Origin of the sequence: Succiniclasticum ruminis DSM 9236, from assembly GCF_900112895.1 — a bacterium.
Classification (GTDB): Bacteria; Bacillota; Negativicutes; order Acidaminococcales; family Acidaminococcaceae; genus Succiniclasticum; species Succiniclasticum ruminis.
In genome coordinates, this window is record NZ_FONL01000006.1 from 1 (window position 1) to 115,343 (window position 115,343).

The window sequence follows — 115,343 nt, forward strand, 5'->3', positions numbered from 1 at the left end:
ACCCCAAGATGAGATCTCTCATGGCGTAAGCCAGTAAGACGCCTTGAAGAAGACAAGGTTGATAGGCCGGGAGTGTAAGTGCAGCAATGTATTGAGCGGACCGGTACTAATCCGTCGAGGGCTTGATTTAAAGAATGTAAGTGAGGACGAGTTAGTTTGTAAGTAGTTTCTTCTGTAAAGTTTTGAAGGTCTGAGAAGACGTTCGATCCGGTGACGATGGCTGAGAGGTCCCACCTGTTCCCATCCCGAACACAGCAGTTAAGCTCTCACGCGTCGAAAGTACTTGGCTGGAAGCGGCCCGGGAGGATAGATTGTTGCCGGTTATAAGGAAGCCCCCGCACATTGCGTGCGGGGGCTTTTTCTGTACTTGGGATGTTATTCATTTTTTCGAAAGATTTATGTTTCCGCAGCTGCTGCAGTGAGAACATTTTCCACTGCAGCAGTTACATCCGGTTGAGCCACCATTGGCGGGATCCTGTTTCAACGCGCCGTACACTTTTTTCAGGAGCTTGGAAAAGGTGTAGGCAAATGCAAAAGCGATGGCGATAAAGAGAAGAGAAGATGCAAGATTCATAACTCACTCCTCACGCATGCGCGCTTTCCTGTGGTTTTACGTAAGGTTTGGCCGGCCTGAAGATGAAGTACAGCGCAACTGCTACCAGGAACAGCGCGATGCCCTGCATGAGTCCGAAGGGTACGTCGCCGATATACCAGCTGCCCAGATTATAGAATACGAAAGCCAGCGAATACCCCAGGATGGCCTGGAACACTATTGCAAACAAGCCCCATTTACGGCTGCCCATTTCACGGTAGGTGGTAGCCATAGCCACCAGACAGGGCGGATCGAACAAATTCAGGATCATGTAAGAGAACGCAGCCATGGGCGGCATGAGTTTGGACAGTGATTCCATAACCTGTGCTTCCTCTGCGTCTTCCGCGGCGCCCGCCAGCATGGCCAGTACGCCTACGGCGTCTTCTTTGGCCAGGAAGGCGGCGATGGACGCTACCGTTGCTTTCCAGTCACCCAAGCCGATGGGGGCGAAAATCCAGGAAATGCTGTTGCCTACAACGCCCAGCATGGACTCCTCCATTTCCTCCACCATTTCAAAGCTGAAGTTATAGGTCTGCATGAACCACAGCAGTACGCAAATCGGGAAAATAATCATGCCGGCTTTGATGATAAAACCACGGGCCCGTTCCCACATGTGGATCAGCACGCCCTTAATAGAAGGCATGTGGTAAGCGGGGAGTTCCATGACGAAAGGCGCCGGTTCTCCGGCAAACCAGTAGGTCTTTTTCAGGGCAATGCCGGCCAGCACGATGATGGCCAGTCCCATGAAATACATACCGGGAGCCATGAATACGGAATTGGGGAAGAATACGGCGGTGATCATGCCGATGATTTCCGCTTTGGCACCGCAGGGAATAAAGGTGGCCAGGAGAATGGTCATGCGGCGGTCCCGTTCTTCTTCAATGGTGCGGGCTGCCATGATAGCGGGCACGCCACAGCCCATGCCGATGAGCACGGGGATAAAAGATTTGCCGGACAGGCCGAACTGTCGGAAGATACGGTCCATGATGAAAGCAACACGGGCCATGTATCCGGAGTCTTCCAGTAAGGACATAAAGAAGAAAATCAGCAGAATCTGGGGAACGAAGCCCAGTACGGTGCCAACGCCGCCGATGATACCGTCAACCACCAGACCGCTGAGCCATTCCGGCGCCGCTATGGATTCCAACATGCCGTTGGCTGCGTCGGTGACGATTTCACCGAAAAATACGTCATTGGTCCAGTCCGTCATCCAGCCGCCAACAGTGGTGATGGAAATATAATACATCAGTGTCATGATAGCGAAGAAAATGGGCAGGCCCAGGAAGCGGTTTGTCACCACCTGGTCGATTTTGTCGGACATGGTCAGCGCATGCTTCGGACGGTTTTTAGTGATGCAGGCATCAATAATGCTGCCGATATATTCATACCGCTGGTTGGTGATGATGCTTTCTGCGTCGTCGTCCATTTCCGCTTCGCAGTCTTTGATGTGTTCTTCCAGATGGGCGGTGAGGCCGGCCGGAAGCTTCAGATCTTCCAGCACCTGCTCGTCACGTTCGAACAGTTTGATGGCAAACCAGCGCAGGGTGTTTTTGTCCACTTTATCGCTGATGCTTTCTTCGATGTGGGCCAGGGCGTGTTCCACGCTGCCCCGGAACACGTGGGGCAGTTCCGGCGCTTTGAATACCTGATGATTCTCCGCTACCTTTACCGCTGCTTCAGCAACGTCAAGGCAGCCTTTGCCTTCCAGGGCGCTGATGGGATAGACCGGGGCGCCGATTTCCGCAGACAGCTTCTGCAGGTTGATGGTATCACCGTTCTTGTTGACCAGATCCATCATGTTGATGGCGATGACCACGGGCAGACCTACTTCTATCAACTGGGTGGTGAGGTACAGGTTGCGTTCCAGATTGGTGCCGTCGATGATGTTCAGGATTACGTCGGGCTTTTCGTTGATCAGGTATTTACGGGTAACGGTTTCTTCCAACGTGTAAGGGGAAAGGGAATAGATACCGGGTAAATCCTGAATGATGACATTGTCGTGGCCTTTCAGCCGGCCTTCTTTTTTCTCAACCGTAACGCCGGGCCAGTTGCCAACGTACTGGGAACTGCCGGTGAGTTCATTGAACAGGGTGGTCTTGCCACAGTTGGGGTTGCCTGCTAATGCGATTTTGATATCCATTTCGTTTCTCCTTACTGTACTTCGATGCTTTCTGCTTCGCTCTTGCGAATGGAAAGTTCATAGCCCCGCACGTTCAACTCCATGGGATCTCCCAGGGGGGCAATCTTTACGACCTTGATTTCCACGCCTTTGGTGATGCCCATGTCCATAATGCGACGGCGCAGTTTGCCTGTGCCGTTCAGTTTGGTAACGGTGCAGACACCGCCTACCGGAATTTCATTTAACGTCATTTGGAATCTCCTCTCTCTGCATAATTTATAGTTTAAAATTTATAATAAACGAAATCATAAAAGTCAAGGCGTTGCACTGGTTTATTAGTCCAGGCGAATGCATCCGTGACGCCTCAATGTATGTCAGTACATGATCCTCCGTGCCATGGATTCGTCCAGTGCCACGCGGGAATCGCGTACCTGCAGGATCATGTTTCCGCCCATACGGGTGACGACGGTGATCTTGCTGCCGACGGTGAAGCCCATTTCCGCCAGGTGCAGGCGGGTGGCATCGTTGCCGGTGATTTTTTTGATTTCCAAAACTTCGCCTTCCTGAGCGGTGGGAAGTGGTAACATGGTGAGAGCCTCCTCGTATAATTACGAATGAGTTAGAGATTGCTAACCACATATCATACTAAATCCTGCATTTTGAAGCATTTAAGATGCTTGCAAATTTAGAATAATCCCTCAGAAGAGATGTTAAAAATAATGAACGATTTGCAAACAAAATTAGCTAATGCTAACTCATAGGTAAAATATTTGCCCCGGCCTAACTGACGGGGAGAACAATCCGTTAGCCGAGACTAACCAAATATTACACCAACTGAAGAAGTTTGTCAAGGCTAACTGAGATGCGGCTTGAAAATTAAAATAGTTCTTGACATAGAGTTAACTTTAGCAGGTATAATAAACGTAAAAATAGGAAACTCTGCGAAGCCTGTTTATAAAACAGATTACGCATGTGGACAAGACATGCAGAAAATGAAAAAAGAATAGATAGAAAAACAAACATATGAACAGAGTTTTTGAAAAGGGAGGAAGCATCATGGAAAAATCAAAGGTGTTTTTTACGGATTTCCGGGTACAGGTGGGCGTAAGCCTGCTGCAGAAACTGAAAACACTCTGCCTTGTGGCAGGTATTAAGAAGATTGATATGGAAGGCAAGTTTGTCGCTATCAAAATGCATTTCGGCGAACTGGGCAATATGGCGTTCCTGCGTCCCCAGTACGCGAAGGTGGTTGCCGATCTGGTAAAGGAACAGGGCGGGATTCCCTTCCTGACAGACTGCAATACTCTCTATCCCGGCAGCCGCCGGCATGCGCCGGAGCATATGGACTGCGCGAACCTGAACGGTTTCAATCCCACCACAACCGGCTGCCAGATTATTATTGCTGACGGTCTGCGGGGCACGGACGAAACAGAGGTTCCGGTTAAGAACGGTGTGTACGTGGAAAAAGCGAAAATCGGACGCGCTATCATGGATGCGGACGTGTTTATCAGTCTGGCCCATTTTAAAGGACATGAAATGACGGGGTTCGGCGGGGCGCTGAAGAATATCGGCATGGGCAGCGGCAGCCGGGCCGGTAAAATGGAACAGCATTCTTCCGGGAAATGCGTCGTGGATGAAGCTTTGTGCCGGGGCTGCCGCCGCTGCGCCAAGGAATGCGGCTCCAATGCTATCACCTATGAAAACAACAAGGCCCATATCGACAAGAATATCTGCAAGGGCTGCGGCCGCTGCATCGGCGCCTGCACCTTCAACGCCATTAGCAACGACGAATGGGACGCCGGCGACAAACTGGACTGCAAAATGGCAGAATATGCCCAGGCCGTGTGCCAGGACCGTCCCTGCTTCCATATCAATCTGGCCATGGATATTTCCCCCAACTGCGACTGTCATGGCGATAACGACGCAGCGATTCTGCCCAACATCGGCATGTTCGCGTCCTTTGACCCGGTAGCTTTGGACCAGGCCTGCGTGGATGCCTGCCAGAAAGCGGCGCCCATGCCTAACAGCCAGCTCAGCGACAATCTGGCGAAACCGGACTGGAAGCACTATCACGATCACTTCATGGACAGCAATCCTCATGTGCATTGGAAAGAAACCTTGGAACACGCGGAAAAAATTGGCATGGGGACAAGGGAATACGAACTGATTAAAGTGAAATAAACCGCCTTTTTGATAATGACAGAGGTTGACGGAGTTTTTACGTAACAAGTAACTGTTACACAGAGGCAATAGTCTATAATAATTATAAGTTTGCTGTAACGTTCTTTTATAACGAAACGGTCCCGATATCCATTATAGTATCGGGACCGTTAGTTTTTTATAACGTCATAAGATTGAGAAGAAAACCCAGATAACGGTTTTATTTGATATAGTCTTTTTCATATTGCGCGAGAGTGCCGTTGCCTTTTAATTCTGCCAGCCAGAAGTTCACAAAATTCAGGAAATCTTGGTCTCCTTTCTGCATCAGCACACCAAAGGTGTTTTTGGTGAACGGATCTTTCAGCAGCGGTGCAGCCAGCTTGTCATTGACTGCGGCGTAATGAGCAGCTTCTGTTGTTTCCGTTACCATAACATCAGCTTTTCCTTCTGCAATCAGCCCGGGGATTTCGGCATTTTGCGGATGCATCACCAACGTTGCGTTTGCCAGGCTGGCTTTCGCAAATTTTTCATTGGTGCCGCCGGGGTTATACATTACTTTTACGCCAGGCTTATTAATATCTGCCAGAGATTTGAATTTCCCTGCGTCAGCTTTGCGTACCAGTATTGTTTTACCGAACTGCAGGTAGCCATCGGACATGTTCATGACTTTTTCACGGGCAAAGGTGCGCGTGATACCGCATAGGGCAACATCAAACTTCCCGTCTATCGTGTCCTGGGTAAGTGTTTTCCAGGTGGTCGGGATGTAAACCGCTTTAACGCCCAGTGCGGCGGCCAGGTTTTCTGCCAGTTGGTAATCAAAGCCTTCATACTGTCCGGTGTCCTTATTTAAATAGGACATAGGTTTATAATCTCCGGTAGTTCCAACCAGCAGAGTGCCTCGGCTGGCTATGGCCTCCAGTTTTCCGGCTGCCAGCGCAGAGCAGGAAATCAGGAGCATTGTCAGGGTCAATAATAGGTAACCAAGTTTTTTCATAAGATACCTCCTTCATAAATCATCAAAATCCGGAATCCTAAATAATGAACACTGTCGAAACAGGTTTCATTACAATGAGGCGTCCCTTTCAATTTATTCTAAACAACATTTCTGAAGAATTCAAGAAAAAGGATGTTATTTTTTGTTTTTTTAAATAAAGTTTTTGTAATAAATGAGACAAAGAAATAACGGTTTTCCGAGCGTATGACTGACATCTTCAGGCTTGTATTCAGTTTTATGAATGCTCTGTAAAAACTTACCATAGGAACTTGATTTTTCATTACTTTTCTGCCATGCTATAAGTACAGTTCAGATAATACTGTTGAAAGCAAGCTGTTTTATGATAAATGTAAAGACAGGAAAGGAAATACTAATATGCTGACAGTGTATTGTTATAGTAAATGTTCAACCTGCAAAAAGGCACTGAAATGGCTTGATGAAAAGAAAATTGAACATGAAGTCATTGATATTAAGGAAGACCATCCGGACGAAGGTACGCTACGGAAATATTATGCGGTCAGCGGATTGCCTCTAAAACGCTTTTTTAATACCAGCGGTATGCAATACCGTAACATGGATTTGTCGAAAAAGCTGCCGGACATGAGTGAAGACGATCAGCTCCGCCTTCTGGCAAGTGACGGGATGCTGGTAAAGCGTCCGCTTCTTGTGGGAAAAGATTTTGTGCTGGCTGGCTTCAAACAGGCAGAATGGGAAGAAAAGCTGATGTAAAATAATTATGGGATTTGGGGGGATAGTTGTGCGTTATTACACGGTTTTGCTGAAAGGTGAAGAAAGAGTGGCTGCCAGTCGGGACGGAAAAGAATTGTTTATATTAGAAGGTTTTGCGGACATGAATGAGCTGATGACGACCGGAGGCATTGGGGATTTTCCGGAAGGTGCGCAAAAGATTTCTGTCACTGACGTAAAGTTGCTTTCACCTATACCACGCCCGCAGCAGGATGTGCTCTGTCTGGGCATTAATTACACGGCTCACGCAGAGGAAGCGGAACGCTTTTCCAAAGAAAGCTTCGGCGGGGAACGCCCGTATCCCATTTTCTTTTCCAAACGGGTATGTTATTCCCAGGGAACAGATGCGCTCATCCCCGCTTACACAGGGTTGGTGGATTCACTGGATTACGAGTGCGAGCTGGGCGTTGTAATCGGCAAAGACGCAAAGAATGTGAAACGGGAAGACGTGCCGGACTATATTTTCGGTTACACCATTGTCAATGATGTAAGCGCCCGGAATTTGCAGACAAGGCATAAGCAGTGGTACTTCGGTAAGAGCCTGGACGGCTTTACGCCTATGGGTCCCTGCATTGTTTCTGCGGATGAGTTCGCGTTTCCGCCAAAACAGAGAATTGCCTGCCGGGTAAACGGAGACGTGCGGCAGAATTCCAGCACAGCTAACCTGATTACCGGCATCACGGATATTATCGTCATGCTGAGCGAAGGCATGACCCTGAAAGCCGGAACGGTTATTGCCACCGGTACTCCGGCGGGGGTGGGCATGGGCATGAAGCCGCCCACGTTCCTAAAGCCGGGCGATGTGGTGGAGTGTGAAATTGAAGGCATCGGTGTACTTCGGAATTATATTGAAGGTTAATCAGCGGTTATCTTAAGGAACCGTTTAGTTATCGTCTCCATGAGAACGCTGCCGGTTATCCTGGTTCAGGATAGAAGATTATGCAACAGTCAGTTCATCAGCGCTGGATCATGCATGTAGATATGGATGCGTTTTATGCATCAGTAGAAATATTGGATAATCCCGAATTGAAAGGGCTTCCGGTTATAGTGGGGGGACATTCTGTCCGGGGCGTGGTTTCCACCTGCTCTTATGAGGCCCGTAAATTCGGCGTCCATTCCGCCATGCCACTGTTTGAGGCGAAACGGTTGTGCCCCCAGGGAGTTTTTGTTCCGGTGCGTATGGACCGCTATGTCGAAATGTCGTCGAAAATCATGGGGATTTTTCGGGAAACATCGCCGTTGGTGGAGCAACTTTCAATAGATGAAGCCTTTTTGGATTTAACCGGAATGGAGCGGCTCGGCGGTGCGGAAACCATCGCCCATAAGGTACAGGATCGGATACAGGAAGAACTAAAACTCAGCGCATCTGTAGGCCTGGCCCCCAATAAATTCCTGGCCAAGCTTGCCTCGGATATGCGCAAACCTCACGGCTTTGTAAGAATTACACCGGAAGAATCTGCCGGATTACTGGCTCCTCTTCCTGTGACGAAGGTTTTCGGCATCGGTCACAGCGCCGAAGAGAAACTGAAGCAATTTGGCATTGAAACAATCGGACAGCTGGCTGTATCGGAGATTGGATTGTTGCGCAGGGTGTTCGGCGTTAATGCGGAACAGGTGAAACGGCTGGCCCGCGGTCTGGATGACAGGCCTGTTGTCAGCGAAGAAGAGGCAAAATCTGTCGGCAGGGAAACCACTTTTGACTGGGATTTGACGGATATGGATTGCTGCAGGGATGCAGTACTGGATCTGTGTGGTCAGGTGGGCTGGCGGCTGCGCCGGGAACATCTGGCAGGGCACACGGTAACATTAAAAGTAAAGTTTTCGGATTTTCGTATGATTTCCCGCAGCTCCACCGGTGACAGGCTGGTTGCCTGGGATGAAGACATTTTCTTTTTGGCAGAGCAGATGCTGCGGAAGATTAATGTAAAGCCGGGTGTGCGTCTGTTAGGCGTTTCGGTGAGCAGCCTGTTCCGTCCGGAGGACGAACCGGTTCTGGGTTTTGAGGACAATGAGCGGATGCAGAAACGCAACCAGGCCATCGATGCCCTGAAAAACAAATTCGGGGAGAACATCGTAAAGCGTGGCATTGCGGGTAAGAAAAAATAGGGTTTTACTAACATATAAGTTCAAAAATTAATGGGGACCGCGTATGAAACAGAGCAAAAGCTTTTATAGATTTCTTGTGGCGGTTTTGCTGGCGCTGGCATTTGGCCTGTTGGCTCTTGTATTCGGCATGTTTCTCCTTGGTTGCGGTAACGGAGTGGTAAAAACAGGTTCCGGCAAGACAACGGAGAGTTATATCGCCTTTACGAAAACAGATGCCTTTAACCTCCGGCAGGTGATTACGGCAGACAGTTCCGTGTCACGCACGGTAATGTGGCAATCGAATGCAGAAGAGAAGGATGCCTTTGTGGAGTACCGTATGATAAAAGCGGAAAACGCAGCCATACAGACGCAAAAGGAACACATCAACGATAAATTTACCGACAACGGAAAAACCACCTATGTTCATACGGTGACCCTGAAAAGTTTAAAGCCCGGAATGGAATATGAATACCGTCTGGGGTTCGGCAACAGGCGCAGTCAATGGTACAGGCTGAATACGGCACAGGCTTACAGCAGTTATAAGGCGTTGATTTTTCCGGACAGCCAGAGCGCTAAGTATAAAGCCTGGGAAAACGTGGCCATGCCGGCCTGGCAGCGTAACAGGGACGCTCAGTTTTTCATCACCATGGGAGACCTGGTGGATAATGGAGAACACGCCTACCAATGGAATGAATGGTTTACCCGCATCGGGCCCATGATTACCAGGATTCCTGCAGCGACTGTTTTAGGCAATCACGAAACCTACACCATGGACTGGAAGGTGCGGGTGCCGCAGGCATATCTGCACTATTTCCAGCTGCCGGAGGGAACACCGGAATCCTATAAGAACCAGTTTTATTCTTTTGATTACGGCGATGTGCATTATGTTGTGCTGAATACCCAGATGCGGGAAATGGAAGAGTTTTATCCCAATCTGTTGCGGGACCAGTTGGCCTGGTTCAAAACGGATATGGAAAAGTCAAAGAAAAAATGGAATGTAGTGCTGATGCATAAAGACGTACTGCGATATGGTTTCCTGACCCGCAAAACTCCAAGAGAGGAAGGCTTTTCCGAAGAAGGAAAAACCTTTATGCCATTGTTTGACAAATATAAGGTGGACGTGGTATTGACCGCCCACCTGCATACCTACCGGAACCGGGGACATATTTATGATTTTAAGCGGGACGTGAAGGGGCCGGTGTACATCCTTACGGGGGTTGCGGGGGATGTACGGTACCCGAATCTGTGGAAGCGTCATTCGCTGGACGTTGCCATAGCGCCCCAGCCGGAAACAAATAACTATATGGTGCTGGAAGCTTCCACCGACAGGTTGCGTTTCAGCTGCTATCTGCCGGACGGGAAGAAGATTGACGAGGCGGAATTGAAAAAATGAGAAACGGAAAATATGACGGATTATTTCCTGTTACCGTGAAGAAGACCGGCACGGAGGTGTAACTTGAAACTGGATATCAGGCGCAAAGTTTTGTTATTGGTGCTTTCCGGCAGTCTTCTGACCTTTTTGCTGGTTACAGTTTTTTTATCTTTCGGACTGTATCATGCAAGGGCAACATTTGACAAAAAGAATGAAGAACTGGGCGAAGAGGTTGCCGGATACGCGGAAGATCTGGTAGAAACGCAGATTAAAAAACGCATGGAAGAGGTTACCCGTTTTCGGGCGCAGCACATTGAACACGGGCTCATGGGAACTGCCGCAAACGTACAATATCTTGCCGGAACTATGAATGCTTTTTTGAAGAATGACGTACAATCCGCCGGGGATTCTCTTCCCAATGCATTATATACCGAAGTTCCTGTCGGCAAACCTTTTATTCATTACAGCCCGGCTCTGGTAAAGCAGGGGATTTCACCGGCGTTGCAGAGAGAAATCAACCTGACTTCCGGAATTGCCGGCTCGTTGCTGCGTATGAATAATTATTGCGATTTTTATCCGAATGTCTTTCTGGCTTCCAAAAACGGATATTCGATCCGGGTACAGCAGAAAGAGCCGGTGGAAAAAATATCGTTTCTTTGTACAGAGCCGCTCCGGCATACCTACGATGCCCGGGAATGGGATTGGTATAAGCAGGGTAAAGACGCCTCCGGTCCAGTTTTTTCGGACAGCTATAATGACTCTGGGACAGGAGAAATCTGCGTTTCCTGTGTGGTTCCCTATTTTGGCCCGGAGGGATTCGCCGGTGTGCTCGGCATTGACTGCAGTATCCAAGATTTGTATGGAGACATCAGGGAAACTGCAATTAGCAGTACGGAACAATCTTTTGTACTGGGGAAAAAAGGAGAGATTATCATTTCTTCAAAAACTGACGGAATTCTGTCAGCTTCCATTGACCGTCAGGATTTGCGAAACTCGGCAGAGAGCAGTATCGCTAGTGAAGCGGCTAACATGATAGCAGGGAAAGCAGATATGAAGCCGGTTACGGTTGACGGAAAAGAGTACTACCTGGCGTATGCGCCAATCCGATCCGTGGGCTGGAGCTTTGGCACATTAATCGCAAAGGAAGAAACACTGCTGCCGGCCACAAAAGCCCAGAGCGACGTGCGAGGCTGGATGGAAGATTTTAGAAAAACCATGCGGGGACAGTTTGTTTTTTGGGCAGCTGTGCTGGCTGTTGCCATGGCTTTGCTGTTGGCCGGGTTGATCCTATTCAGCACATGGTCGGCGAAACGGTTTGTAAAGCCAATTCTGGACCTGGAAGATGGCGTAAAACAGATAGCCCATGGAAATCTGGATAAAACGCTGTCCCTGCAAACCGGTGATGAGATTGAACGTCTGGCGGACAGCGTAAACAACATGACCGCTGACCTGAAAACATATATTGCGGATCTCTCCAGAGCCACAGCGGAAAACGAACGTATCGTTACAGAATTGTCGGTTGCCCGGAACATCCAGGAGGGGATGCTGCCCAAAACCTTCCCTGCATTTCCGGATATAAAGGAATTTGATATTTACGCATCAATGCAGGCGGCTAAACACGTAGGTGGCGACTTTTACGATTTCTATCTGGTGGATGAAGACCATCTGGCCGTGACCATTGGGGATGTGTCCGGAAAAGGGGTGCCCGCTGCGCTGTTCATGGTCGTTGCCAAGACCGTGCTGCAAAACAACATGCTTCTTTTGAAAAAAGCGGAGGCGCTGGGTGAAGTGATGGCCCGGGCCAACGACCGGATCTGCCGGGATAACGAAGAAGATATGTTTGTAACCGTGTTCATGGGGTTGCTGGATATCCGGAGCGGTGAGTTCTGCTATGTGAATGCAGGACATAACCGTCCGCTGCTGCGTTGCGGCACAGACCGATTTGCCTGGCTGCCCAAGGCGGATACCTGTATGATAGGCATAATGGAAGGCCTGGAGTTCCCGGTCCGGAAGCTGCAGCTGAACCCGGGTGACTGCCTGTTCTTATATACCGACGGCGTGACGGAAGCCATGGATCCGGAAGGCAACCTGTTTACAGACGGAAAACTGAAAGACCTGCTGGGGACAGTTCCCGGGGAGATGGAGACAAAAGACATCCTGACCCTGGTTTCCCAGGCGGTGAAAGCCCATGCGGAAGAAGCGGAACAGTCTGACGACGTGACCATGCTGGGACTTTTGTACAGGGGACAGGAAAAACAATGATTCCGGATGCAAGTGTTTGAAAAATATGTTAAAATATTATGATAGGCTTTATAAATGAGATACGTATTCAACACCCGGTCAGACCGGGCGACTAAAAATGAGGGGATGAATTCAAATGGCATTGACAATTACTTCTGTTACGGAAGGAACTACGGTTACACTCACGATTGCCGGCAGGTTAAGCGCGCTGGAAACGGCTGAGTTTGACGCTGCGCTTACCGAAAAGACGCAGGGGATGAAACAGGCGCTGCTGGATTTTTCCAATGTGGAATACATTGCGTCGGCAGGCTTGCGTGCCCTGTTCAGGGCGAATAAAAATATGGTCCGGCAGGGTGGCGAAATGAAGCTGCTGTATCCCTCCGAAGAAGTGGCGGAGGTTTTGCAGGCTACCCGGTTTGACAACCTGATAAAAATCGTCTGGCGGGAGGCGGAAGATAACTTTTCCCGGTTGTATCCCCTCCGTCCCATCCAGCGTTGGCTGGTGGACACCCATTTTATGAAAGCAAAGTCCACCATGATGAATACAGGCGCCCTGGTCCGGCTGGATCCGGCTGTTGATATGGAGAGGCTGGCGGCGGCTTTAAATGATGTGCTTGCGTCGTATGATATTTTCCGCTGCCGTCTGGTGATCCACCCGGAAACGGGGGATATCTGCCAGCGTTTTGACGGAGAAATTACCAAGGTTGTGGTGGAGACCCTCTCGGACGAAGCGTTTGAACAGCGGAAGCAGGAGATTAAGCAACCGTATGACCTGATTGACCATCCTCTGTACAGGATTTACCTTATGGTCACATCCACGGCAAAGTATTTGTATGCGGATTTTTATCATGCCATTATGGACGGCACTTCGATTGCCCTGCTGTTCTACCGGGAATTGGATAAACGGTACGTTCATCCCGAACGGGGCGGTAAGGCCGGGCGTCAGCCTGCCAGTTATGCCGAATATATCCGGGAGGAAGCGAATATTCCTCAGGCGGAACTGCAGGCGGGGCATGACTACTGGACCCAAATGCTGGCGGGTTTTGACGAAAACCGGCATCTGCCTCCTGCGGATATAGACGGGGCAAGCAATACGCCGGAGCACGAAATAGAAGTTCCGCTCCCGGTGATAGAAAAAGACTTTTTCAAAGAGAAGGAGTTTAACGAGAATACATTTTTCCTGGGAGCCTCGTTGCTGGCCCTGGCCAAATCCTCGGGAAGCCGGGAAGCCATTATGAGCTGGGTACATACCGGCCGGGTGACGATGGCGGAAAAGCGCCTCATGGGCCTGATGCTGGACCAGTTCCCCATCCGCTGGGATTTTAACGAAGATATTACGGCAGACGCGTTCCTGCGGGGGCTGGAAGCCAGGGTCAACGAAAGCATGCAGTACCGCAAGAGCCTGGACATGGTTTACCTGAACGGGATGGAAGATGAGTGCGCAACCTTTATTCTGCAAAAAGGAATGATGGGGCGCAAGGGCATAGTAAAAATAGGCGGCACAGATGGCGTTATGGTGGATATGCCCGCCAATGAAATCTCGGCGGCGGAAAATACGCTGGACATTGAAATGGACGCCCATGATGATGGAACATTCTCCCTGGTGCTGGATTATGACAACAATCGGTACAGCGAGGCAGCCATGCAACGGTTTGCAACGATTATGAAAGAGATGGTCGTCACCCTGCAGGACGGGGACCATGTGGTAACGGAACTGCTGAAATAGGCAGGCTTTCCGGCATGGGTAACGATATAAGAAAGGGTTTATAACATATGGATAAGCAGGAATGGTGTACTACACACTTCGGCTCGGAGCTGCCGGATTGTCTGCCTCTTCCCGAGTTGCGGGAAACAGTGGGCGGAACCTGGAGCCGGTTTTCGCTTCCCCTGGATACACGTCCGGAAGCGGCCGAACTGGCTGCAACGGTGTTATACTTGCTGGGTGTATACGGCGGACTGAACGAAGCCGGTTTTCTGGTGTGGAATGGAGACGGCTGTCAGCCGCTGCGGCAGGAATGGAAGCCGGATATGACGCCCGGTCAGCTGACGGAACTGGCAAAGAGCCAGCTGCAGGAAGGCGGAGCCTTTTCCTGGGATGAAGGCGAAGCAACCGAACTCCTGGGAGTGGAAGCAGGACGGCGTGTGGCCGTTTCCCTGACCGGGGAGATTCCCCCGGCACAGTGTGAAGGACTGGCGCTGGCGTTTTGCCTTGCGCCCCGGGGGCTTGTCATTTCCTACGACAATTCGCTGTATACAGAGCCCTTTATCCGGGTAATGGCTCTTTCCTGGCGGGAAATCATCGTGAGTTTTTCCTCTGCCGAAACGCTGGCCGGTGTTTGCATTACGGCAGAAGAAACCAGGAAAGTTCTGGACCGTTTTAATGAGACGGTCCATGCTTATGATAAAGCAGCTACCATCATTGAGCAGTTCTGTGCCAGGGCTGCGGAATATCCGGACAACATGGCGGTGACTTACGAAGAGAAGGCTTACACCTATGCCCGGACGCAGGATCTGGCATTCCGGCTGGCTGGCTATGTGTCCCGGCAGGGATTGGGCCGCGGGGATGTGGTGGCGGTATTCATCCCCCGTTCCGAATATATGGTGATTGCGTCCCTGGGCGTCATGCGGGCGGGATGCGCCTATGAACCCCTGGACCCGAACTATCCGGATGAACGCCTGTCCTTTATGGTGAAAGACGCCGGGGCCCGGCTTATTATTGTTTCGGATGAACTGCTGCCGCGGCTGCAGAATTTTACAGAATTTAACGGAACGGTCCTGCGGGTGTCGGAGATTTCCTCCCTGCCGCTGCCGGATGCCGCTGCGATGGCGGAGATACAGGCGCCGAAGCAGGACGATCTGTTTATGCTGATCTACACTTCCGGTACTACCGGCGTGCCCAAAGGGGTTCGCCTGTTACAGAAGAATCTCATGGCCTATGCAGCCTGGTACCGGCGTTATTTTGCGCCTACAGAGAAATATCGCGTAACCTGTTACAACAGCTATGGTTTTGACGGATCCCTGGCGGATATGTATCCGGCCCTTACGGTGGGCGCCGGCATCGTTGTCATTCCCGAAGAGAAAAAGCTGGACCTGCCGGCTCTGGCGGAAATTATAAATAAACATCATGTTGTGGTGGCGGACCTGCCGGCCCAGGTAGGGCGCCAGTTTGCCCTGACCATGGACTGTCCGGAACTGAAATACATTGTGGTAGGCGGGGAAACGCTGGTACCCTTTAAGCCGGTGCATCCGTATATTGTGGCCAATGAATACGGACCCACGGAAGCTACGGTTTCCATTACCTGTTATAATATGACGAAGTACGAGCCGGATATTCCCATCGGCACGCCCATGGATAATACGGCTATTTACATGGTAGACAATTGCGGGCGGCGTGTGCCTCCCGGCGCCCTGGGAGAGCTTTGGGTAGCAGGGATCCAGGTGGCAGGCGGGTATCTGAACCGGCCGGAAAAGACAAAAGAAGCGTTTGTGCCCAATCCGTTTTCGCAGGAACGCGAATATGAAACGGCGTATCGCACAGGAGACATGGCCCGTTACCGTCTGGACGGGAACATTGAGTTTATCGGCCGGCGGGACGGCCTGGTGAAAATTCGCGGGTTCCGGGTGGAACTGGCGGAAGTGGAAGGGGTCGTACACGATTTCCCTGCCGTGAAAAATGCAGCGGTGGTGGCCTGCGATAATCCGGCAGGAGGGAAGTTCATCGCGGCCTATGTAGTGGCGGATGAACCCATCGACCGGCAAGCCCTGGCGGCCTTTATCCGGGAACGGAAACCGCCCTACATGGTACCGGCGGCGATCGTACAGCTGGATGCCATTCCCCGGAACCAGAACGGCAAATTAGACCGGCGGGCTTTGCCCAAACCGGAAGTCTACGTGACCGAAACGCCGTATGTAGCGCCCCGTAACGAAACGGAAGCAGCACTGGCCAGAGGCTTTGCCGTGGCCTTAGGCATGGAAAAGGTCAGCGCGGAAGAAGACTTTTTCGCGGCCGGGGGCGACAGCCTCAGCGTGGTGCGGCTGTTAGCCGAATGCCGGAACCTGAAGCTGAACTTTAATCTGGTCTATGAAGGCAAGACGCCTATCGGTATTGCCAACCTGTTGGCACAGCGGGAAGCGCAGGAGCAGAACCGCGTGGTCCACAGGGAGACCCATTTCTTCGGCCCCCTGCAGGAGTTGCACTATGAGTGGGGCAACGATCTGGAAGAAGGCTATGGCCTGCACTGCGACGCCCATGTATATCTGGCGCCGGAAACGGATATGGAACGCCTGGCGCTTGCCATCGAAAAGACGCTGCTGGCCCATCCCTCCGTCGATGCCCGGTTGACTGCCACTGCCGGCGGAACCCTTCGCTGGCGGCCCGGCGACCTGCAGAATCTGAAACCTGCCGTTGAGACGATCACCCGGCAGGAATACGAAGAATTAAAACCGCACCTGCGCCAGTCCATGAACCGTCCCGAGACCCGCATGTTCGTCATGCGTCTCTTTGCCATTGCCGAAGCGGACGGAACTGTGATGAAAGAGTTTTATTTTGACTTCCTCCATCCCATCATCGACGGCGACTCCATCAACATCTTCCTGGAAGACGTGGATGCCGCCTACCGGGGTGAGGAACCGGCAACGGAAGAGTACAGCATCTTTGATTATTATGACCGGATCGAGGATACCGTGGAAACACCGGCGTACCAAAAGGAACAGCAGTGGAATGCTGATTTTGTACGGTCCTTTACGGCACGGGCCGGCGAACTTACAGGGGATCTGGATCCCGGTGAGGAAAACGTCACAAAAGATATGATGGTGCCGCTGCATGTGGACCTGGCGAAGGTGGATGCCTTTACCAGAGCCAACGGCGTTACGGACGGATCCATCCTGGCGGCCGCCTTCGGCCTTTTGCAGAGCCTGGCCAATGGGGAGCAGGCTTCCGCCGTACTGACCATATATAACGGCCGGGACGATATCCGTTATGAACGGACCATGGGTGCGATTTACCGGCATTACCCGCTCTGCACCCGCTGGCAGGCGGATTTGACGGCGTCCCGGTTTGTGAAGGAAACCCAGGAGAATATTCTCCTGTGCCGCCGCCATGCGCTTTATGAAGGGGACTGTGTGCCTCTTATCGCAGCGTTCTCGTATCAGGGCGAAGATATAGAGGACGAGTTTACCTTCTGCGGCGGCCCGTCCCGCTACGAAGAAATCGAAGATTATGAAGACGAGGTGTTTGATTTCTTCCTGCATCGCCGCAACGATGATTTCTATGTGAACCTGACGTATAATACCTTAGCTTACAGCGAAGCGTTCGTAGACCGGTTCCTGAAAAATTATGCGGCTGCGATACACGGTCTGGCAGCGGGCAAAACGATTGGAGAAATCGTGAAGGAGATTCTGCGTGGATAAAACAGTAGATTATGCGTATTTTACCCGTAAAATGTTTATACGCTCGGTCCTGCCGGCTCCCCTGGCAGGTATCGGGCTGGCCCTGGCGGAGATCGGCGACACGATTCTGGTAGGCCATGCCATCGGCATGGACGGCCTGGCGGCCATCGGCTTCATTTCCCCCCTGTTCCTGCTGGCGGCCTTCCTTGTGTTCGGGCTTTCCATGGGCGGGGCCGTTGTGTACAGCAACCTGATGCATGAGGGAAAAAAGGAAGAGGCCCTGGGCATCTTCAATTATTTCCTGCGGATCAGCGCGGTCATCGGCTTCGGTATCCTGGCAGGAGGTGTTCTGTTTGAAAATGAGCTGCTGTCTTTTCTGGGCACCCATCCGGATGACGGCGCGGTGTACCAGATGGCGAAAAGCTATCTCTTTTATATCCTGCTGGGTATTCCGTTTGAGATTTTGATGGAAGTACTGACTGCCTACCTGCGAAATGACGGGGAGGATACATTCTCCACGGTGGTCCAGACTGCCACCGGGGTAGGTAACCTGATCATCAGCGCCCTCCTGCTGCTGTTCTTTGACTGGGGCATCGCCGGCTGCAGCTTCGGCTTCTTTATTTCCAACGCGGTGGCGGTGCTGGTCTCCGTGGGATTACTCGCTACGCGCTCCGAGGGCCAGCTGGCGCTGCAAAGACATGCCGCCTCTTTCAAGGAGGCGCTCAAAGGGCTGAGGCTCGGTTTCTCTACTTCGTCCGAATATATTTTTGACGCCATCTTTTCGCTGGTGGTGATCCGTCTGCTGTCGGATATGGCCGGTACGGACGGCGTGGCGGTGTTCAGTATTATTGAAAACCTTTCGGTGCTCTTTATCTTTTTATATGAATTCATCGGCAAGACTTCCCAACCGTTTTTCTCCATGTTTTTTGCCGAATGCAATTTTAAGGAGCTCCACCGTTTTTTCCGGTACGCGCTGGGTTATGCGCTGGTTGTAGGCACCCTTTCCATGCTGCTGATCATGGTCTGGCCCCAAATCCTTGACCTGCTCTTCGGTCTGGAGGACATAAAGGATGCAAATCAAGCCTATTATGCGGCCCGGGTCTTCTGCGCAGGTTCCATCTTTATGGGCGTAGCCCTGGTGCTGCAGAATTACCTGCAATCGGAGGAGGACGAGAAATCGGCTTTTCTGGTGGTGTTCATGCGGCGTCTGGGCGCCAGCCTGCCGATTGCCCTTGTGCTGGCAGAGTACGGTTATTATGTGTTCTGGCTGGTGTATCCGCTTTCAGAGATTGTTACGCTGGTGGTGCTTTATTTCTACAAGCGCATACAGGGAGAACGGCATGTCATCGATTCCACCCGGGTCTATAATGCGTCCTTTTTGGGCCGGGTGCAGGATGTGGCCGAGCAACTGGATGCGGTGGAACAGTTTGCCCTGTCCTGGGGAGCTGATGCACACTGCTGTAACTCCCTGCGTCTGGCTATGGAGGAAATCTGCGGTGTGATGAACGAGCGGGCCGGATCCATGAAAGGCGACGAGCCGGTACTAGCCCAGATTACCGTAATCGCGCAGGAAGACGGAACCTTCAAGCTCCATCTCCGGGACAATGCCAGGGAACTGAATCCCTTCCAGCTTTCTGACAAGGCGCTGCAAGTCCTGCCGGAACAGTCGGAAGACATAGACGAAAGGGCTCTGGTTCTGCATGCGGTGAAAACCCACGTCCGTCAGTATCTGTACCGCAACTACCACGGGTTCAATACCATCACGGTGACCGTGTGAGACTGATAATAACAGTTGATAATAATTGTGATTATATTTAAGGAGAGACGATTATGGCTAAAGAATTCCTGCAGAAAGAAAGTACCGGACCTAACGGTTGGACCATCTGGAGCGTAAGCGGACGAATTGATATGGTGACGGCGGACGCGGCTTACACTACGGGGGAAGACATTGTACTGCGCAATGTGAAGACGGTACTGGATATGACGGATATGGAATATCTTTCCAGCGCAGGGTTAAGGGTTTTGCTGCGCCTGAACAAGCTGGCAAAGAAAAATGGCAAGGTGTTTACCCTGACAGCGCCTTCCGGCATTGTAAAATCGGTTTTGGAAGACAGTGGCATGGATGCGTTGTTTACAATATATGCCTCCCTGGAAGAGCTGGACTGACGGAGGTGCTGTCTTATGGCAGGCGCAAAAAACGGAAGCTGGCAGCGATACGAAGCCAACATGAAGTGGTATGAACATATCCGGGAAGACGTGCTGGACGCTGCGGAAGAAGCCGGCGTATCGCCACGGCAGCAACTGAAGCTGGAGCTTGGCTTTGAAGAAATTCTGGTGAATATTATTTCTTATGCCTATGACGATCCGGGCTTTGTCTGGGTAAAAACAGAGGAAGAGAGCGATTGTTTCCGAATAGAGTTTGCAGATCACGGAAAGCCTTTCGACCCACTGGAAAAAGACTACCGTCCATTGGAAGATATTCCCTTGGACGAGAGAAAGCCGGGAGGCTACGGAATTTTCCTGGTAAAGAAGAATTTCAAATTGGCAGAATACAAGTATGAAAAACTGTTTGGACAGATGGCTAATCATTTGTCCCTGTTGCTGGATAAGGAATAAAAAGGATGCCGGGTAAGCATGTTTGTGCGTTGAAAGGCAGGCAAACGAACCGGCGGCTTAAAATCTGGAGTGTGTATCTTGAAATTTGGCAAGCAAAACATGAGCCTGCATCACAGGATATTCCTGTTGCTGCTGGCAGTGGGACTGGCGTCTTTTATTATTGCGGGAGCCGTTTCTCTGGCAGGCATGTATGCGATTCGGGAAAATATAGATAAAACCGGTGCTCTTCTGGCCGATAATACGGCTTCCTTTACGGAAAGTTTTGCCGGAGAGCAGGTTAAGAAACGCCTGTCCTCCGATGCTTTCGCCAAAGCGCAGCTGATCCGGCATGAAATGCAGACTACGTTGGACGATACCCGCTATCTTGCCGACCGGATGACCAAGATGCTGAAAAACCCGGAGTATTTTAAAGGACGCCGCCTGCCGGATCCCCATCATGAGGTAATCCCTTCCGGCAAGGCCTATGTTAATTTCAGCCGGGAACTGGAGCGGCAGTACGGGACAGGGGCTTTTGCTGAGGAAATCGGTCTGGTTTCCAATATCGCGGACGACCTGGAACTGATGCCGGAATGGTATACCGCAGCCTTTGCTGGCTCTGTTCACGGTTATCTCATCGCCATGGATGTGACGCCGGACAAGTCTGCCAAGCATTTCAGCCAGGCGTTTCTGGATAGCTATGACCCACGGAAGATGGGTTGGTACAGGCTGGCGGCAGACAGTAACAAATCTGGTTTTACCGGTCTATATACCGATTCCAACGGCAATCGCTGTCTGACCTGTGTAGCCCCCTATTACGATGCCGCAGGACTGGCAGGTGTAGTCGGCATTGACTGTAACCCCGAAACCCTGTTCCGCCTGACAGATAATGCGGGTACCGGGGATAAGGACGATCAGGACCAGGATGCCATAAAAGCTGAACAGCCCAGATTTTTGTTGGACAATGCTACCGGCAGCGTTATTTTCTCAACTTTTAAGGATGGCCCGTTGGCGGCTCCGCAAAGTGCTACAGATCTGCGCCAAAGTCCGGAAAAAAGTATTGCCAGGGCTGCCTCTGCCATGGTGGCAGGAAAAAAGGATGTAATGCTGATTACATTGGGCGACGATGATTATTTCCTGGCTTTTGCCCCCGTGGAAAAGCCAGGCTGGAGTTATGGCGTTCTGAATCACAAACGTGCAGTGGTATATCCTGCCGCGTATGCCAGGGATAATGTACTTTCCCAAATGGAAGCCTTTGCCGGCACGCTGCACGATGCCTTCCGCTCTGGTCTGCGCTGGGCGCTTCTGATATTTTTGCTCATGCTTGTGCCTCTGTTCTTTGTCAGTTCTGAGGTAGCCAAACGTTTTGTGAGCCCCATCCTGACGCTGATCGATGGCGTGAAGCGTATTGCCCAGGGAAATCTGGATGAGAAAGTAGACGTCCACCGGACCGATGAACTGGCTTTGCTGGCAGACAGCGTCAATGATATGGCCGGTGATCTGAAGAAACATATACAGACACTTTCCAAAGTTACCGCAGAAAAGGAACGGATTGCTACCGAACTTTCCGTAGCTACGGATATTCAGGAAGGAATGTTGCCGCGAAATTTTGGGGAGATTGCCCAAAACAAAGGCTTTGACCTGTTTGCTACGATGGCTGCGGCGAAAGAGGTGGGCGGCGACTTTTACGATTTTTATATGCTGGATGACCACCGGCTGGTCATTACCATTGCCGATGTGTCCGGAAAAGGAGTTCCCGCCGCGCTCTTTATGGTCATTGCAAAGACGATTCTGAAAAATTCAGCGTCATCCATCGGGGAATCGGAAGATTTTGCGGAAGTGATCCGGCGCACAAACCGGCAGTTGTGTGAGAACAACGAAGAGATGCTCTTTGTTACGGCGTTCTTTGGTGTCCTCGATACCCGTACCGGCGGTTTTACCTATGTGAACTGCGGCCATAACCCGCCGCTGCTGCGGCAGGGTATGGACGGAATGTTTACGTACCTGCGCCCTGCAAAGAAGAACCTGATGCTGGGCGTGGAAGAGGATATCAGCTTTGACCAGGAAACGCTGCAGATGTCTCCCGGTTCGCTGCTGTTCTGCTATACAGACGGCGTGACAGAAGCTATGAACGTTGCGGGCGAAATGTATTCGGAAGAACGTTTGCAGGCGGTCCTTACGGGCATACCGACCGGAAACGACATACCGGTTGCGGATATACTGGCTGAATTGCGGAAAGATATTGACGCCCATGTGGGCGCAGCGGAGCAATCCGACGATATGACCATGCTGGCGATTCGTTACAGAGGATAAACAGAAACCTGCTTTTGATGAGCCAGCGCGGGCGTTTCTGTATGTATTTCAGGTGTAAATGACGTTTAGAATACATAATGTAATCAGTGTTCCTTAAGAGCAGACAGCGACAGAGAAAGTTAGTGAAACTTCTCTGTCGCTGTTTTACTGTGTGGAATGTATTATATAAGTGTTTTTGTATGCAGGATACGTTATATTTTCAAATGAAAACAAAGAAGGTGTTAAAAATATAATACAAATATGTTTTATTAATGGATTTTTTGTTTCCGAAAATATGATTTTCATTGACGGATAGGGCTGATATTGTTATACTGTGTACATATATTGTTTCATTAACAGATATAAAGCAGTAATGGAGAAGTGAATGCATTAAAGCAAAGAGGGGGAACATCTATGAATCGGAAACTGAGAGATTTACCGGCGCCGCAGGGCTTATATGACCCGGCGTTTGAGCATGACGCCTGCGGTATCGGGTTTGTTGTGAATATTAAAGGGGAAAAATCCTACAGCATTATCGACGATGCCCTGAAGATTCTGGAGAACCTGAATCACCGCGGCGCAGAAGGCGCGGACCAGAAGAGCGGCGACGGGGCAGGTATTTTGGTGCAGATTCCCCATGACTTTTTTGTCCGGGAATGCGAGGTACTGGGCTTTTCCCTGCCGCCGGCAGGCGAATACGGCGTGGGCATGATCTTTGCCCACCGCTATGAATCCTTCCGCAAAAAGCAGATGGAAACGTTTGAGAAGATTGTCCGAGAGGAAGGGCAGAGCATTTTAGGCTGGCGCGAGGTCCCCATTGACGAGAGCATCATCGGAGAAGCGGCCAAGTCCATCCGTCCCCGCATCATCCAGGTGTTTATCGGCAAGGCGGCGGATGTGAAAAGCCAGATGGATTTTGAGCGCAAGCTGTATATTATCCGCAAGGTGGCGGAAAAGGAGATCATTCCCCAGAGTCAGGTGATGGGATCGGACTTTTATATTGCCAGCCTGTCTTCCCGGACTGTTGTGTATAAGGGAATGCTTACCTCCCTGCAGCTGCGGCATTTTTATCTGGACCTGTCCGACCTTGATTTTACGACAGCCATGGCGCTGGTCCATTCCCGCTTCAGCACCAATACATTCCCCAGCTGGGCCCGGGCCCATCCCAACCGTTATATTGTGCATAATGGGGAAATCAATACGATCCGGGGTAACATCAACTGGCTGAACGCCCGGGAAAGCAAGGCCAAGTCGCCGTTCTTCCCGGATATGGAAAAGGTGTTCCCGGTAGTAGATGAGACCGGCAGTGATTCCGCCATGTTTGATAACTGCCTGGAGTATCTCATGATGACAGGGCATTCCCTGCCTCATGCCATGGTGACCATGATTCCGGAACCCTGGGAGAAGGATCCGTCCATGCCCCAGGATAAGAAGGATTTTTACCGCTACCAGACCTTTATGATGGAACCCTGGGACGGTCCCGCAGCCATCTGCTTCTGCGACGGCACGGTGATCGGCGGCATGCTGGACCGGAACGGCCTGCGCCCGGCCCGCTACTATGTGACGAAGGACGACCGTGTGGTGCTGAGTTCGGAAGCCGGCGCGGTTCCGGTAGCCCAGGAACAGATTGCCTATAAAGGACGCCTGGAACCGGGACGCCTTTTCCTGGTGAATACGGCGGAACAGCGCATCATAGAAGATGATGAGATCAAGCACATGCTGGCTACGTCCCATCCGTACGGGGAATGGTGCCGTGAGCACATCATCGAGATGGACGAACTGGTGGAAGAACGGGGCAGCATGATCAATGACACGCTGATTCCCTTTGACCTGAAAGAACAGCAGAAGGTTTTCGGCTACACCCAGGAAGACCTGACCCAGATGATCGTTCCCATGGCCCGCATGGGCAAGGATCCGGTAGGCGCCATGGGGATCGACGCGCCTCTGCCGGTGCTTTCGGAAAGACCCCAGATGCTGTACGATTATTTCCAGCAGAATTTTGCCCAGGTGACAAACCCGCCCATCGACGGCGTCCGGGAAAGTATCGTAACCTCTTCCCGGGTGATGATCGGCAACGTGGCCAACATTATGGAACCGGATGAAAAAGGCACGGCGGCGCTGGAAGTGCTGCGCCCCATCCTGACCAACCGGGAGATGGCGGTCATCAAGAACCTGCAGACCGACAAGCTGCGGGCCGTGACCCTGTCCATGCTGTATCCGGTGAACGGCGGCGCGGAAGCCATGGAAACGGCTATCGAATCCATCTGCATCGACGCATACCGGGCCATCCGCAACGGCGCCAATATTTTAGTGCTGTCTGACCGGGGCGTGAACTCCCGCATGGCAGCGGTGCCGGCGCTTCTGGCATCGGCGGCGGTGCACAATTACCTGATTAAAAAGACGGTGCGCTCCGACGTGGGCCTGGTGCTGGAATCCGGCGAGCCCAGGGAGACCCACCATTACTGTACCCTGATCGGCTACGGCATTACGGCCATCAATCCGTACCTGGCGCTGGACACGGTCCACGCGTTGGCTGCGGAAGGCAAACTGTTGCAGGGATTGGATGCGGCACAGGCGCAGGCGAACTATCTGAAAGCTGCCGTGGGCGGCATTCTGGCCGTTATGGCGAAGATGGGCATTTCCACTGTGAAGAGTTACCACGGCGCCCAGATTTTTGAAGCGGTGGGTCTGAAACAGGAACTGATCCAGAAGTATTTCGTCAATACGCCCTCCCGTATTGAAGGGCTGGGGCTGGCGGAAATTGCGCGGGAGACCCAGCTACGGCACCAGAACGCCTATAAAGACGAAGGAGATCTGCCCAGCGGCGACTATTATATGTACCATAAAGGCGGAGACCAGCCCCACATTCTGGATCCGGAAGCCATCCGCCTGTTGCAGAAGGCCTGCAAAGAAGAAGACTACAAGGCCTATAAAGAGTATGCTAAAATCGTTGACAAGGGCGCGGTGTACCGGTTGCGCGACCTGCTGGATTTCTACTGCCCGCCGGGATGCAGCATTCCCATTGAAGAAGTGGAGCCGGTGGAGAAGATCCTGCTGCACTTCCGTACCGGCGCCATGAGCTACGGCGCCCTGAGCAAGGAAGCCCACGAGTGCATCGCCATTGCCATGAACCGTATCGGTTCCATGAGTAACTGCGGCGAAGGGGGTGAAGACCCGGCCCGCTTTGTGAAACTGGAGAACGGGGACGACCCCAGCGACGGGGTGAAGCAGGTCTCCACTGCCCGGTTCGGCGTTACCAGCAACTACCTGGTAAACGGCCGGGAACTGCAGATCAAATGCGCCCAGGGGGCCAAACCCGGCGAGGGCGGCCATCTGCCCGGCGCCAAGGTGTTCCCGGAAATCGGAAAGACCCGACATTCTACGCCGGGGGTAGCGCTGATTTCCCCGCCGCCCCATCACGACATCTATTCAATCGAAGATTTGTCGGAACTGATCTTTGACCTGAAGAACGCCAACAAGGATGCGGACATTAGTGTGAAGCTGACAGCAGGTTCCGGTATCGGTACCATTGCAGCGGGTGTGGTCAAGGCTAAAGCGGACGGCATCACCATCAGCGGGTTTGATGGCGGCACCGGCGCATCTCCCCGCTCCAGCATGCGCCATGCGGGCATTCCCTGGGAACTGGGGCTGGCGGAAGTACAGCAGACCTTGTTGCTGAATAAGCTTCGTGACAGAGTGCGCATCGAAGTGGACGGCAAGATACTGACCGGCCGGGACGTGGCCATTGCTGCCATGTTCGGGGCGGAGCTGTTCGCCTTCGGCACGGGTCCTCTCATTGCCCTGGGCTGCCATATGCTGCGGGTGTGCAACCTGAACACCTGTCCCTTCGGCATCTGTACCCAGAATGAAACGCTTCGGAAACGGTTCAGCGGTAAACCGGAATACGTGATCAATTATCTGAAATATGTGGCGCAGGATCTGCGGGAGATTATGGCCCGACTGGGCTTCCATACGGTAGATGAGATGGTGGGCCGGTCCGACCGCCTGAAGCAGCGGGAAAGCGCCGCCAACTGGAAAGCGGCGGAAGTGGATCTGGACCGTCTGCTGTTCCGTCCCTATACGGATACGGAAGTGGGACACCGCTGTCTGCACCGGCAGAAGCACAACATCGGGGAAACCCTGGATATGTCTAAACTGGTACGCATGTGTAAGCCGGCGCTGGACTGCAAAAAGACCATCCGGGCACGGCTGCGCATCCAGAATACCAACCGCGTAACGGGTACCATTCTGGGCAGCGAAATCACCCGCCGTTACGGGGAAGAAGGACTGCCGGAGGATACCATCAAACTGTCCTTTGTGGGTTCGGCAGGCCAGAGCTTCGGCGCCTTTATTCCGAAAGGTCTGACCCTTTCCCTGGAAGGGGACGCCAACGACTATCTGGGCAAAGGGTTATCCGGCGGCCGGCTGATGGTGTTCCCGCCTCGTGAGGTTTCCTTTGCGGCAGAAGCAAATGTGATCATCGGCAACGTGGCCTGCTTTGGGGCTACCGGCGGCGAGGTGTATATCAACGGCCAGGCCGGGGAACGCTTCTGTGTACGTAACAGCGGGGCCACAGCGGTAGTGGAAGGCATCGGCAACCACGGCTGCGAATATATGACCGGCGGCCGTGCGGTGATCCTGGGAAAGATCGGACGCAACTTTGCCGCAGGCATGTCCGGCGGTGTAGCCTACGTGCTGGATATGCAGCCTGAGCTGTGCAACCGGGATCTGGTGGAACTGGAAAAACTGGAAGACGCCGCAGAACAGGATGAAGTGAAAGCTATTGTGGAGCGGCATCTGGAGTTTACCGGGAGCCCTCTGGCAAAACGTCTGCTGGATACCTGGGAAGACACGGTGCAGCGTTTTACGAAAGTTATCCCCAGAGAATACAAGGCCATGATGCTGAACATCGCGCGCTTTAAGGCGGAAGGCCACAGTGACGAGGAAGCCAGAAGGCTGGCGTTTATGGAGAACAAATAAAAACCGTAACATAGTTTACACATCGAAACAAAAATATAAAAATTAGTATCGGAAAGCGAAAAATCATTTGACGAAGTTCTTTCCCGGTGCTAAACTACGTTTAAAATTAATAATAACCACAAAACCGTTGAGACGGAGATCAAGCCAATAGAAGCGCTCACAGAGAGTCCGGGCAGCTGGGATCCGGATAGAAATGCTGGTTGGTAAATGGACCGTTGAGGGTGTGCTGAAATCGAAAGAGAGTATTGCACAACGTTTCGTCCGCGTTAGGGAAGGAGGATGTGTTAGCATCCACAGAGGGCACAGCATAGCTGTGAATCAAGGTGGTACCGCAGGTTTGATACAATTATGACCTGTCCTTGCTGAATGCAGGGGCAGGTTTTTATTTGGATATTTACAATGAGGGGGATTTAACAATGATTAAAGAGGCTATCGTCAAGATTGTAAGCAAAGAGGATCTGACATACGAAGAAGCTTACACAGTGATGAACGAGATTATGAGCGGGGAAACCACGGCTACACAGAACGCTGCATTTCTGGCTGCTCTCTCCACGAAGAGCGCCCGGGCGGAGACGACGGATGAAATTGCCGGATGTGCTGCTGCCATGCGGGCCCATGCTACCAAAGTGGAAACGGGCATGGATGTGTTTGAAATCGTGGGTACCGGCGGAGACAATGCCCAGAGCTTTAACATCTCCACCACTTCGGCGCTGATTGCGGCGGCAGGTGGGATGAAGGTGGCCAAGCACGGCAACCGGGCGGCTTCGTCCCTGTGCGGCACGGCGGACTGTCTGGAGGCGCTGGGCGTGAACATCAGCCAGAGCCCCGCAAGGTGTGTGGAACTGCTGAAGGAAGTGGGCATGTGCTTTTTCTTTGCGCAGAAATACCATACTTCTATGAAATATGTAGGGGCTATCCGCAAGGAACTGGGATTCCGGACAGTGTTCAATATACTGGGACCGCTGACGAACCCGGCTTCACCGTCCATGCAGCTGCTGGGCGTGTACGACGGTTACCTGGCGGAGCCACTGACACGGGTTCTCACCAGCCTGGGCGTAAAACGGGGCATGGTGGTGTACGGGCAGGATAAGCTGGATGAGATTTCCTTAAGCTCGCCCACCACAATCTGTGAGATTAAGGACGGCTGGTATAAGACGTATGTGATTACTCCCGAAGATTTCGGCTTCGGACGTTGTAAGAAGGAAGACCTGAAGGGTGGCACACCGGCAGAGAATGCGCAGATTACATTGGATATATTGAACGGTGTGAAGGGACATAAACGAAACGCGGTGCTGCTGAATGCAGGAGCGGCACTTTACATAGGGGGCAAGGCGAAGGACATGAAAGAGGGCGTTGTGCTGGCGGCGGAACTGATAGACTCCGGCAAGGCGCTGGCAACCCTTCAGAAATTCATTGAATTCAGCAACCGGCCGGAGTGAGGAACAAGGTTTAGAGATTATGATTTTAGATACATTAGCAGCCGCAGCCAGGGCGCGGATCGACAAACTGGAAAAGGTTAAAAACTTAGCGGCGGTTAGGGCAGAAGCGGAACAGATTCATAAGCAGGCTGCAACGGATGGACGCAGAATATCTGCATCTGGAGCCAAAAGCTTTTTGGTAAACCTGCAGCGGCCCGGTCTGAACTTTATATGCGAATGTAAAAAGGCTTCTCCCTCTAAGGGGTTGATATCCCCGGAGTTCCCCTATCTGGACATCGCAAAAGCCTACGAACGGGGTGGTGGCGCTGCTATCTCTGTGCTGACGGAACCGGAGTATTTTCTGGGCTCGGATGTATATTTACAGGAAATTGCGGAACAAGTGAACTTGCCGGTGCTTCGCAAGGATTTCACCGTAAGTCCGTACCAGATTTATGAGGCAAAAACGCTGGGAGCCAGTTCAGTTTTACTGATCTGCGCCATCCTGCCGGCGAGCCAGCTGGAGGAGTACAGGCTGGAGGCGGAAAGCATAGGGCTGGATGCACTGGTGGAGACGCACGACGGTCGGGAAATCGAAACGGCGCTGAAAAGCGGAGCCAGGATTATCGGTATTAATAACCGCAATCTGAAGGATTTTACAGTAGATATCAGGACCTGCCTGCAACTGCGCAAAGAAATACCGATAGACTGCGTCTGTATCGCGGAAAGCGGAATCCGGAATGAAGACGACATCCGCAGCTTAAAATCGAAAGGATTCAACGGTGTGCTGATTGGCGAAACGCTGATGCGAAGCGGAAATCCGGAAGAGATGCTGCGAAAGTTAAGGAAAGCGTGAGAAACGTATTGGATTGTTCCGGGTAGTGCCAGGCAGACAATAATTGATCGGCATTAAGTAATCAGATGCGCAACGGGGAGTTACATATGATTCACGTTAAATTCTGCGGCATACGCAGGCAAGAAGACATAGAAGCAGTGAACCGGCTGCAGCCTGACTTTGCAGGCTTTGTGTTTGCGAAAAGCAAAAGGCAGGTTTCAAAAGAACAGGCTGCTGCGTTAAAAGAACTGCTTGACCCTGGAATAAAAACGGTGGCGGTGCTGGTAAACATGCCGGCAGAAGAAGCCGCAATCCTGGCAAATTCGGGGATTGCCGATTTGTTGCAACTGCACGGAGATGAAGACGCGGCTTATATTGCAAAGCTGAGAACCCTTACCCGGGCGAAAGTCATCAAAGCGGTTCGGCTGCGAAGCGCGAATCGCGCAATAAATGCCAAACTTTTGGCTGAAGCGGCTCAGGCAGACTACTACCTGTTTGATACCTTCCTTCCAGACAACTATGGGGGAACGGGAAAGACCTTTTCTCTTTCCTTATTAAATAGCTTGTCCATAGATAAACCAATCTTTCTGGCAGGAGGACTGGATGCGGGCAATGTGGCAGAAATCATCGAACAGATGCAAAGTGATGCAAAGTTATTTCCGTTCTTTTACGGAGTAGATGTTTCCGGCGGAATAGAGACTGACGGAATTAAGGATCCGATAAAGATGGAAGCATTTATGAAAGTGATACGAGGATAAGGCAGAAAGGAAGTTTATCATGACAAAGGGAAGATTTGGAATCCACGGCGGACAGTACATTCCGGAAACGCTGATGAACGCAGTGCTGGAACTGGAACGGGCATACGAATATTACAAGAACGACAAGACCTTCTGGGATGAGCTGCGCCAGCTTTACCGGGATTACGCCAATCGCCCCAGCATGCTGTATTACGCGGAAAAGATGACAAAGGATCTGGGCGGGGCCAAAATCTACCTGAAACGGGAAGACCTGAACCATACCGGCGCCCACAAGATCAACAACGTGCTGGGCCAGTGCCTGCTGGCGCAGCGCATGGGCAAGAAGCACGTCATCGCGGAGACCGGGGCAGGCCAGCACGGGGTGGCCACGGCGACGGTGGCGGCGCTGATGGGCATGGAATGCACTGTGTACATGGGCAAGGAAGACTGCGAACGGCAGGCCCTGAACGTGTTCCGTATGGAACTGCTGGGAGCGAAGGTAGTGCCCGTCACTACAGGAACCGGTACCCTGAAAGATGCGGTGAATGAAGCGCTCCGGATCTGGACGGCCCGGGTGGAAGACACCTATTACGTGTTAGGCTCCGTTATGGGGCCCCATCCTTACCCGGAAATGGTACGGGACTTCCAGAAGGTGATTGGGGAAGAAGTGAAAGCCCAGTTGCTGGAAAAAGAAGGGCGGCTGCCGGATGCGGTCATCGCCTGTGTGGGGGGCGGGTCCAACGCCATGGGTATCTTCTACGATTTCATCCCGGACAAGGATGTGCGCCTCATCGGCGTGGAAGCGGCCGGGGAAGGCGTGGATACAGAGCGGACAGCGGCTACCATTGCCCGGGGTTCGGAAGGCATCTTCCACGGTATGAAATCCCTGTTCCTGCAGGATGAATACGGGCAGATTGCACCGGTGTATTCTATTTCCGCCGGGCTGGATTATCCCGGCATCGGGCCGGAGCACGCCTACCTTCACGATATCGGCCGGGCGGAATATGTGCCCGCTACGGATCAGGAGTCTGTAGAAGCATTCTTGTACCTGTCAAAGACGGAAGGCATCATTCCCGCAGTGGAAAGCGCTCATGCCCTGGCTTATGCCATGAAACTGGCGCCAACCATGGACAAGGATAAAATCATCGTAGTGAACCTCTCCGGACGGGGAGATAAAGATGTGGCGGCCATTGCCAGATATTTGGGGAGGGATTTGCATGAGTAAGATTGCAGAGATACTGAAGAGCCATAAAAAGATGTTTGTACCGTTCATAACAGCAGGCGACCCGGACCTCGAAACCACGAAGAAGCTGATCCTGGCCATGGAAGAGGCAGGGGCCACGATTATAGAATTAGGCATTCCCTTCAGCGACCCCATGGCGGAAGGCCCGGTAATTCAGGAAGCCGATATACGGGCCCTGAACGCAGGTACCACCACGGACAAGGTCTTCGACATGATCAAAGAGGTGCGGAAGGAGACCGATATCCCGCTGGTGTTCCTGACTTACGCCAACCCTATTTTCCACTACGGCACGGATAAATTCTATGCCCGCTGCGCGGAAGCAGGCGTGGACGGGACTATCGTGCCGGATGTTCCCTATGAGGAACGGGGCGAACTGGAAATGGCCTGCGAAAAGTACGGCGTGGACCGCATCACCATGATTGCTCCCACATCGGAAGACCGGATTCAGAAAATAGCCAGAGACGCGAAAGGGTATGTGTACATCGTTTCCAGTTTGGGCGTGACCGGTGTACGCAGCGAAATTACAACGGATATTGGAACGATTTACAAAAAGATCCGGGAAGTGACGGATACGCCGGCTGCAGTGGGCTTTGGTATTTCCACCCCGGCCCAGGCGGCAGAGATGGCCCGGCTCAGCGATGGGGCCATCGTGGGCAGCGCTATTGTGAAAATGATAGCAGAGTACGGCAGGGACTGCGTGGAACCGGTCAAAGAATATGTAAAGAAGATGGCGGACGCAGTTAACGGCAGTAATTAATAGATAGATTGATTTGATGTTTTGGAGGGGAATCATGGATTTTCGCAGTGTAATCGCCAGGCTGGAGCAGCAGGGCAAAGTAGTTCATGTGAAAAGCGAAGTGGATCCGGTACATGAGCTGGCAGGCATAGCCAAGAAATTTGAGGGGCAGGAAAAGATCGTTGTGTTTGACCGGGTCAAAGGGCAGAAGTATCCGGTGGCCTGCGGTCTCTGGTGGAACAGGGATATCATCGGTTCCCTGTTCAGCGTAAAAGCGAGAGAGGTTCCCGGTGTTTTCTCAGCAGCCGGGAAAAGCTTTCAGGAGAAACCGGTGGCGCCGGTTATCGTGGAAAATCCGCCTTGCCAGGAAGAAGTGAACCTGGCCCCGAATCTGTACGAACTGACGGTGCCTACCCTGGCGCTGGAGGATGGTGGTGCGTATTTCAGCAACTGCATCGTCATTGCGAAAGATCCGGATACGGGTGTGCGGAACACGTCTATCCACCGGCTGATGATTACCGGAAAAAACCGGCTGGCCATGCTGATGGATGTGGGGCGTCACCTGCGCAGTTATTATGAACGGGCGGAAGCCAGGAGCCAGCCGCTGGAAATTACGATCAACAACGGTGTGGACCCGGCAGTGTATGTTTGTGCCACCTATCCCGGGACAGGCATCAGTGATGATGAATTAGGCGTTGCCTCTGCCCTAAACGGGGGAGAGCCGGTACGCCTGTCCCGCAGCAAAACGGTAGGGGTGGAAGGACTGGCCGATGCGGAAGTCGTCGTCGAAGGACGCATGCTGCCAAACATCCGGGAACCGGAAGGCCCCTTTGGAGAAGTCAGCGGCTTTTATGCCCAAAAGGATAACCGTTGGGTCGTGGAAGTAACGGCGATCACCAACCGGAAGCAACCTCTCATGTCCACGCTGTTGCCGGGCAAAGAGGTCTGGAACTCTGTAGGCTGCACCGCAGAGGCTTCGATTCTGGCGACGGTTTCCAAAATGGTGGGCGGGGTGAAGAACGTATACCTGTCCCACGGAAACTGCGGCTTCTTCGGCTGTGTGGTACAGATGGAGCCAACCCGCCCCGGCATGGGCAAGAATGCTATCATGGCTGCGTTTGCCGCCTTCCCGCCCATGAACATGGTGACGGTGGTGAATTCCGATGTGGACATCTTCGACGCGGAGGATGTGATGCGGGCCATTACCACCCGCTGCAATGTGGCGGAGGACATGGTGATCATCAAACACGCGGCCTGCCACGAACTGAATCCGGCTACGGATTACGGGGTGGGAACAAAATTCGGCTTTGACTGCACCGTTAAGCCGGGTCAGGAAGAACGGAACAAAAAAGTCGCATTCCGGGATGTAGACCTGAGCCGTTATGAAATAGAATAGGAAAAAAGTAGTAAAATGCGAATTATTGTGGGAGTTACAGGCGCTTCCGGGGTCATCATGAGTTATTATCTCCTGAAAGCACTGAAAGATGCGCCTGACTGTGAAATACATTTAGTGACCAGCAAGGCGGCCCGGCTTACCTGGCAGTATGAAACCGATAAGCCTTTTGAGGAGTTGTCGTCTTTAGCAGATGCGGTGTATGAAGAAGACGACCTGGCGGTAAAAATTGCCAGCGGCTCGTTCGTAACCGACGGTATGATCATCCTTCCCTGCAGTATGAAGACTCTGGCGGGGATCGTCAGCGGCTACGCGGAGAACCTGCTGCTGCGGGCGGTGGATGTCTGCCTGAAGGAAAACCGGCGCGTGGTGCTATGCCCCCGGGAAATGCCGTTGGGGAAAATCCATCTGCACAACATGAAGCTGGCAGCCCAATACGGCTGTACCATCGTCCCGCCGATGCTGACCTTTTATAACGGGCCACGGACGGTAGAAGACCAGATCCATCATGTGGTGGGTAAAGTACTGCTGCAATTCGGAATCATCTATGAACGGATGAAGTCCTGGGAAGGAAGGCGGTAGCGGATATGTTTGAACTTACGCAGGGGGAAGGAAAATATCAGGTTCGTTTCCGGGTGCTGACTGCTGATGGCAACGGGCTGGTGGTTTTTATTACCGGCGGGGAGCGCCCCCATTTAGGTGGTACAGCCCTGGCATCGCTGCCACCGCAAGGATGCGGGGACCTGTCCAGCTGCGACACATGGGATATCACACTGCCCGGCCATAAGGACAAAGAACTGGCCCGGGAGCTTGCGCGGAAAATCTGCCTCGCCGTGGGCGAACCTGTTTCCGTAAATGTGGGAATCCACACAGACAATGCTTCCGGGGAAGAGATACTGTATCTCTGCAGTCAGGCGGAGGAACTGGCGGAACGGTTCATCGGCCAATATATTATAAATAAGGGAAAACACGGTTGACAAAGGTTGTAAATTTTTACATGTTCTTACATAGTATTATATAATAAATTAAACTTTTCAGGAGGAATGAAACATGGCAAAGAAGGCACCCCACAGATTATATTTAACGGAAGACCAGATCCCGGCAGCGTGGTATAACCTGCGGGCGGACATGAAGGAAAAACCGGAGCCTATGCTGAATCCCGCAACGGGTAAACCGGTATCCGAGGAAGATTTGTATCCTGTTTTCTGCAAAGAACTGGCCCATCAGGAGATGGATAACGATACTCAGTATATCGAGATTCCCCCTGAAGTGCTGGAGATGTACAAGAACTACCGTCCGTCCCCGTTGTGCCGCGCCTACAATCTGGAAAAAGCGCTGGATACCCCGGCGAAGATCTACTATAAATTTGAAGGCAACAACACGTCCGGCAGCCACAAGCTGAACAGCGCCATTCCCCAGGCTTATTATGCCAAGAAGCAGGGACTGAACGGTGTGACCACGGAAACCGGCGCCGGTCAGTGGGGCACAGCCCTTTCGGAAGCCTGCTGCTATTTCGGTCTGCCCCTGGAAGTGTTCATGGTGAAGGCTTCCTATAATCAGAAACCGTTCCGCAAAGCAATCATGCAGACCTTTGGGGCCAGCGTGGTAGCCAGTCCCAGCAATACCACCAATGCAGGCCGGGCGATCCTGGCGGATAATCCGGATAACCCCGGAAGTCTGGGCTGCGCCATCTCCGAAGCGGTGGAACGGGCTGTTTCAGGAGACAATGTGAAGTATGTACTGGGCTCTGTACTGAACCAGGTGCTGCTGCACCAGTCCATTGTGGGTCTGGAAAGCGCTAAGGCGATGGAGCTGCTGGATGAATATCCCGACGTAGTGGTTGGCTGTGCCGGCGGCGGTTCCAATCTGGGCGGTCTCATTGCGCCCTTTGCCAAAGACAAGCTGCAGGGGAAGACGAATCCCCGTCTGGTAGCCATTGAGCCTGCCTCCTGCCCGTCCCTGACCCGGGGCCGTTACGCCTATGACTTCTGCGACACCGGTAAGATCACGCCCATGGCGAAGATGTACACCCTGGGCTGCACTTTCACCCCATCCCCCATCCATGCGGGCGGGCTGCGTTACCACGGTATGGCGCCCATCCTATCCAAGCTGTACCATGACGGCTACATGGAAGCCAAAGCCGTGGTACAGACCAATGTGTTCGAAGCGGCGACGCTGTTTGCCAAATACGAGAGCATTCTGCCTGCGCCGGAATCCGCCCATGCGATTCTGGGCGCCATTGAAGAAGCAAAACGCTGCAAGGAAGAAGGGCGCAGTGAAACCATCCTGTTCGGCCTTACCGGTACCGGCTTCTTTGATATGCTGGCGTATGAAAACTACCAGGCCGGCAATTTGAACGACTATATCCCCACAGACGAGGAACTGGCGGTGAGCATGGACAGACTGCCGAAGATTCCGGTTGTTCAGGAATAGAGTATTTCCTGCGGCAAGGTACGGCGAAAGAAAATCCTGTTGAAATAAGGATTGGTCAGCTTTTCCTTTATAAAAATGATAATAAAAACACGCTCCGGTTCTGCGAAAGATAATTCGCGGGATCAGAGCGTGTTGCTGTTTTATTTAATATTAAATTTCTACAAAACCGTCAGTCGTCGTCATCTTCCACGACCTGGCCGTAACCGACAAGGATGGTTCCTTTCGGTGCGGAGAGGGCCGGGCAAACGTACAAAATGACGCCGGAGATTTCCGCGTAATATTCTGTGATGGTCTGACCGAACAGGTCAGTAGTGCGTCCCAGTACCTGGCCTTTCTGTACGAAGTCACCGCTGTGGATGTGATGGAACCAGCAGCCGGTCTCCATGGACTCCAGATAAATCATGTCCGTGATATCCCGGGGATGATAATGACGCGGTTTGACGGGCAGTTCAAACATTTTCAGCCGCCGGAGTATATTGCGGATATCGTCTTTGTAGGCTTCGATATCCTCATGCAGGCAGAGTCCCGCGCCACCCCGCTCGATTAAAATAGAGGGCAGGCCGGTGCTGGCTGCGTAGTTGTAGGCGCCGCCTGTTGCAAGGGAACGTACCATGTACTCCACATCAACGACCTTGGCGATACGCTTGGAGGCCTTTTCCACTTCCGGTGTCGGCTGGCCCGGGTAATATACATAAGGATGCAGGCTTTCGTGGATATCGCCGCTGTGCATGTCCACATAGTAGTCCGCAATGGTAAACAGGTTGCTGCTGATGAGGTAAGCGGTCTTGTCCGCCAGAGTGCCCAGGGGAGTGCCGGGGAAGACCCGGTTCAGGTTTTTTCCATCCTCCGGAACGATGAATTCACGGCGCGCCCAGAAGCCCTGGATATTGACAGGGTGCAGCAGGATCAGGCAACCGTGCACATGCTCCGGCTCAATATCCCGGCCCAGTTCTATGGCTGCGGCGATGCCCGGATATTCGCCGCCGTGGATGCCGGCGGTAATCAGCAGGGTGGGACCGTCGTCTACACCGTTGATCACCGTCAGAGGTATTTTTGTCATCGTATCGGGAACCGGCAGCATGGTCCGCAGCTTGGTTCCGCGTTTTATTTCCAGTCCGCAAATCGTCATGTCCTGTGACATTGGGGAATCTCCTTTTCTTTGAAAATTTATGTGGGTATTATAACATAAAACACTGATTAGTTACAAGATTTTAATCCACTTAATAATAATTATTGTTAGTTTTCTCTGTTATTGTTTGGTTATATTACAAAATACACTTTATAATGCTATAGGAAAATCGTTTTAATGATTGCGTAAACTCGCGTATTTTCTGCGTTTATATCTGTTAAATACTTCTTGTTGCCGGAGCTGCTTAAAATTAATATCAATTGTAGTTTTCTCTTGCAAAGAATGCATTGATTTGATATAGTAAGCGTAATAATAATATATCTCAATAATTTCATAAACAGTAGTGGACGACAATACTAACGGTGTTTTAAAGGAGCAAAAAGATGAAAAAGAATTTTGCGGGCGCAGCGGTTTCCCTGTTGCTGGCAGGTATGCTGGCGGTGACGGGGTGCGGCGGAATGGGAAAAAAGCCCTCGGATAAACCTGCGGAAAAGGCTGCGGCAAAACCGGTCGCCGGGCTGACGGTATACACGTCCGTTTACAACGGGATGGTACAGGAAATGGCCAAGCCGGTTGTGGAACAGCAGCTGAAGGACGTGAAAGTGAACTGGCAGACGGCTGGCAGCGAAAGTGTGAAGGCGAAGCTTCTGGATGAGATGAAAGGCGGCCGGGCAGAAGCGGATCTGGTGATGATTTCAGATCCTGATTTTTACCTGCAGCTGAAGAAGGACGGTAAGCTGCTGAACTATAAGTCGCCGGAATCGGCGGAACTTGCGGAGCCCGTGGACGCAGACGGCGCTTTTACGCCCATTCGCATCAGCGCTATGGTGATAGCCGTACATAACGATAAGATAAAGGAACCTCCCAGGAGCTGGAAGGATCTGTTGGACCCCAAATATAAGGGGAAGATCGCCATGCCCAATCCGAAAGCAGCAGCTACTGCGCTGGCAACCGTGGCGGCGCTGAAGGATAAATACGGCTGGGAGTACTGGGAACAACTTAAGGCAAACGGCGTGGTCGTGAGCAAAACCCAGGAAATGCGTGAAAAGTTTGCTCATGGCGAGTATCCCATTATCATTAACATGGAAGAAAACGCTCTGAAACAAAAAATGAGCCAGGGCGTAAACACGACCATTATTTATCCGGAGGAGGGCAGCGTACTTGTACCCGGCTATATTGGTATCCTGAAGGATACGAAAAACCCTGAGGGCGCCAAGAAGCTGGTGGACTGGTGGCTGAGCCGGGAAGGGCAGTCGGCCATGAGCCTGGCCTATATGCACCCGGTGAAATACGGTGTGAAGGAACCTGCCGGCGCGCAAAATCTGATGGAACTAAGGATTCATTCGCTGCCGGTGAACTGGAATAAGCTGGCGGTTGAAGAAAAGCAGGTTAAAGAAAAATTTGCCGCTATCATGAAGTGATTACGGTACAGTTTTGCTCAGTTTTTTGGAGAATATACCGGTGCTGCGGTGTGATTCAAGCTGTAGCACTAAGTTAAAAAATCATAAGAAACTCAGGTGACTACGTTTGGCTAAAACCCTTGATCTTACTAACGGCCCCATTGCACGAAAGCTGCTGCTGTTTGCTCTGCCCCTGCTTGGCGCCAGTCTGATTCAACAATTATATACGACCGTTGACATTCTTTTTGTCAGCAATTATTTGGGAACGGGAGCTTCGGCAGCTGTGGGGGCCAGTGTATTGCTGAACTCGGCGCTGGTAAATCTGTTTACCGGTATAAGCATCGGTGCCGGTGTGGTCATTGCCCAGGCTTTTGGCCGCAAGGAAGAAGTGCAGCTCAGTAAATCCATCCATACTTCTATGATGCTGGGTCTGATCGGCGGCGTGCTGCTAACCATTATCGGTGAGTTTTCCGGTTCGGCATTTTTAAACGCGGTCAAGACTCCGGCCAGTATTTTTCAGGATGCCCTGGACTATGTACAGGTATTCTTCCTGGGACTGACCTTTATGCTGGTTTTTAATATGGCGGCCGGCGTTATGCGGGCTTTGGGCAATTCGCAGACGCCCATGCTGATTCAGCTGGTGTGCGGTATTATTCATGTAGTGACGAATTTCCTGTTTATCAAATATATGTCCAACGGGATTTTGGCGGTAGCCTGGTCATCGGTTCTGTCCCAGGTGCTTTCGGCGATTATTGCTGTGTACTACCTGCTCCATGATGGTGTCATGAGCATTCCTAAACTGGCCGTCGACCGGCCGCTGATGCGGGAAATCATCCGCATCGGTTTGCCTGCGGGCTTGCAGGGTGTGGTGGTTACCCTTTCCAATGTATTCGTACAGTATTTCATCAACGGGTTCGACGTGGTGGCTATCGCGGCTTTTACCGCCTACTACCGAATCGAGTTGCTGTTCTACATGCCGCTGGTCGCCCTGGGCCAGGCCATGATGACCTTTACCGGGCAGAATGTTGGGGCAAGGCTCTATGGCCGGGTGAAGAGCGGCTTGCGCACGACGCTGATTTTTGGTGTAGGCTATTCACTGGTGCTGGCGGCCGTCCTGCTTTACTTCGGACGGGAGACCTTCGGTGTCTTCTACACGGATCCTGCGGTCATTGATATGGGCGTCACCATTATCTGGATCTCTTTCCCGTTCTATTTCTTCTATGTATTTCTCGAGGTTTTCGCAGACACGCTGCGCGGCGGCGGTCTGTCGGACGTACCGATGTATATCGTGCTTTTCAATCAGTGTCTGTTGCGAACGGTCATCCTGTTCGGGTTCATGCAGCTGGCTCACGATATCCGCCTGCTGGTGGCCGTTTATCCCATTACCTGGGGAACGGCCGGCGCCATGCTGTATTGGTACTACCGGAAGGGCACATGGATGATGCGCCCCCCGGTGTAAGGGTTTATAATAGGTTTTTCCTGAGCGGTCAGGATATTTGTGAAAAGCGCAAAAGAGAAATTAATAATAAAAAGTACTAATAAGATTATCGATTTTATTGACATTGCATTTTAGATATGATAACATTATCACAGTTAAAAAACGTACTTGCAGAGCCTTGAAAGAGCAGTAACGCCTTACCGTAAGCGAGAGAAATGTTGTTTTCGTCGAAGAGTAAGCAATAGGGAACAGGTTTCACAGGGTGAAAAACAGTCTTCTTAATTTCACCTTTTTATTTAATATCTAACTTGGAAAGGAAGGAACTCTATGAAAAAATTATCTAAAAAATCCGCAGCGTTATTGGTAGCAGGTCTCGTTACCTGTGGTCTGCTGGCCGGTTGCGGCGGCGGTGACAAGAAAGATGCTCCTAAAGATGGCGGCAAGGCTGCAGCCAAAACGTTGGTTTTTGGTTGCCAGATGTACGCTGACGGCGGTATCGACCCGTCTGCACAGACTAACACTGCCTGGAACTGCAGCCGTTTTGGCGTTGGTCAGACCCTGTTCCGTTTTGACGATAACGTAAAACCGGTTCCGCAGTTGGCAGAATCCGCTACCCCCAGCGACGGCAATAAGACCTGGACCTTCAAACTGAAAAAAGGGATTAAATTCAGTAACGGCACAGAAATGACCGCTACAAAAGTTAAAGAATATCTGGACTGGATCCGCGAAGCCGGTAAGAAGGGATCCACCAGGCCGCAGCAGTTCCTGGATTTTGAAGCAGTGGTTACGGCTGATGATGCGGCCGGCACTGTTACTATCAAATCTAAAAAGGCCTACCCGAATATGGCGGCCAGTCTGGCTGACCCCAGCATGGTCATTTTGGACGTAAAGGGCAGCAAGGATATGAAGAATGGCGCCATCGGCACCGGCCCCTACATGGTTAAATCCTTCAAAAACCAGGTAGGTTACGAAATGGTGGCTAACCCACATTACTGGAACGGCAAGGTTCCGTACGATCAGGTTAAAATTATGTTCATGGGCGACGCTTCCGCCAAGGCTAACGCGCTGCGCGCCGGCCAGATCGACCTGGCAGAAAACATCATGAACGTTGCGGACCTGAAAGCACTGCAGGGAGATAAGAAATTCACCGTGCAGATTGCGCCGGGTACCCGTTGCGGTTTCAGCTGGATGAACATGAAACAAGGCCGACCGCTGGCAAACAAGGCGCTGCGTCAGGCCGTGCTGAAAGCCATTGATTATAAGACCATCTGCAAATCCAACACCATCGGCGGCCTGTACACCCCAGGCCCGTCTGTCATCCCCAGCTCCCTGGGTTATGGCTTTGACAAGCTGAAGAACCCCTATGAATACGATCCGGAAGGCGCCAAGAAGATCCTGGACGAAGCCGGTATCAAAGATACCAACGGCGACGGCATCCGTGAACTGAACGGCCAGAATATCCAGCTGCGCTACATCTCCTACGCGAACCGTCTGCTGAACGACTTCTCCGACGCCCACACCCAGTACCTGAAGGCTGTAGGCATTGGCGTAAAGAGCGAGTACGGCAGTTCTGACGACCAGTGGAGTAAGCTGGTTGCCGGTGACTACGACTTCAACAACAATAACTGGAACTCCATGATTGCAGGCGCTCCCACCGTTTATATGGGCAACTGGTATAGCAAAGCCGAAGCGAATTACTGTGGTTTCAAGAGCGACACCTATGATAAGGCTTATGAAGAGTTGCTGACCACGATGGATACGAAACGCTATGCTGAGTTAATGCAGACCCTGCAGCAGACGTTGATCGACGAAGCGGCCGTTCTGGTAGACGGTTACTACAACAGCTGCATCATCTACAACAATGATAAGGTTGGTTCTGCCCACATGTATCCGCTGGATTACTACTGGATCACCGACGAAATCAAACCGGCTGGAGCGAAATAACCCACTAATCCGCTTATAGGCGGCTGCAAAAGTAAACACAAAGGGATACGGAGGTTGTACCCCGTATCCCTTCTGTGTAATTTTCTCTTTATATCTGCGATTCGTCGCTTATGACTGGGAGAGAAGTCAATGAATAAGAATGCTATTATATCCAGATTGCTGCAAATGGTGATCGTGCTGATCGGCATCAGCTTTCTGACCTTTTTATTAACCTATCTGTCGCCGGGCGATCCTGCGCGCAATATATTTACTCATGCCGGTGTCATGCCTTCTTCGGAAATGATTGAAGAGATGCGTAAGACCCTGGGTCTGGATAAGCCGTTTTTTACACAGTACAAAGACTGGCTGTTCAATTGCCTGCAGGGCAATTTCGGCGATTCTTTCATGCTGCAGAAGCCGGTTAAAGATTTACTGCTTGAGCGCCTGTGGCCAACCCTTAAGCTGACACTGGCCTCTACCGTGCTCATGCTCCTTTTTTCGGTGCCCCTCGGTGTGATTTCTGCTGTCAATCATAACAAACCTATCGATTATTTTGTACGCATGATCACCTTCTTCGGGGTGTCCATCCCGAACTTCTGGCTCGGCTTAATGCTGATCCTGATTTTCTGTGTAAAACTGGGGCTTTTACCGGTAGTTTCCTCTGCCGGTGATTTTAAGTCGCTGATTTTGCCGGCGGTGACACTGGCGGTTGCCATGACGGCCAAGTACACCCGTCAGGTACGCACGGCAGTACTGGAGGAACTGCATTCAGACTACGTAATCGGCGCCCGGGCCCGTGGCGTTTCGGAAAACAAGATTCTGTGGGGCAACGTGCTCCCGAATTCTCTGTTGCCGCTGATTACCATGCTGGGCCTGTCTATCGGTTCCCTGCTGGGCGGCACCAGTGTTGTCGAGATCATCTACTCGTATCCGGGGCTGGGCAATCTGGCGGTATCCGCCATTATGTCCGCAGACTATTTCCTGCTTCAGGGGTATGTGCTCTGGGTTTCCGTTATCTATATGCTGATCAACCTGGTTGTAGATATCTCCTACAATTATGTGGATCCCCGCATGCGGCTGAGGAGGTAAGCGTATGGAAACGAAAAAGAACAAATTTTTGAGTAACAAAGGCTTTGTCCTTTTCTCCATATTGGCCCTGATGGTCGTCCTTGTGGCTATTTTTGCCCCGGTACTTTCCGGAGGCGTAGATCCCACAGCTGGCAATCTGGCGGATGCCATCATGGCGCCGGACGCGAAACACATTTTCGGGACGGATAAAATGGGTCGGGATATTTACGCCCGGGTTCTGTATGGCGCCCGTATTTCGTTAGTGTCTACCTTTGCTCTGGTGCTGACGGTATTTGTAATCGGCACGGCGCTGGGTGTGCTGGCCGGTTATTTTGGCGGCTGGGTAGATGCAGTCATCATGCGTATTGCGGATATGATGATCGCATTCCCGGGCCTGGTACTGGCCATTGCCGTAGCCGGTATGCTGGGAGCCAGCATGCGGAACGCCATTATCGCTATTGCGCTGGTGACATGGCCTAAGTATGCGCGTATGGCCCGCTCCCTGGTGCTGAAAGTCCGCCACACGGATTACGTGTATGCGGCGATTGTTACCGGTTCCAGTACCTGGCGAATGTTGTGGAAATACATGTTGCCGAATACGATTACAACGCTGGTCATTACGGCAGCGACGGATATCGGCGGTATGATGATGGAGCTTGCAGCTTTGTCCTTCCTGGGCTTTGGCGCACAGCCGCCTACGCCGGAATGGGGCTCCATGCTGAGTGAAGGCCGCGATTTTATCCAGTCGGCTCCTTGGCTGATGTTGTATCCCGGTCTTGCCATTTTTATTACGGTCGTGATCTTCAATATGCTGGGGGATAATCTCCGGGATATTCTGGATCCTAAAGAAGAGTAAGGGGGGGAATATCATGTCACTGTTAGAGATTAAAAATGTAGATATTTCCTATGGCAAGAACCTTACGGTCAAAAACTGCAGCCTGAACCTGGAAAAAGGAGAAATCTGCAGTATCGTCGGCGAGTCCGGCAGCGGCAAGACCACCGTGATCCGTGCGGTCATGGGACTGCTGCCCGGTGCGGGCAGAGTTTCCGCCGGTGACATTACCTACGACGGAATTGATTTATTGAAGCTGACACACAAAGAGTGGCGTAAGCTGCGGGGTCATGATGTGTCCATGATTTTCCAGGACAGCGGCGCCATGATGAACCAGACCCGCCTGATCGGCGACAGCTATGTAGAATATATCATGACCCATGAGGATATCTCCAGGAAAGATGCCTGGGCAAAGGGTGTGGAAATGATTGAGCGGATGCGTCTGCCGGACGGAGACCGCGTGATGCGTTCCTATCCGTTCCAGCTCTCCGGCGGTCAGCGTCAGCGCGTGGGCATTGCCATGGGCATGACCTACCAGCCCAAGCTGTTGCTGGCTGATGAACCCACTTCGGCCCTTGACGTGACGACCCAGGCGCAGATTGTCCGGCAGTTCATGGAGCTTCGGGACGAATACGGTACCAGTATTATCATTGTAACTCATAATCTGGGTGTTGCGGCCTATATGGGAGACAAGATCGTGGTTATGAAACGCGGCGAGGTTGTAGATCAGGGTGAACGGGAGTATATACTCCACCAGTCCACCAATCCGTATACCAAGCTGCTGTTGGATGCGGTACCGACATTAGGAGGTAAGCGCTATGTTTGATGAAAAAGATCTGCTGATTGACGCGCGTCATGTGACCCGCCGTTTTCCGACCAACGACGGCCGCCTGCTTACCGCCTGTGATGATATCAATTTGAAGTTTTATAAAGGAAAGACCCTGGGCCTGGTCGGCGAGTCCGGCTGTGGCAAGAGTACTTTCATGCGTTTCTTGGTATGGCTTGATTACCCGACGGAAGGCGAAATCTTCTTCCATGGGAAAGATATCACAAAGATGAAAGGCGCGGAGCTGCACGAAAACCGCCAGCATATCCAGATGGTGTTCCAGGATCCTTCCACATCGTTTAATCCCAAGATGAAGATCAAGGAGATCGTCTGTGAGCCCCTGCTGAATTTTAACCGCATTAAACCGTCTGAAATGGACGCGAAAGCGCGGGAACTGCTGGAACTGGTAGAGCTTCCCGGCGATTTTGCGGACCGGTTCCCCCATAACATGTCCGGCGGTCAGCGGCAGCGCGTGGCTATCGCCCGTGCCATTGCCCTGGAACCGGAGTTCATCGTTATGGACGAAGCCACCAGTGCGCTGGACGTTTCCGTACAGAAAACGGTGATTGAACTTATCACCCGTCTGCAGCGGGAGAAGAACATTGCCATCGGCTTTATCTGCCACGATCTGGGACTGATTGAGTCCTTTGCCCATCAGGTGGCAGTCATGTATCTTGGCAATATCGTGGAAGTCATGCCGGGCGAAGGGCTGTCAGACGTATGCTGCCATCCCTATTCAAGGGCGTTACTGGCCTCTGTCTTTGATACCAAGATGGACTTTACCAAGAAGATCGAGAATATCAAGGGCGAACCGCCCAGTCCGCTGGACCTGCCTCCGGGATGTCCGTTCAGCAACCGTTGCCCGCACTGCACGGAACGCTGCGAGCACGAAAAGCCGAAGCTAGTTGAATTGACGCCGGGTCACGAGGTAGCCTGCCATCTGTTTACCAAATAAGAGGGCGGACTCCAGTGACAGTCTATAACGAGTAACGTAACACAGGCGCTGTAAAACTGATGGCGCCTGTGTTCCAGAATAAAGTTTAAGCAAAGTTCGATTTTAAAGTGAATTAGATCAGTATAGATACACTTAACTACATTGGCGTAGATACTATCAATATGAAAACACATCTGCATTCGATCACATTTGTTGAAGAACGGAACAATATTGTAACATTTGAAACAAACGGAATTAGCAAATGTGAAGAAAATGTGAAATGAGGGCTATTAACATATGAACACTTGCTCATATGTTATAATATAAGCATGAAATACATATCAACTATCAAACCTTATCCCGAAAGGGATATCAGGGACAGAAAACCGGGAGAACCGTGTCACAGTCCCGGAGCTCAGGCGCAAGGAAAGGTGAATTAAAATGGCAAAAGAGATCAGAGATCTGGAAGATGTCCGCAGCAGTGCTGAAGACGCTGCAGTACGAACCTTTGCAAAAGGGAGCGGCGTGATGCAGCATGTGAATGAAGTGGAGGAAAACGCAGTAAACGGAATCGTAGAGCAACATGCTCACGAACACGTACATGACCACAACCATGTACCGGCTCATTCTCACGGCGAGGGACTGGCTCATGACCACGGACACGACCATGACCATGGACACGACCATGACCATGGACACGACCATGACCACGGACACGACCATGACCACGGACACGACCATGACCATGGACACGACCATGACCATGGACACGACCATGACCATGGACACGACCATGACCATGGACACGACCATGACCATGACCACGGAAGCTGCGGCTGCGATGATTGCGCAACCCATGATCACAGCGAGCACGAACTGGTGCACCACAACGCGACCTATACCCACGCAGTGCACCTGGCCGGTCATCCGGACAACTGCGAGTGCGCCGCCTGCAACTCACATGAAGAGTATTGCGATTTCTGCGGTGAGAGCCTGGCACACTGCAAATGCCGTATGCCGGACGCCGACGATGTAAAACGGGTTTACAGTCTGATTAATCTGGACTGCCCCATCTGCGCGGCTAAGATCGAACATAAAGTGAAATCTCTGCCGGGCGTTTCCTATGCGGCAGTCAGCTTCGGCACCAAACAGCTCCGTGTTTCCGCCAAGAATCCGGACGCTATGTTGCCGATATTCCAGGAAATCTGCCGTTCGTTCCTGTCTTATGTAACCGTAGTACCCAGAGATGAAGCCCCGGGACAGTCCGATAAATTCCGTACCTACAACGTGGCCGGCCTGGACTGTGCAGCCTGCTCCATAAAAGTGCAGGACGCCATTGCGGCCATCCCCGGTGTAAAGATGGCAACCCTGGTTTACGAAACCGGCCAGCTCCGGGTTACCGCCGATAACTATGACGACCTGCTGGGTAAAATGCAGGCGGCTGCGGAAAAAGCCGAAGACGGTGTAACTATTACCGAACGGGTCCGTGCTTCTGCCCAGAAAAAATACCGCACCTATAAAGTGGAAGGTCTGGACTGCGCGGCTTGCTCTGTGAAAGTACAGGACGCCATCGCCGCCCTGCCGATCGTAGATGAAGCCATTCTGGTCTATGAGACCGGTCAGCTCCGGGTCAGTGCCCGCAGCTATGACGGCCTGCTGCCCCAGATGCAGGCGGCAGCCGATAAAGCGGAAGAGGGCGTGACCATTTCCGAAAAAGAACAGTTCGGTGCTGCCAAATTCCGCACCTACGACGTACAGGGCCTGGACTGCGCGGCCTGCGCTACCAAGGTGGAAGACGCCATCAAAGCCATGCCGGAAGTGGAGGACGCTGTGCTGGTATATTCTACCGGCCAGCTCCGGGTTACCGCCCGCAGCTACGACGGCCTCACCGCCAAACTGCAGGCTGTCACCGACAAGGTGGAAGACGGCGTGACTATTGTGGAACGGGCAGATAATGCGCCGGTTCCGGAACGGAAAAAAGAAAAGAAATCCTTCCTCAGCGAAAACGCAAGGGAACTGACTGAACTGGTAGTAGGCGGTGCCATCTTCATCATTACAGAGTGGCTGGGCCTGGTACCGGAAGAATACCATATGTACTTCCTTGTAATCGCCTATGTGATCCTGGGATGGAAAATTGTTCTGACTGCCCTGAAGAACCTGACCAAAGGCGAATTCTTTGATGAAAACTTCCTGATGACCGTGGCTACCTTAGGCGCCTTTGCCATCCAGGCCTGGGAAGAAGCAGTCGGTGTTATCTTTTTCTACCGGGTCGGCGAATGGTTCCAGGACCGTGCAGCAGACCGGAGCCGTGACCAGATCATGGACGCGGTGGATATGCGTCCGGAGGTCGTAAACCTGTTGGTGGGCGATGACGTGAAGGTGATTCCTTCCGCAGAAGCCAGGGTTGGCGACATACTGCTGGTTCGTGTAGGCGACCGTATCCCGCTGGACGGTGTGGTTGTGGAAGGTGAAAGCCTGCTGGATACATCCCCGGTTACCGGTGAGCCCGTGCCTGTACGCAAAACCTACGGCGATGAAGTGCTGTCCGGCTGCGTGAACACCTCCGGCATGCTGAAGATCCGCGTGGAAAAAGAACTGCAGGAATCCATGGTTACCAAGATCCTTGATTCTGTGGAAAACGCGGCGGCCAACAAGCCGTATATTGACAAATTCATTACCCGTTTCGCGCGGGTATATACCCCTATCGTAGTAGGGCTGGCTATTTTGGTAGCCGTTGTACCGTCCCTGATTACAGGAGACTGGCATAAGTGGATCTACACCGCTCTGACTTTCCTGGTTATCAGCTGTCCCTGCGCTCTGGTACTGAGTGTGCCCCTGTCCTTCTTTGCGGGCATCGGCGCCGGTTCCAAGCTGGGCATCCTGTTTAAGGGCGGCAACGCCATGGAAATGCTGAAAAACGTGGCGGCGGTGGTTATGGATAAAACCGGTACCGTTACCAAGGGCAACTTCGTGCTGCAGCAGGTCAATCCTGCAGGCGGCGTAAGCGCTGATGAAATCCTCCGGGAGACCGCGGGAATGGAACAGGTTTCCACCCATCCGATCGCTGTCAGCATCGTCAATGCAGCCAAGGAAAAGAACCTGGCCCTGCAGCGTCCGGAACGGTTTGAAGAAATCGCCGGCGAAGGCCTGGTAGCATACTATGGCAAAGATGTATTGCTGGCCGGTAACACTCGCCTGATGAACCGTTACAAAATCGACTTCAGCGGCTACCAGGCTGCGGCATACGGCAGTGAAGTGCTGGTAGCAAAGAACGGGACCTTCCTGGGCAGCCTGTTCATCAACGATACACTGAAAGACGATGCCAAACAGGCTGTGGCAGATATTACCAAACTGGGGCTGACCACGGTTATGCTCACCGGCGACGCCCGGAGAGAAGCGGAAGCGGTTGCTGCGGAAGCGGGCATCCAGGAAGTCCGGGCAGAACTGCTGCCGCAGGATAAGCTGAAAGAAATGAACGACCTGCGCAACAAATACGGCGGCGTCATGTTCGTAGGCGACGGCATCAATGACGCGCCCGTACTGGCCGGCGCAGACGTAGGTGCGGCCATGGGCAGCGGTGCGGACGCAGCCATCGAAGCGGCGGACGTGGTGTTCATGAACTCCGAAATGAGCGCGATCCCCAAAGCCATTGCCATTGCTAAGGCGGTCAACAATGTAGCCTGGCAGAACGTGGTATTCGCCCTGGTTGTCAAAGTCATCATCATGGTGGCCGGCCTATTCGGCTTCGCATCCATGTGGGCAGCGGTATTCGCGGATACCGGCGTATCCGTACTGTGTGTGCTGAACGCCTGCCGCGTGCTGTATAAAAAGTTCTGATCACGTATTAACGGAAGTACCGGTTGCAGGCAATAACCGGAAGATCTGCAACCGACATCCTTTAACGGAAACATTAAACGCTCTCACGTTTCCCAAAATCAGCGGCGTCTGCTGTATCAGGCAGACAGAAGGAGGTAAAGCCATGAAAAAAATTCTGTGCTTTGTATTATCAATTCTTTGCCTGCTTGCCGTTGCGGGCTGTGGTGGCGGAACTCAAAAAGCGGAGGTTCCTGCCCAGAAGCAGGCTGCCTCGGAAAAGGTGCTGCGAGTGGGCACCGATGCGGACTATCCCCCCTTTGAATATTATCAGGAATCTACCAAGGCCTTTATCGGCTTTGACGTGGAGCTGGTGCAGGGTGTGGCCAGAGAGATGGGCTATAGCAGGGTGGAGTTCGTGGACCTGGAATTCAACAACCTGTTACCGTCCCTTAAGGACGGGCAGGTAGATGCGGTTATTTCCTGCATGAACATTACGGAAGAACGCAAAAGGGCAGCTGATTTCACAGAGCCCTATCTTGTCAGTTCCAACGTGGTGATTGGTCCCGCGGAAGCAAAACCCGGCAGCGTGGACGTCATGAAGGACAGGCGCATTGCGGCAGAAATTGGCAGTATCCACGAGAAACAGGTTAAAAAGTATTCAAATACTGTTATTGAATGCGGCGGAGCGGAAGAAGCCCTGAAGATGATCATGGATAAAAAGGCTGACTTTGCTGTTATGGATAATTATACGGCCCGTTTCTTCATAACCAATTTTTACAACGGTAAGCTGAACATCGTGGCGACATTGCCTGACGAATCGGATAATGGCATCGGGATTGCCGTTACCAAGGGTAATAAGGAACTGCTGGCCAAACTGAACGAAGGTCTGCAGAAATACCAGGCACAGGCGTCTTTCCACCAGATGAAGAACAACTATTTTGGAAAACTGAAATAAAAAGGAGCCTTGACCTTTCGCAGTAAAACGCTAGCAAAATTTAACATAACGCTCATAAAAAACCCGGTACGGTTTTAATCCGTACCGGGTATTTTGTTATCTGTAATCCAAAAGCAGAAATCTTAAATTAGAAATTGGAGTTTCTGTTGTTCCCAAATATGTGGTAAAATTATAAACGATAAAGAGTGGCTTCAAAAGAATGATTAACCCGGGTATTTATTTATAAAAAAGCAGGAGAGGAAACGGAAAACACATGAAAGCTATTTGGAAAAAATCTGCAGTAATCGCACTTTCAGGGCTGCTGGCTTTATCGGTTGCGGGCTGTGGTGCCGGAAATAAAAAGGCAGACGGTGGCAAAGAGACTGATACAAAAGATACACTGAAAGTTGCCGCTGCCAGTTTTGCGGACTCCCTGGAACCTACTGTTGATTACAACGGCTGTCAGGTTGTCCGTTACGGTGTCGGAGAAACCCTGGTCAAATTTGATAAAAAGATGAATGTTACCCCGTGGCTTGCAGAAAGCTGGAAGATCAGCGACGACAGACTGACCTGGATTTTCAGGATCAACGACAAGGCTATGTTTTCTAACGGCAACAAGGTGACCGGTGACGCAGCAGCCAAATCATTGCTCCGTACTTTAGAAAAGTCTCCCCGTGCCAAACGTATGCTTCCAGTTGTTTCTGTCAAAATGGAAGGCCAGAATGTGTTGATCAGAACCGCAAGGCCTGTTCCGGTCTTGCCGCAGATGTTAGGCGATCCCATGTTCCTGATTGTTGATACTTCTGTTACAGACAGGGATTACGAAAAGATGGGACCCGTCGGCACCGGTCCTTATGTGGTAAAAACCCTCACTAAAGATAAATGTATATTGGAGCGGAACGAAAAATACTGGAACGGCAGGGCTTTTTACAAGAAACTCGATATTTTTGCTATTAAGGATCCTAATACCCGTGCCATGGCGCTGAAGAAGGGCGAAATCGATGTGGCTGCGGATATATCTTCCGGCGACTTAGCCCTGTTTAAGGATGCAAAGAAATTCCGCATCAGTGAAATTGCTTCCGTGCGCAGCGTTTTAGCCCGCCTGACCGTTAAGGAAGGCAGACCGTTGTCTGACAAACGGGTTCGCGAAGCCCTGGCATCCGCATTAGACCGCCAGGCTTACTGCAAGTTTCTTCTGAAAGACACTTTTACCTCCGGCGGACCGATGCTGCCGCCATCTGTTCACTATGGATTCAACGAACTGATTAAATCGGATAAGAACCGGTATAATGTAGGAAGAGCCAGAAAGCTGCTGGCTGACGCAGGTTGGAAAGATACCAACGGCGATGGCTTTGTTGACAAAAACGGCAAAAATCTGGAACTGGATTACTACTTTTACAGCAACAGGGCAGAGCTGCCTCTGTTTGCGGAAGCAACCCGTTCTGATGCCAGGAGGGTGGGCATCAAAATCAACCTGAAGAATGTGGATTACGCCGAGATCGATAAAATTGGCAGGGAAGGATCCGGCGATTTGTGTATCTCTAATATACTAACCTTCCAGGGCGATCCGGAAGTCTTTATGAACATGTACGTAAAGACCAACAAAAACAACAGCAATCTAGATAACGGAGGCGGATTCAGCAGCGCCAGATATGACGAACTGTCCGATAAACTGGCAGTGGAATTCGATCCCGCCAAACGCCGTGAGTTGATCATCGGGATGGAAAAAATCGCTTTGGAAGAACTTCCGCTGATTGTTTACGGCTATCCCCGGACCAACATCGTTTCCAAAGCGGAAATTGCAAATGCTGATATCCATCCCTGTGATTATTACTGGGAGACCAAAGACTGGAAGCCGGCAGTGATACAATAATGGTAAAAAAAGATGGAAGTTAACTGTATACTGGGATTTAAAACAGAACAGTGTACTGTTCCTGTTCAGGCAAACCGGCAATAAAATATCCGGACGGCTATGTACCGTCCGGATCTGAAAAGAAAGTATTATTAATAATTTTCAGCTTTGATTGCGAAGAAAGATTTCGGGTGAGCGCATACAGGGCATTCTTCCGGTGCTTCTACCGATTCCGCAACATATCCGCAGTTGGCGCACATCCACAGTTTTTTCTCATCCCGTTTGAACAGCTTCTCGTTTTCTATGTTGGCCAGCAACAGCCGGTACTGCTTTTCGTGCCGTTTTTCAATTTCCGCTACCCGTTCAAACAGGAAAGCGATTTCATCAAAGCCTTCTTCCCTGGCAGTTTTGGCGAATTCCGGATACATTGAGGTCCATTCTTCGTTTTCCCCGTCCGCAGCCATTTTCAGATGTTCGGCAGTGGGTTTGGAGAAATCCCCCAGCAGCCAGAACCAGATTTTGGCATGAGCCCGTTCCTGTGCGGCGGTTTCATCAAGAATATCCGCAATCTGCCGGCTCATCTTGCTGTCTTTTTCCGCCTGGCGGGCAAACAATGTGTATTTTACGTGGGCCTGGGATTCGCCTGCAAAGGCTGCTGCCAGGTTTTTCTCTGTCTGAGTGCCTTTCAGCCGTTTCATCTCTTCCATTGCTTTTGCTTCATTCATGTGTTGATTCCTCCTTAATTCTAATAATAAAGTTTTACCAGACTTTTAGCTGTCTGATTCCATTATAATTCAATTATTATGAGGAAGCAATTAAAAAGACATGAATCTTTTCTTTTTCCATATTTCCCAACCTTAATTTATTAAGAATTAATTCTATTAGTATTGCATTTTTATATGTTATAACTTATAATTATCATAACTGTTGGGAGGAATCTGCTCCTGCAGTGTATGTTACTGTGAATATGAACCTTAAGTTTTTCCGTCAGGCAGAGAAAGAGGTCGTCCGTTATGAAAAAGTTTCGAAAAATGCTTACTGACATATTATTAGCCACTTGCGGTATGGCATTTGCCGTACCGGGTCACGCAGGTTACAAACTCAGTGACGAGGTGAAAAAGCCAACGCCGGCGTTATTAGAAGCATCGGAAATCGGGGTACGGGTCTTTAATAACAAAGCGATGCAGGACCTGCCAGACAAGGACGCTATGGTGGTGATGTCCTTCGGCACTACAATGAAAGATACGAGAGATAAGACCATTAATGCTACGGTAGCGGAGATTCAGAACGCGTTACCAGGTATCAAGGTTGTGGTGGCTTATACATCCCACATTATAATTGACCGCATCAAAGCAAAAGAGGGCATTGCCGTTCCCACGCCGGAGGAAGCGTTGGAACAGTTGAAAGCGGAAGGTTATACCCGCATTGCTCTGGCATCTCTGGATATTATTCCCGGCATGGAATACGACTATAAGTGCGGCATTTACAGAAACTATCGCAATCAGTTCAAGAAGATGACCATGGGGCTGCCCCTTTTATTCTGGCAGGGGCAGGAGGACCAGCGGGATGATGTGGCAGAAACGGTGGAAGCCTTTGCCACCCAGTTTCCTGATCTGGCCGCCGACGAGGCGTTGCTGGTGATGACCCATGGCACGCCTCATCCTTCCAACGCGTTTTATGCCGTTATCCAGGACCGCCTGAATAAACTGGGGCGGGGCAACATCCATGTGTACAGCGTGGAAGGCATGCCCGTACTGGAACACGTCATTCCCGTACTGAAAGAGGAAGGCGTAAAGCACGTGACCCTGATGCCCATGATGATGGTGGCAGGGGATCACGCCAATAACGACATGGCGGGGGACGAAGACGATTCCCACAAAGTGATTCTGCAAAAAGAAGGATTTACCGTTACGCCCTACATTCACGGCATGGGCGAGAATCCGGCAATCCGTAAGATTTTTGTGGAACGTGCCCTGGAAAGCTGGGATGCACTGCAGAATGCAGCCGAAGGCCGGACGGGAGGCATGCCCCATTAAAACTGAAAAGTTAAAAAAGATAAAACGAAAAGCCCGCATGGTCCAATGCGGGCTTTTCGTTTTGCTGTTTGGTGACAAAAGGTGAAGAAGAAGGATTAGGGGTTTTGTCGTGGCAGATGGCTCCTGGCCACTTATCTTTTACTACTATAATTATAATTATTTACAATAAAGTTATCAACAGATTAAAATTATTTATTGATAATATTTACTCATTGCTTTTCGTGGCTCATATCTTCCAGTACGGCCACCAGAGCAAGCTTTGCTTCTTCCAGCCGGTCCAGGTCATATATTATGTCCCGTACCAGAAAATCTTTGGTGCTGACTGTATTGCTGATGCTGTCGATTACTTCGTCCATGCGTTTCAGCACGCCATATAAAATATCCTTCCGGGTAACGTCACGGTTCACTTCCATAAAATGGCACCTCCGGTTCTTTATATTTTGATAATTCAAATTATACTAATAACAGTAATTGCTCTTTTATTTTCCGATCGCTTTTTCCCACTTATTTACTACTTCATCACGATGTCTGCCTGCCCACAGAAAGTTGTATTTGATCAGCTTTATGCCTTTCAGTTCGTCTGCCTGTTTAGGTGGTTTGGCATCGGGGTGGGTAAGGAACTGGTAGGAGCCTACTGTCTGACCGATTTCCTGCGCCTTGGCAGTCAGGCACCAGTCGATGAACCGTTTGGCCGCCTCCTGATCGGGGCCGCCCTTGATCAGCGATACGGCACCCACTTCGTACCCTGTACCTTCCGAGGGATGGGTCAGGATCAGGTCTTTCATGCCCCCTTCCCGGAATTTGATGGCATCGTGCAGGAAAGAGATGCCGATGAGGCACTCACCCTGTCCTGCCATTTTCGCAGGAGCGGAACCGGACTTCTGATAGTTCTTCATCTGCTTGTCCAGTTTCGTCATATATTCCAGCGCGTCTTCTTCGCCCCGCAGCTGGAACATGGAAGCCAGCAGCGTATAGCCGGTGCCTGAAGATTTGGGGTTGGGCATGACGATCTGTCCCTTATATTCCGGTTTCAGCAGGTCGTTCCAGTTCTTAGGCGGTTCCAGATTCTTTTCCTTTAACAGTTTGCCGTTAGAGGCAAAGCCCAGATAACCCACATAAACTCCAGTCCAGAATCCGTCTCGGTCCCTGAACCGGTCTGGAATTTTGGCAGCATTGGGGGAAACGTATTTCTCCAGCAGTCCGTCCGCTTTGGCCTGGATTTGGCCGTCTGCCGGTCCGCCGAACCAGACGGAAGCTTTCGGCGCATCTTTTTCCGCTTTCAGTCGCTGCAGGGTTTCCCCGGACGACATACGCACCGCGGTCACTTTGATTCCGGTCTCTTTTTCAAAGGCGGCCACATCCGCCGCCATGAAATCCTCTAAAGCGCCCCAGTAAATCGTCAGCTTCTGTGTAGCGGGCCTGGCGTTTTCTTTCTTATCGCCGCCGCAGCCGCCGAGGGAGAATAGCAATAAACCGGTAAGTGACAAGGCACAAACAGTTTTCAGAGTTTTTTTCATAACACAGACTCCTTTTCCGTTGGATTGTGAGAGTGAAAAATGAAAAACAATATATTTACTTAATACAAAATATATCGTAAATCAAACTAATTACTGATTTTTTATAAATTTATTTTATCAGAAAGCCTGTATTTCGACAATACCATATAATAAAAAAGAAGGATAAACGGGTTACGCAAATATTTGCCGCATAAGCTATATTTAAAAAACCTGCTATCAATATAGAGTTTTATTAGCAAGTAAAATAAATAATCTTATGATAAAAAATAACAAATAACTTGACATTCTTAATAATAATTATTATTATATTAATGGACAGGAAAACCGGTCAGGCCAACTCAAATCCGACCGTTTCCGGTGAAGAGTGTTTTATAACTTAATACAACGAATAATACAGGTGCCCGCAAGGGCCCAACAGAGAAGTCCGGTGCAAATCCGGCGCGGTCCCGCCGCTGTAAGGGGGAGCGAACTTCAAAAATGTCACTGAAACAAATGGTTTTGGGAAGGCGAAGCGAGCGATGAACCCAAGTCAGAAGAACTGCCTGTATGAACTCCCATTTCTTGACCCGCGAGCGACGGGGAGGAGATGACTGCATAGCCGTTAACCGGCGGGCAGCTGCCTTCAAACCGTCTTTTCAATAACGAAAAGGCGTTTTTTATTTAGTTTATATAACGGCCTGGACAACCGTCATATAATGATTTGCCATTCTCAAACCTTCCGAATTCACGTGCGCGGTAACGCAGCCGGACACTGGGTTACCCGCACGGGTCTGAAGGTGAAGGAAGATGGTGAAACGGCAGCGGCAGTGATCACTCTCACACGAGCAGGGCTTTTTTATTGGGTAACATCCATCCGGCGACGGATGGTCTTACATAGATTCAGCGACCGGGCGCATTTCCCGGGAGGAGAATCAAAAATCTTATGAGGAGGTAAATTGTTTATGGCTGAAGAAACCAACATCGAGCAGTCCAAATCCAAGCCGATGACTGACAAGGAGTTGGAAGAACTTCTGCGTAAGTCCGAACAGAACGCGTCTTACCCGGATGTTCCGTTTGATGAGTTTACAGTCCCCACTCCGGAAGAATGGGTGGCGGCCTGTAACGAACTGTTAAAAGGCAAACCTTTTGACAAGATGATGTACACCAAAAACTATGAAGGCATTACCTTCGACCCCATTTACACGCTGCGTAAATGGAAAGACATCCTGCCGACGGATGATTATCCGGGCATGGGTGACTACCTGCGCGGAAGCACGGTGAATGGATACGTTCACGAACCCTGGGGTATCGCGCAGGCATGCGATCTCACCGAACCGCAGGAAAACAACGAACTGCTGAAATTTGAAATTTCCAAAGGCAGTACGGTTTACCATGTTCGCGTTGACAGCGCAACCCTGGGTGGTATTGATGTAAAAGATGCCGAAAAGCCCGGCGATAAGGGCGTAAGCCTGACCACCTTGGAAGACATGCACACCATGCTGGACGGACTGGATCTGGAAAAACTGCCGTATATGCTGTATACCGGTGAAGGCTCTGCACGCCTGCTGGCAATGACGGTAGCCGCTCTGAAAGCTGCAGGCAAAAAGATTGAAAAGCTGCACGGTATTATCGGCGCTGACCCGATCGGCGAACTGGTAAAGAACGGCAAGACTGCTGAAAGTCTGGATGCCCTGTATGACCAGATGGCCGGCGTTATCAAATGGGCGAAGAAAAACGCTCCCGGCCTGCGCACCATCCTGGTTCGCAGCACAGTGTTCTCCCTTGGTGGAGCGGAAAGCGTTCAGGAAGTTGCCTATACCTATGCGGTAGCAGTTGAATATGTACGCCAGATGATGAAACGCGGTCTGGATATCCACGATATTTCCCAGGCTATCGCCTTCGAGTTCAACCAGGGCGCTAACTTCTTTATGGAAATCGCTAAACTGCGTGCAGCCCGCCAGATTTGGGCAAACATCATGAAGGAATTCGGCGCGGAAGAAGCAGACCGTGCTTCCTTCGTGCATGGCCGTCCTGCATCCTTCACCAAGACCGTGATCGATCCGTACGTTAACATGTTGCGTAACTGCACCCAGTCCTTCTCCAGCGTTGTAGGCGGCGTTAATACCTTTGAAAATGAACCCTTTGACGAACTGATCCGCAAAGGCGACACTTTCTCCCGCCGTATTGCCCGTAACATCCACATCATGTTGCAGGAAGAATTCGGTATGCAGGCGCCTATCGATCAGGCCGGCGGCTCCTGGGCCGTTGAAGCGCTGACCAAACAGATCACCGAAAAGATCTGGGCTAAATTCCAGGAAGTAGAAGCAGCAGGCGGCGTTATCGCGGCACTGAAAGACGGCAGCATCCAGAAAGGCATCGCCGATGTCCTGGCTGCCCGCTTCAAAGCGCTGGAACTTCGCAAAGACCGCGCGGTCGGCGTAAACATGTATCCGAACATGACAGAAGAACCTTTGGATCCCCGTCCGGAAAACACCGAAGAGATCAAAAAGATTCTGGTTGCTGCAGTTGAAAAATATGAAGCCGACGTTGACGCAAAAGAAGCGGAAGCAAAACTGGCTGCTGTTAAGGCAGCAGCTGCTGACGTTCTGGTTGACGCGGAAGCGGAAGCATTCGCTGCCGGCGCCACGATCGGCCAGGTTGCCAAAGCTGCTGCCAAGGCAGAAGGCGAGGTAACTGTAGAAGCGATTGCGGAACATCACTGGACGGAAAAATTCGAAGCTCTGCGCAGAGATACCGAAGCATATATTGCCAAGACCGGCAAAAACGTGGAAGTATTCCTGGCCAACATGGGACCGATTCCGCAGCATAAAGCCCGCGCTGACTTCTCCACCAGCTTCCTGCAGGTCGGCGAATTCAACGTGCATCTGAACAATGGCTTCCAGGACGACGAAGACAAGCCCAATTCCCGTTGGGAAAAGGCAGCGGCTGCCCTGAAGGCCGGCATCGACGAAGCTGGTACCCCGTATGACTGCGCGGTTATCTGCTCCACCGACGCTACCTATCCGGAAGACGTACCGGGAATGGCTCCGCTGCTGAAAGCTGCCAACCCGACCATGAAACTGTTCCTGGCCGGCGCTCCTGCCAAAGATATGAAACAGACATATCTGGATGCAGGCGTAGACGACTTCATCAGCGTATCCGCCAACTGCTTTGATATTCTGAAAGACTTGCAGAAGAGGAAGGGGATGATTGAATAATGGCAAATCTGAATCCTGATTTCACCAAGATTAGTTTTCCCGAACACCCTTCCTGCTCCTATGAGGACTGGAAGAAAGGTCTGGAAAAGAAGACCGGTGAAAACTGGGATGCCCTGAAAGGCACAACCCTGGAACGTATCCCGGTTGATCCGCTGTACACTGCTGAAATTTACAAAAAATGCAACCATCTGGATTTCATGAGCGGTATTCCTCCGTTCCTGCGTGGGCCGTACTCCACCATGTACGTATTCCGTCCCTGGACGGTGCGTCAGTACGCCGGTTTCTCCACTGCAGAAGAATCCAACGCTTTCTACCGCCGCAACCTGGCAGCGGGCCAGAAAGGTCTGTCTATCGCCTTCGACCTGCCGACGCATCGCGGCTACGACGCGGATAACCCCCGTGTAGTAGGCGACGTTGGTAAAGCAGGCGTATCCGTTTGCTCCATGTTGGATATGAACATCCTGTTCTCCGGCATTCCGCTGGACCAGATGTCCGTATCCATGACCATGAACGGCGCCGTTCTTCCGATTCTGTCCTTCTTCATCGTATCCGGTGAGGAACAGGGCGTAGACAAGAAGATCATGGCCGGTACCATCCAGAACGATATTCTGAAGGAATTCATGGTACGTAACACCTACATCTATCCGCCTGATATGTCCATGCGTATCATCGGCGATATTTTCGAGTACACCACCAACTACATGCCGAAGTTCAACTCCATTTCCATTTCCGGTTACCACATTCAGGAATGCGGCGCAACCTGCGATCTGGAATTAGGCTACACCCTGGCCGACGGCATGGAATACATCCGCACCGGTGAAAGAGCAGGCCTGAAGGTTGACGCCTTCGCAAAACGTCTGTCCTTCTTCTGGGATATGGGCAAGAACTACTTCATGGAAGTTGCCAAGATGCGTGCGGCCCGTGTACTGTGGGCGAAGATTCTGAAGAGCTTTGGCGCTAAGAATCCGAAATCCATGGCACTGCGTACCCACTCCCAGACTTCCGGCTGGTCCCTCACCGAACAGGATCCGTTCAACAATATCTCCCGTACCTGTATGGAAGCTATGTCCGCAGCACTGGGTCACACCCAGTCCCTGCATACCAACGCACTGGACGAAGCCATCGCACTGCCGACCGATTTCTCCGCACGTCTGGCACGTAACACCCAGCTGTACATCCAGGACGAGACCAAAGTCTGCAAGATCATCGATCCGTGGGGCGGCTCCTACTATCTGGAATACCTCACCAACGAGATCATCCGCCGTGCCTGGGCGCACATCCAGGAAGTTGAATCCCTGGGCGGTATGGCCAAAGCTATCGCCACCGGCCTGCCGAAGATGCGTATCGAAGAATGCGCGGCCCGTCGTCAGGCTAATATCGACAGCGGCAAGGAAACCATCGTCGGCCTGAACAAATACCGTCTGGCCAAGGAAGACCCGCTGAACGTATTGTCCATCGATAACACCGCCGTTCGTAACGCCCAGATCAAACGTCTGGAAAAACTGCGTGCGGAACGGAATCCGGAAGCCGTTGCCCGTGACCTGGCAGCCCTGACCGCAGCAGCGGAAAGCCGCGAAAACGGCAACCTGCTGGAATGCGCCGTTCAGGCAGCCCGCGACCGTGCATCCCTGGGTGAAATCTCCGACGCAATCGAAAAAGTATCCGGTCGTTTCAATGCGGTTATCCACACTGTATCCGGCGTATACAGCAGCGAATTCTCCGGCAACGACGATATGGAAAAAGCCAATGCGCTGGCTAAAGAGTTTGAAAAACTGGAAGGCCGCCGGCCTCGTATCTTCCTGGCTAAGATGGGTCAGGACGGTCATGACCGCGGACAGAAAGTTCTGGCGACCTCCTTCGCTGACATGGGCTGGGACGTTGACGTAGGGCCTCTGTTCCAGACTCCGGAAGAAACCGCACAGGACGCAGTGGACAACGACGTTCACATGGTAGGCTTCTCCTCCCTGGCTGCCGGTCACAAGACCCTGCTGCCGGCTCTGGTGGAAGAACTTGCCAAACGCGGCCGTGAGGATATTCTGGTAACCATCGGCGGCGTTATCCCCGCACAGGATTACGATTATCTGTACGATCATGGTGCAGCTGCCATCTTCGGGCCTGGTACCAACATTCCGAAGTGCTGCATCAAACTGCTGCAGATGTTGGTAGACCGTGCGAAAGAGGAAGCGGCTCAGGAATAACGGAACGGTAAGGAAAGCAGCCTGAGCGGCTGTTGACGGACAGTTCCCAAGTGTAAGAAAAATTATGGTGCGTGCCTGCCCCTGTTGTGGTAACGGGGGCAGACAGCCCATTTATTTCATGTATGGGGAACGGGAAGCAGAATGCATTCGGTCAGTATCGCGTGACGCCTGCCGGACCACCATATATGAAGAAAGTTGAGATGATAATCATGCCTGAAATTCCAAAATCTGATTTACATCCCAGCTGGGTGCCTGAGGATGCAAATGAAAACTTTGCCTGTTCCGTAATGGGTGGCATCGACACGAAAGTTAACGCCAACTCAGAAGAAAAAGTCTACGATCCCAATGCAGTCCGCAGGGTTCCGTTGCGCAGGAAACCCACTCTTGACGAGATTGTAAAGGGTGTAGGCGAAGGCAATCGCGTGATGTTATCCAAAGCGATTACTCTGATTGAAAGTAATGCTCCTAAAGATTTTGATAAGGCCCAGCGTGTATTGCAGGGTCTGCTGCCAAAAACGGGCAAGGCGCTGCGCATCGGTATCACCGGTGTTCCCGGCGCAGGCAAGAGTACGTTTATTGAGGCCTTTGGCCAGCTGCTGTGCAGCATGGGCTACAAAGTGGCCGTTTTGGCCGTTGACCCCACCAGTCCTCTGACCGGCGGTTCCATTCTGGGCGATAAGACCCGTATGCAGAACCTGTCCCGGGAACCGAACTGCTTTATCCGTCCTACACCTTCCGGCGGAACGTTAGGCGGCGTGGCCCGTAAGAGCCGCGAGACCATGATGCTCTGCGAAGCGGCAGGGTATGACGTAATTCTGGTAGAAACCGTAGGCGTAGGCCAGTCGGAGACGACCGTACGTAATATGGTAGACTTCTTTATGCTGGTTGTTCTTACCGGCGCAGGCGACGATCTGCAGGGTATTAAAAAAGGTATCATGGAACTGGCCGACGCCATTGTAGTTAATAAAGCGGACGGCGAAAACCTGGCGCGGGCTACCGTGACCCAGGGTGAATATGAACGTATGGTGGAATTCATCCGTCCGGCCACGGAAGGGTGGAAGACCCATGCTTATAAATGTTCCGCGCTGACCCATGACGGATTACCCGAACTGTGGGCCGTAATGCGGAAGTTTGAAAAAGAAACGAAAGAATCCGGAGTGTTCCAGAAACGCCGTAAAGCACAGCTTCTTTCCTGGGTACGCGGCATGATTGACGAGCATCTCCATAACCTGTTCTTTAACGATCCGATGATCAAGGGCCGTATCCCGCTGGTTGAACATTCCGTAGTAAACGGGCTGATTTCCCCCAGCCAGGCGGTTACCGAGCTGATCCGCTGCTTCGATATGGACCGGGCGGCCATAAAGCATATGCAGAGCGGCAAGATGTAAAGGTCGTCAGCGTTATCTTACACAAAGGCTTATTCACAGCGGTTACCGCCTTAGCTGCTGTGTGATAGCGGACTTCCCGCCGCCTCGGGAAGTCCGAAACCCCGGTCTCCGTAAGGAAGCCGGGGTTTTTGTGATGAAAACAAGTTGTTGAAAACAAAAAGCGTGCAAGGATTGAGCAAGACATTGTGCGCGTTTGTGTCATTCCATGAGATGAAATGCGCCGCAGCGGCGAGACTGTCTGAGGGGCGAAGCCCCGAGTTTCGAAGCCGCAGGCGCATAAATCCATGGAATAGCAAACACGCACAGTATTGCGAAACCTTGCACGCTTATGTTTTCAATAATTATGTTATTCCGGATACTCGTTCAGCGGATCCTGGTCTTTGCCAATCAGGGTGAACATGTCCGTCGTCTCGCGGTTATAGGGCAGCTTGGATTTGATGCGTCCCTGTTCCTGCAGCAGACGTTCCGCTTCCAGAGGCATGATTTCCATGCGTTTCAGTTTTTTGTACACGGAAGGACGGAATGCCCGCCATACTTCCATAATATTATGCAGTACCTGGGCACTGGGGATTTCGAATTTTTCCCGGCCTTCCAGCACGGACTGCACTTTGGCACGGCGCTCTGCCAGTTCTTCTTCCTCCAGCCCTTCAATCACGCGTTCCAGCTCTGCTTCCAGCGGGTTCGCCAGATACTCTTCAATCATGATTTCCAGTTCATTGTCGTATGTAATCCTGCGTTCTGCCATAATTAACCTCCCTCTGTTGCTTCGTGATGAATAACACCACGAAATATGAAACGAAAATGTTGTACGGATTCAGTCGGTGTTCCCTTAAGACCCGATAATCAAAACGAAAGCTTCATTCTGATTCGTTACCTTATTTTATCATTTGCGAGATTTATTATCAATAAGAATATTAAAGCTAATAATAAAAATTATCCAAATGATTGAGCTCCTTTCTGCGTCAGTAAGACCGGTTTTTTTGAAATATCCTCTTTACAAAATTCTCAAACCGTATTAAAATAACTCTATAAGCAACAAAGGTGTTGCGGATAATGTATCCGTGCGTCTTTGTTGCTTTTTTGTTTTTCGATTTTTTCGAAAACGCAGCCAGGCAGCCGCAGGGGGAAATGCGAGACAGAGGGGCGAATGCGGCTGTCAATGGGCTGTGGAGGAATCAGTTTTCCAATGAAAAACAGTAGATTTGCAATAATGACAGACAGGGATTTGCAAATCCCGTAAACAGACAGATAACAGTAAGGGAGTTTCTTCATTATGGCAAGGGTCAATGAGAATTTCGCTGTGCTGGAAGACAGTTACCTGTTTTCACAGGTGGCGCATAAGGTTGCGGACTTTTCTGCCGCGCATCCGGAGAAGAAGATCATCCGGCTGGGAATCGGTGATGTGACCCTTCCTCTGGCGCCAGTGGTGGTAACCGCGATGCAAAAAGCGGCGGCGGAGATGGGCGTGAAGGAAACCTTCCGCGGTTACGGCCCGGAGCAGGGTTATGATTTTCTGCATGAAGCGCTGGTGAAGTATTACGCAGGCTTCGGCGTGACGCTGGAATCTTCAGAAATTTTTATCAGCGACGGTGCGAAAAGCGATTGCGGCAATATTACCGATATTTTTGACGACGCCAATGTGATTCTCGTTCCGGACCCAGTGTACCCGGTGTACCTGGATACCAACATCATGCGGGGAAGAAAGATCGTGTTTATGGAGGGAAGCCCGGAAAATGGGTTCCTGCCCATGCCGGACCCGACAGTAAAAGCGGACATCATCTACCTTTGTTCTCCCAACAATCCTACCGGGGCGGCTTATTCCAAAGCCCAGTTGAAAGAGTGGGTGACTTACGCCTGCCAAAACGGTGCGGTGATTCTGTACGACGCGGCTTACGAAGCGTTTATCGAAGACGAAACACTGCCCCGCAGCATTTTCCAGATTGAAGGGGCGAAGGAATGCGCCATCGAATTGTGCTCCCTTTCCAAAACGGCAGGTTTTACCGGTACCCGCTGCGGGTATACGGTGGTGCCCCTGAGGTTAATGCGCAAAACGAAAAACGGTAAAGAAATGTCGTTGAATAAGATGTGGCTGCGGCGGCAGACCACCAAGTTCAACGGGGTTCCCTATATTGTGCAACGGGCCGCGGAAGCGGTGTTTACGCCGGAAGGGCAGAGGCAGTGCCGGGAAAACCTGGCGTATTATAAAGAAAATGCCAGGCTGATCGGGGCTGCGCTGCAGGAAAAAGGCATCACGTATTACGGGGGAACGAATTCACCGTACATCTGGATGCAGTGCCCCCGGCAGATGAAATCCTGGGAATTTTTCGATTTCCTGTTAGAGGAGTTGAACATCGTAGGTACGCCCGGTTCCGGTTTCGGAAGCAGCGGCGAAGGGTGGTTCCGCCTCACGGCTTTTGCCGGCCGGAAAGCAACGGAAGAAGCTGTGGAACGGTTCCGCAAGCTTCTTTGAGTAGAATTTCTGAAAAGAAACGTTGTTGGATTCAAGCAACAAAGACGTTGTGGGCAGGTGTTTATACCTGCCGGTCTTTGTTGCTTTTTTGTTTTATAAAAAAGAGAGAAAAAGAAAAACCAATTCAGGGAGGCAGTCTTTATGTGTGGAATTGTTGGATTTACCGGTACGCAAAGCGCCGCGCCGCTCCTGCTGGACGGTTTGAAAAAGCTGGAATACCGGGGCTATGATTCGGCAGGCATTGCCGTCATGGACGGACAGAAGATTACAGTGAGCAAGGTGACGGGGCGCATTGTGAATTTGTGCGAGAAAACCCGGGATGGGGCAGGTGTGCCCGGGTCGACTGGGATCGGTCACACCCGCTGGGCTACCCACGGGGCGCCTACGGAAGAAAACGCCCACCCCCATCTGAGCAATGACGGACGCTTTGCGGTGGTGCACAACGGCATCATCGAAAACTATATGCAGTTACGGGACGAACTGATCCGTGACGGCTATCATTTTGAAAGCGAAACCGACACGGAAGTCATCGTCCATCTGATTGAAATGTACTACCGGGGCAATATGCGGAAGGCCCTGCTGAAGACGACGAACCGCCTGCAGGGTTCCTACGCGCTGGGTGTCATCTGTTCGGAAGAACCGGGCAAGATTTACGCGGTGCGGGAAGCCAGCCCGCTGATCCTGGGGGTCGGCATCGGGGAAAACTATTTTGCCTCTGACGTGACGGCACTGGTGAACCACACCCGCAACGTAATCTATCTGGAAGACGGTGAGTTTGCGGAGCTCTCCTGCGAAAGCATCAGGATTTTTGACTGTACCGGTCAGGAAATCAGAAAGAAGGTTACCCGTATCCTGTGGGATGTGCAGGCAGCGGAAAAGGGCGGCTATGAGCATTTCATGCTGAAGGAAATCATGGAACAGCCCGGTGCGGTGAAGGCGACCATCGCGCCCCGGATCAAAGAGGGAAGGGTCGTATTTGAAGAACTGGGCTTAACCGCTTCTGAAATCGGGGAGATCCGCAAGATCATCATTACTGCATGCGGCTCGGCCTATTATGCGGGCTGCGCCGGGAAATATGCTATCGAAAAGTTGTGCCGCATTCCGGTGGAAGTGGTGCTGGCCAGCGAACTGCGTTACAGTGATCCGCTTATTGATAAGCAAACGCTGGTCATTGTGATATCCCAGTCCGGGGAAACGGCAGACACCATTGCGGCCCTGAAGGAATGCAAAGCCAAAGGAGCCCGGACCCTGGCGGTCGTCAACGTGGTTGGCAGCACGGTAGCCAAGCTGGCGGATTATACCGTATACACCTGGGCCGGCCCGGAAATTGCCGTGGCCACTACGAAAGGCTATACCACTCAGGTGACCGTGCTGTATTTGCTGGCCGTCTATTTTGCGGGACAGCTGGGGCGTATGGAAGGCGAAGAGAGGAAACTGCTGATTGCCCTGCAGGCGCTGCCACGGCAGATTCAGCAGGCGTTTGACCTGAACTCGTCCATTCCAGTGCTGGCGAAGAAATATCACGCCAGCAAATCCCTGTTCTTTATCGGAAGGAATACGGATTACGCCATCGCTTTGGAGGGCGCCCTGAAAATGAAGGAGATTTCCTATCTCCATGCGGAGGCATATGCGGCTGGGGAGTTAAAGCACGGGACCATCGCCCTGATCGAAGAGCATCAGCCTGTCATCGCCCTGTGCGGCAATCCCGCCATCATGGAAAAGACCCTGAGCAACATCGTGGAAGTGAAATCCCGGGGCGCGGAAGTGCTGGCACTGACCTTCCGGAACAATCAGAAAATCGTTTCCGTTGCCGATGACCTGCTGTTTATCCCGAAGATTGACGCTCTGTTTTCCGCAGTGGTGGAAATTGTACCGTTGCAGCTGCTGGCCTATTACGTTGCAAAGGAAAACGGCTGCGACATTGATAAGCCAAAGAACCTGGCCAAGTCTGTCACGGTAGAATAGAAAGGAGAGAAGAACATGGTTAATGTCCCGAAATTATTTGGCAGTCTGACGTTTAATGAACGGGTGATGAAGGACCGGCTTCCGGCCAAGACCTTCCGTACGTTCCGCAAGATGGTGGAGGAGGGCCTGCCCCTGACAAGGGAACTGGCCGATATGATGGCGTACGCCATGAAAGACTGGGCGCTGGAAAACGGCTGCACCCATTTCACCCACTGGTTCCAGCCCATGACGGGGATTACGGCGGAAAAGCACGACAGCTTTATCGCCCCGGCGGCGGACGGCCGGGTCATTATGGACTTCTCCGGCAAGGATCTGATCCAGAGCGAACCGGACGCTTCCAGTTTTCCCTCCGGCGGCCTGCGCGCCACCTTTGAAGCCCGCGGTTACACCGCCTGGGATCCCACCAGCTACGCTTTTATCAAAGACGACTGTCTGTATATTCCCACTGCGTTCTGCTCTTATACCGGGGACGTACTGGACAAGAAGACGCCTCTGCTGCGCTCAATCGCCGTATTAAGCGAAGCGGCCAGACGGCTGCTGGCGATTCTCGGCATACATACAGAAAAAGTCATCACCAACGTGGGCCCGGAACAGGAGTATTTCCTGGTAGACAAGGCCATGTGGGAAAAACGGAAGGACCTGGTCTTTGCGGGCCGCACCCTGTTCGGGGCCAAGCCGCCCAAAGGACAGGAGATGGAAGACCATTATTTCGGCGCCATCAAACCCAGGGTGAAGGCCTTCATGGCAGAACTGGACGAAGAACTGTGGAAACTGGGCATTCCGGCTAAAACAGAACACAACGAAGTCGCTCCCGCCCAGCATGAACTGGCGCCCGTATACACGTCCGTGAACCTGGCATGCGACTACAACCAACTGACCATGGAATTCATGAAACGCATCGCCTTAAAGCACGGCATGGTCTGCCTGCTTCACGAAAAGCCTTTTGACGGCGTGAACGGCAGCGGCAAGCACAACAACTGGTCCCTCTCCACCCTGGAAGGGAAAAACCTGTTGGATCCCGGCAGCGACGCGTATCACAACAACCAGTTCCTGCTGTTCCTGGCGGCCATCATCAAAGGCATCGATGAATATCAGGACGTGCTGCGTGGCACCGTGGCCAGCGCAGGCAACGATCACCGTCTGGGTGCCAACGAAGCGCCGCCGGCCATCGTCAGCATCTTCCTGGGCACAGAACTCACCGGGGTGCTGGAAGCCATTGCTTCCGGGCAGGAGTATAAAACCAACGGTCATATTCAGATGAAACTCAGCGGCAATACCTTGGCCGCGGTGAGCAAAGATAACACGGACCGCAACCGGACTTCTCCCTTTGCCTTTACCGGCAACAAGTTTGAATTCCGCATGGCAGGTTCCCAGGCCAGTCTTGCCTGCCCCAATGCCTACCTGAACACCATTGTGGCAGAAGAACTGGAGTGGGTTGCGGATAAATTGGAAGGCACCGCGCCGGAAGAACTGGACGCCGCTGTGAAAAAACTGGTAAAAGAAATCTACTTGGCACACAAACGCATCGTGTTCAACGGCAACGGCTACACTGACGCCTGGGTGGAAGAAGCAGCGAAACGCGGGCTGTATAACAACAAATCCACGCCGGAAGCCCTGGCCTGTATGACCAGCAAGAAGAACGTGGACCTGGTGGTGAAGCACGGTATCTTTACCAAAACGGAAGTGCTGTCGCGCTGCGAAATCCAGTATGAGCTGTACAACAAGACTCTGAACATTGAGGCTCTGACCATGCTGGATATGCTGCATAAAGACCTGCTGCCGGCTGCCAAAAAATATCTGAAAGATTTGTCCGAAACCGCCCTGAGCGAGAAAGCGCTGGGGCTGAAACCGGACGTGGCATTTTTGAAAAAGTTGCAGGAAGCCACGGCGGCTATGTATAAAGATGGCGAAACCCTGGCGAAAGAACTGGTCAAAGCGGAAGCCATCGAAGACCAGAAAAAAGCCAGCGCCGTGTACCACAACAAAGTGTTGGCTGCCATGGAAGCGCTGCGCAGGAGCGGCGACGGGGTGGAAGTGCTGCTGGGCAAGGAGTACCTGCCCTATCCGACCTACGGTGACTTGCTATTCGGCATTAACAGCTGAACATAGCATCACAATAAAGACTCTCTCTTACATTCTATTTTTTTCCTTTGTCTGGACAATGCTGCCGGGAAGACGCAACCCGGCAGTGTTGTCGCTTTTTTTGCTTTCCCAGACTAACAAAAAGTAAAGCCCTTGCTCTTGAAATACAGAGCAAAGGCGTTTTTTAATTGATTTTTTATTTCGCATCAATCGTCGAAATCCCCATGGTCACTTCCTCCAGCACGTCCAGAAGCATACGGACGGTGTCCAGGGATGTCAGCATTACCACATTGTTTTGGGCGGCCACCCGGCGTATCGCCACACCGTCCCCGTAATGGACGCCGGAAAGGATAGCTCGGGTGTTGATGACGTAGCTCACGTAACCCGCACGGATGGAATCCAGTATCTCTTCGCTGCCCTCGCTGGGTTTGTGACGGATCCGGGTGCGGATGCCGTGCTCCCGCAGCACTTCCCCGGTTAGGGTGCTGGCTTCGACGTTAAATCCCATGTTGTAAAAGCGCCGGATCAGCGGAATGGTTTCGTCCTTGTCTTCGTCTGCCACGCTGACAACGATGGTACCGTAATTTTTAAGGGTCAGGCCGGAGGCAACCAGAGCTTTGAAAGCGGCCCGGTGCAGCTTATCGTCGTAGCCGATGGCTTCCCCGGTGGACTTCATTTCCGGCGAAAGGTAGGCGTCCATGCCGCGGAGTTTGGAGAAAGAGAAGGCAGGACACTTTACGTAGTACCGGGTCTTCTCTTTCGGATACCGTTCTGTGATGCCCTGTTTCCGCAGAGACACGCCCAAAATGGCCAGGGTGCCGATGTCCGCCAGGCTGTAACCGGTGGCTTTGGATAAGAAGGGGACGGTCCGGGAGGAACGTGGGTTTACTTCAATAATGTAAACCTGTTCACTGGCGTCCACGATGAACTGGATGTTGAACAGCCCTTTGATGCCGATGCCCAGACCTAACTTCTCCGTATAATCCAGTATGGTTTCCTTTACCTTTTCGGACAGGCTGTAGGAAGGATATACGCTGATGGAATCGCCGGAATGGACGCCGGTCCGTTCTACTAGTTCCATGATGCCGGGCACAAACACGTGCTCCCCGTCGCAGACCGCATCCACTTCCACTTCTTTGCCACGGATGTATTTATCTACCAGCACGGGTTTGTCTTCGTCCACCTCCACCGCGGTTTTCAGATAGTCGCGCATATCCTTTTCCTTGCCCACAATCTGCATGGCCCGGCCGCCCAGCACAAAGCTGGGACGCACCAGCACGGGGTACCCGATGCGGCGGGCCGCCTCCATGCCGGCCTCGATACTGGTGACGGCTTCGCCCTGGGGCTGGGGGATGTGCAGGGACAGCAGCAGCTTTTCGAACAGATCCCGGTTTTCCGCCCGGTCGATAGCATCGCAGTCTGTGCCGATAATCTTCACGCCCCGTTCCTTCAGCGGGTCGGCCAGGTTGATGGCGGTCTGTCCGCCTAAGGTGGCAATGACACCCTCCGGATGTTCCAGTTCGATGATGTTCATCACGTCTTCCGGACAAAGTGGCTCGAAGTACAGTTTGTCGGAACATGTGTAGTCGGTGGAGACCGTTTCCGGGTTGTTGTTGATGATGATGGCTTCATAGCCTGCTTTCTGGATGGTTTGCACCGCATGGACGGTGGAGTAGTCGAACTCTACGCCCTGGCCGATACGGATAGGCCCAGAACCCAGCACTACGATTTTCTTTTTGTCCGAAACACGGGACTCGTTTTCTTCTTCGTAGGTAGAATAGAAGTAGGGGATATAGCTTTCGAATTCGGAGGCGCAGGTATCAATCATTTTATACACAGGCTTGATACCGTTTTGCTGCCTCAGATTATAGATTTCAATTTCCGTTTTGTTCCACAGCAGGCCGATTTCTTTATCGGAGAAGCCGTGTTTCTTGGCGTACAGCAGTGTGGGGATATCATCCGGGTGGTTACAGATTTCGTTTTCCATTGCCACGATATTCCGGATTTTGCGGAGGAAGAACCAGTCGATGGCTGTCTGTCCGGCAATGCTGTCCACGTCGCAGCCCAGGCGGAACAGTTGGGCAATAGCGTAGATCCGGTCGTCCGTGCCGATGCGGATGTACGCAAGGAGTTCTTCCCGGCTCATGCTGTCGAACTTGCGCAGATGAATATGAAAGGCGCCGATTTCCAGGGAGCGGATGCCTTTCAGCAGGCTTTCCTCAAACGTCCGGCCGATGCTCATCACTTCCCCGGTGGCTTTCATCTGGGTGGACAGGGCGTTGTTGGCGTCGGCAAATTTGTCGAAGGGGAAGCGGGGCAGCTTGGTCACCACGTAATCCAGCGCGGGTTCAAAGGAGGCAGGGGTGTTGGCAATCCGGATCTCGTCCAGGGTCATGCCGATGCCAATCTTGGCGGAGACCCGGGCGATGGGGTAGCCGCTGGCTTTGGATGCCAGAGCGGAGGAACGGGAGACCCGGGGGTTGACTTCGATTAAATAATACTGGAAGGAGCCGGGGTCCAGAGCGAACTGGACGTTGCACCCGCCTTCGATTTTTAATGCCCGGATGATTTTCAGGGCGCTGTCCCGAAGCATGTGGTATTCCCTGTTGGTCAGAGTCTGGGACGGGCAGACCACGATAGAATCGCCGGTGTGGATGCCCACCGGGTCCAGGTTCTCCATGTTGCAGATGGTGATGGCGGTATCATTCTTATCCCGCATCACTTCGTATTCGATTTCCTTGAAGCCCTTGATGCTTTTTTCAATCAGCACTTCCCGGACGGGAGAGAGCTCCAGGGCGTGTTTCATCAGGGGCACGAACTCCGTTTCGTTGTCTGCAAAACCGCCGCCGGTGCCTCCCAGGGTAAAGGCAGGGCGCAGGATGACCGGGTAACCAATCTTTTCCGCCACGTTCAGGCCGTCTTCCACGGTACCTGCGATATCGGAAGGCAGCACCGGTTCTCCTAAGGACTCACAGAGTTCCTTGAACAGTTCCCGGTCTTCCGCCTGTTCGATGGAATGGCTGTCCGTTCCCAGCAGTTCTACCCGGCACTCTGCCAGGATGCCTTTCTTTTCCAGCTGCATGGCCAGGTTCAGGCCAGTCTGGCCGCCGATGCCTGGCAGGATGGCGTCGGGCCGCTCAAAGCGGATGATCTTGGCAATGTATTCCAAGGTCAGGGGTTCCATGTACACTTTATCGGCCATGCTGGTATCGGTCATGATGGTGGCCGGGTTGGAGTTGCAAAGGATGACCTGATAGCCTTCTTCTTTCAGGGCTAGGCAGGCCTGGGTGCCAGCATAGTCAAACTCGGCGGCCTGACCGATGACGATGGGGCCGGAGCCGATGACGAGTACTTTTTTAATGTCTGTTCTTTTAGGCATGGTGCGTACCCCCTTCCTCCATCATGTGGATAAAGCGGTCGAAGAGGTAGGCGCTGTCCTGGGGGCCGGGGGCGCTTTCCGGATGGTACTGGACGCTGAACACATGGTCTTTTTCACATTTCACACCTTCTATCGTCTGGTCCAGCAGGTTTACGTGGGTTACCTGCAGGGGCGTATGGCGCATACTGTCCGTGTCCACCGCGTAGGAATGGTTCTGGGAGGTGATTTCGATTTTGCCGGTATCCAGATTTTTCACCGGATGGTTGCCGCCCCGGTGCCCGAACTTCAGCTTGTAGGTTCTGGCGCCGTAGGCCAGGGAGATGATCTGGTGGCCCAGGCAGATACCGAAGATGGGAACGGTTCCCAGCAGCTGCCGGATCGTTTCGATGGTCTGGGGCACGTCGGTAGGGTCCCCGGGTCCGTTGGAAATGAAGACTCCGTCCGGTTGCAGTGACCGGATCGTTTCTGAAGTGGTATCCCAGGGGACGACCGTCACGCTGCAGCCCCGCTTATTCAGGGACCGGACGATGTTCTGTTTCATGCCGCAATCGATGGCGGTTACATGGAAACATGCCTGCTCTGCCGGGAATTCCTCCGGGGTTTTCCGGCTTACCCGGGAAACGGCATCGGTGGGGAGGCTGCTTTCCTTCAATAGTTGCAGTCCTTTTTCCCGCGGGGTGGCGGCATCGGTGACCAGCGCCCTGCGGCTGCCGAAGTCCCGGATGCTCCGGTTCAGTTTACGGGTGTCCACGCCACAGACGCCGACAATACCGTATTTCTTCATAACCTCCCCCAGGGTCGCCGCGCTGCGGAAGTTGGAAGGCTCGTCATTGTACTCCCGTACGATCAGCGCCCCGATACTGGGGTGCGCAGACTCGTAATCCTCTTCCGCCATGCCGTAGTTGCCAATCAGCGGATAGGTCATCACCACGGCCTGATCCGTGTAAGAGGGATCTGAAAGGATTTCCTGATAGCCAACCATAGAAGTATTGAAGACGATTTCCAGCACCTTGTCCCCGGATGCGCCGAAGCCGTAGCCGTAGTACTCCTGCCCGTCTTCCAGAAGGATCTTTCGGTTGAAGTTGATTGCCATAATAGCCGCCTCGTTTTCATTTCAAAAAAATAAAGGCGCTCCTTGCCGTACGCAAATTGCACGGCAAGGAACGCCTTTGTTATCTATAAAATTGTAACATTGTTACCGGGGCTTTGTCAAATAAATCATGAATAAAAATTCATTTTCTGCTTTTCTTTTTCCCCGTTTCTTTTTCGTGTATCTCTGCACTGGCAATCACGGCTTTGGCCACTGCCTTCAGGGAAAGTCGCCGATCCATGCTGAGCTTTTGCATGGCCTGGAATGCATCTTTTTCTGTAAATTTATACTGATCCATCAGAATGCCCTTGGCCCGGTCCAGCAGCTTCCGGGTTTCCAGATCGTCCTTTGCCTTGTCCAGCGCAGCGTTTAACCGCTGGAACGCAGCAAACCGGCTTATGGCGATCTCAATGGCGGGAAACAGTTCCTCTTCCCGGACCGGTTTTACCAGATAGGCAAACACGCCGGAGTTGGTTGCTTCCTGTACGATTTCCTGCTGGCTGTAGGCTGTGAGCAGAAGAACCGGGGCCAGTTTTGCCTCCCCGATGAGCTTGGCGGCTTCCAGTCCGTCCATCTCCGGCATTTTCACATCCATGATGACCAGATCCGGCCGGTATTTCTCCGCAAGGCTAACCGCTATTTTTCCGTTCTCCGCTTCGCTGATAACGGTGTGTCCGGCTTCTTCCAGCATTTCCCGCAGATCCAGGCGTAATAAGGCTTCATCGTCTGCAATCAGTATCTTTAACGGTTTCACTTCAACTTCCCCTCCATTACATATGAATGACTACCCTGGCCACGGTGCCGTTTCCGTCGGTACGCGGCTCCAGGTTGAAAGTTCCCTTTAAATCGGACTGCACGACTGTCTGAACGATCTTCAGGCCAAGACTCTTGGTCTTCTGCAGGTCAAAACCGGCAGGCAGGCCTACGCCGTCATCTTTCACCAGTAACAGTAAGCGGTCTGTGGTTTCCTTTTTGGCGTTGCCGCTGTATTGCGCTGCATCTGTTGCCCTGCCGGGAAGTTTGTCCGGCTCTTCGGCGCTTTCGTCCAGCCGGCAGATGGCAGCTGTCAGTGTTCCCTTTTTCCGGTTTTCAAACCCGTGCTCCAGCGCGTTCTGTAACAGTTCGTTCAGCACGAGGGCCAGGCTGGCCGCCTGCTGGGAAGGAAGCCGCAGGTTGTCTGCGGAGAACTTCATTTCCAGTTCCAGGTCCGGCGTTTTCATACTGCTCATAACCGTTCGGAAAACACCGTTGCCCAGTTCGTTGATGTCCACCAGTTCCGTGCCCTGCCCGGAAAGGTACTCATGTACCAGCGCGATGCTGCTGATCCGGTTGATAGAGTCCCGAAGCACGTTTTTAGTTTCTTCCGAAGCCGCCCTGCGCTGTTCCAATCTCAGCAAGCTGGCGATGGTCTGCAGGTTGTTCTTTACCCGGTGATGAATCTCCCGGATTACCGCTGCTTTTACCCGCAGTTCTTCATCTTTCAGCTTCAGCTGGGTGACATCTTCGATAACTACAATGATGCGCTCTATACTTCCCGCCGCGTACAGCGGAATAAAACGGAAATCCAGGAACAGACCTTTCTTCTGCAGTTCCTGTTCTTCGGCCGTGCCTGTGTACAAAACGTTGTCAATGCCGTTCCAGTTAATTTCTTCACTGCTGGTTCGCCGGCCCACCAGGTGTCCGACGCCCAGTACACGGTAAATATGCCGGGCCGCATTGTTGGCTGCAAGGATCAGTCCGTCCCGGGCGTTCACCAGCACAAGTCCGTCGATACTGGACAGGCGACGGTAGCAGCTGTTAGAGGCATAGTCTGTTTTACTGCCGTGCAGGAAGTCCATGGTGGCGTCCCAGAATACTACGTCGGCTTCCCGGTCTTCAAAGGCGGCGGTGGCAAAGCAGCGGTTGTGCCCGTCGCAGATGGGATAGACCTTCAGCCGGGCGAACTGGCCCGGCGCAACTTCCCGGAATCCTTCGGTGACGGTGTTTTCTGTCAGCGCCTGGGTCATCAACGGTTCATCCGCAGCGCGGGTCATCTCTTCCGGTTCCGTGTTTTCCGAGCGGGTAAGGGGTTCCGCCTGATCGAAGACGCTTAAAAAGCAGATATCTTCTGACGGTTTTGCTTTGTTTTTTCCCGGTGGAGTAGTGGCGGCAGAGCAAAGCTGCCGGCTGCGGTTCAGGGGCAGAATCAGCGAAATCTTAGCCTGGGCCAGGTCGGCGGCCAGTCCCAGGTTGCTGCGCATGCCGTCCAGGATATCCCATTGTTCCTGTGTAAGTAATGAAGTCATACTTTTAATTCCGTTCCATTTTAAGATTTTTGTAAGGTTTACTGTTTATATTATAACATAAATGTTGATGACAGGGAGCGCTGACGGGTTTCATTCCCCGCACCAGAATGGAAACGGTTTTGGTTCCGGTATCTCCATCGGATAGTTATTGTCAAAGCAGCCGCTGCAGATGGGAAGGCCCTTTACCATTTCCGGCAGGGCTTTCAGGTCCAGATAGCCCAGGGAATCCGCTCCCAGCATCCGGCAGATTCCGTCCATGGAAAGGCGGTTGGCGATCAGTTCCTCTTCGGATGGGACGTCCGTGCCGAAATAGCAGGGGTGGCGGAAGGGCGGAGAACTGATGCGGACGTGCACTTCTGAGGCTCCGGCATCTTTCAGCATCTGTACCAGGTTTTTCATGGTGGTGCCCCGGACGATGGAGTCATCCACCAGTACGATGCGTTTTCCCTTTACCGTTGCGGCCAGTACGCTGAGCTTCAGATGTACGCCGCTTTCCCGTTCTGCCTGAGAGGGTTTGATGAAGGTTCTGCCGATGTATGAGTTCTTATAAAATGCGAAGCCAAAAGGAATGCCTGACTCTAAGGCAAAGCCTTTGGCGGCAGGCAGACCGGATTCCGGCACGCCGGTCACCAGGTCGGCTGCTATGGGGTGGGACCGGGCCAGAGCTCTTCCGGCGGCGATACGGGCGTCATATACGTTGATGCCGTCCAGCCTGCTGTCCAGCCGGGCAAAATAGATATATTCAAAGATGCAGTGGGCGCATCTTCCCGTTTGCAGGGAACGATTCGATTCTATGCCTTTTTCCGACAGGATTACCATTTCCCCCGGTTCCACATCGCGGATGAATTCCGCATCCACGGCGGACAGGGCGCAGCTTTCCGAAGCCAGTATGTATGCCTGGCCCCGTTTCCCCAGGCAAAGAGGCTTTAAGCCGTAGGGATCCCGCAGTCCAATCAGTTTCTGGGGGCTCATGATGACCAGCGCATAAGACCCGGATAATTTCCGGGCGGTAGCCAGCACCGCTTCCTGTATCGTTTGGGTATGGACACGTTCTCTGGCAAGGTAAAAGGCGATGACTTCCGAATCGGTGGTGGTGTGGAACACGGCGCCGTTCCGGACCAGCTCCCATTTCAGGTCGGCCGTGTTTACCAGGTTCCCGTTGTGGGCTAACGCCAGCGTCCCTTTTATATAGGAAATGGCCAGCGGCTGGGCGTTCTCCGGACGGGAACCGCCGGTGGTGGAGTAACGCACATGCCCGATGCCCAGATTACCCGGCAGGCTTTCCAGACTGTTTTCATGGAAGACTTCACTGACCAGCCCGGCGTTCTTGCGACAGTGATAATTACCCACCGGCCCGCTCGTATCGGAGGTTACGATGCCGCAGGCTTCCTGTCCCCGGTGCTGCAGCGCCGTGAGCCCGTAATAGATGGAATGGGCTACACTGCCGCCCTCCGGATCCAAAATACCGAAAACGCCGCATTCTTCTTTCGCTTTATCCATGTTGCACGCTTCTTTCTGTCCGAACCGTCCGCAGACTGACAGGCTATCCGCCTTGTGATTTCTGCTGCCTGCAAACGCGGCTGTCCGCAAAAATAAAAAAGCAGGCAAAGACGCGAGGTCTCTGTCTGCTTTGACATCTACAACGTTACTTTACCACGGGGCATGCGAAAAGTCAAACTCTCTTTTACAGCGGGTAATCCTGCAACGCATCGAAGCCCTCTTCCCCGGTGCGGATCTTGATCACGTTGTCAATCGTGGAAACAAAAATCTTCCCATCCCCGTATTTACCGGTGTAGAGGACCTGTTTGGCAACTTCGATGATAATACGGGGTGAGATGGCAGAGACCACGATGTCCAGCCGGATTTTGGGAAGCAGGCGGGAAACAACCGAGGCGCCGCGGTACATTTCCGCATGACCTTTCTGCAGGCCGTAGCCGTGTACTTCCGTTACCGTCATGCCGGTGATTCCGATTTTCTCCAGCGCATTTTTCAGAGGCAGGAACCGTTCTTTGGAAGTGATGATGGTAACCAACGAATAGGCATGCCCGTCGGGCGTGACGGGATGCAGCCCGGGAACGGACGGTGCGGTTTCCCGCTGCGGGTTCAGAACCGGATCCGGTTTTGCGGGTAGGGCCGATGTATCAAAGATATGTTCCGGCGCCGGCATGAAATCCGCATAGGCAGAGGGAAGGCCGTGTTCTTCAAAGTCCAGCCCGGCAATTTCTTCTTTGGCTGTGACCCGGAGGCCTACCGTAGACTTGATTGTTTTAAATACGATGAAAGCTGCAATTGCTACGTACAGAATAACGGAGGCTACGCCAGTCACCTGTGTCATGAAGAAGTGCGGGTCGCCGCAGTAGAGCCAGCCTTCTTTTTCCGCCAGTAATCCGGTCAGGACGGTTCCCAGGGCGCCGCAGACACCATGCACGGAAATGGCGCCTACGGGGTCGTCGATCTTCAGTTTCTGGTCGATGAATTCAATGGAGCAGACAACGGTGATTCCGGCAACGATTCCGATCAGAAAGGCGCCGGGTACGGTCACGAGGTCACAGCCGGCGGTGATGGCGACCAGACCGGCCAACGCGCCGTTCAGGGTCATGGATACATCCGGTTTGCCGTAACGGAACCAGGTAAAAAACATCACGGTACAGGTCGCAATGGCAGCGGCCATGTTGGTGGTCATAAAAATATGGGCAGCGGACAGGATCGCCTCGTCCCCGGTCAGGCTGACAGTGGAGCAACCGTTGAAGCCGAACCAGGCAAACCATAGGATAAATACACCCAGGGTGGCCAGAGGCAGGCTGTGTCCGGGAATGGCGTTGACGGAACCGTCCGCGTTATATTTGCCGATGCGGGGACCCAGAAGGTATGCACCGATGCAGGCGCATACGCCTCCCACCATGTGTACGGCGGTAGAACCGGCAAAATCGTGGAACCCCATCTGGACCAACCAACCGCCGCCCCAGATCCAGTGTCCGGAAACAGGGTAGATGAATAAACTGATCAGAATGCTGTAAATGCAGTATGAAGAGAACTTGGTCCGTTCAGCCATAGAACCCGAGACTATGGTAGCTGCGGTGGCGCAAAAAACAGTCTGGAAAATGAGGAAAGCCATGACCGGATACCCCGCGTCTTTCCCCACCGTGAATTTCGTCACGAAAAAGTCCGGCGTTCCGATGAAGCCGCCGATGTCAGTGCCGAACATGAGTCCGAAGCCGACGATCCAGAAAGCCGGCGTACCCAATGCAAAATCCATGACATTCTTCATGACGATATTACCGGCGTTTTTAGCCCGGGTCAGGCCTGTCTCGCACATGGCAAAGCCAGGCTGCATAAAAAAGACCAGCGCGGCTCCCAGCAGCACCCAGACGGTGTCCGCGGAAGAATAACGCTGGGGTAATGAATCCGCTGCAAAAGCGGAGACCGGTACTGTGGAAAGCCATGTGGCGGCAAAAAACGTTGCCGCTGTTTTTTTACAGAGTTTTTTCATACGGATCAAGCCCTTTCCCGGTACGAAAAAAGGCGCCTGATTGTGAGCAGTTCACAATCAGACGCCGATGTCTCGTACGTGTTGATTTATAAATATACAAAAGGTTTGCGTGCTGTTTCCTTTTGCAATTTACAGTTGCATAGTAACACTTTACATGAATTTCGTCAAGGAATTTTTAAAAACTGTATCAATAATTCTCTGCCTTGATCGCAAAGAAAGATCTGGGATGGGCGCATACGGGGCATTCTTTGTGAATTAAGGTTGAAACTAACTGTTGCATGTGGTAAAATATTATGTAATTTTGTGTGGCTCTAAAGTTGAAAACACAACCTATATTGATGAAAGCCCGGAGGTGTATGATGACCGATATGATGGTGATGGCCAATGCTATACTGCCTTTTATACTGATGGCGGCCATCTTCTATTTTATGTTATGGCGTCCCCAGAAACAGGAACAAAAGAAACGTAAGGAGATGCTGGACTCGCTGAAACGTGGTGACAAGATTATTACTATCGGCGGGATGTACGGCACGCTGACCAAGGTTGGGCCGACAAAAGTAAAGGTCCGTCTTGCGGAAGGCATAGAGATTGATTTTGCCAGAACAGCGGTCAGCTGTTTACAGGATGCCGGCGCGGATATCCAGCCCGAAAATCTGGAAGCCTGATGGAAACGCGTTCGCTTACGGAAGAAAAGCACCGGATACGGTGTGAGTTAAAAGAAACAGCGGCTGTGTTTTCGGGAAGCTATGTTTCTGAAGCCAGCAGCGCGGTTTGTGAAAAGGTGTTGCAGAGCGGCGAATTCCGGGAGGCTTCTGTTATTTTTGGGTACCTTTCGTTTCGCAATGAGATTTCTGTTGATGCGGTGCTTGAAGAAGCATTGCGTTTGGGGAAGATTGTTGCAGTTCCGTGGATCGTATCCCGGACAGAGATGAAGGCGGCCAGACTGGAAACACTGGAGAATTTGCCGACAGACCGTTATGGCATCCGGACAACGCCGGAACCGGTTGCGCTCGTTAAACCGGAAACGATTGATCTGATTCTGGTACCCGGAGCAGGGTTTTCTGCCAGGGGTCACCGCATGGGGCGGGGCGCCGGATTTTATGACCGGTTTCTTGCGCATGCCGGGGGTTTCAGGTTGGGTATTAGCTGCGACAGATTTTTGAGGGAAGAGATTCCCGTGGATGAGTATGACCAGCCGGTGGAAGCTCTGGTCACGGAAACTAAGTTCATTTACTGCAAAGGCGTGTAATTTGGGATCGGAACCCGGTTCAATCACTGGTGTGAACCGTTTTTCCTTAACGTTTACATATGCGATATGCAGTTGAGATAAACTGTTACGACGGTAACAGATGAAAGGGGTAAAGTATTTTGAGATGGAATGAATTAGGGAAATTCCTGATTGTTGCGCTGGCAATTGTCGGTGGTTTCTGTATGTACATCCGGCCGCTGGCCAGTTCGGTCAAGCAGGGCCTGGATCTGCAGGGCGGTACCCATGTCGTGTTACAGGCCGTGGATACGCCGCAGTTAAAAGTGAATGACGACGCGCTGGACCGCGCGACCCATATTATTGAACGCCGTGTGAATGCGCTGGGTCTGACGGAACCGGTGGTACAGCGTCAGGGCCGCGACCGCATCATTGTAGAGCTGCCGGGCGTAAAGGATCCGGAAAAGGCCATCAACATGCTGGGCAAGACCGCTATGCTGGAGTTCAAGGATCCCAATAACAAAACGGTGCTCACCGGTACGGATCTGAAAGACGCAAAAGCAGTCGTAGGCAATGGCAACCAGCCGCTGGTATCCATGGAGTTTTCCGATGAAGGCGGCCAGAAGTTTGCAGATGTAACGGCCCGTAATGTAGGCAAGCGTATTGCCATTACCCTGGACGGCGAAGTGCTGACCGCTCCGGTGGTGCAGGAAGCTATTACCGGAGGCCGCGCCCAGATTACCGGCAACCGTTCCATGGAAGAAGCACAGCATCTGGCCATTTTACTGCGCAGCGGTTCGCTGCCGGTTAAATTGGAAATCATTGAGAACCGGACTGTTGGCCCGACCCTGGGGCAGGACTCCAAGGAAGCCAGTCAGAAGGCGTTCCTGATCGGTGTGGCCGGCGTATTTGTATTTATGATTCTGTTCTACCGCCTCAGCGGTGTCGTGGCGGACATTGCGCTGCTGCTGTATACCATGCTGCTGTTGCTGGTGATGCGTTACCTGAATGCAACCCTGACCCTGCCGGGCATGGCGGGCATCATCCTGTCCATCGGTATGGCGGTTGACGCCAACGTGCTGATTTTCGAACGGTTCAAGGAAGAAATACGCACTGGGAAAACCCTGCGCAAGGCGATGGACAACGGGTTTGGCCGCGCACTGGTGACAATTCTTGACTCTAACATTACGACCCTGATGGCCTGCGCGGTGCTGTTCTATTTAGGCACCGGCCCCATCAAAGGGTTTGCGGTCACGCTGTCCATCGGCGTTATTTTAAGTATGTTCTCGGCGGTTACGGTTACCAAATTTTTGCTGAAGTTCCTTATTGACGCCAACTTCACCAAGAGCCCCACGGCCTTTGGCATCTCCGCTCCGAAAGCAGAGGAGGTGGCAAAATGAAAAACTTCTCTATTGTCAGGAACTGGAAAATTTTCTTTGCGATTACGATTATCGGTCTGATGATCGGGTACGGCTCCATGATCTTCCGGGGGTTCAATCTTGGTATTGATTTTACCGGCGGCAGCATTATGGACCTGAAGTTTGAAAAAGCCGTACAGGTTGCACAGGTTCGCGAAGTGCTGAGCCAGCATAATCTGGGCAGCGCGATCATCCAGCTGGAAAGCAGCGATTCCGCAGCGACGGAGTCTCAGGGCGTTCTGATCCGTACCCCGGTCATTGCGGATAACGATCGTACAAAAGTTATGCAGGACATGGAAAAATCACTGGGCAAGTTTGATATCCGCCGTGTGGAAAACGTCGGCGCGACCATCGGCGGTGAACTGATCCAGCAGGCGGCCATCGCCATCTTCCTGTCCTGGGTGCTGATGGTGTTGTATATTACCATCCGGTTCCAGCTGAATTTTGCGTTGGCGGCCATCATTGCTTTGATCATCGACGTGTCGGTTACGCTGAGCTGGTTCTCCCTGCTGCAGCTGGAAATTGATTCCACCTTCGTAGCCGCGCTGCTGACGGTAGTCGGGTATTCGGTCAACGGCACCATCGTAATTTTTGACCGCATCCGTGAAAACCTGAAGGTGCATCGCCGCACCGAAACGGTAACGGATATGATCGACAACAGTATCAAGTCTACGCTGACCCGTACCATTTACACGACGATCACTACCTTGTTTGCCATCGTGGCGATCTTCCTGTTCGGCGGCGAGACGATCCATAATTTCTCCTTTGCCATGCTGGTGGGCTGTTGCAGCGGCGCCTACACTTCCATTCTGCTGGCGGGCACCATCTGGCTGTTCCTGCAGCATAAAAAAGCAGGGGAATAAAATAGTATATTCAGGAAAACTCATTTATTAGAATTTTCTTAGCGGTTGTGTGTTTGATATTATTTTGGAAAAAGGGATGAAGGCATCCCTTTTTCTTTATGGATTTCCTATTATGGAATAATTCAGGCAGGCACTTTTCACGCCTGCCTTTTTTGTTTATAATATATAATGTAGAAGTGTGAAATGTCATAAGTTTATCATAAGTAAGTTTGTTGCAGCTGCTTGCGACGGAGAATATGGAAATTGCCGATAACATGATGATTCCGGAAGAAGTCAGCAAGTTGTTGAAAATAAGGAGGGTTTGTTTTGCGCAAGATTTTGCTTTTATGCCTGTGTCTGGTGGTTTGTTTTTCTTTCAGCGCCTGCGGGAAAGAAACGGAAAAGAAACCGCTGCCCAAACCTGCGAAGGCTGTATTTGAAACCAGCATGGGAACGTTTACCTGCCGGCTGGAAACAAAGCTGGCGCCGGTGACCACAGAGAATTTCATTAAACTGGCCAACAAAGGCTTTTATAATAACCTGATTTTCCACCGTGTGATAGACGGTTTTATGATTCAGGGCGGTTGTCCCGATGGAACCGGAACCGGCGGGCCTGGCTATACAATTAGAGATGAGTTCAGTTCGGAACTGCGCCACAGCGGACCGGGCATCCTGTCCATGGCCAATGCGGGGCCCAATACCGGCGGCAGCCAGTTTTTTATTACGCTGAAAGCTACGCCCTGGCTGGATAATCACCATGCTGTTTTTGGGCGTGTCAGCGAGGGCATGGATGTTGTGCAGAAGATAGGACATACCAAAACGGATGCAGGTGACAGGCCTGTCGTACCGGTTGTGATCCGCAAAGTGACCATCATTGAAGGCGAAGCGGCGAAGTGAGATAAAATTGACGCAGCAAATTGCCCAAAATGGCGGCAAGCATGCAGATGAATGATACAGTGTTTCCGAAGTCGTAAATTAAGGATAAGGAAAAGAATACGGAAAGCAAAGCAGTGAAAGGGGTTAAGTAATATTGTCTTTTTTATCAGACGAACATGTAATTGAAATCAATGACCAGCAGGAGATGATCGGTATCCTGGGAAGGAACGATGAGTTCCTGCGTCTGATCGATGCCAGCTTTGACGCTACGGTCATGGCCAGAGGCAACAAAATCATTTTCAGCGGCAACGAAGAAGAAAACCAGAAACTGGAGCAGCTTTTTAAGGAACTGCTGTTCCTGTACCGGCAGGGGCTGCCGGTTACCAGCCATGACGTGCGTTACAGTATTTACATGGTGCAGGGCGGCGCGGTGGCCAAACTGCATAACATGTACGCGGAAACGCTGATTGTTACCTGGCGGGGGCACCAAATCAAGGCGAAAACGCTGGGCCAGTGGAATTATGTACGGGCTATCAAAAACAATTTCATAACTTTCGGTATCGGTCCGGCCGGTACGGGCAAGACCTATCTTGCCGTAGCCATGGCGGTTACCGCGCTGAAAAAACGGGAAGTGGAACGGATCATCCTGACCCGTCCTGCAGTGGAAGCCGGGGAAAAGCTGGGTTTTTTGCCGGGGGATATGCAGGAGAAGGTGGATCCGTACCTGCGTCCATTGTATGACGCGCTGTTTGATATGCTGGGCAGCGATACGGCACAGAAGTACCTGGAGCGTGGCACGATTGAAGTAGCGCCTTTGGCATACATGCGTGGCCGTACGCTGAACGGTTCGTTTATTATTCTCGATGAAGCGCAGAATACAACTCCCGAGCAGATGAAAATGATCCTGACCCGTTTCGGATTCGGTTCCCATATGGTGGTTACCGGGGATGTTACCCAGATCGATCTTCCTGCCGGCAGGAAAAGCGGGCTGATCCATGCTGCCAAAGTATTAAGGGATGTTCCCGGTATCAGCATAAATTATTTTGATGAGAAAGATGTGGTCCGCCATGAAATTGTCGGCGCCATTATCAAAGCCTACGAACAGTTCGAACAGAAGCCGGAAGAAAAGAAAACCGGAGAAACGGAGTGACGGTATGAAGATTATTTTCAGCGACGACCAGGACGAGGTAAAGGTCCCGAAGGAAGCCGTTGCTTTGCTGAAACAGGGGCTGCAGGCGGTGGCAAAACTGCATAAGCTGTCTGCAAAAACCGAAGTCAGCGTGTCTTTGGTTAATGATGAAGTAATCCATGTTTTGAATAAAGATTACCGGGGTATCGACCGGCCTACGGATGTCCTTTCTTTTGCACTGGACGAAGCAGAAGAACCGCAGGAAATCGGCGGGCCGGAAACACATCTGCTGGGAGATATCATCATCTCTGCGGAAACCGCTGTGCGGCAGGGCAGGGAGTACGGGCACGGATTCAACCGTGAACTGGTGTATCTGGGAGTACACAGCCTGCTGCATCTTCTCGGATACGATCATATGAATAAAGACGACAAAGCGGTAATGAGGGAAGAGGAAGAAAAAGCATTGCAGATGATTCATCTCAGTCAGGCTGATTTGGACAGGAGTGAAGAGAAGGACGATCCGGATCATTTTGCGCTGGCTGTCGTGGATGCGGAACCGGAAAAGAAAACAGAAAAAACTGCGAAAAGCGGAAAACATAAAGTTACTTCTGCTAAAAAAATAAAACCGGTAAAGAACAGGAAGAAAAGTGATAATAACGCTAAGGAAGGGGAAAAACTGATGGGCCGTAAAGACATTAAAGCGACGGACAAAACCATTAAAAAATTATTTAAGAAAGCCCTGAAGACCCGGGAAAACGCCTACGTTCCTTTCTCAAAGTTTAAAGTAGGAGCTGCAGTATTGACTAAGTCCGGAGATATTTTTACCGGATGCAATGTGGAGAATTCTTCGTTTGGCCTGACGGTATGTGCGGAGCGGGTGGCCATGTTTAACGCAGCAGCGGCCGGTGTCCGTCCCGGGGAAATCACCATGCTGCTGGTAGCGGCTGATACGGAAGATGTAACTTCGCCTTGCGGAGCCTGCCGGCAGGTAATGGCGGAATTTGAGATTCCGGTGATTGTAATGGCAAATGTGCGCGGTGATATGAAGACGGTAAGTTTGGAAGAACTGTTGCCGTTCAGTTTTAAAGCTGCGGATTTTGCATGATTGTTTTTGTATTTGAGGAAACCCGTTGATACATTTAACTGTGAAAAAAATGTATGCAGATTTATCTTTGCAGTACTGGCATTAGGAACAGTAAGGAGAACTTATGGGGGAAAACAAACATTATACAGGTTTTGCAGCGCTGGTAGGACGTCCGAATGTTGGCAAATCAACATTGATGAACGGGATGATCGGGGAAAAAATCTCTATTATGAGCGACCGTCCCCAGACGACCCGTAATAAAATCATGGGCATTCTGTCTGCCGGCAACACCCAGATCATGTTTTTGGATACGCCCGGTATCCACAAGCCGCTGCATAAGCTGGGAGAGTATATGAATCAGGCGGCCATCGGCACTTTAAACCAGGTGGATGTGGTTTTGTTTGTGGTTGATGCCTGTGAGAAAAAAGGAGCCGGCGAAAAATTCATCATTGAACATCTGAAAAAGATAAAGACTCCTGTACTGCTGGTTATCAATAAAATAGATAAACTGGATGATAAGAGCCTGCTTTTCGGTATTGTGAACAGTTATAAGGACGATCTGGATTTCGCTGCGGTGATTCCTGTCAGCGCGCTGAATCACGATGGCTTTGAAGAATTGCAGGAAGAAATCGTCAGGCATCTGCCGGAGGGCCCCAGCATGTTTCCGGAAGACGAGCTGACCGACCAGCCCATGCGGCTGATTGCAGCGGAAATGATCCGGGAAAAAGTACTGCGGCATACCCATGATGAAGTGCCCCATGCTATTGCAGTGGAAATCAATGAATTCAAGGAACGCTCTAACGGGAGCGTTTTTATCCGGGCCACGATTTTTGTGGAGCGGGAATCGCAGAAAGGGATTGTGATCGGGGCAAAAGGGAATCTCCTGAAAATGATTGGACAGGAGGCCCGGCGGGATATTGAGAGCCTGACGGGCGGCGGCGTTTTTTTGGATTTGTGGGTAAAAGTACAGGCCGACTGGCGTAACAAATCCAAAATGCTGAAAGAATTCGGGTATAAGGAACCATAAGATGTTTATCCTGTTTCTGATTTTATTAAACGCGTTATTTGTAGCGGCAGAAACTTCGCTGGCACGGATCCGGCGCGCGCAACTGCAGGAAATGCAGGAGCAGGGCGTTTCCGGTGCGGAGACGTTGCTGCATATTTTTGACCGGAAAAATCATTATATCAGTGCCCTGCAGATCGGCATCACCTGCATATCGTTGCTGCTGGGCTGGTACGGGGGACCGTTGCTGGCGGATTGGATGATGGGGCTGCCCGGCGTGAAGCAATGGATGACGGCAACAGTCCGGGCAGTGCAGACTCAGGTGTTTCCCTGGCTGCCGGATACCGCATCGTCCCTCAGTCTGCTTTGTGCGTTCCTGATTTTACTTTTACTTCTTGTTGTCATAGGGGAACTGCTGCCCCGCATCATTGTCTGGGACAAGGTGGAAGAGGTCATCGTACATCTGGTGACCCCGTTGCGTGTCATGTATCTGCTTACCTGTCCGTTGGTTGGCGTCGCGTTTTGGATTGCCAGGGGTATCGCCAGGCTTTTTGGCGTAAAGTATACGCAGGAGGAAGACATTTCCCGAAGTGAAGAAGAACTGCGGCAGATTGTCAGCGCCAGTGAAAAGGAAGGGGAACTGGACCGAGGAGAGAGTGTTCTGATTGACAACGTGCTCGAGTTTAATGATACGGTAGCGCGGGAAGTGATGATTCCCCGTCAGGACATGGTCTGTCTGTATGTTGACGACAGCCTGGAGGAAATCAGGGAAGTGATCCGTTCCAGTCACCATACCCGTTTTCCTGTGTGTGAAGAGGACAAGGATCACGTTCTGGGGATTTTCCATGTTCGGGATTTGCTGAATGGGGACTTTTCCAAAAAGTTTGATATCCGTGCCCTCTTACGGAAAACCATCATGGTGCCGGAGAGCATGAACGCTTTACGGGTATTGCAGGCTATGCAGAAACAGCGGGTCCATCTGGCGGTAGTTGTGGATGAATATGGCGGGACCGTCGGGTTGGTTACGCTGGAAGATCTGCTGGAAGAAATCGTGGGGGATATGGGAGATGAGTATGAGCCGGTAGAGCTTCCTGACATCATGCAACTGGCCAACGGGAGCTATGACATAGACGGGGAAATGCCGCTGGATGACGTCAGCGAGCTGCTGAATCTGCCGTTTGACGAGGAAGATGAAGACGATACGCTGGGCGGTTATATCTTCAGCCGGCTGGGAAGAAAGCCGGAAGAGGGCGACGAGGTCGAATGGAAAGACTGGACCTTTACAGTGCTTAAAATGGATCAGTTCCGTATCGAACGGGTAAAGGCGGAAAAAACAGAAGCGGAATAATTATGCTGTCAACGCATCAGAAATTATGGAAAGTTATCAGGATGAAATTTTGGTTTTACAAGTGAATAACTGGCAGACAGCGGATAAAAAAGTCGTTTGTTATTCCCGGGAGCACGGAAAGATTGTTTTTATGGCCTACGGAGCCAGGTATCCGAAAAGCGTGTCAGGCCGTTTGCTGCAGCCTTTCGCCTGTCTGGAAGCAGAACTTTATCCGGGAACTCGTGTAGATAAGCTTAAAACCTGTCAGCTGGCGGCGCCCATGCCGCAAATGGAACTGGAACAGATGGCGTACGGATTTCTTATGGCCGAGATGACAGAACGCCTGACGGAACAGGGGGAACCGTCCGGAGAAATCTATTCACTTCTTCAGAATGCGCTGCAGTTGCTGGTAAAACGGAATCCGCGCCTGGCAGCGCTGGCTTACCTGATCCGGCTTTTAGATCATTGCGGCATCGGTCCTGTGTATGAGGTGTGTGTGAACTGCAGCCGTTTGGCTGAAAAAGATGGCTGGTTTAGTGAGATGCAAGGTGGTTTTATTTGTGAAGAATGCTGTTTCGGACATGAAAAATCGCCAGACCTCCAGTCATTTCATGAGGAAACACGCAAACTGTGGCAGCGGCTGCGTATGCTGGACTTTTCAGAACCGGGACATTTTTCGGTAAAAGGCGCGGCGTTGATGGAACTGGAACAGATTTTGCACCGGTATCTGGTTTACCAGACGGAGCAGCCAATCAACAGTCTTTCATTTATACGGCAGATTACGGGCGGAAATTAATAAACCATTTGACAAAGCCGCCCGGACTACATATAATATTGCGTAGCGATGACAAGACCAAGTATTCCGCCGCCATAGCGAGCCGGGTTGGTGCAAGCCGGCAACAGGCGGAAGAAGGCAGCTTTGAGCGAAACTAAATAACCATTGAGGCGGGTCACGTTTTTTGTGATCAAGCAGGGTGGAACCGCGGAGATACTCCGTCCCTGTAACAAGTATTTGTTGCAAGGACGGATTTTTTATTTGCAGCAGGCGGTGCGCCCGGCAAAAAAATCGCGGCAGGATAAACAAACCCGCTTTGTAACATAATCAAGGAGGAAAAAATGGATTTTCAGCAAATGGTTTTAACACTGCAGAAGTTCTGGTCTGAACAGAACTGTATTCTGGGTCAGCCCTATGACATGGAAAAAGGCGCGGGTACAATGAACCCGTTAACATTTTTACGTGTACTGGGACCGGAACCATGGCGCGTGGCGTATGTGGAACCGTCCCGCCGTCCTGCAGACGGTCGTTATGGCGACAACCCCAACCGCCTGTTCCAGCATCATCAGTATCAGGTCATCATTAAACCTTCTCCGGCCAATATCCAGGACTTGTACCTGCAGAGTCTGGCTGCATTAGGGTTTAAGGCTGAAGAACACGATATCCGTTTCGTAGAAGATAACTGGGAATCTCCCACGTTGGGTGCCTGGGGCCTGGGCTGGGAAGTCTGGCTGGACGGTATGGAAATCACCCAGTTTACCTATTTCCAGCAGGTCGGCAGTCTGGATATCAAACCGGTTGCCGTGGAAATCACGTACGGTCTGGAACGTATCGCCATGTACATCCAGGGCGTGGAAAATGTGTATGATGTGAAGTGGGTCGGCGACGTAACCTACGGCGACGTATTCCACGACAACGAAGTGGAACAGAGCTGGTATTCCTTCCAGCTGGCGGATACCGACATGCTCTTCGACATGTTCGAAAAGTTTGAAAAAGAAGCGGAACGGATTGTGGAAACAGGTAATATCCGTCCGGCTTATGATTATGTTCTGAAGTGCTCCCACACATTCAATCTGCTGGACAGCCGGGGCGCCATCAGTGTCAGCGAACGGGCCGCGTATATCGGCCGTGTTCGCCGGCTGGCCCGTCTGTGTGCCAAAGCGTATGTGGAACAAAGGGAAAAAATGGGCTTCCCGCTGCTGAAGGGAGGAAACAAATAATGAAAAAATTATTGTTTGAAATCGGAACGGAAGAACTGCCGGCGAATTATATGCCGAACATTTTAAAAGATTTAAAAACCCTGTCCCTGAAAAAGTTACAGGACGCCCGTGTGCCGTTTGCTGATGTAACCGTGTTGGGAACGCCCCGTCGTCTGGCCGTGCTGGTCAGCGGAGTGGAAGAGACCCAGGCAGACAGCACGGAAGAATTTAAGGGCCCGGCTGTAAATATTGCGTTTAAAGACGGCGAACCAACCAAAGCGGCCCAGGGGTTTGCCCGGGGCAAAGGCGTGGATGTAAAGGATCTGGTTGTAAAAGATAATTACATTTATGCTGTGAAGCACATTCAGGGCCGGGCTACGGCAGAACTGTTGCCGCATGTGCTGCAGGAGATCCTGACCAACATTCCGTTCCCCAACCATATGCGCTGGGCAGATTTCGATTTCCGGTTCCTGCGCCCCATCCGCTGGTTGGTAGCACTGTTTGGTACGGAAGTGGTGCCTGTTTCCATTACGGATATCCGGTCTGACCGGTACACCATGGGTCATCGTTTCCTGAGCAACAAACAGATTGAAATTCCTGTTGCGGATGACTATGTAAAAATATTGGAAGAGAATTTTGTCATCGCCGATCAGGATAAACGCCGGGAGATGATCCGGCAGCAGATCACCGAATTGGCCCGGGAAGAAGGCGGCGAGATTGAAATTGCGGCGGACCTCCTGGAAGAAGTCAATTATCTGGTAGAGTATCCCACGCCGTTGTGCGGAAAATTTGAAGATAAGTATCTGGCGCTGCCGGAAGCTGCCATTATCACGCCGATGCGCGACCATCAACGCTATTTCCCGGTGCGGGGCAAAGACGGCAGACTGCTGAATAAGTTTATTGCCGTACGTAACGGCGGCAAGGCGTTTCTGGAGAATGTGACCCACGGAAATGAACGGGTGCTGCGGGCCCGGCTCAGTGACGCGGAATTCTTCTTTAACGAAGACCGGAAACAGAAACTGGAAACTTATGAAGAAAAGATCAAGACCGTTGTTTTCCAGGAAGGCCTGGGCAATATGTATGATAAGAGCCAGCGCTTGGAGAAGCTGGTGGAGATGATCCATTTCGGACAGCAGAGCCGTGTGCCGCTGGATGATCTGAAGCGTGCGGCCAGACTGAGCAAGTGCGATCTGGTTACCGGCATGGTTACGGAATTTACCGAACTGCAGGGTGTCATGGGCCGGGAGTATGCCCGTCTGGACGGAGAAAAAGCGGATGTCTGCGAAGGTATCTTTGAACAGTACCTGCCCCGGTTTGCGGGCGATATCCTGCCGAAGACGGAAATCGGACAGATTCTGAGTATTGCGGATAAAGTGGACAATATTGTGGCCACTTTCAGCCGCGGCAAAGCACCGACCGGTTCCCAGGATCCTTTCGCGCTGCGCCGTCAGGCTCTGGGCATTATCAATATCCTGCTGGACAGCCAAAAGCATATGGACATGGCCAAGGTTGTGGGGGCTTCCATTCTGCTGCTGAAGGTTCCGATGGAAGAGGTGAAAGAGCTGGCAACACAGATCATTGAGTTTATCCGGCTGCGTTTCCGCAATCTGCTGCTGGATCAGAAGATCCGTTACGATGTGATAGATGCAGTGCTGGCGGAAGAACGCAATAACGATCTGTACGATCTGTATTTGCGCGCGCAGGCGCTGAATGAATATGTTGCAGGGGACAAGGCGGCTGATATGATTCAGGCTGCAACCCGTGTGAATAACCTCAGCAGCAAGGCGGAGGTAGAAGTACCGATTAATGATGGGCTGTTTACCGAACAGGCCGAAAAGGATTTGTACGCGGTTGTGAAGAAACTGGATACCGAGATGATACCCTTGACGGTGCGCTGCGATTATAAAGGGGCATTGAATATCCTCAGCGAACTGAACGCGCCGGTTAACAAATTCTTTGATGACGTCATGGTTATGGATAAAGATGAGGCGATTAAGAATAACCGTCTGTCACTCTTGTGCCTGGTGAAGGATCTGGTTAACTGTGTAGGGGATTTGTCCAAACTTGTTATGTAAATGGACAGATAGAAGAATTATTACGAAATGACTAAAAGTGGCGCCGACAGTCGTCCATGTTGTTTCCCGGCCGTGGTTTAACGGGGACAGGATGTTGTCGGCGCTTTCGTTTTTTATCAGGTGGTTTTTCCGGGAATTGCCGGTACATCTGTCACAAGCAAAATTTCACAGAATCTTCCTTGAATATCTGTAAAAATAGTGGTATAGTATATACTAAATAGGGGAATAATTTCTTTTTTTGCGTACAATAAATTTTTGAAAAAAGGAGCAGACATTATGGAGAAAGAAAAAGAGTATTTATTGTGGTTTGAGCAGATGGAACGCAAAGATGTAGCTATCGTTGGCGGAAAATCTTCCTCTTTGGGGGAAATGACGGCAAAAACAGACGTTCCGGTGCCTTACGGATATGCGACTACCGCGTATGCCTATCGGTATTTTATTGAAAAGACCGGCCTTAAAGAAAAAATGGCTGCGCTGATCGGACAGATTACTGACGTGGAGAATACGGCACAGTTGCGTGATATCAGTGCCAAACTGCGCAAAGCCATCATGGACGAAGAGATGCCCAAGGATCTGCAGGCGGCTATCACCAAAGCCTATAAAGAACTGGGGAAAAAAGTCGGCGAAAAAGAACCTTATGTAGCAGTACGGTCCAGCGCTACAGCGGAAGATCTGCCAGACGCCAGTTTTGCAGGCCAGCAGGATACCTATCTGAATGTTCAGGGCGCTAAGATGATTATCCAGAAGGTAAAGGAGTGCTACGCATCCTGCTTTACCGACCGTGCTGTATATTATCGTGAAAAACAGGGCTTTGACCATCTGGATGTGGCGTTGTCCGCAGTTATCCAGATGATGGTTTATTCTAAAGCGGCCGGCGTTATGTTCACGGTTAACGTGGCCAATGGAGAAGACAAGAACGTTTTGATCGAAGGCGCTTACGGTCTGGGCGAATATGTGGTTCAGGGAACTGTGACCCCGGATGATTACCTGGTTTCCAAAGATAAACTGGAAATTCTGGAAAAGACTGTGAATCCCCAGGAGATCAAACTGATCCGCAAACCCGGCGGAGACGTGGAAGAAGTTCCCGTCCCGAAGGAAGAAGGGGAAGCTCAGAAATTGACAGACGAACAGATTAAAGAGCTGGCCGGCTACGCAATTAAAATTGAAAAACATTATGGTTGCTATATGGATATGGAATGGGGCATTGACGAGCGGGACGGCAAGATCTGGATCCTGCAGGCCCGTCCGGAAACCGTTTGGAGCCGCCGTAAAGCAAAAGAAACTGCAAAGACAGAAGAGAAGGGAGCGGTTACCACGGACAGAAAGGTTATCGTAAAAGGCGCGCCGGCAAGTCCCGGACAGGTTTCCGGCAAAGCGCACGTCATTCTGGATCCCTCCATGATTGATGAGTTTAAACAGGGCGAAATTCTGGTTACGGAAATGACGGCACCGGACTGGGTTCCCGCTATGAAGAAAGCGAAAGCTATCGTAACAGACAGCGGCGGTATGACCTGCCACGCTTCCATTGTCAGCCGCGAACTGGGGATTCCCTGTATTGTTGGCTGCAAGAGCCGGGGCGCTGCTGCTACGGCTTCTATTGCGAACGGTGCGGACATTACCGTTGACGCGACCCACGGCGTTGTATATGAAGGCATCCTGGAAGAAGCAAAACCGGCTGCTGCGGCGCCTGCTGCTGCAGGCACAACCGTAACGGCGGAGTTCTTCCCGCCCACCGGCACGAAGATTTATATGAACCTGGGCGATCCGGAACTGGCAGAAAAATATGCATCCCTGCCTTGCGACGGCATCGGCCTGATGCGTGAAGAATTTATTTGGACCACTTACATCCACGAACATCCGCTGTACCTGATTAAGACCGGTCATCCGGAAAAAGTGGTGGATCAGCTGGCAGAAGGCATCCGTCAGGTCTGCCAGGCCATGGCGCCCCGTCCGGTTACTCTCCGCTTCAGCGATTTCAAATCCAGCGAATACCGTGATCTGAAAGGCGGCGACGAGTTTGAACCCTATGAACCATCTGCTTTGTTAGGCTGGCGCGGCGCTTCCCGTTACTATGATCCGAAATATATCGAAGCGTTCAAACTGGAATGCCAGGCTGTGCGGAAAGTTCGTGAAGAGTTTGGCTTAAAGAACCTGAACGTGATGATTCCGTTCTGCCGCAACATTGACGAAGCCCGCAAGGTAACCGGCATTATGGCGGAGCAGGGCCTGGCCCGGGGCAAAGACTTTAAAGTCTGGCTGATGGCTGAGATCCCGTCCAACATCATTCTGGCAGATCAGTTCAATGAATTTGTGGATGGGTATTCCATCGGCTCCAACGACCTGACCATGCTGATTTTAGGCTGCGACCGTGATAATGATACCGTTTCCCACATTTATGATGAACGGAATCTGGCGGTACGCCGTGCGGTCCGTCACCTGATTGAAGTGGCGCACAAAGCAGGCAAGACGGTTTCCATCTGCGGTCAGGCGCCCTCCGTATATCCGGAATTCTGTGAATTCCTGATCAAGAGCGGCATTGACAGCATGTCTGTTAATCCGGATACCGTCAAATTCACCAAGAAACTGGCGGCTCACATCGAACAGCGCATCCTGTTGGACTCCTTAACCGGAAGAGGCCGTCAGGAAGCGGAGAATCTTGACTGGTAAGGATACACGGGAATTGATAACAGTAAATCAGGATTAATAGTTTTTCCGGAAATTTGAGTCAGGACAACCCCCTCATGTCCTGCATTAAGTGGTAACCTTATAGGGTTACCACTTTTTTTGTGAAAAATTGGAAAAATCGTCCTCTTATTGCAAATGAAACTATACACCGGTATCAATTCAGTGATATAATTACTATGTATGCGTATGTCAATTTACTACTATAAGATAAGAGTAGCAAAGGCTTCGCATTGAGCCAGATTTTCTTTTCACGGCAATGGACAGGAAACTATAGTTCTTGTTTTAAGGAGAGTTACCGTGAAAATACAGGTGTTGAGTTATTTTTTAGTTGCAGTTTTTATTTTCGGTCTGTTGACAGAGGCGTATGTAGATTTTCGCCAAAAGATTATTCTGGATGAGATTCTTCTTGTGCTGTTGATAGCTGGACTTGTGTATACCGGAGTCAGCGGGCACGCCTGGAAGGAATCTTTAGTGGGGGCTCTGACCGGCAGCGGACTGCTGGGCCTGATTTATGTTCTCAGCAAAGGCGGGATGGGGTTTGGAGATGTAAAATACGCCGGGGTACTGGGATTGTGGACAGGCATTCCGGGCGTAATTGTTGCCCTGTACCTGGCGTTCCTGATTGGCGGTACAGTGGCGTTAATGCTGTGTATAACGCATAAAGCGGTTAGGGAGAGCCGCATTCCTTTCGGTCCCTGTCTCAGTGCCGGCGCTGTTCTCAGCTTTTTCTATTCTGCCCGTATCCTGGACTGGTACTGGTCTTTGTTTTTATGATTGGAGGTTGTACCGGGATGGATATCATAAAGATTATGCGGGACAGGCTTTTTGGCAAACCGGTCGTATTGACGGTTACGGAAACCTGTATCAGGATTTGTCAGGGCAGGAAAGCCGTGGAGTATGAACTTCCTAAAACCTGGCAGGGATATAAGTACCTGAACCATGCAGAGGAAATGGCAAACTGGCTCCGGGCAATCCTGAAGGAAGAAAAAATACGGATCAGGCGGTGCAGGATCGTTTTAGATTCCGGGCAGGTTTATCTGCAGACGGTGAAGCTGCCTTTTATGACAGTGCAGGAACAGAATAACTGGGTGCGCTGGGAGGGCAGTCGTTACGTTCCTTTTGAACCCGGGAATTATCTGGCGGTTTTGTTACGCTTGAGTGATCCAGGGTTTTTAAGAGCCTATCCGGAAGAAAATGCTGTCGACACGGCAGAATTGTCTGCACGATGGCAGGAAACAGAGGAAACGGTGTTACAGGATTTTTTACTTGTAGCGGTTCCTCTGGAGATGATAGAAGTATTGCGGCAGTTTGCCGGATTTTTAAATGCGAAACTGGAAACTGTAACTGTTATAGGACAAAAACAGGAGGCGCTGCCGATTAATTTGCTTCCTGCTGCCTCACGGAAAGACGTTTTACTGGGGAGGGGCTATCAGATTGCCGCAGTTTCATGTCTGTTTATTTCTTTGTTTTTGGCAGTTCAGGGTGTGATTCGCTGGCAACACGCGAAAAGTGATTGGGAAGAAGCTGACCGGCAGCTTATGCCGTTCCATTCTGTTAAAGCAGCTTATGAGGACAGCAGGAAGACTGATTACCGGATCAGACAGTATCAGAAGACACTGCTCCGTATCAACATGAAAGAACCGGTATGGGCTTCAGCGCTTCAGACGATAGGCGAAACGCTTCCGGAAGGCTGCTGGCTGGAAGAACTTCGGCAGAAACAACCACATTCCGGAAAGTTGGAAATAAAGGGTTGCGCATTAGATTTAGTCCGGATTTCAGAATTTCTGGAAAGGCTGAAACGGGAAGAGGCATTTTCGGTAATCCGGCTTGTTGAAAGCGGAACCAGACCTATCGAGTCAAAAGACAGAGAAGATAACGGCAAAACGGTCATTTCTTTTCTCCTTCTGGCAGAATTTGCGCCGGCGCAGGCGGAGGAGGAGAGACCGTGAAGCAAATGTTGCTGTCTCTTATAAAAGCGGAAAAATTGTTTTCCCTGAAAAGGAGCATGACTGAAAACAGCAAAAATGCCTGTTGGCTGTTGTTTTCCGTGATTCTCCTGACCGGTACGGTAACGGGAATTGCAGGACCGCTGGAGAACCGTGTGCGGCAGATGGCCGAACAAACGGGCTTTATGCGGAAAGAAACCGCCCTTTACCGTGCGTTCGCAGAGAATCAGGATTATGCGCAAAAGCAGGCGCAGCAGCGGGATTTGCTGGAAACGTTGCAGGAGCAGATTCCGGAAAAGCTCGAGCCGGAGGAAGAAGTACAAAAGATTTACCGTCTGGCTGACCTGCATGGTATAAAAGTACAACGATGTAAACAGGTATCCGTAAGTTCCGCTGATTCTGACAAAACCGGAAGCAAGGTAAACAGATTTCTCTGGGAAGCAGAGTTTTCAGGAACCTGGCATGATTTGCTCAGTTTTTTTAATGACTTAGAGACCCGGGGACCCTGCACACGAATAGAAACGCTGCAGATCCGTAAATCCGCGGAAAAAGGAAAAGGTAATGCTGTTTCCGAAACCGTGAAACTTATGGAACTTGCTGTAAGCGGCAGAGTTTGTGTGTATTACAGTGCAAAATAAACATAGCGTGAAACACAGTTGTTTTTGCGGAGAAAGCAGGCGTCATCATGAATTTTCAGGACAAAAGACTACGTATTCTTATCATCGGGGTCGTTATTATTTTAGGTATCGTGGCATTTCGCGTCATATCAAATATTATGGCCCGGAATGAGCAGGCGAACAAGAGCAACCAGGGACGTACGGCTGTCATTATGGCCGCTTATCCGAAACGGCAGACTATTGTGCCGAAATTCCGTTTCTCCGGTACGCTGGATCCTATCTGGCAGGCAGATGTGGCCGCCAAGGTGGACGGGCGTATTGAGCAGGTGCTGGTTCAGGAAGGCCAGGCTGTCGAGGCGGGGCAGTCTCTGGTCGTGCTGGAGCAGGTAGACACGGCGGCGGGCCTGATGAATGCGAAAGGGTCCTATCTGGATGCTAAAACAAATTACGAAAAAGCCAGAATGGATGTAAAACGCTACGAAGCCCTGTACGAAAGAGGCGCAGTTTCCAAAGAGGCGCTGGATAACATGCGGTTTGCCCTGGAAAATGCCAGAGGCAAACTGGATGCGGCGAAAGGCAGTCTCGCCTCCGCAGAATCGAGCTTGGGCGGAACGACAGTGACTACGCCCCGGGCCGGTGTGGTTCAGAAACGGTATTACCAGGAAGGGTATTACGCTAAAGTTGGCACTGCCCTGTTCAATATTGCGGATATTTCCGTATTGTCGGCTAAAATCGATATTCCGGAAGGTTATGTCAGCAGTGTGGCGGTGGGGGGAAAAGTTGAATTTACCATTCCTTCCATGAGCGGCGAAAACAAAAAGGTGGAGGGGACCATCGTCCGGATCAGCCCGGTGGCGGTCCAGCCTTCCCGTACCTTTGAGGCGGAAGTCGTGGTTGATAACCGGGATAACCGCCTGCGCGGCGGCGTGTATGCCGAAGCGCTGATTACCGCTATTCCCAAAGATAATGTTCTGACCATTCCCATGACGGCCATTTCCATGCGGGACGACCAGCGTACCTGTTATGTCATTGAGGACGGCAAGGCAGTGCGTAAAGTTCTGACTACCGGATATATCGGGGAAAATCTGGTTGAGGTATTGAACGGCATAACCGAAAAAGACTATATCATCACCGGCGGCCTGAACAAAATCCGGGAAGGCGTCAGTGTTAAGGTTTCAGAGAAGGGTACGGATAAAGAATGATTGAAACATTTATAAGACGGCCTGTCTTTACCACCATGTTCATACTGGTGCTGATCGTCTTCGGTATCCGTTCCTATCCGGGACTGGGCGTAGACCTGTATCCGGACGTGGACCTGCCTATGGTAGGCGTTACGGTAACCTATGAAGGCACAGCACCGGAAGAGATGGAGACTCTGGTTACCAAACCCATTGAGAACCGCGTCAGTCAGGTTTCGGGGATTAAGACGATAACTTCTACAATTCGGGAAGGATATTCCCAGACGGTGCTGGAGTTTGAAATCGGTACAGACCCCCGCCAGATGGCCAGTGAGGTCCGGGAAAAAGTGGCGGGTGTGCGCCGCCGTCTGCCGGATGACATTGATGAACCGGTGGTCCAGCGGTTTGACATGGCTTCCCAAGCGATTGCCACCTATGCCTTTTCGTCTGATAAGCGGAGCCCCGGGGAAGTCCGCCGCATTCTGAACGACGTGGTCATCGACGGACTTCAGATGCTGGAAGGCGTGGCTGATGTATCGGTGTACGGCGCTGCGGACCGTGCAATCAAGGTCCACGTGAAATCAGAAAAGCTGAAGCAGTACGGAATTTCTTTCCAGACGGTACTGACCAAGGTTAACAATGCTAACATCAACACGCCTGGCGGCAAGGTCCGGGATAACAACAATACGATTACCGTACGTACCATCGGCAAGCTGAATACGGTGGACGACTTTAAACAGATTATTGTGGCCAACAAAGACGGGAAGGCCATCCGTCTCACTGAAATTGCCGACGTGGAAGACGACTGGGAAGACGCGGAGTCCTATTCCCGTACCAACGGGGTCCCTTCCGTGATGCTGGCTATCCGAAAGCAGAGCCGTACCAATACGGTTCAGGTCATTGACGTGGTCAACAAAGAATTGGAAAAGATCATGGAGCATGACCTGCCCCCGGATATTAAGATGTACATCGTCCGGGATCAAAGCCGGTACATCCGCGAGAACGTGGCCGACGTGTGGAACACGATCCTCTTTGGCGGGTTCCTGGCTCTTCTCATCACCTATATGTTCCTGGGCGACCTGCGGGCAACCATCATTGGCGGCCTGGCGATTCCTACATCCATTATTGCAACATTTTTCCTCATGGACATTATGGGCTTTACCCTGAATAACATGTCTCTCATGGGTCTGTCCCTGGCCGTCGGGTTCCTGATCGACGACGCCATCGTGCTGGTAGAAAATATTTTCCGGCACATGGAGATGGGGAAGAAACCGTTCCTGGCCTCGGCGGATGCTACCAAGGAACTGGTGCTGGCAATCCTTGCTACTTCCATGTCGCTGATGGCGGTATTCGTACCCATCGGGAGCATGGGTGAGACGATCGGCCAGTTCTTCAAGCAGTTCGGGCTCACCGTAGCGTTCGCACTTGCCTTTTCCACGATTTCCGCGTATACGCTGACCCCCATGGTTTCGGCCCATTGGCTGAAAGCTCCGGGAACAGAGAAGGATAAAGACTATCGCCCCCGGTTTGTGGATGCGGCTTTGAAGTGTTTCAATGCGGGCTTTGACTATGTCCGGGGACTGTATGACCAGCTGATGGTATTTGCCGTCCGTCACCCGAAAAAAATAATTCTGGGTTCGCTGGTGACGCTGGTCTTCAATCTGTTCCTGCTGCCGTTTGTTGGCACGGAACTGCAGCCAATCTATGACTCCGGCGAATTCCGGGTCAACGTAAAAGCCGCGCCTGGTATCGGGTTGAACCAGATGGCGGAATGGACCTGGCCGTTAGAGCAGGTCCTTATGGAAATGAAAGATGAAGTCCGGGTTGAGAACATGCATCTGGGCGGCGTCCGCACAGCAGTGAATGAAGGCGCTATCGAAGTGAAGCTGAAACCGGCGGAAGAACGAAAGCGGGGCATGCTGGAAATCATGGCTGACCTGCGCGGAAAGTTCAGAAACGTGGGCGACATGCAGGTTGCGGTTGTGACCAATCAGGGCAGTCGGGGCGACCCCCGGCCTGTACAGATCGGCCTTCGGGGCAGTGACTTGGTAAGGCTGACAAAGTATGCCAACGATCTGGCAGAAAAAATCCGGCAGGTACCCGGCTCTGCTGACGTGGAAGTCATTGGTATCGATCCGGAACCGGAAATTATGATACGGCTGGACCAGTCCAAGGCCAGCCAGCTGGGCCTGGATAACACGACCGTAGGTAAGGTTGTACAGTATGCGTTCCAGGGTAAGAGCACTGGCAACTCCTATACGATTGGCAACAATGACTACGATATCATCATCCAGATGGACAAACAGGACCGCCGCACCATTCAGGATGTGGCGAACCTGATGGTTTCTACGGAATCAGGCGGTTACGTTCGGTTAGGGGACGTGGCGGAAGTCAGGTTAGGCTCCGGTCCCACCCGTATCGATCGGGAAGGCAGGCAGCGTCAGATTGCGGTTTACTCCAATGCAGTGGGTATTTCCACCGGCGATTTGCTGAAAGTGATTGAAGAAAAGCTGATCCCAGAACTGAATATGGATATCGGGTACCGTTACCGGCTTGTTGGTAACTCCGATATGATGAGCCGTATCTTTGGAGAGATCGTCAAGGCCGTTATCCTGGCCATTGTTCTGATTTACATGGTGCTGGCTGCGGAATTTGAAAGTTTCTCTCAGCCGTTTGTTATCATGATGAGTCTTCCTTTTGCCATCATCGGCGCCGTGCTGGGTCTGCTGGTGGCCAATCAGACCGGTAACATGATGTCCCTGATCGGTGCAACCATGCTGCTGGGTCTGGTAACCAAAAACGCAATTCTGTTAGTTGACTATGCAAACCAGGCGAGAGAGAAAGGCATGCCGATTAAAGAAGCAATCCTGGAGGCCTGCTCCTTACGTCTGCGTCCTATCCTCATGACCACCCTTTCCACTATGCTGGGCATGACTCCTGTTGCGCTGGGTATCGGCGCCGGTGCCGAACTGCGGCAGAGCATGGGCGTGGTACTGATTGGTGGTTTGACGACTTCCACCTTACTGACGTTGGTGGTAGTCCCGCTGATTTACATGCTGACGGAAGAATACAAAGAAAAAAGGGCAGCAGCGAAGGGCTAAGCCTGATAACATTTCTTGTTGACCGGGCATCAGAGGAAACGTAATTTTTTATAACTGTTCAGGGTGATTATATATGAGTTATGAAACAGACATTAAGGAAGCGCTGGCAGCGTATAAAGCCGGTACCCTTTCTGACGAAGAAGTGATTGCACGTTTTCATCAATTGAATATGACCGATCTTGGGTTTGCCAAGCTGGATCATGACCGGAGTTTGCGCCGGGGATTCCCGGAGGTTGTGTATTGTGAGGGAAAAACGATTCAGCAGGCTGCTGCGATTTTAACCGTACTGGCCTCCCGCCACAAGAATGTGCTGGGAACCAGAGCCTCGCGGGAATTGTACGAAGCGGTGAAGCCAAATTTGCCGGATGCAGTCTACTATGAACGGGCCCGGCTGATAGTTTTGGAAAAAGAACCTTTGCACAAAGATCCGGACCGCAAAATTGCAGTGATTACAGCAGGGACCAGCGATGTGCCTGTAGCGGAAGAAGCGGCGGTGACAGCGGAAATTATGGGAAACGAAGTCATACGCATTTACGATGTGGGCGTTGCGGGGATTCACCGGCTGCTGGGAAAGGTGGAAGAAATCCGGAGCGCCAATGTGATTGTTGTCATTGCAGGCATGGAAGGGGCCTTGGCAAGCGTGGTGGGCGGACTGGTGGACAAGCCTGTCATCGCAGTGCCGACCAGCGTTGGCTACGGCGCTAATTTCAATGGCCTGTCAGCGTTACTGGGTATGCTGAACAGTTGTAGCGCCGGGGTAGCCGTTGTCAATATTGACAACGGGTTTGGCGCCGGACGTATGGCCAGTATCATCAATCATCTGAGATAGTACGATTATCATGAGGCCGGAAGTCCGGTTTCATTCGTCAGAAGACGTTTTGAAGAACAAAAACTTCCCTTTAAAATGGCCGGAGGCCGAAATACATACTGTACCGGGCAAGAGTCTGGCAGCAGTAATTTGGAGAGGAACATGAAAGCCTTATATTTGGAACCTTTTGCCGGTATCAGCGGCAATATGCTGTTAGGAGCGTTATTGGATGCGGGAGTGCCTTTTGAATACCTGCAGGACGAGTTTGCCAAACTGCATTTGGGAGACTATGAGTTGGTTTTTAAAGGCGTGAATAAAAGCGGAATCCAGGCACGGTACTTTAATGTGCTGCTGCCGGAAGAACAGGAACACGGACATACTCATGGACACTGTCATGACCATGAGCACGGGCATCACCACGAGCATGAGCAGGACCACGCCTGGATGCACGCTCACGGTATAGCCCACAGTCATGACCATGAACACTTGCACGAAGAGAATTGCGATCATGGTCATCATCATGAGCATGAGCAGGACCACCATACACATCATCATCACCACGAACACAGGAACCTTCATGATATTGAAGAGATTCTGGAGCATTCTGAACTCGCTGAAGAGGTCATTGCCAAAGCCAAAGAAGTGTTTCTGGCAATTGCCAAAGCAGAAGCAAAGGTACACGGCAGTACGGTAGAAGAAATTCATTTTCATGAAGTCGGCGCCATTGATACCATTATTGATGTAGTCGGGAATATCCTGGCACTGCAGTATCTGGAAATTGAAAAGATTTTTACTGCTCCGGTAAATACCGGATTCGGCTTTGTGGAATGCGCTCATGGCCAAATGCCGGTTCCGGCTCCTGCTACAGCGGAACTTTTGCAGGGAATGCCGCATTACAGGGGGACTGTAGATAAAGAAATGACAACACCTACCGGGGCGGCTCTTTTAAAAGTTCTGGCTGTTCCGGTGCAGGAAGTGCCTTCCGGTTTTACAGTAACCAGAATTGGTTACGGAGCAGGCACCCGTGATGTTTCCATCCCTAATGTGCTGCGCGTTAACGTGGGTACTTGTGAAGAAAGCTGCGTGCCCGGAGGAATGGATGCCGGGCTCGAAACACTGATTATGCTGGAATGCAATATTGATGATATGAATCCGGAAATATTGCCGTATGTGTTGGACAGGTTATTTGAAGCGGGAGCTAATGACGCCTGGCTGGAGCCTGTTATCATGAAGAAAGGCCGTCCGGCCCAGACGTTGAAAGTGCTTTGCCGGGAACCGGTACAGCTAAAGTTGCAGCAAATTATGTTTACGGAAACGACCACGCTGGGGATTCGCAGATATCCGGTTGCGCGTATCGCGTTAGAGCGACGCTGGCGGGAAGCAGATACGCCTTGGGGGAGTGTGCGTGTTAAGGAAGGTCTGCTGCATGGGCAGGTAATCAATTCTGTTCCGGAATTTGAAGACTGCAAACGTGTAGCGCAGGAAAGCGGGCAACCTTTGAAAAAAGTGGAGGCTGCCGCATTGAACAATAAAAAGTGATTTGTTTTTTTAACGGTTTAAAGAATAATTATCCCCTGTTCTCATCTGGCTGTGAATCGCAAATTTAGAAATCGAGGAACCCATTTTGGACTTTGAAGAATACGTTAACACGATCGAAGAAACGCTGTGCCCATTGGGAAATGTACAGACGAAAGACATCAATTACGGCGTTCAGATTATTCTGACTGATACCGCTAAAAAAGTTACTCTCAATATTTATAACGGAAAAAAAGGAATCCGTCTCGTCTGGGGTGGCGGGGATTCGGAATTGCAGACCCGGGCCATGGATTTGGTGCATCAAATCCATTCCGGAAATACAGGGCTGGCTAATCGTGCAGCAGCTGTTTCCAGAAATGAAAACGGGACAAATTCGACAAAATCACCTTCAGCTGACAGTATATCAGACGTGAGTAAGCCATGGCACATAAATGAAACTGAACAAATCCATATGAGTTCCGGGCAGACACGTATTCTCTTATCTGACGAATCGGGCTTTTCCGGCATCTGGATGGGGAGCGACGAAAGCGGAAAAGGAGATTTTTTCGGACCGCTGGTGGTAGCTTCAGTATGTCTTGACATAGCAGGCGGTAACACATTAGTGGCTGCGGGCGTAAGAGATTGCAAGTCCATGACGGACACGAGGATCTTGACGCTGAGAGAACTGATTGAAGAAACAGCGCTTGCTTATACTGTCCTTGTTATGAAACCCCATGTGTATAATATACGGTATGGACAGGTGCAGCAGCAGGGCGGTAATCTGAATACCCTGTTGGCGCTGGGGCATATTGCGGCACTGAAACAGACCTGGCAGAAATACCCGCAATGCCGGCAGGCTCTGGTGGATCAGTTTGCTAAAAACGACAGTATTCCTGAAGGGGTCCGCGCTTTTGCTCCGGAGATGAAGGTCTGGCAGCGACCCCGGGCAGAAGAGGATATTGCGGTAGCGGCGGCCAGTGTGCTGGCCCGGGCTGCTTTTTTGCAGACGATACAGGACATGGGAAAGGAAGCCGGCATCGGAAAGATTCCCAAAGGCGGAGGAGAGGCTGCGACCAATGCCGCGCGGCGTCTGGTACAGAAAAAGGGAACAGAAGTATTGGAAAATTTTGTGAAGTTGCACTTTGCTAATACGCAAAAGATATAACAGCTGTAGCAACGGGTAACATATATCATGTTGCGTAAGATGACGCAGCAGGAAAACTGGTGACCAAGGAAAATGCATCGTAATAAACTATATAAACGGATTGCGCTGGTAGTTATATTTGTACTTGCTATTTCGGCGGCAGTCATCTATTTTACATTTGATATCCGGGCGTTGGATTACCTGACCATGTTTTCTTCATGGTCTGTTTTGTGCGCTCTGGGGGCTCTGGCCATCGGGCTGTTCTTTGACGGCACGAGGCTGCTGACCCTGACCCGGATCACTGGGGAAGATCTGCCTTTGCCCGATGTGGTTAAAGTGGTGTTAAGTAATTACTTTCTGGCGGTGCTGACTCCCGGTGCAACCGGCGGAGCAATTGCCCAGGTTATGTTTATGCGCCGGGCCGGTGTGTCGGTGGCCCGTTCTACCGTAATCATCCTTGTACGGACCATTATGTCCATCTTTTTCCTGATAGTCATGCTGCCCATCTTTATGAAGCAGGACGAAGCCATCACCAGTTGGGTCCCCATGCCTGTCATCATGACAGTTTCAGTGATTTTTATCGCTATTCCCGTAGCCGCTGTTGCACTGATGCGTACAAACTACCCGAAACGGATTATCTACTATTTCTCCCGGTATTTTCGGCATGAACGTCGGCGCCAGGCGTTCCGCTTGTACTATGATTTTCGTCAGGCGGTCTATATCATGGGGAAACAGCCTGTTATGGTGTTGCGGGCGTTTATCGAGTCAGGCGTCAGCCTGACCTTCATTTATCTGACAGTTCCCGCATATTTTCTGGGCCTGCAGTTCCCCTTTGACCTGGTTCAGGTTATGGGACGTATGTACCTGCTGAATCTGGTGCTGTATTTTTCACCTACACCGGGAGGCAGCGGCATTGCGGAAGCAGGGTTTGTGGCGCTCTTTAATCATCTGGTGCCCAACGGTACAGTAGGGATTCTGGCTGTTTTATGGCGGTTTACGGCAGAGTATCTGCCTTTCATCTTAGGAGCTTTCATCACCTTGCGTGCCTTTGGTTCCAATGTACTTTCCATTGCGGAAAAGAATACAAATCAGAAAGGTTCTGCGGAATGAACCGGTGGAATGGAGGGGTTCTTCTCTGGGCCGGTTTGGTATTGCTCAGTAGCGTACTGTTTTTATACGGAACCCTGGTCACACCGGCTAAACCGTTGACCTGGTCTGTTGTTCCCACGCTGCTGGCAGGCATATTCCCATGGACCGGCCTGTTGCTGAAATCCTGCAAGGACGGTATTTCAGAAAGCCGGACAGAAGATCTGCGCCGGAATCTGTGTTTGCTGTTATGGGGCGTGACGGCCCTGACTGTTTGCAGTTGGTTTCAGGTGCAGCGGGTTCTTGGTCTGGTGCTGGGTTTTCCGGCCTTTGCCATGCTGACCGGCTGGAACATTGACCGCATGCTGCGGGAAGAGGGGAACCGCTTTACGGGCTGGGCCCGGGCCAGCGTGCTAACCTGTTTGCTGGCTGCCGCAGGCTGTGTGTTGATTGTGCAACATATGCCGGAGCTGTTATTCGGCGGAATGGTGCTTTCGCTGGTGATTTTGATGATGGGAGCCGGTATCGGTATTGCACTGCTGTATTACAGGGACGGTGTGCTGGCTGTATGGATTCATGTGGCCACCGGGGTATTGGTTATGTTTATCCTTTATTTTTTCCTGCTGCCGGTAGCCGGGATCCAGATGTAAAGAAGAGTGCCTACTGGTTTGTCTGCACGCCAGTCAGCGTATAAATTCATCTATAAGGTTTTTCATGTGCTGTGGAAGGCTTTTCCCGGGTTTCCTGAAGGGGGGAATAACGATGATATATACCGTAACCTTTAATCCGTCTTTGGACTACACGGTGCACATGCCGGTGTTTCGGGCGGGGGCTATCAACCGTGTCGTTCAGGAGGCTGTTTATCCCGGAGGAAAGGGGATTAATGTTGGTATTATTCTCCGACGTCTGGGGCTGCCGGTGAAACTGCTGGGTTTTGTAGCCGGCTTTACCGGAGCGGAAATCGAACGCCTTTCCGGTCTGGCCGGTTGCCAGTGTGACTTTATCCATCTGAAAGAAGGGCTGTCCCGGATCAATGTAAAAATCGGCGCCGGCAAAACTGTGCTGGCCGGAGAGGAAAAAGCGGCCGGTACAGAAGCGGCGCTGGCAGAAACCGGAGCGGAAACGGCAGTCAACGGGTTAGGTCCTGAAATATCCGATGAAAATCTGCAGCTGCTGTTTCGGCAGTTTGATGCATTAGGATGTGAAGACATACTGGTGCTGTCCGGGAGTATTGCCAAAGGACTTCCCTCGGATACCTACCGGAAAATTTTGGAACGGATGAAAGGAAAACAGGTCCGTGTGGTGGTGGATGCAGAAGGGGAACTTCTGACCAGTGCCATACCCTGCCATCCTTTTTTGATAAAACCGAATAAAGAAGAGCTGGAAGAGTTATTTAAACAGGAACTGCGCTCTGACGAAGATGTGGTTGCCTGCGCTGAAAAACTGCGGCAGCAGGGAGCCGGAAATGTACTGGTGTCTTTGGGTGGCGACGGGGCTCTTCTGGCAGGTGAGGATGGCAAGACATATCGCTGTCTTTCTCCCAAAGGCACTCTGGTGAATTCGGTAGGGGCCGGAGACAGCATGGTAGCCGGATTCCTGGCAGGTTATGAACGCAGCGGCGGAAACTTGTCGGAGGCTTTACGATATGGAATTGCCAGTGGAAGCGCCACGGCATTTAAGGACTGGTTGGCAGAGCGGGAGGAAATCGAAGCGCTGCTGGCCGGAATATGAGATGTGCCGACTGTAACAGGGCGGCGGAAAGGAAACGCTATGCGTATTACAGACCTCTTAAAACCGCAGAGCATTGATTTGAATGCTGTAGTTGCTGACAAGCCGGCGGCAGTGGAGCGATTGGTGGACTTGATGGAGGCCGGCGGAAATTTGGCTGATAAGGCTCTGTACAAAGCAAGGGTGCTGGCCCGGGAAGCGGAAGGCAGCACCGGTATCGGGGAAGGGATTGCTATCCCTCATGCAAAGACGGAAGCGGTGAAGGCTCCCGGACTGGCCAGCATGATTGTGCGGGCCGGGGTGGACTACGAAAGCCTGGACGAAGAACCGGCCTTCCTGTTTTTCCTGATTGCGGCTCCGGCCGGAGGAGAAAATGTTCATTTGGAAGTATTGAGCCGGCTTAGCCGGATGTTGATGGACGATGAGTTCCACGAAGCGTTGATGAACGCCAAGACGCCGGAAGAGTATCTCCGGATTATTGATGAGGCGGAGAAAATCCAGATAGAGCAGGAAGAAGCGGAAGCAGAGGAGGAACGGAGACAGGCGGAGGCGGAACAGGCTGCAGCGGCTGCGGAAAAAGCAATCGGAGCCGGCGAGGATGCCGGAACTGCAAGTGCAGGGGCAGCGCGTGTTGCAACAGCTGTCGGGGCAGCGGCAGACTCCGGCAAACCATTTGTGGCTGCTGTGACGGCCTGTCCTACCGGTATTGCCCATACCTATATGGCGGCAGAAGCCCTGGAGCGGAAAGCCGCTGCTATGGGGATAGATATTAAAGTTGAGACCAACGGATCCGGCGGCGTGAAAAACACTCTGACGGCGGCTGATATTGAAAGAGCTGCAGGGATTATCGTCGCCTGTGACAAGAATGTTCCGGTGCAGCGGTTTGCCGGGAAAAAAGTTTTGTTTGTAAAAGTGTCCGCTGGAATCAAAGAACCGGAAAATCTGATTAATACCATTCTGAAAGGGGAAGCTCCTGTCTTTAGCGGAGAGGGTGCTCCCTCTGATGAACCGGCTGCCGCGGCGGCAGAAGGGGAAAGCGTAGGCCGTCAGATTTACAAACATCTGATGAACGGTGTGTCCCATATGCTGCCTTTCGTGATAGGCGGCGGCATCCTCATTGCCCTGGCGTTCCTGTTTGATATGGGCAATGCGGGTACGGCCAACTTCGGCTCCGGCACTCCGCTGGCTGCTTTCCTGAAAAACATTGGCGGCCTTTCCTTCAGTATGATGATGCCGATTCTGGCAGGTTACATCGCCATGAGTATCGGCGAGCGTCCGGCGCTGATGCCCGGCGTGGTAGGCGGCTTCCTGGCAGTGAACGGGGGTTCCGGTTTCTTCGGCGCTCTGTTTGCCGGCTTTATTGCCGGGTATTTGGTAAATTGGCTAAAAAAAGTCTTGTCCGGCCTGCCTCAGGCCCTGGAAGGAACCAAGCCGGTACTGTTGTATCCGGTGCTGGGATTGCTGCTGATGGGAATTATTATGACGTACATCATCAACCCGCCTACGGCAATGTTCAACAAATGGCTGGCGGGTGTACTGGCCGGTATGTCTTCTTCCAGCAAAGTGATCCTGGGATTTATCCTGGGCGGCATGATGTCTATTGACTTCGGCGGGCCTATCAATAAAGCGGCCTATGTGTTCGGCACGGCGTCCCTTGCCGGGGCTTCCGGCCAGGCCGTTTCTTCCGGCATCATGGCTTCCGTTATGATTGGCGGCATGGTTCCCCCCATTGCCATCGCTCTCTGCACGTTGCTGTTCAAAAAGAAATTTACGAAGCAGGAACGTTCTTCCTGTGTGACGAACTTTATTATGGGATTTAGTTTTATCACGGAGGGGGCGATTCCTTTTGCGGCGTCCGATCCCCTGCATGTGATTCCGGCGTGTGCTATCGGTTCCGCAGTGGCCGGCGCTCTGTCCATGCTGTTTAACTGTACCGTGCCGGCGCCTCATGGCGGTCTGTTCGTGTTTGGTGTAGTTACAAACTGGCCCATGTATTTTGTGGCGCTGCTCATCGGGGCTTTGGTGGCCTGCTTTGTTTTAGGATTTACCCGCAAGGATGCCGTTGAATGAGTTTGTTATTAAAATATAAATAGATGTTTACAAATTTGGATTTATTAAATTTTGTGTAAAGGGAGGAATAACGTATGAAAACATTTACCTATGCCATTACCGATGCAGCCGGCATTCATGCCCGTCCCGCAGGCTTACTGGTCAAAGAAGCCAAAAAATTTGAGAGCAAGATTTCCGTGGCCAAAGGCGCCCGGAAGGCTGATTTGAAAAAACTGTTTGCTGTCATGGGCTTGGGCGTAAAACAGGGAGAAGTAATCACCGTAGATGTGGAAGGTGCGGATGAAGAAGCGGCTGCAGCTGCTGTAGAAGCGTTCCTGAAAGCTAATTTATAGAAATACGGATGGATCAGCGTTTCCATAATCTGTACTGTTTAATGTACTGTTAAAAACGGACCGGGGAAGGAGGCACAGTCCTGCAGGGCATCAATGAGCCGCAGTTCTCCGGTCTTCTTGTCATTGCTATACAGGAGAAATGTATGCTTACGATTACAGGAAAACCCGTATATGGGGCCATCAGCATCGGACCGCTGGCTTTGTTCCACCGCAATACTATTTCTACGGCTGCCCGCACGATAACAGATCCGGAAGCGGAAGTGCAACGCTTTCAGTCAGCACGTGAAGAGGCTGCGGCCCAGTTGGGGCAATTATATGAAAAAGCGCTGGAGACAGTGGGCGAGGAAGACGCCGCCATCTTTGAAATCCACCAGATGATGCTGGAGGACGATGAGTATATTGAAGGGGTGGAAAGTCATATCCGGGAAGAGGTGCTGAATGCGGAAGCGGCTGTGGACAGGACTGCCCAGGAACTTGCCGCCATGTTCCGGGGCATGGATGACGAATACATGCAGGGACGGGCAGCGGACGTGCTGGATATCTCCCGCCGGGTGGAGCAGATTTTAAGCGGTGGCCCGGCAATTGATTTTTCCCAGTATGATCAGGTGATTCTGGCCGCGGATGACCTGGTCCCCAGCGAAACCATGCAGCTTGACACGAAAAAAATATTAGGCTTTGTGCTGTCCGGCGGCAGTGCCAGTTCCCACACAGCCATTCTGGCCCGGAACCTGGGCATTGCCACTGTGGTCAACACCGGTACCCAGATTCATACGGACCTGGAGGGGAAAATGGCAGTCGTTAACGGTTTTACCGGCAACGTGTATCTGGATCCGGATGAGGCTACGCTGGCAGCTATGCAGGAAAAGCAGAAACAGGCGCAGGCTGAACGGGAACGGCTGGAGAACGTCCGGGGTAAGGAAAGCGTGACGCAGGACGGGCAAAAGGTTCTGATTTATGCCAACGCAGGAAATCCTGCCGACCTGCCTCGTGTCGTTGCCAGCGATGCGGAAGGCATCGGTCTGTTCCGCAGTGAGTTCCTGTATCTGGAAAATGATGATTATCCTACGGAAGAGCAACAGTTTGAAGCTTATAAAAAGGCGCTGACGGCCATGGAGGGCAAACGCGTTGTCATCCGTACCATGGACATCGGCGCGGATAAAAAAGCTGATTATTTTGATCTGGATCCGGAAGAAAATCCCGCTATGGGACTTCGGGCTATCCGCATCTGCCTTACAAGGCCTGAATTGTTTAAAACCCAGCTGCGGGCTCTGTGCAGGGCTTCCGTGTATGGCAGGCTGGCCATCATGTTCCCCATGATCATTTCGGTGGAAGAGGTAAGGAAGGCTAAAGCTTTGCTGGCAGAGGTGATGGCCCAGTTGAAAAAAGAGGGGATTCCCTGTGCGGAGCAAATCGAGACAGGCATCATGATTGAGACTCCTGCGGCAGCACTGGTCAGTGACGCGCTGGCGGAAGAAGTGGACTTTTTCAGCCTGGGTACCAACGATCTGACCCAGTACACCCTGGCTATCGACAGGCAGCAGACCAAACTGGACGATTTCTTTGATCCTCATCATCTTGCTGTTTTGCGCCTCATTGAGATGACGGCGAAAAATGCTCACAAAGCCGGTATCTGGGTGGGCATATGCGGAGAGTTGGGAGCTGACCTTTCCCTGACAGAAGCGTTCCTGCGCATGGGGATCGACGAGCTTTCTGTTTCCGCAACCAGCGTGCTGCCCCTGCGGGATAAAGTGCGGAGCCTTAACTTAAAAGCATAAAGATATTGTTGCTCAGCGGATTAAATCGATATACCAATTAGAGGACACTGCCGATATGAAAGAATTTAACCTTCCTTTGTTCATGAAAGTAAAACCAGACGCCTTAAAAGAACTGAAAGATAACCTGGATTTGTATTTCCCGGATGTTATCGGCAAACGGATTTTGATTTTAACAACAGACGGCTTGCTGCAAATGCTGGAAAAAAAGGTTACCCTCATGCTGTCACAGTTGAAAGACTATGAAGTGGTTACCGTAGAGTCCAGTTCTTATGATTATGCTGTTTCTATTGCCAAAAAGATCAGTATGGAAGGCGTTCGGATGATTATCGGCTTTGGCGGAGGCACTGCGCTGGACACGGCAAAGTACGCTGCTTTTGTGGCGAATGTGCCGTATATTGCCATCCCCACAGCATTAAGTAATGATGGCGTATGTTCCCCTGTTTCCGTGCTCTTTTCCAAAGGAAACAGGACCCATTCCTTTACGTCGAAAACACCGGATGGGCTTCTTATTGACACGGATATTGTTTTAAAATCACCGCGTTTGCTCCAGGAAGCCGGGGTCGGGGATGTTATCAGCAACTATACTGCCCTGTATGACTGGGAACTGGATTGCAAATATAATCACGGACAGCCTAATGACTTTGCTTATATGCTGTCAGAAAGGGCCGTGAACGCGCTGCTGTATTCCAATATAAAATCATTTACCAGTCCGGAGGGTGTAAAAATGCTGGCCCAGTCCCTTGTATTGGGGGGACTTGCCATGCAAATCGCGGGCAGTTCACGCCCCTGCAGCGGTTCAGACCATCTGTTCTGTCATGCATTAGATGAATTATTTGATCATGGCCTTCCTCACGGTATAGTGGTAGGCATCGGCACGATTGGCGCTGCCTGGCTGCAGAAGCGAGATTACCGGATGTTGCTGGAATTCCTGAAAGAATACGGGATTGACATTAATCCGAAACACCGGGGTATTACGGAAGTTATGTTTGTCAGGGCCTGGCTTTTCGCCCGGGAAGTACGTAAAGAACGGTATACGGTTTTAAACAATATGGAAATGATGCCAAAACGGATGCGGGAAGACATGTTTAAAGAACTGTACGCCCTGATGTGCCGGATATGATGCGGTAGGTTTTATAACTTATCAAAGGGCATTATTGCATTACAACCAAAAAACAGCACCGGTAGTTTTCCGTATCCTTTTGCAGGGAGAAAGAAAAACATCCCGGTGCTGTTTTGTTTTTAGCTCTCTATTATTATTTTTATATTTATAAGAGTTCTTTCAGTTCTTTCAGTTTTCGGGAAAATTTGTCCAGCGTGACCTGTATCGGCTGTGGCGTGTTCAGGTCTACGCCCGCATCTTTTAAAATATTCAGGCTGTAGTCGCTGCCGCCTGCATGTAAAAAGGTCAGATACTTTTCCACTGCTGAACCTGATTGGCGGGTCGCTGTCATGCTTTTTGTTTTGTCATTAACCCGGGATTCAGGTTTGTGGTTTTGATCGGCTTCTTTCAGGATTGCTTCGCTGAATGCCGTTGCGGCGCTGTAGCCCGTTGCATATTTATATACATAAAACGGAGTGTGGAAATGGGGGATGCGGCTCCATTCACTGCCTAACTCTTTATCGACTGTCAGGTCGGTACCATAATACTTCCGATTACTTTCCAACCAGTATTGCTCCAGTGTTTCTGCCTGTAAGGACTCTCCTGCGGTTATTTTGTCGTGAATGAATTTTTCGAACTCAGCAAATTGAACCTGCCGGTATACCGTGGTCCGTACAGCTTCCAGGAACTGGTTCAGCAAAAAGATTTTCTGCGCTTTATCAGCATTGGCCAGCGCATACTCCAGCAACAGATTTTCATTGGTTGTTGAAGCCACTTCGGCACAAAAGATACTGTATTCGCTTTTCGCATAGGGTTGGGCCTGGTTGCTGAAATAGCTGTGAAGGGAATGCCCCAGTTCATGGGCCAGTGTTGAGATGCTGTTATAGCGGGGCTGAAAGTTTAACAATACATAAGGATGGACACCATATACGCCCCAGGAGTAGGCTCCGCTGCGTTTCCCTTTGTTTTCATAAATGTCGATCCACCCTTCTGTCATGGCTTTTTGTAGAATGTCGCTATAGCTTTCGCCCAGTGGCTGCAGTGCGTGTTTTACCATTTTGCAGGCTTCGTCAAAGGTAACGGAAAAACATTTTTCGCCTTCCGTTGATAAAGGAACATACAGATCATACGGATGAAACTCATCATATCCCAGAACTTCTTTTTTCAAGGCGATATATTCATGAAGCGGTTCCAGATTGGCATGTATGGTCCGGATCAGATTATCGTAAAGGCTGACAGGAATATTATCTTCTGCCAGGCTGGCTTCCCGGGTATCTTTGTATCCGCGTACTCTGGCGTAAAAGAAACTGCTGCGGCAGGTTCCCGTCAGGGTTGCGGCCAGGGTATTCCGGTAACGGTGGTACGTGTTCATCAGGCCGGTAAATGAGTTTTTGCGTAAAACACGGTCATCGCTGGCCATGTTCAGCATATAGCAGCCTTCGCTCACTATGGCGTTATTGCCGTTTCCGTCTTTAATGGGAGGAAATTCCATGTCGGCGGACACCAGCGCGCGGAACGCAGAGGCACCGGTGCCCGTAGCAAGCTGGCTTTGAGCCAGGATAGCTTCCTGTTCGCCGGGCAGGACATGCTCCCGCATCCGTTCCAAATCCTTCAGATAAAAGTCATAGTCAGCAAAAAGATGATCGCTTTTCAATTGTTCCAATTGTTCTTTCGAAAGGGAAGTGATTTCGGAATCGATAAACGAAACCGCATTATAGAAGGAA

Annotated in this window: 84 protein-coding genes, 2 rRNA genes and 1 riboswitch (1 of these 87 running past the window's edge); of the genes, 69 read left to right on the plus strand and 17 right to left on the minus strand. The window is 51.6% G+C overall.

All coding sequences use genetic code 11. From position 1 onward, the window contains the following. A 23S ribosomal RNA gene (locus BM159_RS05715) occupies window positions 1–130 on the plus strand; the annotation flags it as partial. Between the two features lie 76 nt (window positions 131–206). Then, window positions 207–323, plus strand: a 5S ribosomal RNA gene (gene rrf / locus BM159_RS05720). 56 nt (window positions 324–379) lie between these two features. Here rrf and BM159_RS05725 read toward each other — a convergent pair. The 4 genes from BM159_RS05725 to BM159_RS05740 form a co-directional block, all read right to left on the minus strand. Beyond that, window positions 380–574, minus strand: coding sequence for a hypothetical protein (locus BM159_RS05725; protein ID WP_093913303.1), 195 nt, complete (start codon window positions 572–574; stop codon window positions 380–382). 10 nt (window positions 575–584) lie between these two features. Continuing rightward, window positions 585–2,732, minus strand: coding sequence for a ferrous iron transport protein B (gene feoB, locus BM159_RS05730; protein ID WP_093913304.1), 2,148 nt, complete (start codon window positions 2,730–2,732; stop codon window positions 585–587). An 11-nt stretch (window positions 2,733–2,743) separates the two neighbouring features. Next, window positions 2,744–2,962: a FeoA family protein gene (locus tag BM159_RS05735; RefSeq protein WP_093730161.1), complete on the minus strand. Its 219-nt coding sequence runs from the start codon at window positions 2,960–2,962 to the stop codon at window positions 2,744–2,746. Window positions 2,963–3,085: 123 nt separating this feature from the next. Then, window positions 3,086–3,298 carry a FeoA family protein gene (locus BM159_RS05740; protein ID WP_093913305.1) on the minus strand — a complete coding sequence of 71 codons (213 nt, stop codon included), beginning with the start codon at window positions 3,296–3,298 and terminating at the stop codon, window positions 3,086–3,088. A gap of 469 nt (window positions 3,299–3,767) precedes the next feature. On the opposite strand from BM159_RS05740, the gene BM159_RS05745 reads away from it, so the two are divergent. Then, window positions 3,768–4,892 (plus strand): DUF362 domain-containing protein, encoded by a 1,125-nt coding sequence (locus tag BM159_RS05745; RefSeq protein ID WP_177205937.1) that lies wholly within the window; start codon window positions 3,768–3,770, stop codon window positions 4,890–4,892. 199 nt (window positions 4,893–5,091) lie between these two features. Here the strand turns inward: BM159_RS05745 and BM159_RS05750 are convergent, their stop codons facing one another. Continuing rightward, window positions 5,092–5,865: a transporter substrate-binding domain-containing protein gene (locus BM159_RS05750; protein WP_093913306.1), complete on the minus strand. Its 774-nt coding sequence runs from the start codon at window positions 5,863–5,865 to the stop codon at window positions 5,092–5,094. Between the two features lie 375 nt (window positions 5,866–6,240). On the opposite strand from BM159_RS05750, the gene BM159_RS05760 reads away from it, so the two are divergent. The 21 genes from BM159_RS05760 (at window position 6,241) to BM159_RS05860 (ending at window position 36,354) form a co-directional block, all read left to right on the plus strand. Beyond that, entirely contained in the window at window positions 6,241–6,594 is a 354-nt protein-coding gene (locus tag BM159_RS05760; RefSeq protein WP_177205938.1) for an arsenate reductase family protein, read from the plus strand. A 28-nt stretch (window positions 6,595–6,622) separates the two neighbouring features. Beyond that, window positions 6,623–7,471 carry a fumarylacetoacetate hydrolase family protein gene (locus BM159_RS05765; protein WP_245763655.1) on the plus strand — a complete coding sequence of 283 codons (849 nt, stop codon included), beginning with the start codon at window positions 6,623–6,625 and terminating at the stop codon, window positions 7,469–7,471. 80 nt (window positions 7,472–7,551) lie between these two features. Beyond that, on the plus strand, window positions 7,552–8,718 hold the full coding sequence (locus tag BM159_RS05770; protein WP_093913309.1) for a DNA polymerase IV: 1,167 nt from the start codon (window positions 7,552–7,554) through the stop codon (window positions 8,716–8,718). A gap of 43 nt (window positions 8,719–8,761) precedes the next feature. Then, window positions 8,762–10,090 (plus strand): purple acid phosphatase family protein, encoded by a 1,329-nt coding sequence (locus tag BM159_RS05775; RefSeq protein ID WP_093913310.1) that lies wholly within the window; start codon window positions 8,762–8,764, stop codon window positions 10,088–10,090. A gap of 63 nt (window positions 10,091–10,153) precedes the next feature. After that, on the plus strand, window positions 10,154–12,331 hold the full coding sequence (locus BM159_RS05780) for a SpoIIE family protein phosphatase (protein WP_093913311.1): 2,178 nt from the start codon (window positions 10,154–10,156) through the stop codon (window positions 12,329–12,331). A gap of 115 nt (window positions 12,332–12,446) precedes the next feature. Continuing rightward, window positions 12,447–14,036, plus strand: a complete 1,590-nt coding sequence (locus BM159_RS05785; RefSeq protein ID WP_093913312.1) for an anti-sigma factor antagonist — start codon at window positions 12,447–12,449, stop codon at window positions 14,034–14,036. Window positions 14,037–14,083: 47 nt separating this feature from the next. Next, window positions 14,084–17,719, plus strand: a complete 3,636-nt coding sequence (locus BM159_RS05790; RefSeq protein WP_093913313.1) for a non-ribosomal peptide synthetase — start codon at window positions 14,084–14,086, stop codon at window positions 17,717–17,719. Next, on the plus strand, window positions 17,712–19,475 hold the full coding sequence (locus BM159_RS05795; protein WP_093913314.1) for an MATE family efflux transporter: 1,764 nt from the start codon (window positions 17,712–17,714) through the stop codon (window positions 19,473–19,475). The genes BM159_RS05790 and BM159_RS05795 overlap by 8 nt, the downstream gene beginning before the upstream one ends. A 53-nt stretch (window positions 19,476–19,528) precedes the next feature. Continuing rightward, window positions 19,529–19,864 carry an STAS domain-containing protein gene (locus BM159_RS05800; RefSeq protein ID WP_093913315.1) on the plus strand — a complete coding sequence of 112 codons (336 nt, stop codon included), beginning with the start codon at window positions 19,529–19,531 and terminating at the stop codon, window positions 19,862–19,864. Window positions 19,865–19,879: 15 nt separating this feature from the next. Then, window positions 19,880–20,314 (plus strand): ATP-binding protein, encoded by a 435-nt coding sequence (locus BM159_RS05805; protein WP_093913316.1) that lies wholly within the window; start codon window positions 19,880–19,882, stop codon window positions 20,312–20,314. 78 nt (window positions 20,315–20,392) lie between these two features. After that, complete coding sequence (locus BM159_RS05810) at window positions 20,393–22,603, plus strand: SpoIIE family protein phosphatase (protein WP_093913317.1); 2,211 nt, start codon at window positions 20,393–20,395, stop codon at window positions 22,601–22,603. Window positions 22,604–22,996: 393 nt separating this feature from the next. Beyond that, window positions 22,997–27,562: a glutamate synthase large subunit gene (gene gltB / locus BM159_RS05815; RefSeq protein WP_093913318.1), complete on the plus strand. Its 4,566-nt coding sequence runs from the start codon at window positions 22,997–22,999 to the stop codon at window positions 27,560–27,562. A 416-nt stretch (window positions 27,563–27,978) separates the two neighbouring features. Beyond that, window positions 27,979–29,001, plus strand: coding sequence for an anthranilate phosphoribosyltransferase (trpD, locus tag BM159_RS05820; protein ID WP_093913319.1), 1,023 nt, complete (start codon window positions 27,979–27,981; stop codon window positions 28,999–29,001). 19 nt (window positions 29,002–29,020) lie between these two features. Beyond that, window positions 29,021–29,833, plus strand: a complete 813-nt coding sequence (trpC, locus tag BM159_RS05825) for an indole-3-glycerol phosphate synthase TrpC (protein ID WP_093913320.1) — start codon at window positions 29,021–29,023, stop codon at window positions 29,831–29,833. Window positions 29,834–29,919: 86 nt separating this feature from the next. Continuing rightward, window positions 29,920–30,570: a phosphoribosylanthranilate isomerase gene (locus BM159_RS05830; RefSeq protein ID WP_245763656.1), complete on the plus strand. Its 651-nt coding sequence runs from the start codon at window positions 29,920–29,922 to the stop codon at window positions 30,568–30,570. A 19-nt stretch (window positions 30,571–30,589) separates the two neighbouring features. Next, window positions 30,590–31,774: a tryptophan synthase subunit beta gene (gene trpB, locus BM159_RS05835; RefSeq protein WP_093913322.1), complete on the plus strand. Its 1,185-nt coding sequence runs from the start codon at window positions 30,590–30,592 to the stop codon at window positions 31,772–31,774. Next, window positions 31,767–32,549 (plus strand): tryptophan synthase subunit alpha, encoded by a 783-nt coding sequence (gene trpA / locus BM159_RS05840; protein WP_093913323.1) that lies wholly within the window; start codon window positions 31,767–31,769, stop codon window positions 32,547–32,549. Before trpB ends, trpA begins: the two co-directional genes overlap by 8 nt. 34 nt (window positions 32,550–32,583) lie before the next feature. Beyond that, complete coding sequence (locus tag BM159_RS05845; protein WP_177205939.1) at window positions 32,584–33,924, plus strand: UbiD family decarboxylase; 1,341 nt, start codon at window positions 32,584–32,586, stop codon at window positions 33,922–33,924. A gap of 15 nt (window positions 33,925–33,939) precedes the next feature. Continuing rightward, a complete protein-coding gene (locus tag BM159_RS05850; RefSeq protein WP_093913325.1) occupies window positions 33,940–34,503 on the plus strand; it encodes a UbiX family flavin prenyltransferase in 564 nt (187 codons plus the stop codon). Window positions 34,504–34,508: 5 nt separating this feature from the next. Next, window positions 34,509–34,898 (plus strand): prenylated flavin chaperone LpdD, encoded by a 390-nt coding sequence (gene lpdD / locus BM159_RS05855; protein ID WP_093913326.1) that lies wholly within the window; start codon window positions 34,509–34,511, stop codon window positions 34,896–34,898. 73 nt (window positions 34,899–34,971) lie between these two features. Continuing rightward, window positions 34,972–36,354 (plus strand): TrpB-like pyridoxal phosphate-dependent enzyme, encoded by a 1,383-nt coding sequence (locus BM159_RS05860; protein WP_093913327.1) that lies wholly within the window; start codon window positions 34,972–34,974, stop codon window positions 36,352–36,354. Window positions 36,355–36,523: 169 nt separating this feature from the next. Here the strand turns inward: BM159_RS05860 and BM159_RS05865 are convergent, their stop codons facing one another. Further along, window positions 36,524–37,495 (minus strand): M14 family metallopeptidase, encoded by a 972-nt coding sequence (locus BM159_RS05865; RefSeq protein WP_093913328.1) that lies wholly within the window; start codon window positions 37,493–37,495, stop codon window positions 36,524–36,526. A 371-nt stretch (window positions 37,496–37,866) separates the two neighbouring features. Between BM159_RS05865 and BM159_RS05870 the strand changes: the two genes are divergently transcribed. The 10 genes from BM159_RS05870 to BM159_RS05920 all read left to right on the plus strand — a co-directional run bounded on the left by BM159_RS05870 (window position 37,867) and on the right by BM159_RS05920 (window position 52,527). Further along, a complete protein-coding gene (locus BM159_RS05870) occupies window positions 37,867–38,904 on the plus strand; it encodes an extracellular solute-binding protein (RefSeq protein WP_093913329.1) in 1,038 nt (345 codons plus the stop codon). 106 nt (window positions 38,905–39,010) lie between these two features. Beyond that, complete coding sequence (locus BM159_RS05875; protein WP_093913330.1) at window positions 39,011–40,342, plus strand: MATE family efflux transporter; 1,332 nt, start codon at window positions 39,011–39,013, stop codon at window positions 40,340–40,342. Between the two features lie 306 nt (window positions 40,343–40,648). Next, the gene (locus BM159_RS05880; protein WP_093913331.1) at window positions 40,649–42,265 is read left to right on the plus strand and encodes an ABC transporter substrate-binding protein; all 1,617 of its coding nucleotides are present in this window, start codon (window positions 40,649–40,651) and stop codon (window positions 42,263–42,265) included. A gap of 129 nt (window positions 42,266–42,394) precedes the next feature. Beyond that, window positions 42,395–43,333: a nickel ABC transporter permease gene (gene nikB / locus BM159_RS05885; RefSeq protein WP_093913332.1), complete on the plus strand. Its 939-nt coding sequence runs from the start codon at window positions 42,395–42,397 to the stop codon at window positions 43,331–43,333. A 4-nt stretch (window positions 43,334–43,337) separates the two neighbouring features. Further along, the gene (gene nikC, locus BM159_RS05890) at window positions 43,338–44,168 is read left to right on the plus strand and encodes a nickel transporter permease (RefSeq protein ID WP_093913333.1); all 831 of its coding nucleotides are present in this window, start codon (window positions 43,338–43,340) and stop codon (window positions 44,166–44,168) included. Window positions 44,169–44,187: 19 nt separating this feature from the next. Beyond that, window positions 44,188–44,970: an ATP-binding cassette domain-containing protein gene (locus BM159_RS05895; protein ID WP_093913380.1), complete on the plus strand. Its 783-nt coding sequence runs from the start codon at window positions 44,188–44,190 to the stop codon at window positions 44,968–44,970. Continuing rightward, complete coding sequence (locus BM159_RS05900; RefSeq protein WP_093913334.1) at window positions 44,963–45,925, plus strand: ABC transporter ATP-binding protein; 963 nt, start codon at window positions 44,963–44,965, stop codon at window positions 45,923–45,925. The genes BM159_RS05895 and BM159_RS05900 overlap by 8 nt, the downstream gene beginning before the upstream one ends. Window positions 45,926–46,345: 420 nt before the next feature. Further along, window positions 46,346–49,741, plus strand: coding sequence for a heavy metal translocating P-type ATPase (locus BM159_RS05910; RefSeq protein ID WP_143089404.1), 3,396 nt, complete (start codon window positions 46,346–46,348; stop codon window positions 49,739–49,741). A 142-nt stretch (window positions 49,742–49,883) separates the two neighbouring features. Beyond that, entirely contained in the window at window positions 49,884–50,675 is a 792-nt protein-coding gene (locus BM159_RS05915; RefSeq protein WP_093913337.1) for an ABC transporter substrate-binding protein, read from the plus strand. 253 nt (window positions 50,676–50,928) lie between these two features. Continuing rightward, complete coding sequence (locus BM159_RS05920; RefSeq protein ID WP_093913338.1) at window positions 50,929–52,527, plus strand: ABC transporter substrate-binding protein; 1,599 nt, start codon at window positions 50,929–50,931, stop codon at window positions 52,525–52,527. A 131-nt stretch (window positions 52,528–52,658) separates the two neighbouring features. On the opposite strand, the gene rbr is transcribed toward BM159_RS05920, so the two are convergent. After that, on the minus strand, window positions 52,659–53,231 hold the full coding sequence (rbr, locus tag BM159_RS05925; protein WP_093913339.1) for a rubrerythrin: 573 nt from the start codon (window positions 53,229–53,231) through the stop codon (window positions 52,659–52,661). A gap of 288 nt (window positions 53,232–53,519) precedes the next feature. Here rbr and BM159_RS05930 point away from each other — a divergent pair, with 288 nt between their 5' ends. Beyond that, window positions 53,520–54,542, plus strand: a complete 1,023-nt coding sequence (locus BM159_RS05930) for a sirohydrochlorin cobaltochelatase (protein WP_093913340.1) — start codon at window positions 53,520–53,522, stop codon at window positions 54,540–54,542. 209 nt (window positions 54,543–54,751) lie between these two features. Here BM159_RS05930 and BM159_RS05935 read toward each other — a convergent pair whose 3' ends face one another. Then, window positions 54,752–54,955, minus strand: a complete 204-nt coding sequence (locus BM159_RS05935; protein ID WP_093913341.1) for a hypothetical protein — start codon at window positions 54,953–54,955, stop codon at window positions 54,752–54,754. Between the two features lie 66 nt (window positions 54,956–55,021). Continuing rightward, window positions 55,022–56,059: an ABC transporter substrate-binding protein gene (locus BM159_RS05940; protein ID WP_093913342.1), complete on the minus strand. Its 1,038-nt coding sequence runs from the start codon at window positions 56,057–56,059 to the stop codon at window positions 55,022–55,024. Between the two features lie 378 nt (window positions 56,060–56,437). Beyond that, window positions 56,438–56,619, plus strand: a riboswitch (cobalamin riboswitch). Window positions 56,620–57,000: 381 nt separating this feature from the next. Between BM159_RS05940 and BM159_RS05945 the strand changes: the two genes are divergently transcribed. From BM159_RS05945 to meaB, 3 genes are all read left to right on the plus strand, one after another. Then, on the plus strand, window positions 57,001–59,256 hold the full coding sequence (locus tag BM159_RS05945; RefSeq protein ID WP_218149527.1) for a methylmalonyl-CoA mutase family protein: 2,256 nt from the start codon (window positions 57,001–57,003) through the stop codon (window positions 59,254–59,256). Further along, entirely contained in the window at window positions 59,256–61,454 is a 2,199-nt protein-coding gene (gene scpA, locus BM159_RS05950) for a methylmalonyl-CoA mutase (RefSeq protein ID WP_093913343.1), read from the plus strand. Before BM159_RS05945 ends, scpA begins: the two co-directional genes overlap by 1 nt. Window positions 61,455–61,639: 185 nt before the next feature. After that, window positions 61,640–62,842, plus strand: a complete 1,203-nt coding sequence (gene meaB / locus BM159_RS05955; protein ID WP_245763657.1) for a methylmalonyl Co-A mutase-associated GTPase MeaB — start codon at window positions 61,640–61,642, stop codon at window positions 62,840–62,842. A gap of 346 nt (window positions 62,843–63,188) precedes the next feature. Here the strand turns inward: meaB and BM159_RS05960 are convergent, their stop codons facing one another. Then, the gene (locus tag BM159_RS05960; RefSeq protein ID WP_093913344.1) at window positions 63,189–63,587 is read right to left on the minus strand and encodes a hypothetical protein; all 399 of its coding nucleotides are present in this window, start codon (window positions 63,585–63,587) and stop codon (window positions 63,189–63,191) included. A gap of 528 nt (window positions 63,588–64,115) precedes the next feature. On the opposite strand from BM159_RS05960, the gene BM159_RS05965 reads away from it, so the two are divergent. The 3 genes from BM159_RS05965 (at window position 64,116) to BM159_RS05975 (ending at window position 69,380) form a co-directional block, all read left to right on the plus strand. Then, on the plus strand, window positions 64,116–65,312 hold the full coding sequence (locus BM159_RS05965) for an LL-diaminopimelate aminotransferase (protein WP_093913345.1): 1,197 nt from the start codon (window positions 64,116–64,118) through the stop codon (window positions 65,310–65,312). Between the two features lie 141 nt (window positions 65,313–65,453). Next, window positions 65,454–67,277: a glutamine--fructose-6-phosphate transaminase (isomerizing) gene (glmS, locus tag BM159_RS05970; RefSeq protein ID WP_093913346.1), complete on the plus strand. Its 1,824-nt coding sequence runs from the start codon at window positions 65,454–65,456 to the stop codon at window positions 67,275–67,277. Between the two features lie 15 nt (window positions 67,278–67,292). Then, window positions 67,293–69,380, plus strand: coding sequence for a glutamine synthetase III family protein (locus BM159_RS05975; RefSeq protein WP_093913347.1), 2,088 nt, complete (start codon window positions 67,293–67,295; stop codon window positions 69,378–69,380). 175 nt (window positions 69,381–69,555) lie between these two features. On the opposite strand, the gene carB is transcribed toward BM159_RS05975, so the two are convergent. The 6 genes from carB to BM159_RS12215 all read right to left on the minus strand — a co-directional run bounded on the left by carB (window position 69,556) and on the right by BM159_RS12215 (window position 79,447). Then, the gene (carB, locus tag BM159_RS05980; RefSeq protein ID WP_093913348.1) at window positions 69,556–72,738 is read right to left on the minus strand and encodes a carbamoyl-phosphate synthase large subunit; all 3,183 of its coding nucleotides are present in this window, start codon (window positions 72,736–72,738) and stop codon (window positions 69,556–69,558) included. Beyond that, the gene (gene carA, locus BM159_RS05985) at window positions 72,731–73,831 is read right to left on the minus strand and encodes a glutamine-hydrolyzing carbamoyl-phosphate synthase small subunit (RefSeq protein ID WP_093913349.1); all 1,101 of its coding nucleotides are present in this window, start codon (window positions 73,829–73,831) and stop codon (window positions 72,731–72,733) included. The genes carB and carA overlap by 8 nt, the downstream gene beginning before the upstream one ends. A 139-nt stretch (window positions 73,832–73,970) precedes the next feature. After that, window positions 73,971–74,582 (minus strand): ANTAR domain-containing response regulator, encoded by a 612-nt coding sequence (locus BM159_RS05990; protein ID WP_093913350.1) that lies wholly within the window; start codon window positions 74,580–74,582, stop codon window positions 73,971–73,973. Between the two features lie 16 nt (window positions 74,583–74,598). Further along, entirely contained in the window at window positions 74,599–76,113 is a 1,515-nt protein-coding gene (locus BM159_RS05995) for a sensor histidine kinase (RefSeq protein WP_093913351.1), read from the minus strand. A gap of 90 nt (window positions 76,114–76,203) precedes the next feature. Next, a complete protein-coding gene (purF, locus tag BM159_RS06000) occupies window positions 76,204–77,613 on the minus strand; it encodes an amidophosphoribosyltransferase (RefSeq protein WP_093913383.1) in 1,410 nt (469 codons plus the stop codon). A gap of 184 nt (window positions 77,614–77,797) precedes the next feature. After that, the gene (locus tag BM159_RS12215; RefSeq protein WP_425443219.1) at window positions 77,798–79,447 is read right to left on the minus strand and encodes an ammonium transporter; all 1,650 of its coding nucleotides are present in this window, start codon (window positions 79,445–79,447) and stop codon (window positions 77,798–77,800) included. 515 nt (window positions 79,448–79,962) lie between these two features. On the opposite strand from BM159_RS12215, the gene yajC reads away from it, so the two are divergent. The 28 genes from yajC (at window position 79,963) to BM159_RS06150 (ending at window position 113,640) form a co-directional block, all read left to right on the plus strand. Beyond that, complete coding sequence (gene yajC / locus BM159_RS06010) at window positions 79,963–80,268, plus strand: preprotein translocase subunit YajC (protein ID WP_245763658.1); 306 nt, start codon at window positions 79,963–79,965, stop codon at window positions 80,266–80,268. Then, complete coding sequence (locus tag BM159_RS06015) at window positions 80,268–80,852, plus strand: 5-formyltetrahydrofolate cyclo-ligase (protein ID WP_093913354.1); 585 nt, start codon at window positions 80,268–80,270, stop codon at window positions 80,850–80,852. The genes yajC and BM159_RS06015 overlap by 1 nt, the downstream gene beginning before the upstream one ends. A gap of 119 nt (window positions 80,853–80,971) precedes the next feature. Continuing rightward, the gene (gene secD / locus BM159_RS06020) at window positions 80,972–82,207 is read left to right on the plus strand and encodes a protein translocase subunit SecD (protein ID WP_218149528.1); all 1,236 of its coding nucleotides are present in this window, start codon (window positions 80,972–80,974) and stop codon (window positions 82,205–82,207) included. After that, entirely contained in the window at window positions 82,204–83,088 is an 885-nt protein-coding gene (secF, locus tag BM159_RS06025; RefSeq protein ID WP_093913355.1) for a protein translocase subunit SecF, read from the plus strand. The genes secD and secF overlap by 4 nt, the downstream gene beginning before the upstream one ends. Before the next feature lie 306 nt (window positions 83,089–83,394). Continuing rightward, on the plus strand, window positions 83,395–83,964 hold the full coding sequence (locus BM159_RS06030; protein ID WP_281243272.1) for a peptidylprolyl isomerase: 570 nt from the start codon (window positions 83,395–83,397) through the stop codon (window positions 83,962–83,964). Window positions 83,965–84,148: 184 nt separating this feature from the next. Continuing rightward, window positions 84,149–85,093, plus strand: a complete 945-nt coding sequence (locus BM159_RS06035) for a PhoH family protein (protein ID WP_093913385.1) — start codon at window positions 84,149–84,151, stop codon at window positions 85,091–85,093. A gap of 4 nt (window positions 85,094–85,097) precedes the next feature. Continuing rightward, the gene (gene ybeY / locus BM159_RS12260) at window positions 85,098–86,177 is read left to right on the plus strand and encodes an rRNA maturation RNase YbeY (protein ID WP_245763660.1); all 1,080 of its coding nucleotides are present in this window, start codon (window positions 85,098–85,100) and stop codon (window positions 86,175–86,177) included. 103 nt (window positions 86,178–86,280) lie between these two features. Then, window positions 86,281–87,183, plus strand: coding sequence for a GTPase Era (gene era, locus BM159_RS06050; RefSeq protein ID WP_093913356.1), 903 nt, complete (start codon window positions 86,281–86,283; stop codon window positions 87,181–87,183). 1 nt (window position 87,184) lies between these two features. After that, a complete protein-coding gene (locus BM159_RS06055) occupies window positions 87,185–88,507 on the plus strand; it encodes a hemolysin family protein (protein ID WP_093913357.1) in 1,323 nt (440 codons plus the stop codon). A 25-nt stretch (window positions 88,508–88,532) separates the two neighbouring features. Next, window positions 88,533–89,282, plus strand: a complete 750-nt coding sequence (recO, locus tag BM159_RS06060) for a DNA repair protein RecO (RefSeq protein WP_093913358.1) — start codon at window positions 88,533–88,535, stop codon at window positions 89,280–89,282. 320 nt (window positions 89,283–89,602) lie between these two features. Continuing rightward, complete coding sequence (glyQ, locus tag BM159_RS06065) at window positions 89,603–90,481, plus strand: glycine--tRNA ligase subunit alpha (RefSeq protein ID WP_093913359.1); 879 nt, start codon at window positions 89,603–89,605, stop codon at window positions 90,479–90,481. Next, window positions 90,481–92,535, plus strand: a complete 2,055-nt coding sequence (glyS, locus tag BM159_RS06070; RefSeq protein ID WP_093913360.1) for a glycine--tRNA ligase subunit beta — start codon at window positions 90,481–90,483, stop codon at window positions 92,533–92,535. The genes glyQ and glyS overlap by 1 nt, the downstream gene beginning before the upstream one ends. A gap of 276 nt (window positions 92,536–92,811) precedes the next feature. Beyond that, window positions 92,812–95,202: a phosphoenolpyruvate synthase gene (gene ppsA / locus BM159_RS06075; RefSeq protein WP_093913361.1), complete on the plus strand. Its 2,391-nt coding sequence runs from the start codon at window positions 92,812–92,814 to the stop codon at window positions 95,200–95,202. Between the two features lie 315 nt (window positions 95,203–95,517). After that, window positions 95,518–95,994: a prepilin peptidase gene (locus tag BM159_RS06080; RefSeq protein WP_177205940.1), complete on the plus strand. Its 477-nt coding sequence runs from the start codon at window positions 95,518–95,520 to the stop codon at window positions 95,992–95,994. A gap of 17 nt (window positions 95,995–96,011) precedes the next feature. Next, complete coding sequence (locus tag BM159_RS06085) at window positions 96,012–97,169, plus strand: PilN domain-containing protein (protein WP_177205941.1); 1,158 nt, start codon at window positions 96,012–96,014, stop codon at window positions 97,167–97,169. Beyond that, complete coding sequence (locus BM159_RS06090; protein ID WP_093913364.1) at window positions 97,166–97,804, plus strand: hypothetical protein; 639 nt, start codon at window positions 97,166–97,168, stop codon at window positions 97,802–97,804. The genes BM159_RS06085 and BM159_RS06090 overlap by 4 nt, the downstream gene beginning before the upstream one ends. Before the next feature lie 47 nt (window positions 97,805–97,851). Then, entirely contained in the window at window positions 97,852–98,985 is a 1,134-nt protein-coding gene (locus BM159_RS06095) for an efflux RND transporter periplasmic adaptor subunit (RefSeq protein WP_093913365.1), read from the plus strand. Further along, entirely contained in the window at window positions 98,982–102,062 is a 3,081-nt protein-coding gene (locus BM159_RS06100; RefSeq protein ID WP_093913366.1) for an efflux RND transporter permease subunit, read from the plus strand. The genes BM159_RS06095 and BM159_RS06100 overlap by 4 nt, the downstream gene beginning before the upstream one ends. Before the next feature lie 73 nt (window positions 102,063–102,135). Continuing rightward, complete coding sequence (gene larB / locus BM159_RS06105) at window positions 102,136–102,891, plus strand: nickel pincer cofactor biosynthesis protein LarB (RefSeq protein WP_093913367.1); 756 nt, start codon at window positions 102,136–102,138, stop codon at window positions 102,889–102,891. A 141-nt stretch (window positions 102,892–103,032) separates the two neighbouring features. Next, window positions 103,033–104,409 (plus strand): nickel pincer cofactor biosynthesis protein LarC, encoded by a 1,377-nt coding sequence (gene larC / locus BM159_RS06110; protein ID WP_093913368.1) that lies wholly within the window; start codon window positions 103,033–103,035, stop codon window positions 104,407–104,409. Between the two features lie 85 nt (window positions 104,410–104,494). Next, window positions 104,495–105,550, plus strand: a complete 1,056-nt coding sequence (locus BM159_RS06115; RefSeq protein WP_093913369.1) for a ribonuclease HIII — start codon at window positions 104,495–104,497, stop codon at window positions 105,548–105,550. Window positions 105,551–105,622: 72 nt separating this feature from the next. Next, entirely contained in the window at window positions 105,623–106,639 is a 1,017-nt protein-coding gene (locus BM159_RS06120) for a lysylphosphatidylglycerol synthase transmembrane domain-containing protein (protein ID WP_093913370.1), read from the plus strand. After that, window positions 106,636–107,265 (plus strand): hypothetical protein, encoded by a 630-nt coding sequence (locus BM159_RS06125; RefSeq protein ID WP_093913371.1) that lies wholly within the window; start codon window positions 106,636–106,638, stop codon window positions 107,263–107,265. The genes BM159_RS06120 and BM159_RS06125 overlap by 4 nt, the downstream gene beginning before the upstream one ends. A 112-nt stretch (window positions 107,266–107,377) precedes the next feature. Then, entirely contained in the window at window positions 107,378–108,346 is a 969-nt protein-coding gene (locus BM159_RS06130; protein ID WP_093913372.1) for a 1-phosphofructokinase family hexose kinase, read from the plus strand. Window positions 108,347–108,385: 39 nt separating this feature from the next. Then, entirely contained in the window at window positions 108,386–110,413 is a 2,028-nt protein-coding gene (locus tag BM159_RS06135) for a PTS fructose transporter subunit IIABC (protein ID WP_093913373.1), read from the plus strand. A gap of 74 nt (window positions 110,414–110,487) precedes the next feature. Further along, entirely contained in the window at window positions 110,488–110,745 is a 258-nt protein-coding gene (locus BM159_RS06140; protein ID WP_093730802.1) for an HPr family phosphocarrier protein, read from the plus strand. 143 nt (window positions 110,746–110,888) lie between these two features. Next, a complete protein-coding gene (gene ptsP / locus BM159_RS06145) occupies window positions 110,889–112,520 on the plus strand; it encodes a phosphoenolpyruvate--protein phosphotransferase (RefSeq protein ID WP_093913374.1) in 1,632 nt (543 codons plus the stop codon). Window positions 112,521–112,575: 55 nt separating this feature from the next. Then, on the plus strand, window positions 112,576–113,640 hold the full coding sequence (locus BM159_RS06150; protein ID WP_093913375.1) for an iron-containing alcohol dehydrogenase family protein: 1,065 nt from the start codon (window positions 112,576–112,578) through the stop codon (window positions 113,638–113,640). A 145-nt stretch (window positions 113,641–113,785) separates the two neighbouring features. On the opposite strand, the gene pepF is transcribed toward BM159_RS06150, so the two are convergent. Beyond that, window positions 113,786–115,343, minus strand: partial view of an oligoendopeptidase F gene (gene pepF, locus BM159_RS06155; RefSeq protein ID WP_093913376.1) — the 3' portion only. 317 nt of this gene lie beyond the right edge of the window; 1,558 of the gene's 1,875 nt are visible here — the last part of the coding sequence; the start codon falls outside the window, past its right edge — the gene reads right to left on this strand; it ends in the stop codon at window positions 113,786–113,788.

Bases quoted from the DNA above. Each gene is read 5' to 3' on its own strand.
- BM159_RS05725 (WP_093913303.1), bottom strand. From the start codon at position 574: ATGAATCTTGCATCTTCTCTTCTCTTTATCGCCATCGCTTTTGCATTT.
- feoB (WP_093913304.1), bottom strand. From the start codon at position 2,732: ATGGATATCAAAATCGCATTAGCAGGCAACCCCAACTGTGGCAAGACC.
- BM159_RS05735 (WP_093730161.1), bottom strand. From the start codon at position 2,962: ATGACGTTAAATGAAATTCCGGTAGGCGGTGTCTGCACCGTTACCAAA.
- BM159_RS05740 (WP_093913305.1), bottom strand. From the start codon at position 3,298: ATGTTACCACTTCCCACCGCTCAGGAAGGCGAAGTTTTGGAAATCAAA.
- BM159_RS05745 (WP_177205937.1), top strand. From the start codon at position 3,768: ATGGAAAAATCAAAGGTGTTTTTTACGGATTTCCGGGTACAGGTGGGC.
- BM159_RS05750 (WP_093913306.1), bottom strand. From the start codon at position 5,865: ATGAAAAAACTTGGTTACCTATTATTGACCCTGACAATGCTCCTGATT.
- BM159_RS05760 (WP_177205938.1), top strand. From the start codon at position 6,241: ATGCTGACAGTGTATTGTTATAGTAAATGTTCAACCTGCAAAAAGGCA.
- BM159_RS05770 (WP_093913309.1), top strand. From the start codon at position 7,552: ATGCAACAGTCAGTTCATCAGCGCTGGATCATGCATGTAGATATGGAT.
- BM159_RS05775 (WP_093913310.1), top strand. From the start codon at position 8,762: ATGAAACAGAGCAAAAGCTTTTATAGATTTCTTGTGGCGGTTTTGCTG.
- BM159_RS05785 (WP_093913312.1), top strand. From the start codon at position 12,447: ATGGCATTGACAATTACTTCTGTTACGGAAGGAACTACGGTTACACTC.
- BM159_RS05790 (WP_093913313.1), top strand. From the start codon at position 14,084: ATGGATAAGCAGGAATGGTGTACTACACACTTCGGCTCGGAGCTGCCG.
- BM159_RS05800 (WP_093913315.1), top strand. From the start codon at position 19,529: ATGGCTAAAGAATTCCTGCAGAAAGAAAGTACCGGACCTAACGGTTGG.
- BM159_RS05805 (WP_093913316.1), top strand. From the start codon at position 19,880: ATGGCAGGCGCAAAAAACGGAAGCTGGCAGCGATACGAAGCCAACATG.
- gltB (WP_093913318.1), top strand. From the start codon at position 22,997: ATGAATCGGAAACTGAGAGATTTACCGGCGCCGCAGGGCTTATATGAC.
- trpD (WP_093913319.1), top strand. From the start codon at position 27,979: ATGATTAAAGAGGCTATCGTCAAGATTGTAAGCAAAGAGGATCTGACA.
- trpC (WP_093913320.1), top strand. From the start codon at position 29,021: ATGATTTTAGATACATTAGCAGCCGCAGCCAGGGCGCGGATCGACAAA.
- BM159_RS05830 (WP_245763656.1), top strand. From the start codon at position 29,920: ATGATTCACGTTAAATTCTGCGGCATACGCAGGCAAGAAGACATAGAA.
- trpB (WP_093913322.1), top strand. From the start codon at position 30,590: ATGACAAAGGGAAGATTTGGAATCCACGGCGGACAGTACATTCCGGAA.
- trpA (WP_093913323.1), top strand. From the start codon at position 31,767: ATGAGTAAGATTGCAGAGATACTGAAGAGCCATAAAAAGATGTTTGTA.
- BM159_RS05845 (WP_177205939.1), top strand. From the start codon at position 32,584: ATGGATTTTCGCAGTGTAATCGCCAGGCTGGAGCAGCAGGGCAAAGTA.
- BM159_RS05850 (WP_093913325.1), top strand. From the start codon at position 33,940: ATGCGAATTATTGTGGGAGTTACAGGCGCTTCCGGGGTCATCATGAGT.
- lpdD (WP_093913326.1), top strand. From the start codon at position 34,509: ATGTTTGAACTTACGCAGGGGGAAGGAAAATATCAGGTTCGTTTCCGG.
- BM159_RS05860 (WP_093913327.1), top strand. From the start codon at position 34,972: ATGGCAAAGAAGGCACCCCACAGATTATATTTAACGGAAGACCAGATC.
- BM159_RS05865 (WP_093913328.1), bottom strand. From the start codon at position 37,495: ATGTCACAGGACATGACGATTTGCGGACTGGAAATAAAACGCGGAACC.
- BM159_RS05870 (WP_093913329.1), top strand. From the start codon at position 37,867: ATGAAAAAGAATTTTGCGGGCGCAGCGGTTTCCCTGTTGCTGGCAGGT.
- BM159_RS05880 (WP_093913331.1), top strand. From the start codon at position 40,649: ATGAAAAAATTATCTAAAAAATCCGCAGCGTTATTGGTAGCAGGTCTC.
- nikB (WP_093913332.1), top strand. From the start codon at position 42,395: ATGAATAAGAATGCTATTATATCCAGATTGCTGCAAATGGTGATCGTG.
- nikC (WP_093913333.1), top strand. From the start codon at position 43,338: ATGGAAACGAAAAAGAACAAATTTTTGAGTAACAAAGGCTTTGTCCTT.
- BM159_RS05900 (WP_093913334.1), top strand. From the start codon at position 44,963: ATGTTTGATGAAAAAGATCTGCTGATTGACGCGCGTCATGTGACCCGC.
- BM159_RS05910 (WP_143089404.1), top strand. From the start codon at position 46,346: ATGGCAAAAGAGATCAGAGATCTGGAAGATGTCCGCAGCAGTGCTGAA.
- BM159_RS05915 (WP_093913337.1), top strand. From the start codon at position 49,884: ATGAAAAAAATTCTGTGCTTTGTATTATCAATTCTTTGCCTGCTTGCC.
- BM159_RS05920 (WP_093913338.1), top strand. From the start codon at position 50,929: ATGAAAGCTATTTGGAAAAAATCTGCAGTAATCGCACTTTCAGGGCTG.
- rbr (WP_093913339.1), bottom strand. From the start codon at position 53,231: ATGAATGAAGCAAAAGCAATGGAAGAGATGAAACGGCTGAAAGGCACT.
- BM159_RS05930 (WP_093913340.1), top strand. From the start codon at position 53,520: ATGAAAAAGTTTCGAAAAATGCTTACTGACATATTATTAGCCACTTGC.
- BM159_RS05935 (WP_093913341.1), bottom strand. From the start codon at position 54,955: ATGGAAGTGAACCGTGACGTTACCCGGAAGGATATTTTATATGGCGTG.
- BM159_RS05940 (WP_093913342.1), bottom strand. From the start codon at position 56,059: ATGAAAAAAACTCTGAAAACTGTTTGTGCCTTGTCACTTACCGGTTTA.
- BM159_RS05945 (WP_218149527.1), top strand. From the start codon at position 57,001: ATGGCTGAAGAAACCAACATCGAGCAGTCCAAATCCAAGCCGATGACT.
- scpA (WP_093913343.1), top strand. From the start codon at position 59,256: ATGGCAAATCTGAATCCTGATTTCACCAAGATTAGTTTTCCCGAACAC.
- meaB (WP_245763657.1), top strand. From the start codon at position 61,640: ATGAAGAAAGTTGAGATGATAATCATGCCTGAAATTCCAAAATCTGAT.
- BM159_RS05960 (WP_093913344.1), bottom strand. From the start codon at position 63,587: ATGGCAGAACGCAGGATTACATACGACAATGAACTGGAAATCATGATT.
- BM159_RS05965 (WP_093913345.1), top strand. From the start codon at position 64,116: ATGGCAAGGGTCAATGAGAATTTCGCTGTGCTGGAAGACAGTTACCTG.
- glmS (WP_093913346.1), top strand. From the start codon at position 65,454: ATGTGTGGAATTGTTGGATTTACCGGTACGCAAAGCGCCGCGCCGCTC.
- BM159_RS05975 (WP_093913347.1), top strand. From the start codon at position 67,293: ATGGTTAATGTCCCGAAATTATTTGGCAGTCTGACGTTTAATGAACGG.
- carB (WP_093913348.1), bottom strand. From the start codon at position 72,738: ATGCCTAAAAGAACAGACATTAAAAAAGTACTCGTCATCGGCTCCGGC.
- carA (WP_093913349.1), bottom strand. From the start codon at position 73,831: ATGGCAATCAACTTCAACCGAAAGATCCTTCTGGAAGACGGGCAGGAG.
- BM159_RS05995 (WP_093913351.1), bottom strand. From the start codon at position 76,113: ATGACTTCATTACTTACACAGGAACAATGGGATATCCTGGACGGCATG.
- purF (WP_093913383.1), bottom strand. From the start codon at position 77,613: ATGGATAAAGCGAAAGAAGAATGCGGCGTTTTCGGTATTTTGGATCCG.
- BM159_RS12215 (WP_425443219.1), bottom strand. From the start codon at position 79,447: ATGCAGCCTGGCTTTGCCATGTGCGAGACAGGCCTGACCCGGGCTAAA.
- yajC (WP_245763658.1), top strand. From the start codon at position 79,963: ATGACCGATATGATGGTGATGGCCAATGCTATACTGCCTTTTATACTG.
- BM159_RS06015 (WP_093913354.1), top strand. From the start codon at position 80,268: ATGGAAACGCGTTCGCTTACGGAAGAAAAGCACCGGATACGGTGTGAG.
- secF (WP_093913355.1), top strand. From the start codon at position 82,204: ATGAAAAACTTCTCTATTGTCAGGAACTGGAAAATTTTCTTTGCGATT.
- BM159_RS06035 (WP_093913385.1), top strand. From the start codon at position 84,149: ATGATCGGTATCCTGGGAAGGAACGATGAGTTCCTGCGTCTGATCGAT.
- ybeY (WP_245763660.1), top strand. From the start codon at position 85,098: ATGAAGATTATTTTCAGCGACGACCAGGACGAGGTAAAGGTCCCGAAG.
- era (WP_093913356.1), top strand. From the start codon at position 86,281: ATGGGGGAAAACAAACATTATACAGGTTTTGCAGCGCTGGTAGGACGT.
- BM159_RS06055 (WP_093913357.1), top strand. From the start codon at position 87,185: ATGTTTATCCTGTTTCTGATTTTATTAAACGCGTTATTTGTAGCGGCA.
- recO (WP_093913358.1), top strand. From the start codon at position 88,533: ATGGAAAGTTATCAGGATGAAATTTTGGTTTTACAAGTGAATAACTGG.
- glyQ (WP_093913359.1), top strand. From the start codon at position 89,603: ATGGATTTTCAGCAAATGGTTTTAACACTGCAGAAGTTCTGGTCTGAA.
- glyS (WP_093913360.1), top strand. From the start codon at position 90,481: ATGAAAAAATTATTGTTTGAAATCGGAACGGAAGAACTGCCGGCGAAT.
- ppsA (WP_093913361.1), top strand. From the start codon at position 92,812: ATGGAGAAAGAAAAAGAGTATTTATTGTGGTTTGAGCAGATGGAACGC.
- BM159_RS06085 (WP_177205941.1), top strand. From the start codon at position 96,012: ATGGATATCATAAAGATTATGCGGGACAGGCTTTTTGGCAAACCGGTC.
- BM159_RS06095 (WP_093913365.1), top strand. From the start codon at position 97,852: ATGAATTTTCAGGACAAAAGACTACGTATTCTTATCATCGGGGTCGTT.
- BM159_RS06100 (WP_093913366.1), top strand. From the start codon at position 98,982: ATGATTGAAACATTTATAAGACGGCCTGTCTTTACCACCATGTTCATA.
- larB (WP_093913367.1), top strand. From the start codon at position 102,136: ATGAGTTATGAAACAGACATTAAGGAAGCGCTGGCAGCGTATAAAGCC.
- larC (WP_093913368.1), top strand. From the start codon at position 103,033: ATGAAAGCCTTATATTTGGAACCTTTTGCCGGTATCAGCGGCAATATG.
- BM159_RS06120 (WP_093913370.1), top strand. From the start codon at position 105,623: ATGCATCGTAATAAACTATATAAACGGATTGCGCTGGTAGTTATATTT.
- BM159_RS06125 (WP_093913371.1), top strand. From the start codon at position 106,636: ATGAACCGGTGGAATGGAGGGGTTCTTCTCTGGGCCGGTTTGGTATTG.
- BM159_RS06130 (WP_093913372.1), top strand. From the start codon at position 107,378: ATGATATATACCGTAACCTTTAATCCGTCTTTGGACTACACGGTGCAC.
- BM159_RS06135 (WP_093913373.1), top strand. From the start codon at position 108,386: ATGCGTATTACAGACCTCTTAAAACCGCAGAGCATTGATTTGAATGCT.
- BM159_RS06140 (WP_093730802.1), top strand. From the start codon at position 110,488: ATGAAAACATTTACCTATGCCATTACCGATGCAGCCGGCATTCATGCC.
- ptsP (WP_093913374.1), top strand. From the start codon at position 110,889: ATGCTTACGATTACAGGAAAACCCGTATATGGGGCCATCAGCATCGGA.
- BM159_RS06150 (WP_093913375.1), top strand. From the start codon at position 112,576: ATGAAAGAATTTAACCTTCCTTTGTTCATGAAAGTAAAACCAGACGCC.